Here is a 112729-nt window from a genome sequence, read left to right as displayed (position 1 = left end):
CGACGCGCATAGCAACGAAGTCATCCTCGCTGACCCCGTCATGTGCGTGAATGTTGTCTCTGCGCTGAACACCGATCGTGGTTTGCCAGACGAAATGATCTCTTCCAGGGGCTTTGTAGTCGTGACAGAGGAAAACGCGGGTTTTGTCGGGCAGCGCCATCAAGCGGCGGATGGAACGAAACAATGTCTGCGCATTGCCGCCGGGAAAGTCCGCGCGCGCCGTTCCATAGTCTGGCATGAACATTGTATCGCCTACAAAAATCGCATCCCCGATGACATAAGCGAGATCCGCAGGCGTGTGGCCGGGGACGTGCAAGGCAAGAACGCTCAACCCACCCAGCTCAAGCTGGTCGCCATCGCCAATGAGTCGGTCGAACTGGGAGCCGTCTCGTGCGAAGTCCCTCCCCTCGTTGAACACCTTCCCGAAAACGTCCTGCACAGTGCGGATTTCGCATCCGATGACAATTTCGCCTCCGAGCCTGGCTTGGAGATACGGAGCGGCGGAGAGGTGGTCAGCGTGCGCGTGCGTCTCGAGAATGAAATCCACTTCAAGATCGGCGTTTCCCAAATACTCGACTATCTGATCGGCGTGTCCGGTCGATGTGCGTCCCGACGCCTGGTCGAAGTCAAGCACTGAATCGATAATAAGCGCGCGGTTGGTCCCGGGATCGTGCACCACGTAGGACGCTGTAAAGGTCGGCTCATGGAAAAAGCCGCGCACGATCGGGGCCTCGCCGCTGCCGTGAATGACCTCTTCGACCATTGACGTAGCCCTCTCGATATGTGGATCGATTTTCATAGCTTTCATGCCGGTCCCTTTACCCATCATCTTCGAGTTCGTTCGCACAAAAGAGCTCGTGGAGCGTTTCGAGTATCCTGTTGGCGCGCCGGTCGGCGATCCGGTAAAACAGCGTCTGAGCCTCGCGCCGATAAGCGACGAGACCTTGACTGCGCAGTTTCGCAAGGTGCTGTGACAAGGCCGATTGGCTGATGCCGACGCGATCGACCAGTTGCCCGACCGAAAGCTCGTGCCTTTCGACAAGCTGGCAAAGGATCAACAGCCGAGGACGGTTCGAAAGGGCTCGGAGGAAATCCGCAGCTTCGCTCGCATTGGCCTTCATCGCGTCTGGATCGAGGCTAACTTCCGTTCTCATCATATCAATATATGATATGCTTCTAAATTAGCAATCCCTGATATAGTGATTCCTGAAATCGAGATAAAAAAGGGGCCATTCCGCTCCGACTGGATCGTCGCGGAATGGCCCAATGAGCGAGCGTGGTTCCTCTCCCAACCCCGCTCAGCTCTTGTTGGAAATCTCGATCTTTCGCGCGCTTGCGGGTGCGTTCCTCAGACGCGGAATAGTGATTGCGATAACGCCATTGTCCGAACTCGCCCCAATTCCGTCGACGTCGCAGTCAGGGGGTAGCGTAACGCGCCGCTCGAACGCGCCGTAGCTTCGTTCGGAGACTGTGTAGTCGCGCTCTTGCTCCTCGCGTTCTTCCTTCTTCTCGCCTTTAACGATCAGCAGGTCGCCATCGACGCTGATATCGACGTCTTCGCCCTGTACTCCCGGCAATTCAACCGAAAGAAGGTATTCCTTTTCGGTCTCGCGCATTTCAAGCGCCGGCATGGGTAGCGATGCGAGGTAGCGGATGCCGAGATTGGTTGCAGGAAAGCGGGGCGGGAATTCGTCGAAGATCCGGTCTACTTCTCCGCGCAACCGGTCGAATGGTTCGCGCAGATAATCAGCGAGCCCGGAGTGTTCACGGGGCCGCTTGGCAATCAGGGCTTCGTCAGCCATTTCTAAGTCTCCCGAGTGTTGGTTTTGGGGACCGTCCTTTTAGGATCCGCGTTCATCGCGCCCGATACGCAAACCTCCGTATATGTGGTCTCACAACACCTTTTCTGCGATGATCATGCCGGGATGGTCCGAGCTGGATTTGATCTTGAAACCCATTTCTCTTTCGAGGCGCAAAGCATCCCTCTGCTCAGCGCTTTCGAGCGACGTGATCCGCTTTACCCCCATCGCCTTGGCGTAGCGCACGGCGTGATCGAGCAGCGCCCAGCTGATCCCTTTCTGCTTCATATCCTCGCGCGTGCAAACGGCGAATTCGGCGCTCTCGAAGCTCTCGTCTGCGCCGAGCATAGCACTTGCGAGGACTTCGCCTGAACCAGGATCGAAGGCCAGAAAGTCAATCGTTCGATCATTGGTGTCATCGACCATTTCCGCCAAGCGATCATCGTCGACCTTGCGCATCCCCGACAAGAACCGAAAATAGAGGTCACGGCGCGCGACCCCTTCAAAGAAGCGCTCCAACGCATCCGTGTCGTCAGGCCGGGCGGGGGTTATCAGGATTTCCGCGCCGCCTGCCGTGGTCACCTCATCGCTCCAATCCGTTTCGGCTTCGCGGTTCGAGAAGCGTTTCGACGTAAGGATGGAGGGCTGAGTGAAGTTCAATTTCGACATGTGAGATCTCCTGCGACCTCGCCGAACGTGGACGAGACGAGAAGAGAAGGTGATCCGTAAACCTCCGTAGGATCGCTGGTAGAGGGATGCGCGATCGTAACGGGATCGCGATCGTAAACATCCTCCAGGAAGCGCACGCTGGCGCTGGCATCCGGCTCTGCGGTAAAGTACGTCACATAGAGCGGAAGGCTCTCTGACAGCGCAAACGTCTGAGTTCTGCCGGTTGCCACTTCTTCATCAACGCGCGCCAAATCCCAGCCATCGTTTGCGAAAAGCGTGCCAACGAATTCGAGCGCCCGATCCACTCGTATGCACCCATGGCTGAAGTAGCGAGGGTCTTCGCGAAACAGATCCCGGCTCGAAGTGTCGTGTAGGTAAACGCTGTAGGGATTGGGCATGACAAGTTTCATCCGCCCCAGTGCGTTGTTATCGCCGGGCATCTGACGGTATCGCCCGTTCTGGAAAACGTAGCCCCTTGCGCGCGCCGCTGCGGGGTTTCGCCTTACGAAACTGGCAATACCTTCGCGGGCTATGCTTGAGGGGATCTCCCACCAGGGATTGAGGACGACGCCCCTGACCTGTGTGGTAAAAACCGGAGTTCGCGTCACAGGTTTGCCAACGATCACGCGCCATCGCCCTTCTAAAGAGCCCTGTTCCCACAAGGTCAATTCCTGCGCCGCTATGTTTACAAGCAGGTATCGCTTGCCAAGCCGAGCGGGCAACCAGCGCCATCGTGCCAGATTAGCCAACATGACTTTGCGACGATCCGGATCGGTCTCTTCCGTCAACGCCTCCACCAATTTCGAATAGTGAGTATGCGAGGGACGAATTGACCGAAGGTACAAATCAAGCTGGTCCGCTTCCAAAGCGGCCGTCAAGCCAGCGCGAAGCTGAGCGTCGGTCAAACTTCCATCAATATGCCACCAGGAAGGCTTCGTTGAACCGCAACATCGCCCTCGCCATGCCCGCAACACAGTAAGTGCTGCTTCGTTTGCAATAGGTTCGAGGAGGTCAAGATCACCGGCATCAATCGCAGAACGAAGGTGTTGGCCCTGTGCTTTGGGCAGATCGATGCCTTCGCTCTCAGCTCTTTCCATCCAGCGATAAAGGTTCTCGGCTTGTGCAGTCGACCAAGCCGTCTGGGCATGCACGGGCTGAGCGCATGCGACCAACGCCGCAAGAACCGAAAACATCCATCGGATCATGGAACAAGCACTGCTGCGCCAGTGATTGTCCCGGCGCGAAGCCTCTCCAGCGCCTCGTTTGCCTGGTGCAGTGGAAATGTCTCGACACGCGTGTGCACTTGAATTGTCCCGATCGCTGTAAAGAAGCTTTCGCCGTCCGCGCGCGTCAGATTGGCAACCGAACGAATTTGTCTTTCGCCCCACAACAACTCGTAGGGAAAGGTCGGAATGTCGCTCATATGAATACCCGCGCAAACGACGGTCCCTCCTTTGCGAACCGCCGCCAAGGCCTGCGGTACAAGCTCTCCAGCCGGGGCAAAGATGATCGCCGCGTCCAGCTCGAAAGGCGAAAGCATATCAGAACCGCCCGCCCAAGCGCAGCCCATTTCGCGCGCAAAGGCCTGCCCGGTATCGTCTCCCGGACGCGTGAAGGCCGCGATCGTGCACCCCAGTCCCGTCGCAAGCTGGGCGATGATATGCGCCGACGCGCCAAAGCCATAGAGGCCGATGCGCAGAGCATCGCCGCACATCGAGAAGGCTCGGTAACCTATCAGGCCAGCGCAAAGCAGTGGCGCAGCGTGCACGTCATCGATGCTGGCGGGTATGGAAAAGCAGAAAGCGGCATCGGCCAGGCAATGCGACGCGTAACCCCCATTGACCGTAAAGCCGGTGAAGACGGGCTCATCACAAAGGTTCTCCTGCCGCTTATGACAATAGGTGCATCGTCCGCATGATGAACCCAACCACGGGACCCCCACCCTGTCACCGAGTTCAAAGCGGGTCACATGTTCGCCCTTGCTCACGACGCGGCCAACTACCTCATGGCCAGGAACAATGGGAAGAGTGCCTTCTATGTCCCCATCGACGATATGGAGGTCAGTCCGGCACACACCGCACGCAAGAACTTCAAGCAGAACCTCGTTCGAACGAGGCGAAGGCATTGGGCGTTCAACCATTGCGAGCGGCGTTCCCACCGACGAGAACTCCATGGCCTTCATTGTGCCGGCCGATACCTTTCTCTCAATCAAGTTCATCGCCCGCGTCGCCCGAATTCTTCCACTCGCTTAAGCCATTTCTTGCGGTAACCTGGCCAGCTATCCACTCGGCCGATGATGGTCGTGGCAATCGGATCTATGCCGACGAATTTCAGGATGTGACGCCTGAGGCTCTTCACGCTGTGGGAGCGGAAAAACAGGCGATAAACCGGTGCCGGCGTGCCCATAGTGACGATGACGCGAGCGGATTTGCCTGTCAGCAAGCCTCGCCATTTTGCCTGTGCGGTGATCTCGATGGCAAAGCCTGGACGCAGCACCTGCTCAAGGAACGCTTTAAGAAGTGCGGGTACATCACCGAGCCAGAGCGGATACACGATCACTATGTGTTCGGCCCATTTTATGTCGCCTTGAGCCTTGAGAATATCCTCCTCCGGCTCAAGCTCGCTCCAGATGCGCGGTTCGCGGAGCACCGGAAATTCAAGCTGCGCGATATCGAGACGCCGGACCTCATGACCCTGTGCGGCCCCCTTCTGGTAGGCGGATGCAAGGGCATGCACATAATGATCCGGCTCCCCGCTGGGATGGCCGTCGATGATAAGGATCCGTGCCATAGGGCAGAACTGCCCGAGCCTCGACTCGCCTTACATCCGTAATTGTCCTAGTGTCAGCCTTCCTTTCGACCCAAGGTGTTCGCCTTTTCAGATTGGCATTATGGCAAAAACAGGTCTGAAAACCAGGAAGCCGCAATCGTTCATCGCTCTGCGCACCGCCGACGAACTTCACGCGCTGATCGATACAGTCCCGGATGCGATGATCATTTCCGATGAAGATGGCGCCATCCAATCCTTCAGCAAGGGTGCGCAAAGCATGTTTGGCTATGCCGAGGAGGAGATTATCGGAGAGAATGTAAGCGTCCTCATGCCTTCTCCCGACAGGGAGAGACACGACGGCTTCATGCGAAATTACCGTCGTACAGGCACCGCCAGGATCATCGGGATAGGCCGCGTGACCACAGCCCGACATCGCGATGGAAGCACGTTCCCGATAAAACTGACGATAGGTGCGCTCAAATCTCCCGCTCGTCGCGGCTTCGTGGCCTTTGTCAGAGACCTACGGGAAACCCAGGCGACCGAGCGTGAGTTGCACACATTGCAGAGTGAACTCGCGCACGTTTCGCGGATCTCCTCAATGGGTTCACTTGCAACATCGTTAGCCCATGAGCTCAACCAACCCCTGACGGCGGTCGCCAACTATGCGCATGCCGCCAGCGATCTTCTGGACGACCCCTCACCTGAAAATCTGAAACTTGTCCGCGAGGCCATGGACGAATGCGCATCCGAAGCGTTGCGCGCGGGGCAAATTGTTCATCGGCTTCGCGATTTCATCAAGTATGGGGAGACTGAGCGACAGATTGCGAGCCTCGCTCGGATCATACAAGAAGCTTCCGCTCTGGCGCTCATCAACGGGGATGGTGCGGGTGTCGACTTCGAGACCGAACTCGATCCCGATGCAGACGAGGTGCTGGTCGATCCCGTACAAATACAGCAGGTTGTGCTCAATCTGATCCGCAACGCCCTGGAAGCTATGGTCGATTCGCGTCACAAGCAGCTTCGCGTTCTTTCCAAGCGATCGTCGAGAGGATTTGTACAGGTCACCGTGGCCGACAGTGGCCCAGGGCTCGATCAGAATGTCGCTGATCGCCTGTTCCACCCGTTCAACAGCACGAAGTCTGACGGTTTGGGTCTCGGCCTTTCGATCTGCCATACGATAATCCAATCCCACGATGGGAAGCTTTGGGTCGATGAATCCGAGTTGGGCGGAACCGCTTTTCACTTTAAAATCCCGCTCGCGGAGGCCGCCGATGGCGAAGACTAATTATCCGGTGTACATCGTCGATGATGACGAGACCGTCCGCCGCTCGGTGGGCTTTATGCTCAAGACCTCCGGACACAAAGTCTCAGCTTTCGAGAGTGGATCCCAATTTCTGAAAGCCGTCAGGAATATCGCCCCAGGCTGCATCCTGCTCGATATCCAAATGCCTGAAATCGATGGACTTGAGGTCCAAAAAGAACTGCGCGAACGCGGAGTGGCTTTTCCCGTGATTGTCATGACCGGCCATGGCGACGTCCATGTCGCTGTGCGTGCGATGAAAGCCGGAGCGTTGGATTTCATCGAGAAGCCGTTTGCAAAAGAGACTCTGATCGAGGCGCTCGGCGAAGCGTTCGAACGGCTCGATCGATCGGGCGCGAAGAGCAAACGGCGCGAAGAGGCCGAGGTGCTCATTAACAGCCTCACCCGCCGCGAGCATGACGTACTGCTGGGTTTGACGAAAGGCCATCCCAACAAGACCATCGGCTACGATCTCGAAATCAGCGCGCGGACGGTCGAGATTCACCGCGCCAACCTGATGAAGAAACTGGGCGTCCACAACCTTTCCGACCTCTTACGGATCGCTTTTGCTGCGGGTGTCGGCGACAAAGAGGCCCGTTATCAGAACTCGTCTTCAGCCAGCGTGCCGCCAGTCGCGTAGCAAAGATTAGTCAACGCGGATGTCTGCGACCAGGAACGGCATCGTGCCGCGGTGTGGCTCAGACAAAGAGACCTGCGCTCCTACGATGAACGCGCAATCCTCGAACCAAGCAATCAACTCATCGATATCCTTCAACTGTGCGGAAATCAGCTGCCACCTTGCGGCGTTGCGCGTGACATAGCCCAAGCGGTTCGCCTCACGCGGCCAGAAACGCCGAACGGTCGATTTTTCGGGGTTGCGAGCGTGGGTCTCGCCATCGATGTGCCCGTTTGCAAGCAAGGGGACGCGCAGCAAATACCCGCGGACCGCCGAACCCGAAGGAAACCGGGTAGAGGCCCCATGTTCAAGTCTTATCAGTCTCCAAGGCAACTCGATCTGGCCCCTTAATCTGATGACGCGCACCATCCGCCTAATGCCGCCGTGCACCGGATCATCATTTCAGCTTCACCATGGAGGTCATTCCGTAAAACCCCGTAGGAGGGCAAAGGCGTGGTCACCGATCAGATCAACGGGTGGAACTAAGGAGGTTTCCGGATAAGCTGGGCTGCGCTCGCCGACGATAAGCACACTCCCGAAGCACAAAGGAATACCCCATGGCGACTGGCGATAAGTCGAGAATTTCACCCTTCTGGTTGATTGTGATTATGCTGCTGTTCGTGATCGGAGCGATCGTCTTGTTCAGCGACGTTTTTCTGGGCGAACGAGCGCCTGAGCGAGAACCGGAACAGCCCACTGATGAATGGACCACAGCGCCCGAGGACGGCGTCAAGGTCGATTTGCCGGAGGCTCCATTGCGCATTGTACCACGCGACGAAGAAACCGAGGAAGACAAGCCTGAAGGCGAAAGGCGGTAGTCTCAGGCATGTCTCGTTCTTTTGGAATTGCGGCGATCAACGGCACATCGGTCCGGCTGCACTGGACGTTCTTGCTTTTCCTCGGGCTCATCGCAGCCAGCGCCTTCATGTCGATGGGTCTGAGCGCGGCAAGAGACATCATGCTGCTTATCATCCTGATGTTCGCTTGCATTGTCCTGCACGAATTCGGGCACATAAGTGTGGCCCGAAAATTCGGGATCGAGACGCCGGAGGTCGTCCTCCTTCCCATCGGCGGTCTTGCCAAACTGAAACGAATTCCAAACGAGCCAGAGAAGGAACTCGCCATCGCAATTGCAGGGCCAGTGGTGAATTTCGTGCTCTTCGGGTTGCTAGTGCTGCTGCTGGGACGATGGCCAAACTGGCAAGCGCTGAGCGAGCTTGCCGAGGGGAAGATCAACCTCATCGAGCAGCTTGCGATCTTCAATCTGGTTGTGGGAGTATTCAACCTGCTGCCTGCCTTCCCGATGGATGGCGGTCGCATCCTGCGCGCCTTGCTCGCGTTTGCGTTGCCACACAGCAAGGCAACCAGCATTGCGACGCGGATTGGACAATTGCTTGCAGTCGGCCTGGGTTTGGCCGCCCTTCTTATGGGGAATTTGCTGCTTGCTGCCATCGGCGTCTTCATTTTCCTGGCCGCAACGACCGAAGAGCGGATCGGTCGGATCCGTGATGCGATCGGAGGGCTACCCGTCGCGCAGGTGATGGTGACTGGCCACCCGCTTTTCTCCGAAACCGATCCGATCAGCTGCGCCTTGGATGAGATTCTGCATACTGACAGCGATGAATTTCCGGTCCTCACTTCCGGCGGCGAACTTCTCGGCTTCCTGCTGCGCTCCGATGTGATCCGCCACGCAGGCGACGCTGGGGCGCAGAAGACTGCCGGTGAGATCATGCGCACCGACATTCCAGTCGTTCCCATGCATTACCGTGCGGAGAAAGCCGCAGACTTGATCTCAGGAGGCGCTCCGATCGTGGGCGTCACAGACCGGAGAGGCGGATTTGCGGGTATCGTAAACTGGCGCAATCTGCTCGACGCGATGGAGATCGACAGCGCCATCGCCAGGCGAAGCCAACAGTTGGACAAAAGAACCTCGCTCTAGGCTAGGTCTTTCAATCCAAGGCGCAGCACCGTCGACGGATCACGGCTTGGCGCTGCCATTGCGGCAACGGGATAGGAGCCTTTCATTGAATCTGCTGGCCCCAGCGCCAGAACGCGGACCGATTTCTACACATTCAAAGAGCAGACGTTTCCACACTCGGGCAAACTCAATCTGCTTCCCTTCGCCCCAACCAGTGTCGATGCAAGCGCCCCGGCGCTCCCGCATCCGAACAAGTTGGGTTCCCCGCCCCCTTTTGGCCTAGCAAGGCTTTGAACGCCGGGTGATATCCACCAAAACGTCACGGGCGCGACGCCTTATCTCTCAGGGAGTGTCCTCCTTACAAGCCCAAGCCCGGCTGTTCAGGCGCTGGGAACTCATCCGGTGCGATATCGGGCTCATCGACATCGGGTTGGAGCGGCTCAATTTCCGGTGGTGAAACAGGATCGGGCGAAGGCTCGCGCGCGGGGTGTTCCGGCGGCTGGGCGGGTCTGATACGCTCTGGTTCTGGCTCGGGATGGGGATCCGGCTCTGGCGTTTGGGTAACCATTGAAACTCCATCAATCTGAACACAAAGACTTCGCAAGCGACTGTCACGTTTCCATCGAAGAGATGATGGAGGCAATCTGCTCGGGTGAGTGGTTGACCACGTTCTTATCGATTTCCGCGAGGATCGCTGGCTTGAGCCTGTCAGGACAACACTTGCGGAATTCTCCAAGAACGGATGGAGCGGCAAGGACAAAGACACCTCCGCCATCCCTGGACTGATGCTGGTCGAGAAGCTTGCACGCACTGCGAGCGAAATCCTGTTCGGCCTTCGCATGAAGATCGGTTTCGCTCATTGCGCTGCGTCTGGGTGAAGCGCTGGAAAAAGATCGCCCGGGCCGATCCGTGCCCTGACCACTCGATCGTGGATTCTCATTCCGCTCGCACGCGATCAGTTGAAAAACAGGTTTTTGAGCGTCACCGCGGTTTCTGAGCAGCTGCATCTTCCCGCCGTCAAGCGCCAACACCAGCGCGCCTTTCGCAATCTTCATGTAAGCACTCCTGAAATGTGACTCTTCGCCTGCCGGGCTAGCGGCCGGAGGCCAGATGCTCACTAAGGAAACATCCTAGGATCGGGCGCTCGAATGCCGCGCCCATCGTCTATCTTGGTTGCAAATCCCTCGGTGATCATGGCAGCTCGCATATCGAGCCCTATTGTCCTGACAGCCACTTTGCAGCACCGCCAAGCGTCACAAAATTCGCGGCGTCGGCATCGGGGATATCGATATCAAGCCGCTCATGCAGCGCGGCGATAAGGTTGAAGATATCCATGGAGTCGAGATCGAGCGCTTCGCGCACATCCTCATCATCAGCAATCGAAACCGGCGCAACATCTGGTGCGATGGCCTCTATTTCCTCTATCATGATCGCGCGGGCTTCCTCGAAATTCATAGCGTTTCCGGCTCGTTCAGCAGCGCTTCGATCCGGCGCAACAGCAGAGCGCCGCGATGGCCGTCATTGGCGCGGTGATCCCCGGCAAGGCTGGCGCTCAGGACAGGTCTGATCGCCAGAGTGTCTTTCACTGCCCATGGGCGACGGGTCGCGCTTCCGAATCCGACAATCGCGACCTGCGGCGGGTAGATTACGGGCAACAAGCTTTCGACCCCCCGCTCGCCGAGGCTTGAAACAGTAGCGGTCGGATCGCTGATTTCCGAGCTGCGGAACTGACCACGCCGGGTCCGGGCGACGAGGTCCCTTAGTCTCACCATGAGATCAGGAAGCGAGAGCGTATTGGTGTCGCGGATCGCGGGGGCGGCGAGCCCACCGCCGCGGATCGAGATTGCGCTGCCTAGGTGGATCGCTTCGCTCGGCGTGAAACCATCCTCACCAAAGAACCCGTTGAACTCGGGAAATTCGCTAAGCGCCAGCGCCGTGGCCTTGAGCAGTAGCGCGCCAAGCAGCAGACGCTGGGGCGGTGGACGCTCGGAGTTATACTCTGCGAGCCATCGTGTTGCCGACGAAATATCGAAACTGTGCGTCAGATAGTAGTGAGGAATTTCTCGCTTCGAGCGCTTCATTGCAGCGGCTATCGCACGGCGCATGGGAGCAAGATCAGGTGCGGCATTCTCGTCCAGCTGCGTGGTGGCTGCTTCAACGTCGGTGCGTTGTATTGCACCGTCAGGGCCTGTGCCGGTCACAGTTTCAAGGTCGACCCCATGCTCCTCGGCGAGCCGCCGAGCAGCGGGCGAAGCGCGCAATGATTTTGGCGTTGCACCGGTCGGCGTCCGGGGTTCGCCAAGCTTCGGTTCAGCACGCATTGGCTCGGGTCCGGGTTTTGGGGCCGGCGCTGACGCAAGCTCAGGCTTTTGCGCCGTTCCAACCATACCATTTATCCGCGCCAGTTCTGCGCCGACCGGCACCTTCTCGCCAGCTTCGACCAAGAGTTCGCCGATTGTACCACCCTCGAAGACCTCGACCTCGATCGCGCCCTTGTCGGTTTCAACAACCGCTATGATGTCGCCATGATCTACCGCATCGCCTGGCGCCTTGAGCCATTCGACCAACACGCCCGCTTCCATGTCGGCGCCAAGCGAAGGCATGGTGAACACACCCATCTCTCAGCGTCCCATGACCGCCCGCCCGGCAGCGACGATCTTCGCGACACTGGGCAGCGCGGCCTGTTCGAGATGCGCGGCATAGGGAACCGGAACTTCTTCGCTGCACACTCGCGCCAATGGTGCATCGAGGTTCCAGAAACTCTGCTCGACGATCCGCGCCATGATTTCCGCTGCAAGACTGCCCGAGCGCCACCCCTCATCGACGATGACGCAACGCCGCGTCTTCGCCAGACTGGTCAGGATCGTGACATCATCGAGCGGTCGAAGCACGCGCAGATCGATCACTTCGGTGGAGATACCATCGGTCCCAAGCTCATCGGCCGCCGCCAGCGTCTTACCAAGCGATCCGCCATAGGTGACGAGCGTGAGATCCTTGCCCGCTCGGCGCACAACCGCGTGGTCGATATCGACCTCCACAGGTTCGTTCACATCTTCGCTGTGGTTGTAGAGCAAGGCGTTTTCAAAAATCAGCACCGGATCGGGATCGTCAAGCGCGGGGCCCAGCATTCCGGCCGCATCCTCTACTGTCGCCGGGGCCAGCACGCGGATACCCGGAATGTGCGCGTACCAGCCTTCGAGGCTGTGCGAATGCTGGGCTGCCAACTGTCGCCCCCCACCAGTGGCCATGCGGATCACCACTGGGACATGGAACTGCCCGCCCGACATATGCCGGATCGTCGCGGCATTGTTCATGACCTGGTCGAGCGAGAGCAGCGAGAAGTTGCAGGTCATGATTTCCACAATGGGCCGCATGCCCCCCATCGCGGCGCCGATCCCGGCCCCGGTAAAGGCGCTTTCCGAAAGGGGCGTGTCGCGGATGCGCTCGGGACCGAATTCATCGAGCAAACCCTTTGATACTCCATAGCAGCCGCCGTAACGGCCGACATCCTCACCCATCAGAAACACGCGATGATCCGCTAGCATGGCCTTGCGGATCGCGCCGCGTATCGCCTCGCGATAGGTGAGTTCGGTCATATCCGCTTCTCAGCGCCAACATCGCGCAGCAGGTCTTCGACAGGCTCCCAAGTGCCTGATTCGGCGAAGGCCACCGCCTCTGAGATTTCGCGCGCGACGTCCTGTTCGATCTCTTCGATATCCTCTGGGCGCAATTCGCCTACATCAAGCGCCCACTCCGTGAAGCGCTTGATCGGCCCCTTGTCTTTCCACTCCTCGACTTCATCCTTGGCGCGGTAGAACTGAGGGTCGTACATCGAGTGCGCGCGGAAACGGTATGTGCGGCATTCAAGGAAGTGCGGCTCTCCGGTTTCTCTGATCGCATGGACCGCACGGCGCGTCGCCACTTCAACTGCGACGACATCCATTCCATCGACGCCTTCGGAGGCAAGGTTATAGGAGGCAGCTTTGGCGCTGATGTCCGTTTCGGACTCCGATAAATCGAGCGCGGTTCCCATAGCGTAGCGGTTGTTCTCGCACACGAAGAGCACCGGCAATCGCCACAGCGCGGCAAGGTTCAGGCTCTCATGGAACTCGCCTTCCGCGACTGCGCCTTCGCCGAAGAAACAGGCAGTGATACGCTTTTTGTTTGCCATCTTGTCTGCAAGCGCAAGGCCAACGGCGATCGGAATTCCACCCGCGACGATAGCGTTGCCGCCGTAGAAGCGCGTCTCTGCGTCGAACAGGTGCATCGAACCGCCCCGCCCCCGACTGCAACCTTCCTGCTTGCCGTACATCTCGGCCATGATCGCGCCGGCAGGAACGCCCTTTAGCAGCGCATGTCCATGCTCGCGATAGGTTGCGACGACCGCATCGTTAGGCTCAAGCGCCTGCATCACGCCCGTAGCAACAGCTTCTTCCCCAATGTAGAGATGCAGGAAGCCACGTATCTTCTCTAGCGTATAGAGTTCTGCGCATTTCTCTTCGAAACGGCGGATACGCACCATCTGGTGAAGCAGTGTGCGGCAATGCTCACGGTTTAAACGGACCTTGGGCAACGCTGCGCTCATGCCGCTTGTTCGAGCGTCGATGTATCGCCTTCAGGCAAACCCAGCTCGCGCGCCTTCAGGAGCCTGCGCATGATCTTACCTGAACGCGTGCGGGGTAGGTCTTGCGCGAACTCGATCTTGCGCGGGGCGATCGCCGCCCCCAGCCTCTTGCGAGCATGTCCGAGCAGTTCACGCTGCAACGCATCGTCGGCATCGACACCGCGGTTCAGCGTTACGAACGCCTTCACGATCTCGCCCGCACGCTCGTCAGGCACGCCGATCACCGCTGCCTCGGCCACCGCTGGATGTTCCACAAGTGCGCTCTCGACTTCGAACGGACCGATCAGGTGTCCGGCCGATTTGATCACATCATCGGCGCGCCCGACAAACCAGTAATACCCTTCCGCATCGCGCATCACGAGGTCGCCGGTGAGATACCATCCTTCGCGAAAGCTCCGATTGTATCGCTCCTCCTGGCCGAGGTAACTGCGGAACATCGATGGCCAACCTGGGCGCAGGGCGAGATGACCCGGCCGCATCGGCTCGTCGATCGCAAGCGCGTTGTGACCCTCAGTGTCCAGGATCGCTGCCTCCACGCCTGGGAGCGGCTTGCCCATAGAACCGGGCTTCACGTCCATCGCAGCGTAGTTTGCGATCATTATGCCGCCGGTCTCGCTCTGCCACCAATTGTCGTGGAACGGCATCCCGAAGACTTCATTGCTCCACACCACCGCTTCGGGATTGAGAGGCTCGCCCACGCTGGCGAGGAAATGGAGATGAGACAGGTCGAAGCGCTGCGCCAGTTCGGCTCCGGCACGCATCAACAACCGGATCGCGGTGGGCGCGGTGTACCATACGGTAACCCGTTCACTTTCTAACAGTGTATACCAACGTTGGGCATCGAATTCGGCTTCATCGATCACCATGGTTACACCTGCGCAAAGCGGCGCGATGATACCGTAGGATGTGCCCGTCACCCATCCCGGATCGGCGGTGCACCAGATTACATCGTCCTGCCTCAGATCAAGCGCAATACGGCCGGTAGCGTTGTGCATCACCACCGCCTCGTGAACGTGGACCACGCCCTTGGGCTTACCGGTCGTGCCGCTGGTGAAGTGCAGCAACGCCATATCCTGAGGATCGGTCTGCGCACACTCGAATTTCGCTTCGGTGTTTGCCAGCGCCTGAGCCAGATCGATTGTGCCATCGGGCCGAGGATCGGCGCCTGGGGTCAGGAAGACATGCGTCAGATGCGGTAGATCGTTACGCGCCGCCTCGACCTTCTTCACGTAGTCCCGCGGGGATGCGAGCAGCACATTGGCTTCGCCGATTTCAAGACGAGAGCGCACTGGCTCCGGACCGAAGGCGGAATAGAGCGGGCAAAAAACGCCGCCGGCCTTGAGCGTCCCGAGGGCTGCAATGTAGAGTTCCGGTACCCGGCCAAGCAACGAAAAGACCCTTGTTCCCTGGCCGAGACCGTTGTCGGCGAGAATACGGGCGAAACGGTCGGTTTCCCGCTTGAGATCGCCGTAGGTGAAACTCTTGCGTTCTCCAGTCTTGCCGACCCAGCGTATCGCTTCCTTGGTGCCGCGGCCTTCCACGACGTGTCTGTCAATCGCCTCGTACGCGATGTTGAGCCAGCTTCCCGCGTCGCTGTCGAGCCACCCCCGATATGTGTCCCAACCAAAGTCACGCTTGGCCTTGTCATAGTCACGCATGACCGCCGCTCGCCTGGTCGCTTCGGATTTGCGGATTGTCTCGTGAGACAAAATGAATCCTCGTATCGTATCGTCGGGCTGGGTCTCGCGTGATGCGCCGACCTGCGGACGGCGTAACTAAGGGATGTTCCGGAGCGGAGCGCTTCTCGAGACTCTGGCGGCCTCAACGCAAAACAAGCCAAACTCATGCAACCCGAAATCACCCACGCGCCTGGGCTAGTTTACGGGATGTTGCGTATAGTGACGCCGCCTTCCGCTCCGCATCCTTCTGCTCGCAGAAAGGGCGTGCTTGCCTTTTCAAAGGAGGAATTGATGCACGCCAGCCGCTATGCCCCCACAGGTCAGACCGCCAATTCACCGCCAATCGGCCGGACGGCAGCAGTGCAATTCAACGAAAGCGAACGCAGTATTCAGGTTCGCCCCTGCTTGCTGGCGTGTGTTGATGAAACGCCGTGCGCAAACCTCGTCGGCGCTCAGTCAGTCGCAATTGCTCGCAGCCTGGCTCTGGATGTCGTGCTGGCGCGTGTGTTGCCTCAGGATAACAGTTCGGGCCTGCCTGCCGATCCTATCGCCTGGCAGCTTCGCCAGCACTCGCAGCGCAAGTCGCTTCGACAACTCGCCGACCAGATCGGTGTGACGAGCGAGGACGGGCAGATGCTGCTAACGGGTGATCCGGGTGATGAACTCGTTGACTGGGCGCATGCGAATGGAGCGGCGCTCTTATCGCTCGCCACGAATCGTGATCGCGATCGAAGCGGTCTTGGTTCGACCGCCCTGCACATCCTTGAGCACGGATCAGTGTCGGTGCTTCTTGTGCCACCTGACCATCACAGTGGGCCTGTGCATTACAAGCGGATCGTGGTGCCGATCGACGGATCCCCAAGGGCAGAGAGCGTTCTCCCGGTGGCTCGTCGTATCGCGCGCACTCACAAGGCGCAGCTCGTTCTCTGCCATGTGGTGCCTCGCTTGAGTGGGCTCACTTCATTCGGGATCGGCCGGTCGAGCGAGCTTAGAGAAGAGATCGAACGTCAGAACGAGCGGTCTGCGCGCTCTTCGCTTGAGCAGTTGCGACTAAGGGCAATGGAGGACGATATTGACGTCCGGGTCAGAATGCTCGGGCCGGACGAACCCCGTCAAGCCCTCTGCAAATTGACTCAAGAATTGCAGGCAGACTTGGTCGTCATGTCTTCCCATGGTTCGACCGCATTAAGCGATGTCCCCTGTGGTAGCGTAGCCGAATACCTTGCCAGTCACTGCACGATGCCTGTTCTGATGGTGCGACCTAACCTGGTCACGGGGTTGCCCGACGCTGTCTACGATAGCGATGGTCAGTCAGCCTTCAGATTTGGCTAGTGGCGCACGATCCCGACAATCCTTCGACCGTTGAGAACGTAGGCGAAGAGCTCGGCGCAGTACACAACATAACCCGCAAGCCAGCCATGCCGATCGGGGCGTTGCAGAATCCCAAAGCGGTTGAACGCTGGCTTCACGCGGCGCGAAAGGCCTGCAGCAAGCCAGCCCCTGAGGTCGCAAAGGCAGCGGAATGGCTGCTCGACAACGACTATCATGTAAGCCGGGCCCTACAGCAGATTCGGAAGGATCTCCCGCGCGAGTTCTATCTCAAGCTGCCTGCCCTTGTGGATGGAGAACCTCCGGGGCCACGTGTGTTCGCTTTGGCACACGCATTGCTCCGCGCTACGCATCTTCAGCTCTCGCTAAGCAACGCGGTTGGTTTCATCCAAGCCTATCAAATCCATCAATCGCTCACGATTGCTGAATTGTGGGCCTTCCCCACCATGCTGAGGCTCGCGTGCATCGAGATATTGGTAGCATCCCTGACGCCGATGCTCTCGGGCGAGGTCGAGGTCAGCTTTCCTCTCTCCCCTTGCGCCAGCGAACCCCACTCGCTTGGCGCGACCGATCGCGTTGCCCGATCGATCGCCAATCTCTCGGAACTGGCTGGAATACCCTGGGAGGTGTTTTTCGAGCGGGTGAGCCTTGTCGAAGCGATTCTCGCGAAGGATCCCGCGCAGGCCTATAGCCGAATGGATTTCGAGACTCGCGATCGATACCGCAGGGCGGTCGAGGAAATTGCCGAATGGGGAGGAGCACAGGAAACCGATGTCGCCAAGGCCTCTCTTGCGCTCGCGCGCGCGAAAGGCGCGGAGGAGGTTGCCCATCACGTCGGTTATTGGCTGATTGACGACGGACGCAGCCAGCTCGAGGACCAATTCTCGGCCAAACCCGGGTGGAAACAACAGGCAAAACGGACGTTGTTGAGCCATCCAGGCCGTTTCTTCAGCCTTGCAATGGTTGTATCGGGCATCGCCTGCGCCATCCTTCCGGTCGCCTATCTCGCGCGCACGATGGCGCCTTGGTCGGAATGGACCGCAGCCCTTCTCCTGAGCCAGATCCCGGCTTCAATCCTTGCCATCACGCTGGTCCATTGGCTGATCACGAGGGTAACCGAGCCGCGCCTCTTGCCGAAGCTTGACGAGAAACATGGCGTTCCGAGTGCCTTCCCGGTGACCATCGCGGTCCCGGTTATCATAGCGGACGAACGCGAGATCGAAGGCCTCGCCAAGCGAATAGAGATGCACTGGCTCGCGACCCGCAGCCCCAACGTACAGGTCGCGCTGCTTGCCGATCTGGCGGATGCTCCGGCAGAGATCATGCCGGGTGACGAGCGCATCCTTGATGCGCTTGAAGCGGCGCTGGATAGATTGAACAAGCGGTATCGAAACGGCACGCGCAAGCCCTTCAGTCTCTTGCTGCGACCTCGGCTCTTCAACGACAGCGAGGGCTGTTGGATGGCGTGGGAGCGCAAGCGCGGCAAGCTTGAGCAGTTCAATCGGATGCTGATCGAAGGCGAGCGTGAAGCGTTTTCGCTGATAGTTGGCGACGTGCTGGCGCTCGATACCACCCGCTTCGTAATGACTGTTGATGCGGACACGATCCTGCCATCACAATCGGTTGCGAGACTGGCGGGAACATTGGCCCATCCGCTCAATCGCCCGCAGTGGGACCGCGAGAGCGGTCGGATAACTCGCGGCTATTCGATCATCCAACCAAGAGTTGAGATTTCGCCCGAGAGCGGACGGCGCACGCGCTTCGCGAGGCTTTTTACGGGCGAAACGGCGATCGATATCTATAGCCGTGCGGTATCTGATATCTATCAGGATCTTTTCGGCAGCGGAATATTCGTCGGCAAAGGCATCTACGATCTGCATGCCTTTCACAGAAGCGTCGATAACCGAGTGCTCGAAAACACGATCCTGAGCCATGATCTTTTGGAGGGTGCGCTGGGCCGAGCCGCGCTTGCAACCGACATTGTTCTCTACGAAGGTTTCCCCGACAGCTACCGCCAATACGCCAAACGCCTGCACCGTTGGATCAGGGGCGACTGGCAGCTGCTGCCCTGGCTTATGCATCGGATTCCCGATGCCGCTGGAAGGCTGATTCAAAACCCCATTCGAGGAATCGATCGCTGGAAGGTCCTCGATAATCTGAGGCGTAGCCTTGTCGCGCCTGGACTGGTCTTGCTTGCGCTTGCAGGGTGGTTACTCCTGCCCGGCAATCCGTGGTTCTGGACCGCGCTGGTGCTGCTCGCTCCGGCCGGGCAGCTGTTTATCGACCTGATGAGCGGCCTCGCACGCGGACGACGCACCGGCCTTTCTTACGGATTCTGGAAAAGGTTGGGCGATCAAGCGGGGCGATGGCTGCTGGTGATTGTCTACATGCTCCACGAGGCGCTGCTGTCGCTGCACGCCATAGGGATCACACTATGGCGCCGCGTCGTCTCAAAGCGGCGCATGCTCGAATGGGTGTCCGCCGCACATTCGGCGAAGGAAGGCGACCACACAAACAGGCGACTGCACCACTGGCGGATGATGACTCCATCGGTCTCGCTCGCTTTTGGTATTGCTGCGACAATAGCCTTGACCAGACCTGCGGCGTTGCTGCCTGCGTTGCTGCTTTTACTGCCTTGGCTGCTCGCACCTGAGGTCACGCAATTTATCGAGCGCCCCCGGCGCAGTGGCGAACCGGATAGATCACTCCTAGACATTGCGTTCCTGCGGCAACTGGCGCGCAAGACCTGGCTCTATTTCGAGACTTTTGCCGGTCCGTCCGACAATTGGCTACCCCCAGACAACTTCCAAGGTGAGCCGCACGAGGAAATCGCGCATAGAACCTCTCCGACTAACATCGGAATGATGCTGCTCTCGACCGCCAGCGCCTGGGACATGGGCTTTGTCGGCCGGGCTGAGCTCGCCGCGCGCGCGCGCAATGTGTTCGACAGCCTCGAAAGGATGGAGCGGTATCGGGGGCATTTCCTAAACTGGTACGAGACGCATCATCTCCGTCCTCTCGAACCGCGTTATGTCTCGACTGTAGACAGTGGCAATCTCGCTGCCTCCCTGCTGGTTTTCGCTCAGACCTTGCGCGATTCAGCCCAAGAAAAAACGCTCGAGCCACAGCGTTGGACAGGCCTTTTAGATATAATCGCCCTTATCGAAGATCAGGCTCGCAAGTGGGCGAGCAGCAATCATCTTCTCGGAGTCCTGGCAGAGTTTAGAGACGCTACACAAGCAGCTCAGAATAGCGGTTCAACCCAGCTCGCAAACCTGCGCAACCTCGTCAATCATGACCTTTCGACGCTCGAGCGCGAGGCCGGACGGGTGATGCGAAAGACAGTCGAAACTCGCCCGGGCGAGGTCGGCGATCTCAATATCTGGGTTGAGCGGTTGCACCACCACCTGCACGACATGTTGCGCGATACATCGAGTGAGCTTGCTATACATGGTGACCTTATCGGACTTGCCGATCAAGCCGAGCAGTTCGCATGGCAGATGGATTTCGCCTGGCTGTACGATCACGAGCGGCGGCTGTTCTTTATCGGTCATAACGTCAGCACTGCAAAGACAGACACGCATCACTATGACTTGCTGGCGTCGGAAGCGCGGATTGCCAGCTTCTTCGCGATTGCCAAGAACGATGCGCCAATTGAACACTGGTTCCACCTTGGACGACCGGTGACGCGAGCGAGCGATGGTCTGGCGCTGGTTTCGTGGAACGGGTCCATGTTCGAATACCTTATGCCACGACTGGTGATGCCGGGCGGGCCAGAAACGCTCCTTGGCGAAAGCGACCGGGTGGCGGTCGAGATCCAGCGTCGCCATGGTAAGCAGAACCGGGCACCGTGGGGGGTTTCGGAGTCAGCTTACGCCGCTCGTGATCCCGAGCACCGCTTCCGCTATCGTGCATTTGGCGTGCCGGGGTTAGGCCTGCGTCGCGGGCTGGCGCAGGACTTGGTCGTTGCGCCCTACGCTTCTGCGCTTGCTTTGGCGGTAGATCCCCTTTCCGCACAACGGAATCTCAAGCGGCTCGTGAAAATGGGAGCGGCAGGCCGTTACGGGCTTTGGGAAGCGATCGACTTCACCCGAGATCGAAACCATCCAAAGAGCGCCTTTGCCCCTGTCAATGCCTTTATGGCGCATCACCAGGGGATGATCGTATGCGCGATCGGAAACTTGCTGACTGGTGATGCTCTGATCGAACGGTTCCTGCGCGATCCGCGCCTCGGTTTGGCGACTTTGCTGTTATGGGAACAGATCCCGCATGAGCTTCCCGCCGAGATCGAACGGATCGAGGTCGATGAAGGCGGAAAGGCGGAGCTCGGAATGCGGCGTATCCGCCATGAATGGGTCCCGACGGCCAGTCGCCACCCGCAGGCCTTGCTGATGGGCAACGGCCGTATGGCCAGCAGCATCTCAGCGGCGGGATGCGGAGGCCTTAACTGGCAAGGCCAGGCTCTTACCCGTTTCGCACCCGATCCGACACTCGATGCTCAGGGGGCATGGCTTTATATTCGCGACGAGCTTTCGGAACAGGTTTGGTCCGCGACACTCCAGCCAACCGGTGTCGAAGCGCATGACGAACGCGTGCTGTTTCGCACCCATTGCGCTGAATTCCAGCGGCGAGAGAATGGCATTTTCGCTCGGCTCGAAGTGACGATCGGAGCCAACGACGATATCGAATTGCGCCGACTGACCATCGCCAACGAAAGCGAGCACAGACGGGTCCTGCGGATCACCACCTATGCCGAGATCGTTTTGGCACCCCCTTTGGAGGACGAACGCCATCCTGCCTTCAGCAAGTTGTTCATCCGCAGCGAGCGCATTGACGAACCTTCCGCACTCATCTTCACGCGCCGCCCCAAAAAACCAGAGGATACGCCCCCGGTCTTGTTGCAAACGTTAATCGGTGCCGATGGTCCTGTCCAAAACTCGCTATTCGATACCGATCGCCGCGAATTCATTGGGCGCAATCGCACGCTTCGCTCTCCACAAGGTGCGACGCTCCCGCTGCAAGGGAATCAGGGTTGGACGCTTGATCCGGTGGCGGCTCTACAGACGAAGCTAGAGTTGAACCCCGGACAAAGCACAGAGCTTTGCCTTGTGACCATTGCTGCAGCCTCGCGCTCGGCAGCGCTCGAAATACTAAACCGGCACGCCACACTCTCAGCGTCTCGATGGCTCTTCGACGACGCTGAGGCGGAAACGTCGCGCGCGCTGAGTCGGGCCAGGATTGAACCCGCCGACTTGCCGCTAGTGCACGCACTGGGTTCCGTACTGACTTATCCAAGCGAGGCTATGCGTCCTTCGCCAAAGAAGATCCGCGACAATCGTCTTGGGCAGGCCAGTCTTTGGGGCATGGCTATATCGGGCGATCGCCCGATCCTGTTGCTCAAAGGCGATTTTGAAGACGATCCATCGCTCGAGTTCTTCGTCGGCGCGCATCAGATTTGGCGTCGTGCAGGGTTAGAGGTCGATGTAGTGATCCTCAAGACGCTGGGATCTGCATACCTCGAACCCGTCCGCGACGAGTTGGCGCAATTGCTACGCGCTATCGGAGCTGTCGAGATGCTGGGTCGCCACGGCGGCTTTCATCTGGTCTTTTCCGATCAGGTAGGCATGGAGCAAGTGAGGCTGCTCGAAGCGATGGCGTGGGCGATAATCGACGCATCGCAAGGCCCGCTTTCTGAGCAGCTTAGAACTCCAGCGACCCCGCTTGAAGCGCCGCCGATCCTGACTTCGCTCGACTATGAACCAGAGCACGAGCGCCCACCAGAGCGACCAGATGACCTGGTATTCGACAATGGATACGGAGGCTTCACCCGCAACGGTCGTGAGTATGTCATCCACCTCGCCCCAGGCATGTCGACGCCAGCGCCCTGGGTGAATGTGCTTGCCAACGAAGACTTTGGCACTCTCGTCACAGAATCGGGCGGGGGCTTTTCTTGGTCGATCAATAGCGGCGAATACCGCCTGACGCCGTGGACCAACGATCCGGTGAGCGATCGTCAGGGTGAGGTTCTCTACCTTCGCGACGAGGAAACCAGCGACGTGTGGAGCGTGACGCCCAATCCGGCTGGTAGGGATGCCACTTGCCAGATCCGTCATGGCACCGGCTACACCGAATGGCTTCGCGCGTGCCGCGGCCTTGAGCAGTGCATGCAGGTTTCGGTGGACGCTAGTGATCCAGTCAAGTTGGTGCGGCTGACTTTGCGCAACCTCGGCGCGCGCGATCGGCGCATTACCGCCACCTACTATGCCGAATGGCTGCTCGGGGCGCTGCCAAGTGTTTCACGGCGCCACGTCTCCTGTCGGTTCGATGCCGAGACGCAAGCGATCCTTGCGACGAACCCTTGGAACGGAGAGTTTGCCGGTCGAACTGCGTTTCTCACATCGGATTGCGAAGCGCACGGCTATACAACGGACCGAAGGGAATTCGTCGGCCGAAATGGCGATCCCGCCAGACCGGCGGGCCTCACGAGGTGGGGGCTCTCTGGGGTCGAAATCGCAGGCGGCGATTCCTGTGCTGCCTTGCAAGTGCACGCTGATCTTGCGCGCGGGGAACAGATAGAAATCGTATTCGCGCTCGGAGAGGCGGAGAATCCGGAGGCTGCGCTCAAACTTGCAGGCAAGTGGCGTGAGAAAGGCAAGGCGCGGAAATCCGGAGACGAGGTCGCCGCCATCTGGGATGATTTTCTCGGCTGCGTCGAAGTCACCACGCCAGATCCCGCGTTCGATATCGTGGTCAATCGCTGGCTGCTCTACCAAAGCCTTTCGTCGCGCATTCTTGCCCGGACCGGTTTCTATCAGGCGAGCGGCGCGATCGGGTTTCGCGATCAGTTGCAGGATGTTCTGGCATTTCTGGTAGCCGATCCGGCTCGAGCGCGCGCCCATATCCTCGAATGCGCAGCGCATCAGTTCGAAGAGGGCGACGTTCTTCACTGGTGGCATCCGCCCGGCGGAAGGGGTGTGCGGACCCGATGTTCGGACGATCTCCTATGGCTGCCCTATGCAACCGCGCATTACGTGTATTCGACGGGCGATGTTTCCATCTTGGAGGAAGAGGTGCGCTTCCTTTCCGGTCCACCGCTGACCGACGGGGAGCATGATCGCTACGCCCAATTCGAACTCGCAGCCAATCCCCGCCCGTTGATCGAGCACTGCGAACGCGCGCTTGAGCGAGTGTCCCTGGGTAGCCATCGTCTGCCGCTCATTGGCGCAGGGGACTGGAACGATGGGATGGACCGGGTTGGAGACAAAGGACGCGGTGAGAGCGTTTGGTTGGCTTGGTTTGCTTCTGTATGCGCGGCCTCAATGGCTCATTGCGAACGTTTGGTTGGACGCGAGGCGCACGCTCGCCACTGGGCACGCAAGGCGGCAGAATGGCGCAGGAGCGCGGAGGAAAGCGGCTGGGACGGCGAATGGTATCGCCGCGCCTATGATGATGAAGGCTCACCGCTCGGATCTCAGGAAAACGATGAATGCATGATCGATTCAATTTCACAGTCATGGTCTGTGTTCGCCGGGCGTGCATCATCGCGAAGCCGCTCTGCGCTTCAAGCGGCGCTACGCGAGCTGGTGGACGACGATGCTGGAATTGCTCGCTTGCTTTGGCCTCCATTCGACAAAGCCATGCACAATCCCGGATATATCAAGGCCTATCCACCTGGAATTCGCGAAAATGGCGGGCAATACTCCCACGCCGCGGCTTGGCTAGGCCTTGCCCTTGCGCGCACAGGGCAAGGATCGCACGCGTATCGCATTTTCAATATGCTCAATCCGATCAATCATGCGCTGACACGGCATGACGCTGACGCTTTCCGCACAGAACCCTACGCCGTGGTTGCGGACATAGGGTCGGTCGGCAATCGTCGGGGACGCGGAGGATGGAGCTGGTACACGGGTGCAGCCGCTTGGACCTGGCGCCTTGCAGTCGAAGGCATCCTTGGCCTGACGCTTCGTGACGGGAAACTCCATATTGCTCCGTCGCTCCCCGATGGCTGGGACGGGTATCGAGCCCGGTTGACACACCAGGGTGGGACAATCGAGTTGGAAGTGACACAGATCGGCAAAGTGGCCGGTCGAACAAGCGCCCAGTTGACGGTTGACGGCCGACCTTACCGGCGACGTGACGTGTCCTTCCCGAAATCCGGTCAAGTCTTGAAGGTCAAGGCCGTCATCGAAGACCCGCTTTCGGATGACCGGGCGGACGCAGCGGTCTCGATCTAGAAGCGGAGCGTTCTCATTCTGGAGCAAGCGCGCGGTGACTTACGTATTTCGACCGACGGCGGGGGAGAGCAAACCTTTGAGCGCTATATCCTCGGAGGGCAACATGAAGAAATTCTCTCACGCCTTTGCAAACCGAACGACTGCCGGTCTTGCTCTAGCGCGTGAAGTCGCCGTGCTGGATTTGGCCGATCCAGTAGTTCTCGCTCTTCCGCGAGGAGGTGTGCCGGTAGCATACGAAATTGCCAAGGAACTCAGCGCACCGCTTGATCTTGTGATGGTGCAGAAGCTCGGAGCACCAGGTCACGCGGAATTCGCAATCGGAGCGCTCGTCGACGGTGAGGATCCAGAAGTCATGATCGACGACGAGGCAGCAGCCGCTTCCGGAGCAAGCGAGTCGTACATCACACGCCTTGTTGCCGAATCGCTGAAAGAAATCCGGCGCCGCCGATCAGCCTACGGGCTGGATTGGCCTCTTGAGCTATCGGGCCGCACCGCCGTTCTCGTCGACGATGGCATCGCTACCGGCAGCACGGCCGAGGTGGCGCTGAGAGCGGTGAAGAAAGCCGGGGCGAACCAAGTGGTGCTTGCGGCCCCCGTCGGTGCGCTCGAGGCGCTCACAAGACTGGCGGACTTGTGCGATCAAGTCATTTGCCTTCAGAAGCCACAACCCTTCTATGCAGTCGGCGCACACTACGAAGACTTCGGACAAACCAGCGATACAGAGGTGGTCAGATATCTGGAACTCGCGCGCAATGGTGCGTCGCAATCAGGCGAGTGATCAATTCAGACTGCGTTGACGACCAATGTAATCCCGCGCAATCGCACGGTTCGCACGGCCCCGCCGGTTTCCATGCAAAGCACACGTAGCTGGAGTATTGCCCAGACTGCATGATGGCACGCTATTGGACACGAATGGCGATACGACCTCCACTTCGGCGCCAATGCAATGGTCTTGGGCCGATGCCGATAGCCCGCGGACGTTTACCTAATGAAGGCGACCACCGGCGGGCCTAGGAGTACTCCATCATGGCTCGCCACGACCGCACCTCATCTTGCTCCCAACTCGAGCGGCTCCCACGCGATCCGGCAATCCGAACAGATCTTGTAAATGGCGTTCTCGGGGACTTCACGCCAGCGCTCATGGCTGATCGGTTCCGACGCCAGAACAATCGCACGGTAGTCCGTCTGTGGATCATGGTTCACGTGAGGGAAGCCGCAAATCTCACAATCGCGCACCCCCGCTCTTTCGACATATCTAAGCGGGCGCCCAATTCGAGTGCCGATCAAGTCGCGTCCGTCGGTGAGAATAATATTCAGCCCAATCTTTGCATTCGGGTCGATCTCACGAACTCTGTCAGCAAGCCACCCGACCACTTCGCGCACGATTTGGAATGTCGGATGCCCCGGCCTACCGACCTGGAGCGCTCTGATCAGATGAAAGATATGCTCGCTATCAGTCTGCCCGAGGACCAGCCTTCGGCGTTCGACAGGGATCTGCCTGAGCAGCGAGGGCCTAATCTCGTCGAAATGCGGCACCGTGCCGTTGTGAGCAAAGACCCAACCCCCGTCCGAAAAAGGATGCGTGTTTTCAAGGCTCGGCGCGCCAACCGTTGCCCGCCGAACATGCGCCACCACCTGTTTCGAGTAGATCCGCGCCGCAGCGCGCTGAAAATGCTCACCGTGATAGGCTGCCCACGCCTGCCTCTCCACGTGCGGCAGATCGCTCTCGAAAGTCGCCACGCCCCACCCGTTCGCGTGGCTCTTGCCGGACCTGTCAGCCGCGCTCTGGACCATCAGCGCGTTTTGCGCATGCACCAGCGTGCATTCGACCTTGGTTGGCTCCGTCGCGCGAAATCCGTACAGGCGGCACATGCAGCGCCTTCTCGGCGTTCGCTTCTCCTCGCAGTATCCGTAAATCCACGGAGGCTCGGCCAATGAGCGATGCCGTGCGCGAGCTGTTCGACGAATTTCGGCGCGATCATGCCACTTTGGGACGAGGGCTGCACAATATTGCGGTCGCCCTGAGAGCTGGCGATGATGAGGGGGCAAGCGTGGCCGCGCGCGACCTCGATCGGGCCGCTGGTGCACATATCGCGTTCGAGGAAGGGCACTTCTACCCCGAACTGCGCGAACTGCTTGGAGACTCTGAAGTCGATGCATTCGAGCGCGAACATGAGCGCGGTTATTCAGCGATCGATAGACTTCTGGCGCTCAAAGCGCGCGGCACTCTCACACCAGCAGAACGCTCCGAGCTGTTACGACAAATCGAAGCGATGCAGACCCACACCGACGAATGCGGCGAACATTTCGGAGCTTTAGGCCGTATCCCACTGAAGCGCCAGAAAGAACTACTCGCAGCTCTCAAGCAGTTGCGTGAGGAGGCGCCTACCTGGACCGCAGTCCGGGCGCAGGGTACCGCGTGATGAATGTCGCATCGCATCCTCCCAATCAAGCGGTCGCTCGTCGCGAACTAGTCTTTCATAGCGACTACGAAGTGGCGATTGACGCAGATGACAAAGAGCATACCGACTTGATTGCTCAGCAATTGCTGCGCGAGGAACCTGGGCTTGATCGCGCACCCCCTTTCGGCCCGCTATGCTCAAGAGGCCTGGTTGATGCCCCTTTATTGGTGATCGAGGACCACAGCGGGATCCAGTTAGCTCAAGAACGCAATTCCAACCGCAACCTATCCTATCGCGCGGCAATGCTTGCAAGTGAGGGCGATCTGCTTGTCGTTTACGGTAAGCGCGATCCGGATTTTGAGCGGTATTGCCGCGACGTCCTCGGCCTCGGTTCGGTCACGACTATGGCTCCCCTGATCGCCGATCCCGTCCAATCGCTCTCAAAGGCATGCCTGCAGGACGAAGCGATTGTCACGAAGGCGACTGGCATCGCAATCAATGCAGGACGGATCAACCTGCTGCCCTATATGGCAACCGGAGGCGTATGGCGTCTTGCCAAGACAATCGCCGAACGGGCCAGAGTACCGGTCCATGTGGCAGGACCTGGTCCGACGCTTGCGCGCGCTGTTAATGACAAGCTCTGGTTCGCGCATTGCGCGGCGCTGCTGCTGGGCCGGGACGCCGTCCCGCACAACCGCACGGTTTATGGAATGTCATCACTCGTCGGCCATTTGCGACGATTTGTGAAGGAGCACCATGTCGTCGGACTCAAATTGCCGCGTAGCGCTGCCTCGCTTGGTAACATGGTGCTAGAAAGTGCAGCATTCACCGAGCTGCCGGCCAAAGCAATCGCAGCGCGGTTGGCAGAGGCGATCAATCAACGCGGTTGGGAAAGCCCCTTCCCCCTGCAGATTACAGCGTGGGAAGGGCCGTTGCTGGGCAGTCCGTCTGCTCAACTATGGATACCTCTTTCCAGCAAAGGCCCGCCAATAGTCGAAGCGGTTTTCGATCAGGCTACAAGCGGCAGCGTTTCGCGGTTTGTGGGCGGCGCTCCCAGCACGCTCGGTGAACAGTTGAGACAGCGGCTTGCCCACGAAGCGGCCCTCCTTGGTGCCCTAATTCAGAGACTTGGATATTTCGGGCGTTGCAGCTTCGACGCTGTCGTGGTGGGCGATACAGAGGAAAGCGCGCGTATCCACTGGGTTGAATGCAATGGCCGATGGGGCGGAATGTCAATTCCCATGACGCTTGCCAACAGGCTGGTTGGAAATTGGCGAAAGCACGGGTTTCTGGTCTTCAGCTATCTCGATCCCGATGGTATTCCAATAGCTGTTCCGCAATTGCTGAAACGTTGCGACGATATCCTTTTTCGACAGGGTAAGACGTCTGGCATTGTACTGCTAACCCCCGGCAGACTTGCCTATGGCGGGTGCGACTTCCTGGTCATTGCCAGAGACCAGGCAACGGCAGAACAACTGAGTGAAGAGGCGATCAAACGATTGTCGGCGCTTGCCTGAGGAACCCAAGGCGAGCCTTCTCGCCCTGGCCGATCTGCGCAACTATCAGTTAGATTGCGTATATCCGCACATCGATCAATCTGTCGCAATAGCGCACCATCTCAAGACCTTCGTACCGCTTCCTGGGCAGTACGATGGAGATGACGAAGAATGGAGCGCACGAGTGACTTTCAGGAAGCGCCTATCGATGATGCTGCGCTGGCTGGCTCTGCTGGCTGCCGCGGCCACTGCGTTCCTCTTCCTAACCTTCCCCGTCCGCGCGAGCGCTGGCGAAGCGATCGTTCTTCGGGTGGACGGAGCGATCGGCCCCGCCACGGCCGCCTATCTCTCAGATGGCTTCGAACAGGCGCAAGAAGCCGATGCGGCGCTTGTCGTCATAATGCTCGATACGCCAGGTGGCCTCGATAATTCGATGCGCGCGATCATCCGTGAAATCCTTGCATCGCCCATCCCCGTAGCCGCTTATGTCCATCCCAGCGGGGCGCGGGCGGCAAGCGCGGGGACCTTCATACTCTATGCTAGCCACTTTGCAGCGATGACGCCTGGCACCAATCTAGGTGCCGCTACCCCAGTTCAGATCGGTGCCATGCCATCATCCGATCAAGCTGACGAAGATGGCGAGGGCGAACCGATCCCTGGCCAAGCGCTGGAGCGAAAGGCAGTCAACGATGCAGCCGCATACATCCGCTCACTCGCAGAAATGCGCGGGCGCAACGGCGACTGGGCGGAAAGGGCAGTTCGAAGCGCGGCAAGCCTGTCGGCCCAAGGCGCGCTTGAGCGGAGCGTGATCGAGATTGTCGCGCCCGACATAGCTTCGCTGATCTCGCAGCTTGATGGGCGCCAATACACCATAAATGGCGAGACGTTTACGCTCGAAACCACTGTGCTTTCTGTCAGAGAAATCGAACAAGATTGGGTCACACGGATCCTTGCGACCATCACCGACCCCAACATCGCGCTCATCCTGATGATGATCGGCTTCTATGGACTGATTTTCGAATTTCTCAATCCTGGGGCGCTGGTGCCGGGCACTATCGGCGCGATTTCTTTGCTTGTCGGCCTCTATGCCCTTGCCGTGCTGCCGGTGGACTTCGTCGGCGTAGCGCTGATCGTTCTTGGGGTCGGGCTGATGGTGGCAGAGGCGTTCGCGCCTTCCTTCGGTGTTCTGGGTATCGGAGGCGTAGTATCCTTCGTGCTCGGTGCCACCGTACTGTTCGACACCGACCTTCCGGACTTTCGCGTCGATCCATCGCTCATCGCCGCCCTCAGCGTCTTTAGCGCCGGACTTCTAATTCTGGTGTCTCGTGTGGGTCTCCGCTCCTTCGGACGACGCATCGTCAGCGGTGCAGAAGAGCTCCTCGGAGCATCAGGCACCGTCCTCGATTGGGATAACGGAAAAGGGCACGTCTTTGTCCATTCCGAGCGCTGGAATGCGTCTGGTCCGAGCGAGCTCAAGCCAGATGACCGGGTCGTGATCGAAGCGATGAACGGCCTGAGCCTATCAGTCGCGCGCCAAGAGGAGGCCGACAAGGTGACGAAAAGGAAATGAAGATGGAACAATTCATCGATTACGGGTTCTTCATCCCGCTGCTGGCTCTCGTTGTTCTCTTTCTTTGGGCTGCGATCAAGATTCTGCGCGAGTACGAGCGCGCAGTTGTGTTTACGTTGGGACGGTTCACCGATGTGAAGGGTCCTGGGCTCATAATTCTGATCCCCTTCGTGCAGCAGATCGTGCGGACCGATCTGCGCACCATCGTGCTCGATGTCCCGACACAAGATGTAATCTCGAAAGACAACGTATCGGTGAAGGTCAACGCGGTGGTCTATTTCCGCGTGGTCGACCCCGAGAGCGCGATCATCCAAGTCGAGGATTTCGCGTTAGCAACCAGTGAGTTGGCGCAAACCACCTTGCGCTCGGTGCTTGGCAAGCACGAGCTGGACGAAATGCTCTCAGAGCGTGACAAGCTCAATGAGGATCTTCAGGAAATCCTCGACAAAAACACCGACGCATGGGGCATCAAAGTCGCCAACGTCGAAATCAAGCATGTCGATATCGATGAATCGATGGTGCGAGCGATCGCGCGCCAGGCGGAAGCCGAGCGCGAACGCCGGGCAAAGGTAATCAATGCCGAAGGCGAGCATCAGGCGGCAACGAAACTGCTCGATGCAGCGCAGATTCTCGCCGAAGAACCTCAGGCAATGCAGTTGCGCTACCTTTCCACGCTTAACGTGCTTGCCAACGAACAGAACAGTTCGACGATCATATTCCCCTTCCCGATGGACCTCGGCGATTTGCTGAAGCAGACGGGCAGATAACGCGCCAGCGGGGCTTTTCTCGAAAGGACCAGGCAATGGCAATGAACGACATACGCCCAACCCGCTTGCTGCTGCCGGGCCTATCGGCGGGCCTCGTGATCCTTATCGGCGAATACGTCCTCAACGCGATGGTCTTGGCCGAGCCGTGGGCGGAGCTGCGCCGAACATTTGGAATAGAAGAAGCCGGATCGGCCCAGCTCGTCGGCGGTGGGTTGCTCACAATACTTTATGGCGTGGTCTTGATGTGGATGTTCGCAAGTATGCGTGCATCCTTCAGGACAGACTTCGGAGCTGCGATTGCCGCTGCAATGACGTTCTGGCTAATCGCATACGTCATGTTTCTGCTTTCGGTTTGGGCGAACGGGTTCGTGACGCTTCCGATTGCGCTTGTTTCGATTGCGTGGGGCTTCTTCGAAGCGCCCCTAGCTGCAGTTATTGGCACCGCGATCTATCGCAAGAGATGGCGTTCGACCGCATAGTACGCCCCGATGAGTATGGCCGAGAAGTCTCGCCCACGATAGATTGCCGCGCCCAGGGACTGCCGTCATCACTTAGGTACAATCACTTATTGGTTGATCGCGCGCCTCCCAATATCTCGAAGTCCCGACCCAGAGGGCTGGCTTCATGTCACCCGCAAAACCTGAGCCCCGCTTCCCAGCGGGGCTCTTTTTGAAGGCATCGCGTGCGTTCAGGACGAGGCGGAATACGGCATCAGTGCCATCGTTCGGGTCAGCATGCCTGAATGAGCTATGGGGCGTGCAAAGCCGTCATGATCGCTGCAGGGTCCGCGTTCACGGTGTTTCTAGCAAGATGGAGCGAACCGCGGTTCAGATCGACTAAAGGACAACTTCAGGCCGTCCAGCTGCAGGTCGGAACGACTACGCACTGCTCCTGTTTGGTCGCGATATCTGCCGAGTGGAGTGGTCAATCGAATGATGGTCACGTGCCGACCGGCTCAAAGCCGTCCGATTGCCCCCCACCTGCTTCGAGCGCTTTTTCTAATCCGTCTCAACTCGCAGAGAATTCGCGCCAGGATCTATCCTTGCTGCCCAAGGTATCGCGCAATCACGTCCTGATCCTGAAGCAATTGTTGGGGTGAACCGGAAAAGACCATCACGCCATCATCCAGCAAATAGGCGCGGTCTATTATCTCGAGCATCTCTGGCACATTCTGGTCGGTGATCAAGACCCCTATTCCACGTTCTTTGAAGTCAAGGATCATCTCCTTGATGCTCGCAATGGTCAGCGGGTCAATCCCCGCAAAGGGTTCGTCGAGCAGGATAAAAGTGGGGTCGAGCGCCAAGGCCCGCGCGACTTCGCAGCGACGTCGCTCTCCGCCTGAAAGGGACGTAGCGCGCGCATCGCGCAGATGCCCAATGCGAAGGTCATCGAGCAATTCCTCCAATCTCTGATTTTGTGCCTGGGGATCCGGCTCGACAATCTCGAGCATAGCCCTGATGTTCCCGGCAACCGTGAGTCCGCGAAAGATCGACGGTTGTTCTGGTAGGTATCCCAATCCCAACAAGGCGCGCCGGTAAAACGGAATTCGCGAAATGTCGCGATTGCCGAGCATGATCCGGCCCGCATCGCACTTGATCAGTCCAAGGATACAGTAAAAGGTTACGGTCTTGCCTGCACCATCGCGGCCAAACAAGCCAACAACCTCTCCTTGGGGGACGCGCAGGGAAACACCTTTAAGAACCTCTCTTCTGCGGAAGGATTTGTGGATCTCGATAACCTCTAGGACGTCTCGATCCACCTGCATCTGTAGGGCTGCCTTGCCTCCATTTATCCAGCTACGGCCTGATGGCGATCTTGAGCACACCGTCGCGCTGATGTGAAAACAACTCATACGCATCTTCGATAGAGTCGAGCGGATAGTGATGCGTCACCAATTGCCCCGCATCAACCCGTCCGGATGCCACCACATCCATCAACCGCCGCATCCGCTCCTTGCCTCCCGGGCAAAGCGTCGTGCGGATCGTGTGATCGCCGAGACCGGCCGCAAGCGGCTCCAGCGGTATGGTGAGGTCACCCGAGTAGACGCCGAGCGACGACAGAGTGCCTCCCGGACGAAGAACGCGCATTGCGCCCTCGAACGTCTCCTGCAGGCCTAGCGCTTCGATCGCGACATCCACCCCCCGCCCATCGGTGATCTTCATGATCTCGTCGACCGGATCGACCTTATTGAAATCGACGATATGAGTCGCACCCATCTTGCGTGCCATTTCTTGGCGCTCTGGAATCGTTTCCACGCCAATGATCGTCGTCGCGCCCATTATGTGAGCGCCTGCGGTCGCGCATAAGCCGATGGGACCTTGAGCAAATACGGCAACCGTATCACCGATCGTGATCTTGCCAGACTCCGCTCCGCTGAAGCCGGTTGACATGATGTCGGGACACATCAGGACTTGTTCATCGGTCAGACCGTCGGGAACGGGCGCGAGGTTGGCCATCGCATCGGGGACCAGAAGATATTCAGCTTGGCACCCGTCGATCGTGTTGCCGAACCGCCAACCACCGATGGCCTTGAAGCCATGTTTGCCCTGAGCGCCGCATTGTGCGTGGCATCCGCAAAGCGAGGCATAGGATGTCCCCGCGGGGGTTATCGCACCGGCAATGACCCGTTGCCCTTCCTCATAGCCGGTGACCGCCGATCCGAGCTTCTCGATCACACCCACCGGCTCGTGCCCGATGGTCAACCCTTTCTCGACCGGATATTCCCCTTTCAGGATATGGACATCGGTCCCACAGATGGTTGTCGTCGTGACCCGGATCAACGCGTCGAGCGGGCCGACATCGGGTATCGGTTTTTCACCGAGGACTATCCGCCCTGGTTCTATGAAGATTGCCGCTTTCATGAGATCGGCCATTGGTTTGCTCCTTGATATGAATCGCGGAACGAACTCTGAGGCCTCAGAATGCGCAGGTAATTACGCAGATCGCCGTAGCGAGCCGAGCAGTTAATGAGATTCTAGTGATTGGCGATAAAGCGCGTCGATATCGGATGCAGCCGCAAGACCGGTGCCCGGTGTGATCAAGGCTGCACTTCCCGCAGCAACACCCAGCCTGAACGCGGCTTCGTTGCTTCTACCGCTGGCCAGTCCGTGGACCATGGCGGCAACACAGCTATCTCCGGCTCCGACTGCGCTCCTGGTCTCCACATTGGACGCTCGCGCTTCGATCACGCCGTCCTCACTTGCCATCACACCGCCACGCTCGCCCATGCTGACCACAACGAGCCTTGCTCCACCTCCGGTCACGATACCGCGTGCCGCCTCTCCGATCGCCTCGACATTGGTCAGCTCTTCTCCGACGAGCTGCTGAAACTCCTTGAGATTGGGCTTGATCAACTCCAATCCGCCCGCCGCGACGCCTGCTGACAAGGCCTCGCCCGACGTATCCAGCACCGTCCGGATGCCACGGCGATGGGCGACAGCCGCCACCTGTGCATAGAAATCGACAGGCGCGCCGCGCGGAAGCGAACCACTCATCACAAGGTAATCGCAGCGGAGCTTGGCAATAATGCGCAGGCAAGCCTCGCATTCCACCTCGCTCACCTCCGGTCCGGCGGGGACGATCCGGTATTCATGCCCACAGGACGTATCGCAAACGACAGCGCTGATCCTCGTTTCACCCGCAATCGCGATCTTCTCACGAACCAGTTGGTGCAGGTCGAGCAGGGCATCCAGCGCCACTCCGGTCGACCCGCCAGCAAGGTAAACACAGCGCGCATTGCCTCCCATTCGCACGAAGACCCGTGCGACATTGAGACCGCCACCGCCGGGATCGACCTTCTGCGGAGGCGTGCGCAGCTTGTCCGTATGCGTCAGCTGGTCGACCATATAGGCGACATCAATTGTCGGGTTTAGCGTCAGCGTGGCGATGTTCATCATCGAATGGCATTCCCTTGCGAGACTTACATCTTGGAAATGGCTTCCTCGGCCACAGCGACGTGGTTCTTGACCTCTACAAAACTATCGGGGCTGACCGAAATCGAGTCGATCCCGCATTCGACCAGGAACTCCGCGAATTCGGGATGATCGCTCGGCGCCTGGCCACACAGGCCGACTGTAGCGCCGTGCCTGTGAGCCGCGTCAATAACATGTCGGATCATCCACATCACCGCAGGATCGCGCGCATCGAACTGTTCCGCGAGCAATTCGGAATCACGATCAATCCCGAGCGTCAATTGAGTGAGATCATTGCTCCCGATCGAAAAGCCATCGAAGCGTTGGGCGAAGTCTGAGGCGAGTACGACATTGCTTGGCACTTCGCACATGACGAGAACCTCAAGCCCTTGCTTACCGCGCTCAAGCCCATTGGCAGCCATCTCGGCCAGAACTCTATCGGCCTCGCCGACCGTGCGGCAGAATGGCACCATTACCGCGACATTGGTAAATCCCATGACTTCGCGCACGCGGCGCACTGCCTGGCATTCCAGCGCGAACGCCTCCCGAAACAGTGGCGAGACATATCGCGCCGCGCCGCGGAATCCGAGCATCGGGTTCTCCTCAAACGGCTCGAAAACCCGCCCGCCAATCAGATCGGCGTACTCGTTGGATTTGAAATCGCTGAACCGGATTATGGCTTTCCTGGGAAACTGGAGCGCGGCGATCCGCGCGAGCCCGCGCGAAAGTTGGTCAACAAAGTACTCGGTCGGGCTGTCAAACCCACGCGTCAATTGTCGGATTGCAACCCTATGGCGAGGATCGGCGACGCGCATAGGCTCTATCAGGGCCATGGGATGAACCTTGATCCGGCTTGAAATGACGAATTCCATCCGGGTCAATCCCACTCCATCGGCAGGCAGTTTCCACCAGCGATAGACCGCGCCGGGATCCGCGAGGTTCAGCATCACCTGCGTGCGGGTTGCAGGCAGCAAAGAGAGATCGATGCTTTCCTGGCAGATATCTGCCTCGCCATCGTTGACGAGACCGCGATCCCCTTCAGTGCAGTTGGCCGTCACCCGCTGGCCATCCTCGAGTTTTGTCGTAGCATCGCCACATCCGACGATAGCAGGCACGCCGAGCTCGCGGCTGACAATCGCGGCGTGGGAAGTGCGCCCGCCATGATCGGTCACGATCGCCGCAGCGCGCTTCATCACCGGAACCCAGTCGGGATCGGTGACGCCGGTAACCAGGACCGAGCCATCGACGAAGCGATCGATCTCGTCCGCGCCAGCAATCACGCAAACTGGTCCTGACGCGGCTCCCGATCCAATCGCTTGTCCGCTCGCCAGAACCGGCCCGGGCCTGAGCACTCTAGAAGTGTGCAAGACATCGGCCCGCGTCTGCGCCTGTACGGTCTCCGGTCGTGCCTGAACGATGAACAGGTCACCGTCTGCCCCGTCCTTCGCCCATTCTATATCCATCGCGCAGCCGTAGTGTTCTTCGATGATCGTCGCCCAGCGCGCGAGTATCAGGATTTCTGCGTCGCAAAGTACATAGCTCTGCCGCTCAGCTGTTTCGGTATCGATCCAGCGGGCGCCACTTTGACCTGAGGAATAGACCAGTTTTCGCTGCTTCAGCCCGCTCCTCTTCTCGATGATCGGTACAAGGTCAGCGCCCTCTATCAGCGGTTTGAAGACATGGTATTCGTCAGGCTCAACGGCACCTTGCACGACACTCTCACCCAACCCCCAGGCCGCATTGATCAGCACAACGCGATCAAATCCAGTCTCGGTGTCAATCGAGAAAATCACACCTGCCCCAGCCGCATCAGAGCGGATCATCCGCTGGATACCGATCGAGAGCGCGACCGCTTCGTGAGCAAATCCTTTCAGTTCTCGGTAGACGATGGCACGGTCTGTGTAGAGCGAGGCAAAGCAGCGCTTGCAGGAATCCAGCAATGCCTTCTCCCCGTATACGTTCAGGAAGGTCTCCTGCTGGCCGGCAAAGCTCGCGTCGGGCAGGTCTTCGGCTGTTGCGCTGGATCGCACAGCGACGCTGGCGGTGTCTTCACCCGCAAGCTCGCACAGCTCACGATATGCAGAGAGTATCGCCTGGGCGATGTCCTCAGGCCATTCGCCGGCCAAGATGGCAGTGCGGATCGCCTTACCAGCCTGCGACAAGCTTGACGTGCCATCGTGGTACTTGGCCAATTCTTCGCTGAGCACCGGTTCCAGATGATTTGCGGACAAGTATTTGCGGAATGCGTTCGCCGTGGTCGCAAACCCTGGAGGCACACGAATTTCCCGGACGGCAAGTGCGCTGATCATTTCGCCGAGCGAAGCGTTCTTGCCGCCGACGATCGCCACATCGTCGCGAGATAGCGTATCGAACCAACGAATGATCTGATCAGCTTTCATTTTACTCCCGCCCGTTCCTGCGGGTCGATCGTCTCCGACGGCTGTCTTCAGTCGGCTGCTTCCGTCTCCGGCCACATCGCGCGGATTCCGCGTGGCAAGGATCGAATGACCTTGTCGATCTGGCCTCGCGACAGATGGCGGTCGAGAACACCGAAGACAGAATGCACAGCCTCTCGAGGGTCAACGCCGCGACTGCCGTGCAGTCCATCGGATATCGAAGTCAGGAAATCGTCAGCCCCATGTTCTTGTTTGGGAAGACCGGTCGGATCGAACTTGTCGTAGAATGTGCCGCGCACAATCATCGGCAGTTGCGCACCCAGATGGGCGGTCAGTTCAAGCGGCAAATGATCGCGCAGGTTTTGCAAAACAACCGACAGCACCCGCCAGGCGAACGCTCGGTCCGGGCCGATCTCGGACTGAATCTCTTCAAGCCAGATTGCGGTTGTCTGCAAGGATTTGTCGAACAGTGGCAGGATTGTGGTACTCATGACAGTCTCCCGTTTGCCCTCGTCAAGCGAGGAAATATCCAAGGCTATGAGCAGCGGCAAAGCGGGTAACTACGCAAACCTCCGAGGGTCGCGGACGCACTCAGATCAAGTCGGTGCAAGGTTCATTGGGATTGGAGGGCGAGCGTGCGGCTCCTGGCCTATGCTGTTGCGCACAGCGAAATGGATGCTGGCGGATACGGCTCGCCAGGGATTTGAATGCTAGATGGGGTCGCCCAAGCGGGTGGCCTCATGGCAGCGATCCTCGTTCGTTTCGGCGGCATCGCTGTGCTTTCTTAGCTCGCAAACTCAGCGCCCGAAACTGCGGCATCTACGTAAGGCGCGGCGACCACGCCTCGTTATTCTGGCGCCATGCACGTCGATGGCCAAGCGGACACAATGCAAATGGACCGGAGCGCGTTTTCGGGCCGCGACCTGCGCAAGATCTACGTCACCGGCGAAACCGAAGTGCACGCGTTGCGCGGAGTGGATTTTGACATTCGCAAGGGAGAAATCCTCGTGCTTCTCGGTCCTTCGGGCAGCGGAAAGTCCACGCTCCTCAACATTGTCGGAGGATTGGATCGACCGACATCGGGCACTCTCCACTACGATCAGATCGAACTGACTGCATTGGATGATCGCGATCTGACCCGGTTTCGCCGCGCGCATATCGGCTTCATTTTCCAATTCTATAACCTTATCCCGAGCCTGACCGCACAAGAAAACGTCCGTCTGGTCACCGATATCGCAACCAATCCGATGGACCCAGCGGACGCTCTTGAGCTGGTGGGGTTAGCCGACCGCAGGCACCATTACCCGGCCCAACTCTCTGGAGGAGAGCAGCAACGCGTCGCTGTCGCCCGTGCCATAGCAAAGCAACCCGGCGTGTTGTTGTGCGATGAGCCGACCGGAGCGCTCGACAGCAAAACCGGTGTACGAGTGCTAGAAACGCTGGAAGCCGCCAATCGTGAGCTTGACACTACGTTGTTGATCATCACGCACAACGCCGGGATAGCCGCGATGGCCGACCGGGTGTTCCATTTTCTCGACGGCAAGATCGCGCGGATCGAAAGCAACACACACCGCATCCACCCGTCGGAGATCACCTGGTGAAGGCGCTCGACCTCAAACTCATGCGCGACCTGTGGCGCATGCGTGGACAGGCGCTGGCCATCGCGGTCGTGCTTGCCGCAGCTTCCGCCACCTTCATCCTGTCAATGGGCGTTCACCGCTCGTTGTTTGACACCCGCGAGCTTTACTACTCGGAGAACAACTTTGGAGACGTGTTCGCGAGTATGACGCGAGCGCCTCGCAGCGTTATCGATCAAGTAGCCAAGATCGAGGGCGTCCAGCAGGCGCAGGGATCGATCCTCCAATATGCCATCCTCGATTTCCCAGATAGGGTCGAGGCGGTGCGCGCATTGCTGCAATCGGTCGATGAGCGAGGGCGGGATCGGATCAACCTCGTCACCTTGAAAAGTGGGCGGATGCCGGCGCTTAACCAGCCTGGAGAGGTCGTGGTCGACGAACCCTTCGCGCTCGCCAATGCCGTTGGCCCCGGCGATGAGTTCGATGCAATCATCTATGGGCGAAAGCAACGCCTCAGGGTCGTCGGAATTGGCTTGGCTCCCAACTACGTCAACGCGCTTGCACCTGGCGATATCGTGCCAGACGATACGCGCTTTGGCGTCTTCTGGATGGGTGAAGGAGCGCTCGAAGCGGCCACCGACCGGACCGAGGCGATCAACGCTCTGTCGGTCAAACTCCAACGCGGCGCATCGGAAGCGGATGTGATCCGCGCGATTGATCGGATACTTGAGCCCTATGGCGGGACCGGCGCCTATGGCCGCGACAATCATCCAAGCCATGTCTTTCTCGAGAGCGAGCTCGATCAGCTTGAAGCCATGGTTCGGATCTTCCCGCCCGTTTTCTTGCTGGTCGCCACGTTCCTTGTCTACGTCGTGCTCGGCCGGATGATCCTTACGCAAAGATCACTCATCGGTTTGTTCAAGGCCTTCGGCTATTCGGATGCCGCCGTCGTCTGGCATTATCTCAAATTCGCGATCGCGATTGCCATTCTTGCCACAATACTTGGAACGATCGCAGGGATTTGGATGGCGCGATCACTGACCGAGCTCTACGCGCGGCACTATCATTTCCCAATTCTGCGCTTCAATCTGGCGCCGAGCGTCTTTCTGGGATCTGGCTTGCTGGCGGTCGCCTCGGCGGCCATCGGTGCAGTCAGTGGCGTTTGGTCGGCGGCACGTTTGGTGCCAGCGGTGGCCATGTCGCCTCCCCCTCCCCCCATTTATCGCGCCGGTGCAGTTGAGCGCATAGGCCGGAAAGCCGGTTTCACTGCTATTGGCCACATGATCGTGCGGCATATTGCGCGTTGGCCGACCCGCTCGGCGATGACGGTTGGTGGCGTGGCGTTGTCGATGGGGCTGCTATTCTCGACTTTGCAATTCATCGATTCAAGCAAGTTCATGCTCGAATCCTATTTCTTCCGCTCGCAGCAGCAGGATATCTCCGTCACCTTTACCGAGGCTCGCAACGAAGACGTGCTTTACGAGCTGGCGCAGATGCCCGGCGTGCTGCGAGTAGAACCTGTCCGCGGCCTCAGTGTCGAAATGAGCAACCGCAACCGGGTGGAGCGCACGGCGCTGGAGGCGGTTCCTCCCGATGCAAAGCTGATTGCGCGGATCGATCAGGCTGGGAACGCGATCGACATGCCGCCGGGCGGCCTGATGCTGAGCCGTCAATTGGCCGACCAGCTGGACGTTGAGCCAGGCGAGAATGTCTATGTGAAGATGCTGGGAGGAAGGCGCACCGAGGCTATGCTGACCGTCGGCGCGATGGTCGACGAGTTCATCGGCAATCGCGCCTATGCCTCTCCAAGCACCATTGAGGTGCTGGCGCGTGACGGCGCCCCGGCTGGTGCGGCCATGCTGCTTATCGACGCGTCCAAGCGCGCGGACATTCTCAGGGATCTCAAGGCGATGCCGACGGTGCTTAGCATCGGTGACCGAGACCTGGAAATGGCTAGGTTCGAACAGATGATCGATGAGAATATCAACACGATGATAGTGTTCTACATCGGCTTTGCGTCGGCGATCGCGGTCGGTGTTGTCTATAACAGCGCTCGCATCCTATTCTCCGAGCGCGCGCATGAACTCGCTACGCTTCGAGTGCTCGGATACCACCGGTTCGAAGTGGCGGTCGTGCTTATCGGCGAAATCGCCCTGCTGGTCGTCGCGTCTCTCCCTGTAGGGCTCTTTACGGGATACTGGCTGGCGCAACTGATGCTGCGAATGTTCGGATCCGACCTGTTCCGCCTGCCTTTTGCGCCCTCCAACGCGACATACGCTGAATCCGCCACCGTTGTTCTGTTCGCAGCCATGCTGACTGCCATCGTCGTCGCTCGGCGCGTTATGCGGCTCGACATGGTCCGAGTTTTGAAAGCACGGGACTGATGATGGAACGGATCAAACGCTGGCGTTGGGCGATCCTGATCGCTGCCCTGCTAATCGCAGCGCTTGTCTATTCCTTATGGCCGGAAGCGGTCGCGGTGGACACAGACACGGTCTCTCGCGGGCCGATGACGGTCGGGATCACCGATGACGGAGTGACCCGCGCGCACGAGCTGTATGTGGTTTCAGCCCCTGTCACAGGCTACCTTTCGCGCATCGAGCTGGAGCCAGGCGATACCGTCAGCCGCGGCGCACTCGTCACCAGAATGACCGGTCGCCCTTCAAGCCCGCTTGACCAAAGGACTCGGGACGAAATGCGCGGGTCTCTCGCTGCAGCGCAAGCGGCGGAGGCGGGAGCGAGGGCGGCGTATCAGCAATCGCAGCGCGACCTTGCACGGGCCGAAGCGATCTTCAAGCGCGGTTTCCTTCCGAAGGCCGAGCTTGAGGCGGCGCGCACCCGTGTCGCCACCGACCGGTCGGCTCAACAACAGGCGCGCGCCGATGTTGCACGGCTTCGCGCCATGCTCGCAAACCCGAGCGGCGAAGGCAGCGGAGGTAAGATCGATGTGCGCGCTCCGGCTTCGGGCGAGGTGTTTTCCGTGATCAACGAAAGCGAGGGCGTCATCACCGAAGGAACCCCGCTGGTAACGCTCGGTAATCCGAGCTCGATCGAAGTCGTGGTCGACCTCCTGTCGCGCGAGGCCGTGCGAGTGACGCCGGGTGACCGTGTCGAAATCACGCAGTGGGGCGGCCCCGATGCGCTGGTCGGCAAAGTGGAGCGGGTCGAGCCCTTTGGGGAGCTCAGAATTTCGGCTCTCGGGATCGAGGAACAGCGCGTAAACGTCATTGTCGGCTTCGATGCCGATCCCGCTTCGCAGGCGGCCAGACTTGGCCATGGCTACCAGATCGATGCGACCATTGAGCTATGGCGTGATAACGACACTCTAAGACTGCCCATCGGTTCGCTGTTTCGCGGACCCAATGGCGAATGGCAGGTCTTCGCGGTGATTGACGGGCGCGCCCGTGTGACCACCGTGGAGTTGGGCCAGTTAAACGACGAGCACGCACAGCTGCTCAGTGGGCTGGATGATGGTGCGGTTGTCATCATCAATCCCGGCAGCATGATCGAGGATGGAATGCGGGTGGCCATGCGCGATTGATCGGGCGCGTCCCACTGGCACCGCTCGGCAGCCCTGGGAACCGGAAATCAGCGCCTCAGACCAAATTTGGCAAGTTCGGTCGCCAAGAGCACCGCGAGCGCCGCACCGAAGCACAGCAAGAGAAAGCTCGGCGCGACCCGATCCGTATCGAGAAAACTCTGCAAAAGCGGGACATTCATCGCGGCGATTTGCAGCAAGATGGCAACGCCCATCCCGACGAACATCCAGCCATTCTCAGGCGCGTGCCAGCGCCAGAAGGGCAGCGTCAGGTTTCGGATGCTGAGCAGGAAGGCGATCTGGAACGTCACAACCATCAAAAGCACGTGATTGCGGGCATCCTCGATCGACATTCCAAGCGCGATCCGATCATGCAGCACCCACACGGCAATCGCGGTCATCAGAACCGCTCCCGGCATCATCAGAACCAGGGCATCGCGATCAAGGAGCGACGCCAGCTTGCGCTTCGGGGGATGCTTGAGTTCGTCTCCATCCCCGCGCCCGAAGCCAAGGGTCACGTCGAGCACACCATTGGTCACGAGATTTAGCCAGAGCAGTTGCACGGGCGTGAGCGGCATCGGCAAGCCAAGCGAGATCGCCAGCAGGAACATGAGGATTTCCGCTGCGCCCGTCGCAAGCATGAACAGCACGATCTTGCGGATGTTGACGAAGGTGACGCGACCCTCTTCGATCCCGGCGACAATGGTTGCGAAGTTGTCGTCGGCGAGCACCAGATCGGAGGCGCCGCGGGCGACATCGGTGCCGCCGCGCCCCATTGCGATACCGATATCCGCCATACGCAGCGCCGGTCCGTCGTTGACGCCGTCGCCCGTGACTGCGACCGTGTGGCCAGCTTCCTCCAGCGCCTTTACGATCGCGAGCTTTTGCGCGGGTTCCGTACGCGCGAAAACCCGACCAGAGAGTACGCGGCTTGTGAAGGCCTCGCTGTCTTCGGGCAGCGTTTGCAACTGCTCGCCGGTCACCACATCGCCTTCGTCGGCGTCCATCCCAAGCTGGCGTGCGATGGCAAGCGCGGTGGCGGGGTGATCGCCGGTTATCATCGCGACTGCGACACCGGCTTCGCGGCACTTGGCGACCGCTTCGACTACTCCATGGCGCAGCGGATCGGTCAAACCAACAAAGCCGAGAAGCTCAAGATCGTGCAAGTGATCGTGAAGGTGACCGTCGCCGTTTTGCTGCTGCCGTTCGGCAAGGGCGAGGACCCGGTATCCTTCCTTCGCAAGCTTGTCGGCGATCGGCAGCGCGTCCCGGTCCATATTCCTGCACATCGCAAGCACGGTTTCCGGCGCGCCTTTTACAACCGTGCGAACTTGCGAGCCGAACTCGGCCTCGACCGCTGCGTATCGAAGCGCAGGCTCGTAAGGGACAATCGACAAACGATCAGCTTCGACCAAGCGCTTGACATCGGTTCCGTTTTCGCGCGCGAAATCCAGCAAGGCCACGTCGACTGCATCGCCTACAGGGCTTCCAAGCGCGCCGAGCTTAGCTTCGTTGCATAGACCTGCCGCCTCGGCCAGTCGCGATAGCGCGTGGTCGACACTATCAGACAGCCAGTCGGCTCGCGCAATTCCAGTGGCGTCCGGCAGCGCGACCTGCTCAACCGTCAATCGATTGACCGTAAGGGTGCCGGTCTTGTCGCTGGCGATCAGGGTGCAGGCGCCCAATCCTTCGACCGCTGGAAGTGCCCTCACGATTACCTTGCGCCGCGCCATTCGGCTGGCCGCAGCCGAGAGCGCAACCGTGACAGCGATCGGGAGTCCTTCCGGGATGGCCGCAACAGCCAGCGCGATCGCGAGTAGCACTATCTCCCGCCACCCCTGCCCTTCCACCGCAAGCAAAGCCCCCAGCACCAGGATTAGCGCCATCGCAAGAATTGCAATCTGACGAGCGAGTACGGCCATTCGGCGCACAAGCGGGATCGCCTCAGCGCTTCTCGCCGCCTGGGCAAGGGTGCGATCGATGTGGCCCAGTTGCGATGCAGCGCCCGTCTGCGTGACCACCGCCAGCGCCCTTCCCTCGACCACCGATGTGCCCGCGTGAAGCATGTTGGTGCGGTCGGCGACCAGGGTTTGCTCGGAGAGTTTTTCGTCCGCCCGCTTTGTCACGGGCATGGATTCGCCGGAAAAGGTCGACTCATCGACCTCGACCCCGGCGGATTCGATCAGCCGCATATCGGCAATGACCGATACGCCGCTTTCCAATTCCACCACGTCGCCCGGCACGATATCTTCGGATGCAATATCTCTCGTAACGCCGCTCCTTCTAACACGGGCGGCGTGGGGCACGAGAGATCGCAGCGCGCGTGCGCTCGCATCGGCCTTCAGTTCCTGGAAAGCTCCGATCGCGGCGTTGAGCAGAAGGACGCCGAAAATGAACATCGCATCCCAGCGATCACCGAGCACCAGCGAGAGAACTCCGGCGACAACAAGAAGATATATGAGCGGGCTGCGAAACTGTTGGAGGAATATTTGAAGCGGCCCGAGCATCCGCGCCTCGGGCAGCCGGTTGGGTCCGAATTGAGCAAGACGAGCGTCGGCCTGCGCCTCGGTAATCCCACCCTCTCCAGAGCCCAGTTCCGAAAGAGCCTGCTCAGCGCTTACTGCGTGCCAGGCGAAATCCGTCTTGGTCATCGCTTAGGGCACCGTTCAGACCGCCTCTTGTGCGAAAACCGGATCGGATTCGCTTGGACACGGACGGATCGTGAAGCCCAACTCTCGCTCAAGGACAAACCCTTCCTTTTGCCGAGCGCATTACAGCGGCGCGATCTTTGTAAGTCCCATTGCCTCTACATAGCGGGCGGCGCAGTCGAGCAAAACCCAGCTTATCCCGCCTTGTATCGTGTCTCCGCGCGCCGGCTTGTCGGACAGGCGAGCCGCAGAAATGAAGATGCCGCTGCCCTTGGTGATCGTGTAATGCGGGCGCGTCTTCGTCCGGTATGTCCGGCCTTCGTAGCCAGCTGTTGCGCAGCAGTGTTGTCCGGTCGACCGCTCACTCATCCGCTTGGCTTCTCATCGCCTATACGACCATCGATGGGGCGCCACAAATGGCTACGCTGGTCACCGGTCAGCAACGCGCCGAGTAGTGACTCGCTAAATATCCGTAATTGCCGTAAGAGCGTAAGACTGGACGGACTTACTTTCGCGAGCCGACGGAGGATGCGGTGACCGAGAATTCCATCAGAAGAATGAGTCTGAAATCGTTTACTTCCGAGCGAAGCGCAGAAGAGCTTCATACACTCATCGACACCGTACCGGACGCTATGGTGATTTCGGACGAAGACGCAAACATTGTAGCGTTCAGCACCGGCTCGGAGCAGATGTTCGGCTACTGCGAGGCAGACGTCGTCGGCGAGAGCGTATACCTGCTGATGCAATCGCCCGATCGTGAAGGACACGACTGGTGCATCGATCGATCCAAGAAAACCGGTGAGGCCAGAGTTGTTGGCACTGACCGTGTTACCACAGCCAGGCATCGTGACGGCAGCACCTTTCCGATCCGATTATCGATTGGCGTTCTCGATTTCGGAGAGCAGCGCGGCTTCGTCGCTTACATACGCGATCTCACGGAAAGCCATCAAACCGAACGCGAACTGCACAAGCTGCAAAGCGAACTTGCCCATGTCTCTCGCATTTCGTCGATGGGCTCGCTTGCCACGTCTCTGGCCCATGAATTGAACCAACCGCTGACCGCTGTTGCCAATTACGCGCATTCGGCCCGCGACCTCTTGAGTGATCCCACTCCGGAAACCATCGAGTTGGTTCGCGAAGCGCTCGACGAATGCGCAGCCGAGGCGTTGCGAGCGGGGCAAATCGTTCACCGCCTGCGCGATTTCATCAAGCGCGGTGAAACCGAACGCCAAATCGCAAGCCTTCGTCGCATTATCCAGGAAGCCTCCGCGCTTGCGCTTATGAACGGCGATGGGAAAGGCGTCGATTTTGAGACCGAGATCGATCGCGAGGCGGATGAAGTTATCGTTGATCCGGTGCAGATCCAGCAGGTCATGCACAACCTGATCCGCAATGCGCTCGAAGCCATGCTCGAATCCCGACACCGGCAATTGCGAGTGCGAACGCAAAAGACCAGCGACGGCTTTGCAATGGTGTCAGTCATGGACAGCGGCCCGGGCCTCGATCAGACTGTCGCCGAACGCTTGTTTCATCCCTTCAATGGGACCAAGCAGAACGGAATGGGAATTGGATTGTCGATCTGCCACTCCATCGTCCAATCGCATAACGGCAAGATATGGGCAGAACCCTCTGCGCTAGGAGGCACCGCCTTCCATTTCACCGTCCCACTCGCGGAGACCGGCAATGACGAGTAGTGACTATCCTATCTACCTTGTGGATGACGATGAGTCAGTCCGTCGATCGGTCGGCTTCATGCTCAAGACCTCCGGTCACAAGGTCGAACCCTATGTCGATGGCGTCGAATTCCTGAAAGACGCGCGCTCGCTGGATCGTGGCTGCGTGCTGCTCGATATCCAGATGCCCGAGATCGACGGGTTGGAGGTCCAGACGGAGCTGCGCGAACGCGGGCTACCCTTTCCGGTTGTGGTGATGACCGGACACGGTGACGTAGACGTCGCCGTGCGCGCAATGAAGAACGGGGCGGTCGATTTTGTCGAAAAACCCTTCGCGAAGGAAACCATGCTCGAGGCTGTTGGCGAGGCGTTCGATCAGCTCGACAGGTCCGGCGAAAAGAGCAAACGACGCAAAGAGGCGGAGCTGCTGGTCAACCGGCTGACGAAGCGCGAGTATGATGTGCTCGTCGGGTTGACGAAGGGGCACCCCAACAAGACGATCGGCTTCGATCTCGAGATCAGCCCGCGCACTGTCGAGATCCACCGCGCCAACCTCATGAGAAAGCTGAAAGTCTCCAACCTGTCCGACTTGCTGCGTATCGCCTTTGCCGCGGGTGTGGGCGAAGACGCGAAAATGGACAGCGGCGCGCGAGCGCCCGACTGACCGGCGACAACCTCACCATTGATACCGGAGGCGAAGGCGCGCAGTCTGTCGGGGAGGCAGTCTCTTGGGGAGACGGACACTCGGGCATTTACGGATAGGCGCCGCTGCACGGGGTCGTTTGAACTGAGCATCGAAGACAGCGAAGTTTGCTGGCGGGAGGCGGGTTATCGTTCATCTGACTTTTCTTGGTGCCGCTGACACAGTCACCGGATCGAAGTTCCTTGTGGAGACGGAGCGCAGCAAGGTGCTGGTGGATTGTGGCCTGTTTCAGGGGTACAAGGTGCTCCGGTCGCGCAATTGGAACCCCTTGCCGGTGGATCCGCAAAGCATCGACGCTGTGGTTCTGACCCACGCGCATCTCGATCACTCGGGCTATTTGCCGCTGCTGGTGAAAAACGGATTTGCCGGCAAGGTCATCTGCACCAAGGGAACGCGCGCTCTGTGTCGGTTGCTCCATCCCGATAGCGGCTATTTGCTGGAAGCGGACGCGCGTTATGCCAATCGCCGCGGCCTCAGCAAGCATAACCCCGCCCTGCCGCTCTACACAAGGGCCGATGCGCTGCATTCGTTGAAGTCGTTTGCGCCCCAACCCTTTGGAGAACGGATCCGGGTGACAGCCGATTGCTCGGTAAAGTTCCGCTACGCCGGTCATATCCTGGGCGCGGCCACCGTCGAGATGGAAGTGGATGGCGAACGCATCGTCTTCTCGGGCGATCTCGGTCGTTACGGCGATCCGCTGATGTTCGATCCCGAGCCGGTGCCGCAGGCGGATTATCTCCTGGTCGAATCCACCTATGGCGACCGCCTCCACCCCGATCTCTCACCGCAACAAGAACTGGAGAGCATCATCACGCGGACGATCGCGCGCGGCGGCAGCGTCATCATCCCGTCTTTCGCCGTGGGGCGCGCGCAGGCGTTGCTTTACCACATCAACGCCCTGCGTCAGCGCGGAGTTCTCCCCGATGTGCCGGTCTATCTCGACAGTCCGATGGCGTGCAGCGCAACCGATCTGTTTTGCCAACACGCCGATGACCACCGTCTCAGCGCCGCGCAATGCCGCGATGCCTGGGACGATGTGATCTACACACGCGACGTCGAGCATTCCAAGCGGCTCGACACCGAACCGGGTTCGAAAATCATCATCTCCGCCAGCGGTATGGTGACCGGCGGGCGTATCCTTCACCGACTCAAGCGCTACGCTCCCGATCACCGCAGCACAATCGTGATGGCTGGATACCAGGCGGGCGGGACCAGGGGTGCGGCTCTGCTGAGAGGAGCCGAGGCCATCAAGATCCATGGCCAGTACGTGCCGGTCAGGGCAGAGGTCGTCTCCCTCGACATGCTCTCCGCCCATGCGGACCAGCACGAATTGCTGCGCTGGCTGAGCGGCTTCACGCAGCCCCCGAAGGAATGCTTCGTCGTCCACGGCGAAGCCCAATCGGCCGATCAGTTCCGACTGAAGATAGCCGAGCAATTTGGCTGGACGGCGCGAGTTCCGGAGCATCGCGAACGGGTAGAGCTGTGAGGATGGTGTCTTCCCCAAGCCTTGATCTGGATAGCCCGCGAGAGCTTGTACCGCTCAAGGCCAAGCGATTGAGATTGCACACTCAGCGTGAAACCATCGCGATCGTCAACCAGAGCTGCACCGTGGCCCGGTCCGAAGGCCTGACCGAGCGCGCAAGGGTCGAACTGCGGCACAAGGATCGGCAAGCAATTGCGCGGCTGTATCAAGTCGAGAACGCTGTCGTTGCCATCGATGAGATCGGCCTTTCGGAAACCGTTTGGCGCAAGCTGGGGTTAGGCCCGGGCGACAGCGTTACCTTGCATCACCCGCGCAGCCTTGACTCGATGGGGCCGCTGCGCAGCAAGGTCTATGGCCACAGGATGGATGCCAGGGGCGCGACAGCGATCTTTCGCGACATCGTCGAAGGGCGGCTGTCCGATGTGCAGATATCCGCGTTTATCGCCGCTCTCGCCAGCCAGTCCCCGGAAACCAGCGAAATCGTGGCCCTGACGCGCGCAATGGTGGCGATCGGCGACCGCCTGGCGTGGCCGAGCGAAGTTGTCGTCGACAAACATTGCGTTGGCGGCCTGCCCGGCAACCGGACAACGCCGATTGTCGTGTCCATCGTTGCAGCCGCCGGTCTCACCATTCCGAAGACCTCTTCGCGGGCCATCACGTCACCAGCAGGCACGGCGGACACCATCGCCACGATGACCCGTGTCGATCTCAACAGCGATGAAATGCGCAAAGTCGTCGAAATGGAAGGCGGTTGCATGGTCTGGGGAGGCGGAGTTGAGCTTTCTCCGGCCGACGATCTCGTGATCCGCGTGGAGCGCGAACTGGAGCTCGACTGCACCTCGCAAATGGTTGCATCGGTGATTTCCAAGAAAATCGCCGCCGGATCGACCCATGTCTTGATCGACATGCCCGTGGGACCGACCGCCAAGGTCAGATCGAACGCGGATGCGGAGGAACTCACCGCATTCATGAAGGACGTCGGAGCCGCCTTCGGCCTCTATGTTGAGCCGGTCATTTCCGATGGCCTGCAACCGGTCGGCGATGGCATCGGCCCGGCTCTGGAGGCGCGCGATGTTCTTGCCGTGCTGGAATGCGATCGCGATGCGCCCCTTGAGCTGCGACAGCGAGGATTGGGCCTCGCCGCGGCGATCCTCGAAATGGGCGGCGCTTGTGCGCCGGGAAAAGGCAGGGAAACCGCCACAGCGATCCTTGACGATGGCCGCGCGATGGCGAAGTTCGTCGCGATCTGCGAGGCGCAGGGCGGGTTTCGAAGACCCAAGACAGCGGCGTTCCAGCACGCCATAGAATCCGAGCGCAGCGGACGCATAGTGGCCGTCGACAATCGCCGCCTCGCTCGCCTCGCAAAGCTCGCCGGAGCGCCAAGATCTCCCGCCGCCGGGGTTGAGCTGCACGTCAATATCGGTGATCCGGTGGAGGTGGGGCAGCGGCTCATCACGCTTCATGGCGAGAGCATCGGCGAGCTCGAATACGCGCTCGATTACTACCGGGCGAACACCGATCTGATCGAGGAGCGCGTGAGGTGAAGCCGCTGCTGTTCCCGCTCCATGCCGTTGATGATCTAAGCGACAATGTCTGCGCCAGAGGCGATATGGATCGCGGTATCCTGGAGCATCGACGTTTCCCCGATGGGGAATCCTGCGTTCGGCTCGAAACGGCCGTCGATAATCGCGCGGTCGTCTTCCTGTGCAGCCTGGACCGACCCGATGAACGCACAGTGCCGCTGCTGCTCGCGGCCGATGCGGCCCGCCAGCAAGGCGCTCACCAGGTGGGCCTGATTGCGCCCTATCTGGCCTATATGCGACAGGATCGAGCGTTCCGTCCGGGTGAGGCCGTCTCGGCTTACAGCTTTGCGAAGATTCTTTCGCGCCACTTCGACTGGCTGGTCACGCTCGAACCGCACCTGCATCGGATTGCGAGGCTTGGCGACGTGTATTCGATCCCGGCGCGCGCGGCGGTGGCGTCGGGCCCGATCGGGGACTGGATAAAGGCCCATGTCCAAAACCCCTTCCTGGTCGGTCCCGACAGCGAAAGCGCGCCATGGATCGAGCGGGTCGCCAATCACGTGGGTGCGCCGTGCGCCGTACTCGAAAAGCGGCGATTTGGAGATCGGGATGTACAGATCACAGGTCTGCTTGAGGGTTTGACGCCCGATATGACACCCGTCGTGATTGACGACATCGTCTCGAGCGGCGGGACGATGGCCGAGATCATCAAACTGATCTCGCAACAGGCCGGGGCTCCAGCGATCTACATTGCGGTCCACGCGCTTGCCGAGAAACTGCCAGACAAGGTGGTCAAGTCGAGCGGCTTTGCGGGACTGATCAGCTGCAACAGCGTGGCGCACCCAAGCAATCGGATCGACATCTCGGCGCCGCTGGTCGCCGAAGCGCACGATCTGATCGCGCAGACCAGCGCGCGCCATCGCCTGTGATCGATTTCAACGCGGCCCGAGCGCTTGCGCACCGTGCGGGAGCGCGGTCTCGTCGATAGCCTCCCGCATCGAGGAGTTCCGCGAAGGCCGTCACAAAACGCTGTCGATCAACCAGTACCCGGTCGTCGCGGTCAGGACGACGCCGACGAGTACAAGCATGGTCGGCGCCGGCACATATTTTGCCACAAGGGCTCCCAAAGGAGCGGCGAGCACGCCCCCGATCAAAAGACCCATGGTCGCGCCCGCCAGCTGCTCGAACCCGAACTGCCCCAGAAATGCCCCTGAAATGGCGATCGCCACAAAGAATTCCGCGCTGTTCACCGAGCCCACCACTTTGCGAGGCTCGGTGCCCTGCAGCATCAGGCCGGAGCTCACGACAGGACCCCATCCCCCTCCCCCAACCGCGTCCAGCACCCCGCCCACAAACCCGAGCGGCAAAAGCCCTCTTGGTGCGCGGCGCCGAAGCCTGCCTTTCGCCCCCTTGAAGACGAGCAGCATGCCCAGAAGGCAAAGATAGGCAAAAACGAAAGGTTTGATCACCTCGCCATCCACCTGGGTCAGTCCATACGCGCCGACTACTCCGCCCAGAACGCCGGGAAGCAGGATCATCACAAAGAGGCGCTTGTGGAAGTTCCCGGCGACGGCGTGGCTGATGCCCGACACCCCGCTGGTGAGGACCTTGATGACGTGAACCTTGAAGGAGGCCAGCGCCGGCGGCACGCCCATGAACCCGACCAGAAGTGTGGTCGTGACCGCCCCAAACGCCATTCCAAGCGCGCCATCGATCAGCTGGGCCAGGAACCCGATGGCTATGAAGGGAAGCAGTTCCGACCAGGAAAAATCGAACAATTCCATCGCCTCGCTCCCGCGCTTTGGGTACCTGGTGGACGGCTTCGCCTATATGCGGAAACCTACGTGGTTCGCCCGGCGCCGTGCCTTGTTGCCTTGCATGAACGAGCAGCGCGCAGGCTCTGGCGGCCTGATCGTGGCTCGTGACAGGGGATCGGTATCGCTTGCGCAGCGCTCAGCGGCAACACCCTGTGCACCGCACGCTCCCATTCGCTGGGGCGTCCACCAGCCCCACAATCGTCCTGTTGAACGACATTGGCATGGGATTAAGCCCACGCGGCTCGGAGTTAGTTGATCAAACACCGCTTGAGGGGCGCCGCGCCTCGCCTTGCAATCACATTGAAATGTGATATTGAGCCTGCATGAACACATCAACTGTCACACCATCGACCATAGAGCGCGTGCGCGACCTCGTTACCAGCGGCGAGATGACCCGCGCCGGTCTCGCCCGCGCCGCCGGCCTCCACGCCAACACCCTGCGCGACGCGGCGCAGGATGACTGGAACCCGACCGCCGAAACCCTCCAGAAGCTCGAAGCCTTCCTCAATTCCAACGATGAGCGCCCCGTTCTGGTCGGGATCGAGGAAATCATCGACGAGGCGCGCAACGGCAAGATGTACATCCTGGTCGATGACGAGGATCGCGAGAACGAGGGCGATCTCATCATCCCTGCGCAAATGGCAACGCCCGCCGCGATCAATTTCATGGCGACCCATGGCCGCGGGCTCATCTGCCTCGCGCTCGACCGCGCGCGCGTCGATGCGCTCGGCCTTGAGCCGATGAGCCGCAACAACACAGAAGCGATGCAGACCGCCTTCACGATCTCGATCGAAGCGAAGGAAGGCGTCACCACCGGCATCTCGGCCGCCGACCGCGCGCGCACCGTCGCGGTCGCGATCGACGCAACCAAGGGCGCCGACGATATCGTCACACCCGGCCATGTCTTCCCCCTCTCCGCGCGCGACGGCGGTACGCTGGTGCGCGCCGGGCATACCGAGGCGGCGGTGGACATCTCGCGCCTCGCCGGCCTCAATCCCTCGGGGGTGATCTGCGAGATCATGAACGAGGACGGCACGATGGCGCGGCTCGACGACCTGGTCCGCTTTGCCCGCCTGCACGATCTCAAGATCGGCACCATCCGCGATCTCATCGCCTACCGCATGCGCAACGATCATCTGGTCGAGCGGCTCGGCGAAAGCGGGTTCGAGAGCGATTACGGTGGCCACTGGCGGCTCATCACCTATCGCGATCGCATCGCGAACGAAGAGGCCTATGTGCTGCAAAAGGGCCGCGTGATCGAAGGCGAGCCCACCCTCGCCCGCGTCCATCCCATCTCCGTGTTCGACGACGTGCTCGGTGCCCCGGGCCCGCGTCAGAACACGCTCCAGCGTGCGATGAGCGCGATCGGCGAGCACGGCTCGGGCGTCATCGTCATCCTCACCACGCGCGTGGGCACAGGCGGCGACTGGACCAAGGACGAGGAGATCCGCAATATCGGCATCGGCTCGCAAATCCTGGCGGATCTGGGCGTCCACGACATGGTGCTCCTGTCCAATTCGCGCCCCGATCTGGTCGCGCTCGAAGGCTACGGCATCACCATCACCGATTTCAAATCCATCGCCTGAAGGACACAAGAGACCATGGCCCGCTTCCTCATCGTCGAAGCGCGATTTTACGCGCACCTCAACGACATGCTCATCGCCGGCGCAAAGGCGGCCATAGAAGCCGCCGGACACGAGGCCAAGGTGCTGACGGTGCCCGGCGCGCTGGAAGTGCCCGGCGCCATCGCGCTCGCTGCCGAGAGCGGGGATTTCGACGCGTTCGTCGCCATCGGCGTGGTTATCCGGGGAGAAACCTACCATTTCGAAATCGTCGCAGGCGAAAGCGCGCGCGCGATCATGGCGCTGACCATGGACGGCATTCCCATCGGCAACGGCATCCTTACCACCGAAAACGAACAGCAGGCGCTGGTCCGCGCCGACCCGGCCCAGAAGGACAAGGGCGGCGAAGCGGCGAAGGCGGCGATTGCGCTGCTCAAGCTGGTCGAGCGCTTCGGTTAATCGCCCGCGCTTCGATGCACCGACGATCTCGGTCGTTTGGCCGCCGACTACGTAGTTTCCCTCTATAGCTTTACGACAGGCTTAGGGGTGATACCGGAGGCCGCCGAAACGCTTTGGACACGATTCAAAACGGTCCGTTTGGGAGGGGTTTTGGCTCTGGGATCACAAGCGCCCCGATCACGAGGGCGCGGCGCATAACGGCTTCAGGAACTCGACCTTGGAAAACGGCAAACCGGCACACGCCCCTGCAAACGCCCCTGCAAACGGCCCTGCAAACGGCCCTGCAAACGGCCCTGCACACGGCGCAGATGGACTTCGCACGCGTATCCTTCACACTCTGGAAGGCCAGTTGATCGAATTGGACCGGATCGGCGCGTTGAAAGCGGCCGCGCATCTGGACGCCGCCATTCACCAATTGCGCCGCGATGCGGCCCGGGCCCCGGCGCCTCCTGCTAGAGCGACGAAGGGCGCGCCGAACCGGCGGGAGCGCATCGAAAAAAAGCAACCAGAACGGACCTTTAGGACCGATTTTCCGGCGCCCCACGTATTTGCCCGTAAAGCCAAAGCGACTGACTGACGTTACAAAGTTAGGCAACAGGGGAACATTACGGACCCGGCGCCGATCGCTCGGGTGAGTGTCTCCCCCTGTCGGAGGCCGCGATCACGTCATGACCCCTGCGCTCATGCCCCTATCGATTCTGTCGGTGCTGTCGATGCTGTCGAAATCATCGATGCAGACGCCGATGCGAACGCCGATGCGAACGCCGATGCGAACGCCGACGAGAGCGCCGATGAGAGCGCCGAAGCAAACACCGGTGCAAACGCAGCCAGAACGGGCTGTCCTTCTCAGTCAGCGCCGCAATGGAGGCCTGCGGGATGGATGACGCCTTCGATCCCGGTCTGAATCGCCGCGCTCTCAACGGGTCGCATGACGACAGCGGCGATGATCCGAACTCGTCGCTTGACCAGCGCGCTTCGCGCTCCCTCACCCACCGCCCGCGCGCGCTGGCCGCACTGAAGCCCTCGGCGGCCTCGGCCATTGCGCGCCCTTCGACCCGAAGGCCATCCGGCTCCCCTCTCCCGCGTGAGGCCAATGGGCTGGAGCGCGGCGATCGGCCGCGCACGGATGCGCCGGATCTGAAGCCATTCGCCGATCAGTTGATCGCTATCGCCGAGCAGTTGCGCTCCGGGGCGTTTGGTGCGGTCGCCAGCGCTTTTTCCGTGGAACGCTGCGCGCCATTGCCCGTCGGCAGCCCTGATAACGCAGCCGAGCTGGTCGACCTTTCAGAGCGGGAGAAACGCCAGGTATTCGCCGAATTGGCGCGCTCGGCCTACGCCAAGCGCCGCAAACGCACGAGTATCTTTGGCGACACCGAGCTGTTCGGAGAGCCGGGCTGGGATATCCTGCTCGATCTCTACATCGCCCAGGCTGAAGACAAACCCGTCTCGGTGTCGAGCGCCTGCATCGGTTCCGCCTCACCGCCGACAACCGGATTGCGCTGGCTTGGCGTGCTCGCCGATCAGGGCCTTGTCGAACGCGAACACGATCCGGATGATCAGCGCCGCGTGCTCGTGCGCCTTACCCCGAAGGCGCTCGAGGCGATGGACACCTATTTCGCCAGCAGCGCGGGGCTCAACTCCGACCGTCGGGGCGCGCGTCGCTGATCGCACCGCGCGGCGCGGATGCGCCGGCTGGGTTGCGGTCGGGTCAGGACGACAGCGCGCCGAAGCATTGCGCGCCCGCATAGCGCGCGCTTTCGCCCAGCTCTTCCTCGATGCGGATCAACTGGTTGTATTTGGCAAGCCGGTCCGAGCGCGCGAGCGAGCCCGTCTTGATCTGCCCGCAATTGGTCGCCACCGCCAGGTCCGCAATGGTTGCGTCCTCGGTCTCGCCCGAACGGTGGCTCATCACCGAGGTGTAGCGCGCGCGGGTGGCCATATCGACCGCTTCGAGCGTTTCGGTCAGCGTGCCGATCTGGTTGACCTTGACCAGCAGCGAATTGGCGAGCCCGTCGGCGATCCCCTGCGAAAGCCGCTCCGGATTGGTGACGAACAGATCGTCGCCCACCAGTTGCACCGTGTTGCCGAGCGCCTGTGTGAGCGCGGCCCAGCCCGCAAAATCGTCCTCGCTCATCCCGTCCTCGATCGAGCGGATCGGGTAGTCGGCGCACAGTCTGGCGAGGTAATCGGCCATCCCGGCGCCGTCGAGGCTGAGGCCCTCGCCCGATATCCGGTACTGGCCGTCGCGATAGAACTCGGTCGCAGCGCAATCGAGCGCGAGCGCGATGTCCTCGCCCGGCCTGAACCCGGCTTCCTCGATCGAGGCCATGATGAAATCGAGCGCCGCGCGGGTGCTCGCCAGATCCGGCGCGAAACCGCCCTCATCGCCCACGCTGGTGGCCAGGCCCTTTTGCGCCAGACCCGTCTTGAGCGTGTGGAAGACCTCGGCGCCCCAGCGCACGCCCTCGGCCAGGCTCGCCGCACCCACCGGCATGATCATGAACTCCTGAATGTCGATCGGGTTGTCGGCGTGCTCTCCGCCGTTGATGATGTTCATCATCGGCACCGGAAGGACATGCGCAGCGACGCCCCCGACATAGGAATAAAGCGGCAGGCCGCGCGCGTTCGCTGCCGCCTTGGCCACCGCCAGGCTCACCCCCAGGATCGCGTTGGCGCCCAGGCGCGCCTTGTTGGGCGTCGCGTCGAGCGCAATCATCGCGTGATCGATATCGCGCTGGTCTTCGGCGTCGAACTCGCCCACCAGCAGTTCGCGGATCTCGGTGTTGGCGGCGAGAACCGCTTTCAGAACGCCCTTGCCCTTGTACCGGGCCGCGTCTCCGTCGCGCAGCTCCACCGCCTCGTGCGCGCCGGTCGACGCGCCCGAGGGCACAGCGGCCCGCCCGAAACTGCCATCGTCGAGCAGAATGTCGACTTCGACGGTCGGGTTGCCCCGGCTGTCGAGAATTTCGCGGGCGTGCAGGTCGAGGATTGCGGTCATGGTTGGCTCCGGACGCAATGTGTTGTATATAGGTAAGACACCACCGGATCGGGTGGACAGGCGAGTTGAGTGATCGCCGGATCAAATCGCAGTCGATACGCGCCGCGCGCGGCCCTGACTTCGATCCATGGCCCCGATGATCGACCCGAATTGCCTCATCCCCTATGCGCAGCTTTCGCGCGGCGCAAGGCGGGGAATGGCAGGACAAATCGCAACCGATAGCGAAAAGGCTTGTAAATCGAGTACGCTTGCCGTTGAACACACACTGACATGGAGGGCATGAAACAACATGGCTGAAACCAAGACCGGAAAAACCCCCGCAAAATCACCCGCCAAGGGCGCCCCGACCAAGCGCACCCGGGCCAGGAAAGCGGCGCCGACCAAGACCGGCCCCACCGCGAAGGCCCCCGACACGAGCGACACGAGCGACACGAGCGAGACGAGCGGGACCGACGCCACCGGCGCCACCGGCGCGGACGCGGCCGAAGCCAAGAGCCGCTTCAACGCCGCGCTCGAAGAAGCCAAAGCGGGCGCAGCGGCGCTGCGCAGCGAAGCCTCGACGCGCGCGGGCGCGGCGGGCGATGATCTGATGAGCGAGGCGCGCGCCTACGGCCAGAAGGCGAAGAGCAAGGCGTCCGATCTGGCGACCGACGCAAAGGCGGCTGCAAGCGACGGGATCGCCTCGCTGGGCTCGGTCGTGGGCGACAGCGCGTCCAAGATCGACGAGCAGCTGGGTGAGCAATACGGCGATTACGCCCGCAAGGCCTCGCGCACGCTCGCGGAAACCTCGGCCAAGCTGGAATCGAAGAGCGTCGAGGAACTGGGCGATGAAGCGCGCGAATTCGTCCGCCGCAGCCCCGGTGTGGCCGTGGGTCTGGCGGCGGTTGCCGGGTTCATGCTCGCGCGCATGTTCCGCGGACCGCGGGCCTGAGGGCAAGGCTCAGCCGCGCCCGCCCAGGTGAGCGGGCCGGATGACGCGCGCTCGGGACTAGGCGATGCTGGACAAGGACCAAGGCCGAACCGGCGCGGACGCAGAGCCGTCCGTCGCGCCTGCCCCTGACCCCGATCGCGGCCCCGAAGGCAGCCCCGACAGCTCCACCGCGCCCGACACCGATCCAAGCGAGCCCGCGCCGCTCCACGACGAGACGATTATCGAGGAACTCGGCGCGCTGATCGACGACGCCGGGCTGTACGCCACAGCCGAACTCGCCTTCCAGAAGACGCGCGCCAAGCTTGTCGGTCGCAGTGTCGGGATCGCGGCGCTGGCGGTCGTTCTCGCCCTGATCCTGTTTCACATTGCGGTGATCGCGCTCGCGGTGGGCTTCGTCATCGCGCTGGCACCTTTTGTGACCATTTGGGGCGCGATCGCCATCGTTGTCGGACTGTTGCTGCTGGGTGTTGGCGCGCTTGTGTATATCGCGATCTCGCGGGGGCGTCTGGTGGGCGAGATGTTCGAGAGCCCGCCGAGCGATGCGGCCCTATCGCCAGACGCGCAGCCGCCGCAGGAGGAAGGCGAATGACACGCCTCCCCGACGAATTCCACGAAGACCGCGCGCTGCGCGAAGCGGCGCGCGAGGTGTTGCTGGCGGATATCGAGCACGCGCGCGGTTCGCTTTCGGGCAAAGCGGTCGCCAAGCGCGTCACCGGAGGGATTTCGGGGCGCATCGCAGACGGCGCGAAAGACGTGTATGAAGTGGCCAAGGGGCACGCGTACGATCAGCGCGGCATCCTGGCCATTCTGATCGCCTTGCTCGCCGTGTGGTTTGCGCGTGAGCCCATCATGGAAGTGCTCGGCCTTGCCGAGCCCACGGATGCGGATGGCGATGAGCCGCCGGAGGAGGTGGAGGCGGAAGAGGCGGAGGAGCCGGAGACAGGCGTCGAAACCGACAGCGATGAGCGCGCGGCGCTTGACGCGCAGCCGGAAGAACCGGACAACCGCGCGGCGTACACGCACGAGCCAACCCATGAGACGGCGCAAGAACCGCCTCAGGATCAGACGCCAGAACCGCGCCAGTTATCGCCCAATGCCGGTGAACCCATAGAACCCGAAGATCTGACCGCTGGAGAGACCCGATGACCCAATCCCCGAGCGCACCGAGTGAACCGCGAGACGAGCTGCGCGCCAAGATCGAGGCCAGAGAGCGCCGCATCGCGGAGCGCACGCTGGCCGATCAGGCGCGCGAGGCGACCGAAACGGCGACCCAATACGTCAAGCAGCACCCGCTTCAGGTCGTGGGCGGCGCCATCGCGCTTGGCCTTGTCATCGGCCTGTTGACGAAGCCGGGTCGGAGAGCGGCGGGAAACGCAGCGAGCGGCACGGCTAAAGCCGTCGGCGGTGTCGCGACGGGCGCTGCAAACAGCGTTGGCAAGGCGGCGAAAAAGCGTTCGAGAGATGTCGGCACGCTGCTGATGGATTCGCTCGTTGCTTACGGGATCAGACTGATCGATGAGATCCTCGATGGCACGCGCGCCGGGAAAGACGCGCTTGAAGACCTGGGCGACAGCGCCGCGGCCAAGGCCCGCAGCGCCAAGCGCGATGCACAATACGCCGCCGGCACCGCCGCCGATGCGACACGCACGGTCACCCAGCGCACACGCCGCCGCGCCGCGCGCGCCGCTCGCGACCTCAGAAACCGCGTATCGGGTTAACGCGGGACGCGACAACGATTGATAAGCCTTTGGTAGGCTTGCGCCGCGCGTCCGCTTGGCTATGGGCTGCCTCACGTCCCACGCACGGCCAGCAAGGGCCGGCTAGAAAAAGGCTTTAGGCATGGAAGAAGCAACCCCGACACAGCGCCTCCACCTTGTTATGGGTGGCCGGGTAAAGGATCCGCGCGGCCACGAATTCGTCGATCCCGAAGGCATTCACACGGTCGGCGTCTACAGCTCCTACGAGGCCGCGGTCGAAGCCTGGCGCGCGCAGGCGCAGCGCACCGTGGACGATGCGGAAATGAAATATGTGGTGGTGCACATCCACAAGCTGCTGACGCCGGAAGTCTGAGGCTTTGGTCGTGTCGGGCCCCTTCCCCGGCCCCTTCCCCGTCCCCTGCCTCGCACCGCGACCTCTTGGCCTACTCGATCCGCGCCTTTCGCGATGAAGACGCCCAAGCGCTAAGCGCGCTTGCTTTGGCGGCGATCCGCGTGGTCGGCGCGCGCGGATACTCAAAGCAACAAGTCGAGGCTTGGTCCGCGCGGCACGGCGGAGCGGCGATGTATCGCGAACGCGCAGCGCAGGGACACGCGGTGTTCGTCGCAGTGGACGATACCGATTGCCCCGTCGCATACGCGTTGCTCGAACCCGATGGTCATCTTGACCGGCTCTACAACCACCCCGATCATACCCGCCGGGGCTTGGCCGCCGCGCTGTTGCAGGCGGCTGAAGACCACGCGCGGGGGAAAGGGATTGAGCGCCTCTACACCGAGGCAAGCGAACTCGCCAGACCGGCGTTTGAGCGCGCCGGATACGGCGTCACGCACCGCCGGGACTTCACCATTGAAGGTCCGAACGGCGCGGTGCCGATCCATAACTACGCAATGGAGAAGCGGCTGAAGGCTCGCACCACCACCCCCTGACCCCCTCCTTTTAGGGAGCGGGATTGGGTTTACGCCAGATCAAAGATCCTCCCCTCCGTTGAGGGAGGGGTTGGGGGTGGGTGTGCGACGCGGCTAAAGCCGCGAGCCGTCAAACGAATTCGATCTTTTCGACAAGGTAAAACTTGTCGCCCGAAGGCACCGTCACCTCAATCTCTTCGCCCACCTGCTTGCCGATCATCGCGCGGGCGATTGGCGAGGTGTAGGAAATGCGGCCCTGCGATGCGTCGGCTTCGGTCTGGCCCACGATCTGATACTTGACCGGCTTGTCGTCCTCATCGAGCAGGGTGACGGTCGCGCCAAAGATGACCTTGTCGCCCGACAGCGTCTTGGGATCGATAATCTGCGCGCGGCTGATCTTGTCTTCCAGATCGCCGATCTGCGCCTCGACCTGGCCCTGGCGTTCCTTGGCGGCGTGATATTCCGCGTTTTCCGACAGATCGCCATGCGCGCGGGCTTCTTCGATTGCATCGACAATGCGGGGGCGTTCCTCGCGCAGCGTCTTGAGGTCAGCGGTCAGCCGCTCATAACCCTCAGCCAGCATCGGAACCTTTTCCATCGTTGCCATTACCGTCTCTTTCCTAGTCAGGCGTTCGGCCCGCCCGCTTCCGATCGAAGCGTCATTTCAACCGCTACCGCCCTTTGATGAGCGGCCCGCCTGCATCGAAATGTGGGGGGATCGAACGTAATCGTTTAGCTATAATAGTCCTGGAGCGAGCGAACTTCAAGCTGATCGGGTTCAATCGCCGCAATCGCCGCCGCCGCGGCGCGCGCGCCGGCCGCCGTGGTGTAGTACGGAACCTTCTTCTCCAACGCGGTTGCGCGGATCGATTTGGAATCGAGCAGCGACTGCCAGCCCTCTGTGGTGTTGAAGACCAGCGCCACGTCCCCATCGATGATCCGGTCCACAATATGCGGCTGCCCTTCGGCAACCTTGTTGATCCGCTCGACCGCCAGATCATGCTCGGCCAGATAGCTCTGCGTTCCGCCGGTCGCGATGACGGTAAAGCCATAATCCAGCAGGTCGCGAACCGCGGGCACGATCAACGCCCTGTCGGACTTGCGCACCGAGACAAACACCGTCCCCTCGCGCGGGAGGTCCATGCCAGCGCCGATCTGCGCCTTGAGGAAAGCGACCTCGAAATTGCGATCGATGCCCATCACTTCGCCGGTGGACTTCATTTCGGGGGTGAGCACCGTGTCCGCGCCGGGGAAACGGCTGAACGGGAACACCGCCTCCTTGACCGCCACGTAATCCAGCTCGCGCTTGAAGGGTTCGAACTGGCTGAGCTTTTCGCCCGCCATCACGCGCGCGGCGATCTTGGCCACGGGTTGCCCGATCGCCTTGGCGACGAAAGGCACCGTGCGGCTGGCGCGCGGGTTGACCTCGATAAGGTAAACCTGCCCGTCCTTGACCGCGAATTGCACGTTCATCAGCCCCTTGACCTGCAAGGCGCGGGCGAGCGCGTCGGCCTGGCTCTCCATTTCCGCGATGATATCGGCGGACAAGGAATGCGGCGGCAGCGAGCACGCGCTGTCACCCGAATGGACGCCCGCTTCCTCGATATGCTGCATGACGCCCGCGATGCGCACCTCCTCGCCATCGCACAGCGCATCGACGTCGCATTCGATGGCGTCGCGCAGATACTGGTCGACCAGCACCGGGCTATCGCCCGAGACATTGACGGCGGTCTTGATGTAGTCATCGAGCTGCGCTTCGGAATCGACGATCTCCATCGCGCGTCCGCCCAGCACGAAAGACGGGCGCAGCAGCACCGGATAGCCGATCCGCGCAGCCACGGCAGCGGCCTCGTCGCGGGTGTAGGCGATGCCGTTCTCGGGCTGTTTGAGGCGCAGCTTGTTGACGAGCTTGGCAAAGCGTTCGCGGTCTTCGGCGTGGTCGATCGCGTCGGGACTGGTGCCAAGGATCGGAACACCGGCGTCCTCCAGCGCCTGAGCGAGCTTGAGCGGCGTCTGGCCGCCAAATTGCACGATAACGCCGGCAAGCTCACCCGATTGCTGTTCAACCCGCAGGATTTCGAGCACATCCTCAGCCGTCAGCGGCTCGAAATAGAGCCGGTCGGAGGTGTCGTAATCGGTCGAGACTGTCTCCGGGTTGCAATTGACCATGATCGTCTCATAGCCCTGTTCCGCAAGCGCGAAGCAGGCGTGAACGCAGCAATAGTCGAACTCGATCCCCTGCCCGATCCGGTTCGGTCCGCCGCCCAGAATGACGACCTTCTTGCGATCCGAGGGCGCCGCCTCGCATTCCGGCTCGCCAAAGCTGGGCGCTTCGTAGGTCGAGTACATGTAAGGCGTCACCGCTTCGAACTCGGCCGCGCAGCTGTCGATGCGCTTGAACACCGGGGTCACGCCCAGCTTGTGGCGAAGCGCGCGCACTTCGTCTGCGCTGGTCGCGCCCGCCATCGCCTGGAGCGCGTCGTGCAGCAGGCCGGAGCGCTTCGCCTGCGTCTCGGCCAGCCCGTCCCGCACGCCCACCGAGCGCACCGCGAGCGTCGCGAGGCGCTGATCGGAAAAGCCCATCGCCTTGAGCTCACGCAAACGCTCAGCGTCGGTCGGCAGCCCTTCGCTCTGCACTTCGCTTTCGGCGGCGATGATCGCCTCGATCTGGCGCAGGAACCACGGATCGAAGCTGGTCACCGCGTGGATTTCCTCAAGCGTCAGCCCCTCGCGAAAGGCCTGCGCGATCTGGAGGATCCGCTCGGGCGTCCGACGGCTCAGCGCGGCGGTGATCACGTCTTTCGCGACCCCCTCCAGCGCCATCACGCGGTTGAACCCGTCGAGCCCCGTCTCAAGCCCGCGCAGCGCCTTTTGCATGCTTTCGGCAAAATTGCGCCCGATCGCCATGACCTCGCCGACCGACTTCATCGCGGTGGAAAGCCTTGGCTCGGTGCCCTTGAATTTCTCGAAGGCAAAGCGCGGGATCTTGGTCACGACGTAATCGATCGTCGGCTCAAAGCTGGCGGGCGTCGCGCCGGTGATCTCGTTGGTGATCTCGTCGAGCGTGTATCCCACCGCCAGCTTGGCCGCGACCCGCGCAATCGGAAAGCCGGTCGCTTTCGAGGCGAGCGCCGAGGAGCGCGAGACGCGCGGATTCATCTCGATCACGATCAGGCGGCCATCCTTCGGGTTCACAGCGAATTGCACGTTCGAACCGCCCGTCTCCACCCCGATCTCGCGCAGCACCAGAATGCTGGCGGTGCGCATGATCTGGTATTCCTTGTCGGTCAGGGTCAGCGCCGGGGCGACCGTGATCGAATCCCCGGTGTGCACGCCCATCGGATCGACATTCTCGATCGAGCAGATGATGATCGCGTTGTCCGCGCGGTCGCGCACCACCTCCATCTCGTATTCCTTCCAACCGAGCAGCGATTCCTCGATCAGCACTTCGGTGGTGGGCGAGGCGGCGAGCCCCTCGGAAACGATCTTGTCGAACTCCTGCCTATTGTAAGCGATTCCCCCGCCCGTGCCGCCGAGCGTGAAGGAGGGGCGAATGATCGCAGGGAGCCCTGTGTGATCGATGATCGCGCGCGCTTCCTCCAGCGTGTTGGCGACGCCCGACCGCGCGCTCTCCAGGCCGATGGAATCCATCGCCTCGCGAAAGCGCTGGCGGTTTTCCGCCTTGTCGATCGCGTCGGCCTTCGCGCCGATCATCTCGACGCCGTGCTCGGCCAGAACCCCCATTTCGTCGAGCTTGAGCGCGCAATTGAGCGCCGTCTGCCCGCCCATGGTCGGCAGCAGCGTGTCGGGCTTTTCCTTGGCGATGATCTTGGCGACGATCTCGGGCGTGATCGGCTCGATATAGGTCGCGTCGGCAAACTCGGGATCGGTCATGATCGTCGCCGGGTTCGAGTTCACCAGGATCACCCGGTAGCCCTCCTCCTTCAGCGCCTTGATCGCCTGCGTGCCCGAATAGTCGAACTCGCACGCCTGCCCGATAATGATCGGCCCCGCGCCAATCACGAGGATGGAGGAGATGTCGGTGCGTTTGGGCATTCTTGTTGTCTCTCTGGCGCTTAATCGTTGTCCGCCGAAGCGCCGCTGTCGGTCTCTTCGGGATCGGGAATGGCCTTGGGTCTTAGCTGATAGCGCTCCCAGGAAACCGCGATCAGCCGCATGTTTTCCTGTTGGCGCGCGCAGCCCGATTTGAGGATCTGCGTTGACGGCTGCGCCTGGCCGCGCACTCGATACAGGCTTGGGTCACGCCCAAGGAAAAACGCGCCCTTCTGGTCGACCTCCATCTGCATGAAGCGTTCGACCGCAGTGCTCGTCCGGTTCGTTTCCTGCATCAGACGCGTGCCCGCCGTGTCATCGGTCCCCGGCACCGTCAGCGCCTTGATCGCGGCAAGGTCAAGCTTGGTCACGTCATAGGTGAAGGTCGGCACCCACAGACCCGATGAGGTGCGCAGCTCTTCGGATTGCTGATAGGTCAGGCTGGTGCGCACCCGCCCTTGGCACACGCCTTCGTCTTCATCGCCGACGCGCGGGTCCTCAGGGAACAGAAGGCTGCACCCACCCAGAGCGAGCGCGGCGAAAGGTAGACAGAGCTGCGCGCGCATCACGTGTTTCCCCCCGGCACAAAAGCGTAGCTGATCTTCGTGTAGCGATAGACGTATGGCAGCACGTCGGGCTGTGACACACCCCGGCCCGTGACAAAGGTGCAGTTGCGGCGGATATCTATCAGCCGTTGATCATCGCGCACAAGGATATAGCTGAGCACGTAATGCTCGCGCGGATTGCCGCGGCGCCCCACAACGTCGAGCTGGCGGGTGTCCTCTCCGATATCGCGCAAGCGATCAATATCGCGAAACCCCTGCCGCTCGCGCGCCTCAGCCACCTGCGCGTGGAGCGCGTCGGGATCGAACGCCTCCTCGGCAAAGGCCTGATCGGTGGCGACAACCTTGCAATCCATGCGGCCAGCGACCGGCTTGTCGGTGTCTTCCCTGAAGAGGATCGGGCGCCAGAAGGCGAGGATCGGCAGGCCGCCGGGCCCCGCTTCGATTCTGATGGAGCCATCGCCCTGGAAGGCGACGCCGTCCACGATTTCCGCGCCGGGCCAGGTGGAGGACGGCGGAGGTGTCATAGGGTTCGCCGGGGCCGGGTTTTGCGCGGCGAGAGGGGTTGCGAAGAGAGCGGCGGCCATCAACGCCGTACCCCCACCCCTAACCCCTCCCCACAGGGAGGGGAAAGGGCGGGTAACCGCGCGAATATGTGGTATGGGCCCCTTCCCCCGGGGGAAGGGGTTGGGGATGGGGGTACGACCTTGCCAAAAAAGCGTTTGACCGAGGTGGCGCGCAACCTGCGCAACAACCCGACCGACGCCGAACGCGCGCTCTGGTCTCACATCAGAAACCGCGACCTGTTCGGCATCAAGTTCACCCGCCAGTGCCCCATCGGTGATCACGTCGTCGATTTCGCTTGCCGCAGCCTGCGCCTCGCCATCGAATGCGACGGGGGGCAGCACTCCGAAGAGGGCGACGCGGGGAGAACCGTAGCCATCGAAGCCCTCGGCTATCGCGTCATCCGCTTCTGGAATAACGACATTCTCGCCAACATGGACGGCGTCCTGCAAACCATCGGCCGAGAAATCGAAATAGCGCGAAACGCCTGAGTCCCCTCCTTCAAGGCAGGGGGTTGGAGGTGGGTGCGCGACGCCCGGGAAGAAGCCCTTCCCCATCACCGCCGGCCCCCCATCCCCGGCCCTTCCCCAAGGGGAAGGGAGTGTTGAGCGAGACGTCTCACCCCAGACCCCCGACGAACTTCTCGAACAGGTAGAAGCTGTCCTGCGGCCCGGGCGAGGCTTCCGGGTGGTACTGCACGCCGAACGCCTTCTTCCCCTTCACCGCTATCCCGCAATTCGAGCCGTCGAACAGGCTTACATGGGTCTGCTCGAGGGTGTCGGGCAGAGTGTCCGCATCGACCGCAAAGCCGTGGTTCATGCTGGTGATCTCGACAAGCCCGGTGGTCTCGCCCCATCCCTCGCCCACCCGCTGAACCGGATGGTTCGCGCCGCGATGGCCCTGGTGCATCTTCACCGTCTTCGCGCCCGCGGCGAGCGCGAGCATCTGGTGGCCCAGGCAAATGCCGAAGATCGGCATGTCCGCCTCCAGCAGTTTGCGGATCACCGGCACCGCGTATTCGCCGGTCGCTGCGGGGTCTCCGGGGCCGTTGGAGAGGAACACGCCGTCCGGCTTCAGCGCCATGATCGCGTCGAAATCGGTCTTGGCCGGGACCACCGTCACCTTCGCGCCAGCGCGCGCGAGGTTGCGGAAGATGTTGTCCTTCGCCCCGTAATCGACCGCGACCACATGCGGCGTGCTCGACCAGTCGGCGCGGGTGTAGCCATGGCCAAGCCGCCAGTATCCCCCGCCCCAGTCTTCCTTGGCATCGCGCGTGGCGGTGATGGCCAGGTCGAGGCCTTCGAGCCCTTCCCACTCGCGCGCCTCGGCCAGAAGCGCGGGGATATCGAAGACCCCCTTGGGCGAATGCGCGATCACCGCGTTGGGTGCGCCGGACAGGCGCACACGGCGGGTGAGCGCGCGCGTGTCCACGCCCGACAGCCCGATCTTGCCGTTCGTCTCCATCCACGCGGCGAAATTCTCCATCGCGCGAAAATTGCTGGGTTTGGTCACATCCTCGCGGGTGATGCAGCCCACCGCGCTGGCGACGCCCTTGGCGCTCTCGACGTCTTCCGGGTTCGCGCCGACATTGCCGATATGCGGAAAGGTGAAGGTGACGATCTGGCTCGCATAGGAGGGATCGGTCATCACCTCCTGATAGCCCGTCATCGCGGTGTTGAAGCACACCTCCCCCACCGCGTGTCCGCTGGCGCCAAAGCCCTTGCCCCACACCACCGTGCCATCGGCCAGAACGAGGCAACCCGTCGCGCCTTTTGGTTGCGCAGGAGTGGAGGCAGCAGAAGCCATGAGCGGGCCCTTCCCAGTGAGGTTTTCCAGCGATGTCGCTAAGTCTCATGCGCTAGGCGCGAGGCCGGTGCACGTCAACCTAGCCTCTTGGGGGATGACAGGTTAGAGACGCGCTCAACACCGTTTCATCCACAATGTATCGAAATTGCACAAAGTATGATCAGAGACGACATCAAGGCCGCAACCATCACCGCGATGAAAGCCAAGCAGAAGGAACGCACCGCCGCGCTCCGCCAGATAAGCGCCAAGATCAAGGATCGCGATATCGAGGAGCGCACCAGCGGCAAGGACATCGATGACGACGCGCTGGTGACGAGTGTGCTGCAAAAGATGGCCAAGCAGCGCCGCGAATCGATCGAGATGTACGAAAAGGGCGGGCGCGAAGAACTCGCCGCCGCCGAAGCCGCTGAGCTCGCCGTGATCGAGGAGTTCCTGCCGCAGATGATGAGCGAGGAAGAGACCAGGGCCGCGATCGAGGCGATCAAAGCCGAAACCGGCGCGTCGAGCATGAAGGACATGGGCCAGGTGATGGGCGCGCTCAAAGCCAAGCACGGCGCAGTGCTCGACGGGAAGCTGGCGAGTGGACTTGTGAAAGCGGCTTTGAGCTAGGCTCCCACAGGTCCTTCGAGACGGGCCTTCGACAAGCTCAGTCCCTCCTCTAAATGAGCGGAGGTTTTCCAGTTCTCCCGCTCATCCTGAGGAGCGAGGACACAGTCCGAGCGTCTCGAAGGACCGATCGCACGTAAGACTTCGACAAGTGTCCACAGGGAGTGTAAAACTCATGTCTGGAACTGCTCGACACAACGTACCACAAAGGGCACCTTTTAATCATGACTATCACCCCTCAATGGAAAGACGAACTGCGCGCGCGCGTCACCCTTTCCACAGTGGTGAACCGCACGACCAAGCTCACGAAGGCCGGGCGCGAGTGGAAGGCGTGCTGCCCTTTCCACAATGAGAACACGCCCAGCTTTTACGTCAACGACGAGAAGCAGTTCTACCATTGCTTCGGCTGCGGCGCTCACGGCGATGTCATCACCTGGATGATCGAGCAGCGCGGCTTTTCCTTCATGGACGCGATCAAGGAGCTGGCTGAGGAAGCGGGGATGGAAGTGCCCCGCCCCGATCCGCAAGCCGCGAAGAAAGCGGAGAAGCGCGCCGAGCTGGTCGATGTGACGACCGCGGCGCAGGGCTGGTTCGTCGATCGCCTAAAAGGGCCTGAGGGCCGCACGGCGCTCGATTATTTGCGCGGGCGCGGGCTCACGGACGAAACCTTGCGCGAATTCGGCTTTGGCTACGCGCCCGAGGACAAGCAGGCGCTCTCATCCGCGCTTTCAAGCTTCGAGCCCCAAATGCTGGCCGAGAGCGGCATGCGCATCGTCACCGAGGACGGCAAGGCCTATGACCGCTTTCGCGGCCGCGTCATGCTCCCGATTCAGGACCAGCGCGGACGCGTCATCGCTTTCGGGGGCCGCATCCTCGACAAACGAGAGGGCGTGGCGAAGTATCTGAATTCGCCCGATACCCCGCTGTTCGACAAGGGGCGCACGCTCTACAACCTGCACCGCGCCGCCCCCGCCTCGCGCCAGAGCGGGCGTGTGATTGTGGTCGAAGGCTATATGGACGTCGTCGCGCTCGCGCAGGCGGGGTTCCCGGACGCCGTCGCGCCGCTCGGCACCGCGCTCACCGAGACGCAGCTTGAGATGCTCTGGCGGCTGGTCGAGACACCGGTGCTGTGTTTTGACGGCGACGCCGCCGGACAGCGCGCTGCAATGCGCGCTATCTCCCGCGCGCTCCCCATGCTTGCGCCCATGCGCAGCCTTAGCATTGTGCGCCTGCCCGCCGGGCTTGACCCCGACGATCTGATCAAGGCGCAAGGCCCAAGGGCGATGGGACGCCTGCTCGCCAGACCCAAGAGCCTGCTCGATGCCCTTTGGGAAGCCGAAAGAGACGCACAGCCGCTCACCAGCCCGGAGGCCAAAGCGGGTCTCAAGGCGCGGCTGATGGAGCACGTGGGCACAATCGAGGACGCCGACATTCGCGCGCTCTACCGCCGCGAATTGCTCGATCGTTTCTCGGCTTTCGCCTATCCTCCCCGTCCGGCGCGCAGCGCGACGCCTCGCCGCGAAGGGCGCGGGGCATGGAACGCTCGCGCCAGCGCGCCCCAGCCACTGACCCCCGCCGCGCGCAGCGCGCTCCAAAGGCTGCTTTCACACGGCCAGAGGGAAGGGCTTTTGAGCGCCGTTATCGCCGGTCTTCTGCGCCATCCGGGTGAGATCGAGCGCCACGCCGAAGCGCTTTCACGGCTCGCCCAGATCGACCCCGCAACCGCGCCGATCATTGAATCGTTGATCGAGCTCACCGAAACGCTTGATTCGCGCGATCAAACCGCCATATTCGACCAGCACGGCTTACCCGCCCCACCGGACGACTTGCGATACGCCTTCCTGAGAGAAGGCCCTGACACCGGAGACGCGCGCGAGGAACTGGCCGAGGCTGTGGCGTTGCTTGTTCAGAAGCCGGCTCTCGAGGCGGCTCTGGCCGGGACAATCGCGCGGTTTGACGAAGACCCGGAAGGGAGCTTTGCCGAACAGGCGCGGCTGCGCAAACAGCTCACCGCTGTCGAAGAGCGTCTCAAGGCTTTTGGCCGCCGCAAGGCTGCCGCCGGTTTTGCAGAAGACGCCTCGAACGGCGACACGGACAAGGTCGCGTAGCGCTCAGGGGCGCACACGTGGCGGGAACGGGATAAACGCGCAAGGGTAGCCACCAGTAACGCCCCTGTCGCATTAACGGATTGACGACGTACATGGCTTCGACCGCAAAAACCCAAGACAAAGAAGACGCTCCGCTGATCGACCTCAACGAGGCCTCGGTGAAGAAGCTGATGACCAAGGCCAAGAAAAAGGGCTACATCACCTATGATGAGCTCAACGAGGCCTTGCCGTCGGGCGAAATGAGCCCCGATCAGATCGAGGACATCCAGACCGCGCTTTCGGAAATGGGCGTGCAGATCGTCGAAAACGACGAGGAGGCGGAAGCCGAGGCGGAAGCGGAAGCCGAGGTCGAGGAAATGTCGGTTGGCGAAGGCGCCGACGACAAGAAGGACGCCAAAGCCGCTGCCAAGCCTGCGGCCAAGAAAACGGGCACGGGCGAGCGCACCGATGATCCGGTGCGCATGTATCTGCGCGAAATGGGCGCGGTCGAGCTGCTCAGCCGCGAAGGCGAAATCGCGATCGCCAAGCGGATCGAAGCGGGCCGCGACATGATGATCATGGGGCTGTGCGAAAGCCCGATCACCTTTCACGCCATCATCCAGTGGTCCGAGGCGCTGAACGCCGAAGACATGCAGCTGCGCGAAATCCTCGACCTCGACGCGATGCTCTCCAAGGAACCTCCGCCCGACAAGATGGAAGAGGAGAACGAGGACGATTCCGGTGAAATCTCCGAAGAGACCGCCGGTCCGACCATCGTGGATGACGACGACAGCGACACCGACGACGAGAACGAGGACGGCGAAGACGGCGAAGAAGGTTCCTCCAAGAAGGACGACGAAGAGGAGGAGGACAACACTCTTTCCCTCGCCCAGATGGAAGCCGCGCTCAAGCCCGAAGCCATCGAACGCTTCGCGCGCATCACCAAGCTGTTCAAGACCTTCGAGAAATTGCAGGCCGAGCGGGTCGACACGCTGGCGGCGGGCAACGACTTCCCCAAGGCCAAGGAAAAGAAGTACGAGGATCTGGGCGAGCAGCTGACGGCGGAAGTCGAAAGCATGCAGTTCCACGCGACCAAGATCGAGTTTCTGGTCGACAACCTCTACGCCTTCAATCGTCGCCTGACCGCGCTGGGCGGCCAGATGCTGCGCCTTGCCGAACGGCACAAGATCAAGCGCATCGATTTCCTCAAATCCTATGTCGGCAACGAGCTTGACGACAGCTGGATCGCGGCGAACGCCAAGAAGGACAAGAAGTGGGCCGCCTTTGCCGAGAAGGAAGAGGCCGCGATTGACCGCATTCGCGCCGAAATCACCGATATCGCCGCGCAGACCGGCATGGCGCTCCCCGAGTTTCGCCGCATCGTCAACATGGTGCAAAAGGGCGAGCGCGAGGCGCGTATCGCGAAGAAGGAAATGGTCGAGGCGAACCTGCGCCTCGTGATCTCCATCGCCAAGAAATACACCAATCGCGGCCTGCAATTCCTTGATCTTATTCAGGAAGGCAATATCGGCCTGATGAAGGCGGTCGACAAGTTCGAGTACCGCCGCGGCTACAAGTTCTCGACCTACGCGACGTGGTGGATCCGGCAGGCGATCACCCGCTCGATCGCGGACCAGGCGCGCACGATCCGCATCCCGGTCCACATGATCGAGACGATCAACAAGCTGGTGCGCACGTCGCGCCAGTTCCTCCACGAGGAAGGCCGCGAGCCGACGCCAGAAGAAATGGCCGCGCGCCTTTCGATGCCGCTGGAGAAGGTGCGCAAGGTGATGAAGATCGCCAAAGAGCCGATCAGCCTCGAAACCCCTATCGGGGACGAGGAGGATTCGCATCTGGGCGATTTCATCGAGGACAAGAACGCGGTCATCCCGGTCGACGCCGCGATCCAGGCGAACCTCAAGGAAACTGTCACCCGCGTCCTCGCCTCGCTCACCCCGCGCGAAGAACGCGTGCTGCGCATGCGCTTCGGCATCGGGATGAACACCGACCACACGCTGGAAGAGGTCGGCCAGCAATTCTCGGTGACCCGCGAACGGATCAGGCAGATCGAGGCGAAAGCGCTAAGGAAGCTAAAGCATCCGAGCCGGAGTAGGAAGATGCGGAGCTTCTTGGATCAGTAACGACAGATATGGCTTGGAAATCAAAACCCTTCACCGACGACAATTGGGCTGCTGTCCGGGACAGATTTGACATTTTGTTCGCCGCGCTTGGTTCGCCTGAGAGCATGGCGTTGTTGCTCAAGGGAAGCAAAGCTCTCGGACAGCAAGAGTTGTATCTGTTTTCGGATGACCCAAGCCATGCAAACTCACTCAGCGATGGTGGTTGGGAAGAAGCCGGACCTCCCGAAGGGGACAAGGTCACGCTCCTGACAGGAGACGCTGGATTCTGTAAGAAGCATGGGATCGTGCTAGGGCTCTGATCTGCTCTCTAGGCGGGGAACTGATTTCTCGCCGTTCATTCGGAATTGATCGATGTCCAAATCTGCCGAACCGATCACCATCGCCATAACCAGCCAGAAGGGCGGCTCGGGCAAGACCACGCTCGCCGTTCACCTTGCGACCCGCGCGGCGCAGGCTAAGTTTGAAAGCTGTGTGATCGACACCGACCCGCAGGCGACGGCGGCGGCGTGGTCCGATTGGCGCGGGGACTTTTTGCCTGTGGTAGTCACCAGTCCGCCAGCCCGGCTCGCGCGGACCATTGCCAGCGCTCAGAAAAACGGCGTCGATTTCGTCGTCATCGACACGCCCCCGCACGCCGACGCCGCTGCGCGCGAGGCGATCAAAGCGGCCGATATCGTCCTCATCCCCACCAAGCCGCGCGCCTTCGATCTCGCCGCGCTGGAGCCCGTCGCCGACCTTGTGAGCTTCGCCAGGAAACCCGCTTATGTGGTGCTCAATTCCGTTCCCTCGGGCGCGACCGTGCTGACCGGGGAGGCGCAATCGGCGGCGAAGGAGATGGGCTTCGACATCTGCCCCGTGGCGCTGGGCGATCGCGCGGCCTTCCACCGCTCGGTTGCCAAGGGCGACACGGCGACCGAAACCAAGCCCGACAGCAAGGCGGCCAAAGAGATCGACGCCTTGTGGAAATGGCTGACCAAGGAGCTCAAGAAGCTCGGCTGACGCGCGCTTGTCGCCCACCGCCTTAGGGTCTAGGGCCGCCACACGCGACGCGGCGCCCACGCTTTTTCCCACTCGAAGGCTTCAAAGGGACAGGATGCAAGCCAACCCCCTTCCGCTGATCTGCGCCTATGAGAACCGGCCCGAATGCGAAGACGGCGTGCGCGTCCTGGTCGCCAGCCTCAAGAAAGCGATCCCGCATGCGCGCCTGCGACTGTACCACAATCCCGCGCGCGAGGATTTTGCCGACTGGATTGCCCGGTACCCTGGGGTCGATTGGCGGCCCGCGCAGCTCCCGGCCTCGACCAGTTGGAACGTCAAGCCCGAGATCCTGACCGCGGCCTTCGATGACGGCTACGAGGACGTGATCTGGCTGGACGCCGATCTGCTGGTGGCGCGCGATTTTTCCGATTTCCTCGCGCAGTGCCCCAATGACGCGCTGATCGCGACCGAAGAGGCGAGTTGGGGCGCCTGGGACGACAGCCATCACCGCCGCACGCGCGGGTGGCTGCTTGAGCCGGGGCGCCAATTGCCGTTCACGGTCAATTCCTGCTTCCTGCGCGTGACCAGCCACCATCGGGGCCTGATCGAGGCGTGGCAGGAGCTGTTGTCGAGGCCCGAATACAAGGCCGCTCAGGCCGCCGAGTGGCACACCCGCCCGGCGCATATGATGGGCGATCAGGACGTGCTGACCGCGCTACTGGGTTCGCGCGAATTTGCCGATATCGATGTCCGCTTCCTGAGGCGCGGGCGGCATATCCTGCAACTCTTCGGGCCGCTGGGGTTCACCCTCAATGAGCGGTTGCAGGTCGCACGCGCGGGGCTTCCGCTGATCATTCACGCGCAGGGTACCAAGCCGTGGAAGCCCCCCGCACCTGACGGCTCGCGGCGCTGGTATGGCCGCCTGTTCGACATCTATCAGGACACCTCGGCCTACATCATGTTCGTGGAGAAGCATCTGGCCGAGGAAACGCGCTTTGCATGGCTGGCGCCAAGATCGAGCGCCGGCGCGCTCCTGCGCAAACTGGGCTTGGGGAGCATCAGCCTTGCCGGCGCACCGATTGCGGCGATCTTTGATGCCGTCTGGCAACCGCGCCGTCTGTTGAGGCGGTTGCGGCTGCGCGGGTGAGCGCGGCCAGAACCATACCTCGATCCGCACCGGCGCCGCGCGGCCTTCACGGACCGAAACGCCCGGCGACCCTTCGGCCACCGAGCCCGGCCGTGCGTCAATAGCGTCGACCGCGATCGTCGTTGTAGCTGCGGGGGCGCAGCGGGTATTTCAGCCGATAATCCTCGGCCACTTCCGGCGCGGGCGCGCGCGGGAGCGAGGCGAACTTTCTGGCGATCTTGCCAAGCTTCTCAGGCGGGATTTCGGACCATTCGAGTGTGTTGCGCGCAGTAAGTCCGAAGTCACCCGCCACAGTCAGTTCGCCCTCACGCACCTCGAACACCGGCGAACCTTCGTCATAACCGCGGCTCGGGAACGAGACGGTCTCGCCAATACCGGCAAATTTCACATCGGCGAGGCACCGCTCATTGGGTGCGGGCACCTTTTCACACTTCGCCCCGTGCCCGACAAGACGGTAGCGGCCCGCGGGCAACTGGACCGCGAGCGGCTTGTACTTGGTGGTCGAATTGCCTCCCATGCTCAGGCTGCTTTCCTTGCGGGAAACCCGGATGAGATCGGCCTCGTTGGCGATGTCACCGCCCTCACGCAGAAACCAGACATTGAGCTCGGCAAGAAGAAACAGCTCGCTGCGCACCGAAACGATCACCGCGCCATGGCCCGGATCGAGCGCGGAGGCTCTTGAGACCTTCTCTGGCACACGCCCCGGATCGTTCGCCGCTGCGCGAGCCGGGGCGAGCGGAACGGCGCACAGCGCCGCAAGCGCGAGCAACAGGGCGGCCAGTCGCGTCCCTGTACGTCTCACAAGCCTGTACCGCTCACAAGCGCCTGGGGTCGGATCGAACTCATGGGCACGGAACGTTACCGATTGCGCATCGCGCCGCAAGCCCTCGGCGCAAGACCTGTGCGCAAGCGGCTTCGCGTTTTCCACGCGCGATACTTCTGCGCGATTTTCATGCGCGCGAAAGCGCTGCGTCGAAAACTGCATTTTGGCCACTGGAGTGTTGCCGCGCCCTCCCCTATGAAGCGCGCATGCGTATTGCCATTGCTTCCGATCACGCCGCGACCGAGATGAAGGCGCAGCTTGCCGAATGGCTCATGGATGAGGGCCACGAAGTCGCCGACCTTGGCCCAGAGCCCGGCGCGAGCGTCGATTATCCCGATTACGGCTATCGCCTCGCCGAGATCATCGCCGATGGAACCGCCGAGTGCGGTGTTGCGCTGTGCGGATCGGGCATCGGTATCTCGATCAGCGTCAACCGGCATCCGGCGGTGCGGTGCGCGCTGGTGTCCGAACCGCTGTCCGCCGCCCTCGCTCGCGAACACAACGACGCCAACGCGATTGCGCTTGGCGCGCGGCTGATCGGCATCGAAATGGCAAAGTCGTGCGTAGCTACCTTTCTGAACACCGAATTTGCCGACGCGGGCAATCCTGATGGCCGCCATCAGCGCCGCGTTGCCAAGCTTGGCACCCCGCCCAACCTGCCCGATCATATCGAGACCCATCAATGAGCACTCAGCCCTCCCACCTCACGGACCCGATGCACGGCTTCTGGCATGACGATCTCGCCACCGCGGATCCGGATATCGCCGCGGCCATCGAGAAAGAGCTTGACCGCCAGCGCGACAAGATCGAGCTGATCGCGAGCGAGAATATCGCGTCCAGAGCGGTGCTCGAGGCGACCGGCAGCGTGTTCACCAACAAATACGCCGAGGGCTATCCGGGCAAGCGCTATTACGGCGGCTGCGAATACGCCGATGTGGTCGAAACGCTGGCAATTGATCGCGCTAAGCAATTGTTCGGATGCCATTTCGCCAATGTGCAGCCCAATTCCGGCAGCCAGATGAACCAGGCGGTGTTTCTCGCGCTGCTGGAGCCGGGCGACACGTTCATGGGGCTCGACCTCAATTCCGGCGGGCACCTGACGCACGGGTCGCCGGTCAATATGAGCGGCAAGTGGTTCAACCCCGTGAGCTACGGCGTTCGCCAGGATGACGAGCTGATCGACATGGACGACGTGGCCGCGACCGCGCGCGAGCACAAGCCAAAGGTGATCATCTGCGGCGGCACCGCCTATTCGCGGACATGGGATTTCGCCCGTTTCCGCGAAATTGCCGATGAAGTGGGCGCGATCCTTTTGTGCGACATGAGCCACATTTCCGGACTTGTTGCGGGCGGCGCCCACCCCTCGCCCTTCCCGCACTGCGATATCGTCACCTCGACGACGCATAAGAGCCTGCGCGGCCCGCGCTCCGGCATCATCTTGTGGAACGATGAGAAATACACCAAGCCGCTCAACATGGCGGTCTTTCCCGGCCTTCAGGGTGGCCCCCTCATGCACGTGATCGCGGCAAAAGCCGTCGCTTTCCGCGAAGCGCTGACCCCCGAATTCAAGGCCTATGCGCACCGCATCGTCGAGAACGCGCGCGCTCTGGCGGCGAGCCTTGAAGAGAACGGTTTGCGCATCTGTTCGGGCGGCACGGACAATCATTCGATGCTGGTCGATCTCACCGCCAAAGGCGTGACCGGCAAGGACGCCGAAAAGGGCCTCGATCGCGCCTGGCTCACCTGCAACAAGAACGGGATCCCGTTCGATACGCGCTCTCCCTTTGTCACCAGCGGCGTGCGTCTGGGCACACCGGCGGGCACAACGCGCGGCTTTGGCCCGGTCGAGTTCCGCACAGTGGGCGCGCTGATCGCAGAGGTCGTGGACGGCCTCTCCCAGAACGGCGCTGAGGGCGACGCGCAGGTGGAAGAAAGCGTGCGCGCGCGCGTGAGCGAACTGTGCGCCGATTTTCCCGTATATCCCGGCAAGTGAGGCGAAGGTGAGCGACAACGAAAACGATTGGGTCGAAGACGCCAAGCAGGAGCTGAGCGGCATGGCGAAGGAGGGTATGCATCACCCTTCGACCAAGCCGGTGCTGACCGGCGCCGCCATCGGCGCGGTGGCCGGCGCCTTGCTGCCCGTCGTAAGCCTGCCGCTCGGGCTCGTGGCGGGCGCAGGGTTTGCCTTCTATCACCGGATCAAGAAGTAACGCCCGCCAATGCGCTGCCCCTTTTGCGCTCACGAAGAAACCCAGGTCAAAGATTCCCGCCCCACCGAAGACGGCACCGCCATCCGGCGGCGTCGCCAATGTTCTTCGTGCGGCGCGCGTTTCACGACCTTCGAACGCGTCCAGCTGCGCGAAGTCATGATCGTCAAGGCTGGCCCCGATGGCGGCGAACCGCGCCGCGAACCCTTCGATCGCGGCAAGCTTGAGCGCTCGGTTTCGCTCGCCTGCCGCAAGCGCGGGGTGACGCAGGAACAGATCGACCAGCTCGTCTCGGGCATTCAGCGGCAGGTGGAAACCGCGGGCGAACCCGAAGTGCCTTCGGCGCGGATTGGCGAACTGGTGATGGACGGCCTGCGGCAGATCGATTCGGTCGCCTATATCCGCTTTGCCAGCGTCTACCGCGACTTTTCCGAAGCGCGCGACTTCGAGGAATTCGCAAGCACCGTTGCCGAAGCGGCGAAGGACTGAGCGCGCGTGTTCTGGGCCTATATGCTGCGCTGCTCGGATGGGACTTACTACACCGGGCACACCGACGATCTGGACGCGCGGGTGGGCGCGCATCACAGCGGCGCGGTCGCGGGGTACACCGCATCGCGGCTGCCCGTGGAGCTGGTGTGGTCGCAGGAATTTGGGGAGCGGCATGAGGCGCTTGCGGCTGAATTACGGATCAAGGGATGGTCTCGTGCGAAGAAGGAAGCGCTGATCATGGGTGATTGGGATCGCCTTTCATTTCTTGCAAGGCCACCTTCGGAAAGACGAGGCTCGGCTTCGCTCGCCAACGCCCCTCGACTTCGCTCGGGACGAACGGATGATGAACCGGCACTCACATCCGTTCGCCCTGAGCCTGTCGAAGGGCAAAGCCGAGCGAAGCCTAGGCTTAAGGACGAAACCAACAAACCCGTCATCGTCCTTGTCCGCCCGCAACTGGGCGAAAACATTGGCAAGGCAGCGCGCGCGATGCTCAATTTCGGGCTCACCGAGATGCGGCTTGTGGCCCCGCGCGATGGCTGGCCCAACCCTTCGGCGGGTCCCGCAGCGGCGGGCGCGGATATCGTCCTCGATCAAGCCCAAGTGTTCGACACCACCGCCGAGGCGGTCGCCGATTGCCAGCATGTCTACGCCACCACCGTGCGCAAGCGCGGCGTGACCAAGCCTGTGGTCGGTGCCGACGGCGCCGCGCGGCTGATCCATGGCGAGCCGGGGCGTCACGCGGTCTTGTTCGGCCCGGAACGATCGGGGCTCGAGACCGAGGATGTCGCGCTCGCCCGGCATATCCTGACCGTTCCGATCAACCCCGAATTCGGCTCGCTCAACCTGGCGCAAGCGGTGATCCTTGCCGCGTATGAATGGTCGCGCATCGGGCGCGAGCAGGCCCAAAGCGATCTGGTGCAACCCACGGCGGATGAAGAGCTTTTGCCTCCCGCGCCGCAAGAGGAGCTCGACGGGCTGATCGAGCACCTTGAATCCATGCTCGCGCCCAAGGGCTATTTCCTGCCGCCCGACCGCGAAGAGGCGACCAGGCGCACCTTGCGCAGCGTTCTCACCAAGGCGGGCTGGAACCACCTCGAAGTGCGCACTCTGCGCGGCGTGCTCTCCTCGCTGGGGCGGCCGGATAAGGGTTGATTTCTGCGCGCCCGCTGCTATTTGCGCGCTTTCGCGAATTGGCTCCGCACCCCGGTGAAGCGGCAGCCGCGCTGAAGATCGACGCTTCAGCGGTGCGATGCCGGGTTGAATGGCCGCCACTTCGGGCGGCTCAGCAAATCGAAGGAAAGACCTATGTCAAAGCGCAAAAGCGCCAAGTACAAACTCGACCGCCGGATGGGCGAAAACATCTGGGGTCGCCCCAATTCCCCGGTCAACAAGCGTTCCTACGGCCCCGGCCAGCACGGCCAGCGCCGCAAGAGCAAGATGAGCGACTTTGGCCTCCAGCTTCGCGCCAAGCAGAAGCTCAAGGGCTATTACGGCGACGTGACCGAGAAACAGTTCCGTTCGACCTACAAGGACGCCACCCGCATGAAGGGTGACACGGGTCAGAACCTCATCGGCCTGCTTGAGCGCCGCCTGGACATGATCGTCTACCGTGCCAAGTTTGCCCCCACGATCTTCGCCGCGCGCCAGATCGTGAGCCACGGCCACATCTATGTGAACGGCGTGAAGTGCAACATTGCGAGCCGCCGCTGCGACGTGGGCGATGTCATCAGCCTGGGCAACAAGGCGAAGGAAATGGCGCTCGTCATCGAAGCGCAGAGCCTGCCCGAGCGGGAAATTCCCGACTATGTCGCGCCCGACGGCAACGACAAGGTGAGCTTCACCCGCGTGCCCAAGCTTGACGAGGTGCCCTACCCCGTCACGATGGAGCCGAACCTCGTGGTCGAATTCTACTCGCGCTAGTTCTCACGAAAAGTCGCTTCAGAAGACGGCGGCGCCTTCCCGGTGCCGCCGTTCCTATTGGAGCTCCATTAGCCTTTGGGTCAACGCCTGGTGTTGGTTGGTTGCGAGAACCAGAGCCGATTGCTTCTGAGCCACCACGCTGCGCTGCGTAAAAAGATCGCTTTCAAGCGCAGTGATCCTAGATTTCATCGCCTTCACGTCGCGGTCTGCGTTAGACATCACCCCGGCAACGTACCCGACCTCCTCTTGATTGCCGAGCGCATAAAGCCCAGCAATCAGCGCCACTCCCGCAGCGACCGATTCCGCCTCTTCTGAGAACTCGTTATTGGCATCAATGGCGACAGCAGCTCCCCCGAAGCCGGCTACGATGGCCGTCACGGCTTCCGGATGCCTCTGCAAAACCGCCCTCACCTTGTTCTCATACTGCACGAGCTCCCGCTTTGACCGGGAGATATTGCCTTCGATTGAACTCTGCTTGTTTCGGGCCGCTGTGAGTTCGGACTGCGCAAGTCCAATCCGAACCTTCAACACATCCATCTGCTCACGGACTTCTGCGCGTTCTTCAGCGTTGAAATCGATGCACGCCGTGAGGGAAAAGGCCCCAAAGACCACGATTGCGGTACGTATCCAGCCCAAAACTACCCCCAGGGCAACTGCACTAATAAGTGTTAGTCGTAAGTTAGCTAACTGATCATACGAAAAGCGATGGAAAACTCTAGAGGAAAGATTCTTCGCCCGGCACGCCTGCTCTTCGGCCTGTTGAGCGAGGCACCCGAACTCTGCTTGAACGCCCCGAGGCCATGCCTGACCTCCCCTTTTCTCTTGTTCAGAGCGACGCGACATCGGTCCAGCAGCCAGCATCAAAAGGCATTAAAGTCGCCGATTAACCTGCTTACCGACGGCCCCCGGGAAGAGGTTCGCTTCGCCGCCTTTGGCCCGATCATCAATGGCGGCGCGGAGAAGGGCGTCGGGAAATGGAAGAAAAAGTTCAGCTGGATGGCGAACTCGATCGCGCCCGGAAACGCGGCAAGCAGCAGGCACGCCTAATGGCCTTTTTGGGTAAGGCCTAGGCCTGAAATCGCTCACCCATCCCGCTGCGACCAGCTAGCAGCCTAGCTAAGTGCGCGTCTTGTCCCAGACCTCGAACTCATAGGCGATCGAGCCCTCGACCAGACGCTCCCAGATATCGGCGATCACCTCGCCCGGAAGGCCGCGCACCTCGGCGTCCTTTACCGCCTGCTCGATCACATAGGCCTTGCGCTCATTGTCGCGCACCGCTTCGCGGGTCGGCTTGATGCGGGCCGCAGCGCGCATATAGCCGAACCGCCGATCGAGCAGCGCCACCAGCTCGCGATCGGTTGCGTCAACGCCCACGCGCACCTCCATCATCGTCTCGCAATCATCAGGCAGTTTGGCAGGAGGTTCACGCATCAATCGGGCTTTCCAAGGTAATTTCGCCGAAAATCGGCGGCAAAGGCGGCGAAACGCCCGTGCTCAATGGCATCGCGCATAGCCCGCATCAAGGCTTGGTAGAAGGCGAGATTGTGCTCGGTCACCAGCATCGCGCCGAGCATTTCGTTCGCCTTCACGAGGTGGTGCAGATACGCCTTGGAATAGTCGCGCGAGGCGGAACAATCCGAGGCGGGGTCCAGCGGCTCCTTATCTTCGGCAAACCGGGCGTTGCGCAGGTTGATCGGTCCGTTCCAGGTGAAGGCCTGCCCGTTGCGCCCCGAACGGGTCGGCAGCACGCAATCGAACATGTCGATCCCGCGCTCGACCGCGCCGACAAGATCGTCGGGCTTGCCAACGCCCATCAGATAGCGCGGAGCGTTCGCTGGCAATTGCTCGGGCGCGAAATCGAGAACGCCGAACATCGCCTCCTGCCCCTCGCCCACCGCAAGGCCTCCAACAGCGTAGCCGTCAAAGCCGATATCGATCAGTTTGTCCGCGCTGATGCGGCGCAGGTCTTCATCGAGCGCGCCCTGCTGGATACCGAACAGCGCGGCTGCCGCGGCGTGCTCCTGCCCAGCGTCAAAACCAGCGCGGCTCCGGCTGGCCCAGCGCATCGAAAGCTCCATGCTCGCGGCGATCTCGTCGCGCGGGCGGTCGGCGCGCGGGCATTCGTCGAACGCCATGACGATATCGGAGCCCAGCAGCCGCTGGATCTCCATTGAGCGCTCCGGAGAGAGCATGTGCTTCGAGCCGTCGATATGGCTGCGAAACTCGACCCCTTGCTCGTTGAGCTTGCGCAAGTCCGACAGGCTCATGACCTGATAGCCACCGCTGTCGGTCAGGATCGGGCGCGGCCAGTTCATGAAGGTGTGCAGACCGCCCAGACGCGCCATGCGCTCCGCGCCCGGGCGCAGCATCAGGTGATAGGTGTTGCCAAGGATGATGTCCGCGCCCAGCGCCCGCACGGCTTCGGGCTTCATCGCCTTGACGGTGGCCGCCGTGCCCACCGGCATGAAGGCGGGCGTCTGAATGTCGCCGCGACGCATGGAGATGGTTCCACGCCGCGCGCGGCCATCGGTGTGGGACAGCTGGAATGTGAAACGCTCAGAAGACATTCGCGAGCGCGCTAGCGGGGTGCGCGCGGGCTGTCACCCGCAAACAAACGGGCGGGACGCCGATACCAGTGCCCCGCCCGCCCTTTCCGTTTCGGTCGCGGCTCAGAAGCGCAAGCCAATGCCCGCCGTCGCGCGCACCGTGTCGAACGCGATGGTGTCTAGGTTGAGGCGCACATCGAACCCGCCAAGGGGAACATCGATACCCGCGCCGACCAGGTAGTCTCCGGTGGTCGTGTCGAGGTCGAAATCGTCTTCAAGAAGGTCTTCATCCACGCCAAGGAACTCGCCTGCATCGACGTCGACTTCCTGATAGCCACCACGCACATAGAGCTTGGTGCCGTTCGCGGTGCGAAAGCCGGCTCGCGCCGAAGCGCCATATTCCGCGTCAATGGCGTCCGTGCCAACCGCGGCGTTGCCTTCGATACCGACAAAGAAGCTTTCAGCCACCGGGAAGTCGACCGCGACGAAGCCGCCAAAGATGGCGCCGTTGTCGGTGACGTCGAAATCATCGACGATGACATCGCCATCGAAGACACCAAGATCGTGCAGACCGGCGTATCCGCCAACCGACACTTCGGGCTCTCGATCCTGTGCGAAAGCGGCGTGCGGAGTTACGAAAGCGGCGCTTGCAACAAGCGCGCAAATTACATTCTTTTTCATTATCTTATCCTCACATCGCTGCTCCAGGGGTAAGCAGCGTGCGGTGGGTTAGACGCGCAATTCTTGCCTGCAAATGAACTGTGCGTTCAAGAATTTCGGCGCTCGATCAAGCGTTGGGTGCGCTCGATCGGCGCGTTGGCCGGGGGTGGGTCGCGCCATCACTCTCTAAGCCGCCAACCGGTCTTGAAAATGAAGGCAATGATCGCGACGCATACCGCCAGAAAGCCGAGCGTCAGTCCCAGCGAAACGCCAATCGCCACATCCGCCGTGCCATAGAACGTCCAGCGCAATCCGCTCACCAGAAAGGCGATCGGGTTGAACAGAGCCAGCGTGTCCCAAGGCTCCGGCAGCATGTCGAGCGAATAGAAGGTTCCGCCCAGAAAGGTCAGGGGCGTGAGGATCAGTTGCGGGATAATGCCAAGTTTTTCAAAACTGTCCGCCCAGATCCCGAGAATGAACCCGAACAGCGAAAAGCTCGCCGCGACCAGCATGATATAACCCAAGGCGAACGCGGGATACTTGATTTCGTATTCGACGAAAAAGGTCGCGGTGGTGAGGATGATTGCAGCGAGGATCAGGCTCTTGGTCGCCGCGGCGCCGACGAAGCCGATCAGGGTCTCCGCGACACCGATGGGCGCGGAGAGCAGTTCGTAGATCGTACCGGTGAAACGCGGCATGTAGATGCCGAAGCTTGAATTGCTCGTCGTCTCGGCGAGCAGCGTCAGCATGAGCAGGCCAGGGATGATGAAGGCGGCGTATTCGACCCCGTCAATCGCCGGCATCCGGCTGCCGATAGCGCTGCCAAAGACGATGAAATAGAGCGAGACCAGCAAAACGGGCGCGAGGATCGACTGAAACGCGGTGCGAAAGGCGCGCATCAATTCGCGCTTGTAGATCGCCCAGGCGCCGATGGGGCTGAACGTCATGGCGCGCCCTCCCCTGCGGTCTCGGCGGCGACAAGATCGACGAAGATGTCTTCCAGCGAGCTGTCATGGATATCAAGACCGGTGTAATCGATCCCGGCCTGGATCAGAGCCTTGGTAAGGGCCGCAATCTCGGCCCGCCCGCCCGAACCACCGCGATAGCACAGCTCGCGCCCACCATCGCGCAGTTCGACCGGAAAGTCGCAGAGCGCCTCGGGCAGCGCGGCAAGCGGCTCTGCCAACGTGATCAGAGCCTCGGTGTTGCCAAGCTTCTCCATCATCGTCGCCTTGTCATCGACCATCAGGATGCGGCCCTTGCGGATGATGCCCACCCGGTCGGCCATCAGTTCCGCTTCTTCGATATAGTGGGTGGTCAAAATTACGGTCGTCCCCTGCTCTCGCAGCGCCGCGATCTGCTCCCACATGCCCTTGCGCAGCTCGACATCGACACCGGCTGTCGGCTCATCGAGGAACAGCAATTCGGGCTCGTGCGCCAGCGCCTTGGCGATCAGGACGCGGCGTTTCATGCCGCCGGAAAGCTCGCGGATCTGGCTGTCCTTCTTCTCCCAAAGGCTTAGCGAACGCAGGACGTCTTCGATCTTCGCCGGGTCCGAAGGATAGCCAAACAGGCCGCGCGAATAGGACACCGCGCGCCAGACGGTCTCGAACATGTCGGTCGAAAGCTCTTGCGGGACCAGGCCGATGCGCGCTCGGGCACGGCGCCAGTCGGTCGCCAGATCATGGCCGAAGGCGATCATTGTGCCCGCCGTGGGTCGCACCAGCCCGCACACCGCGCCGATCAGCGTGGTCTTTCCCGCACCGTTGGGCCCGAGCAGCGCAAAAATCTCGCCTTGGCGGATGTCAAGATCGACGCCGTCGAGCGCTTTTGTGCCGCCGGCATAAACCTTTGTGAGACCGCTGATTGAGAGGATAGCGTCGGACATGCTCCCTTCGCGCTAGGGCAGGAGCAGCGAGGAGTCACCATAGGAGTAGAAACGATATTCGTTTTCGATGGCGTGGGTGTAGGCGGCCATCATCCGCTCGCGCCCCATCAGCGCGCTCACCAGCATCATCAAGGTCGATTTGGGCAGATGGAAGTTGGTCATCAGGCCATCGACCGCGCGAAAACGATAGCCCGGCGTGATGAAGATATCGGTGTCGCCTGCGAAGGGCTCAATCACGCCGTCTTCGCGCGCCGCGCTTTCGAGCAGGCGCAGCACCGTAGTGCCAACCGCGATCAACCGTCCGCCTTTGCTGCGCACCGCGTTCAGGCGCTCTGCCGTCGCGGCGTCGATCCGACCGAATTCGGAGTGCATGGCGTGGTCATCGGTGTCATCGGCCTTCACCGGCAGAAAGGTTCCCGCGCCGACATGCAGCGTGAGCGTTTCGCGCTGGATGCCGCGCGCGTCGAGCGCTTCGACCAGCCTGTCGGTGAAATGCAACGACGCCGTGGGCGCAGCCACCGCGCCATCTTCCGCCGCAAACATGGTCTGATAATCTTCGTAGTCGCGCTCATCCACGCCGCGCTTTTGCGCAATATAGGGCGGCAAGGGCATGGTGCCCGCGCGATCGAGCAGCACTTCGACCGGCTCTTCGCCTTCGAAGAACAGCGTAAGCGATCCATCCGCGCTGCGCGCCTCGGCGATTGCGGTGACCCCGCCGCCGAACACGAGCTGGTCACCCTCCTTCACGCGTTTGGCGTTGCGGATAAAGGCCTGCCAGCGCCTGAGGTCTAGCCGTTTGTGCAGCGTGGCGCCGATCTTGGCCTCGCCATCCGCGCGCCGTCCTTCCAGCTGGGCCGGGATTACCCTTGTGTCGTTGAAGACCAGCGCATCACCGGGTTCGAGCAGGGTGGGCAGATCGAGAACGCCCGCGTCTTCGAACGGCGCATCGCCTCCGCGCACAACCAGCATGCGCGCCGCGTCGCGCGGGCGCACGGGCCGCAGCGCGATACGGTCTTGCGGAAGCTCGAAATCGAACAGGTCGACACGCATGCCTCAACCCTTCGCCGGTGACCGCGCGGCTATTGCGGCGCGTTGAGCAAATCGGCGGTGATGATCGACTCGGTCTCGGGCGCCACCCTTTCGGGCGGCGGCTTGTTATCGCTTGCCAGAGAAGCCTGCAAAATCCGCGTCGGGTTTTGCGGGGGCTCTCCGCGCGCGATGGTGTCAACCGCGGCCATGTTCTCGATCACGCGGCCCAGATTGGTGTAGCGCTTGTCGAGGCTGAAGCGGGGATAGAACACGATGAAGAACTGGCTGTTTGCGCTGTTTTCGTCGGTCGCCCGCGCCATCGAAACCGAACCGCGCACATGCGGCATCGGGTTGAATTCGGCTTCAAGGTCGGGGAATTCGGACCCGCCCTGCCCGGTGCCGGTCGGGTCGCCGCCCTGCGCCATGAACCCTTCGATGACGCGGTGGAAGATAACCCCGTCGTAAAAGCCCTGGCGGGTGAGCGTCTGGATCCGCTCGACATGGCTAGGCGCCCAGTCGTCCATCAGCCGGATCTTGATGCGCTCTCCGTTCGACAGATCGAGCACCCAGACCGTGTCGAGGTCTTCGCCCGCGTTGTAGTTGATGTCCGGATAGAAACTGGCCGCCCTTGGAATGGAGGTCTTCTTTTCCTCGGCCTCATCGGGCGCTTCAGCCGTATCCTGCGCAGCCTCTTCCCCGCTTTCCTGCGCTTCGCTGGTCTCGTCCGCCTCGCTCTCCTGCGCCATGGCGCCAAAGGGAAGCGTCGCGACCAGCAGCGCGGCGGCGGTGTTGAGAAGGGTTCGGTGCATCATCGTGTTGTCGCAAAATCCAAGAGCATCTACGCCGCAGCGTCTAACGGCGCAGGGCTGACACTTCAATGAATGATCGCACGCGCATCCCCGAGAGCGTTCGAGTGGGCGTGCCAGTGGGCTCCGGTGGGCCAGACGCGGCTAAAGATCGCCCTTTCGGCCAAGCTTTTCGACACGCGCCATAACCTCGGTCTCCACCGCCGGGCTCACGAATTTTCCGATCTCGCCGCCATAAAGCGCGATTTCCTTCACGAGTTTGCTGGCGATCGGCTGGAGACTGACATCGGCCATCAGGAAAACCGTCTCGACATCATCATCGAGTTGCTGGTTCATCCCGGCCATCTGGTACTCGTATTCGAAGTCCGCCACCGCGCGCAGGCCGCGGATGATCACGCTGGCGCCCTGTTGCTGCGCGAACTTAACAAGGAGGGTGTTGAAGCCAAGCACTTCGACATTGCCAAGCCCAAGGTTCTCCACCTCCCGCTCGACCATGGCGAAGCGCTCCTCGGTCGAGAACATCGGGTTCTTGGACGGGTTGGTGGTCACGCCGATGATCAGCCAATCAACCAGCTTGGCTCCGCGACGGATGATGTCGGCGTGGCCCAGCGTGATGGGGTCGAACGTTCCCGGATAAAGGCCGATGCGGCGTGTCATGGCGTGTCGACCTCCCACTCGATCATCGCGCCAGAACCATCATCGGCGATTTCGATCAAGACCCTTTCCATCGCGCCATCGAACGGGCCTCCTGCAAAGAGGCCCGGTCCGGTCTCGTCAAAGCCCAGGGCGGTTACGGTCGCGGTCAGTTCCTTGGCACAGGCCGCGCTCGCCCCGTAAGCGTGCAAGACCCGCCTGCCGCCGTCAGCGTCCGTTCTGCGCACTCTTCCGATCAGATCGATCCGCTGGCACTCTTCCGCGTCAAAGCGCGCAACGAGCATTTCGGCGGCCTCCTTCTTGTCCCGCGCCTCTCTTTCGGAGACCTCGGGCATGCGATGCCCTTCATGCGCCGATGCCTTCGACGCCTGCGCATCGCCGGGCACGTCCGGCTCGGGCGCCTCTCCGGGCGCGTCCGGTTCGGGCGCACACGCGGCCAGCACGGCGACAACACAGGCCGGGAGGAACCAGGAGCCCCTCACCGATCGCGCTCGACAATGAACCGCGCGAGCGCGCGCAGGGTGTCGGCCTCTTTGCCGTGCGAGCTCAGATGCGCAATCGCCTGATCGACCAGAGCGCGGGCCTGTTCGCGGGCCTTGTCGACGCCCATCAGCGAGACGAAGGTCTGCTTGCCCTGCTCGCGATCCTTGCGCAGCGCCTTGCCGGCCTTCTCAACATCGCCCTCCACATCGAGCAGATCGTCGGCAATCTGGAAGGCAAGACCGATATCGCGCGCATAGGCGCGCAGGTGTCCGCGCCCTTCAGGCGGCGCTTTGCCGAGGATTGCGCCCATTTCCACGCTGGCGGCCAGCAAAGCGCCGGTCTTGAGCTGCTGGAGCCGCGTCACCGTGTGCAGGTCGTAATCCACGCCTTCCTCATCGGCGACCATGTCCATCATCTGGCCTCCCGCCATGCCGTTCATACCGCTGGCGGTGCCAAGCGTTAGAATCAGTTCAGAACGCGTGAAGGGATCGGAGCTCGTCTTTTCCTCGGCCAGAATCTCAAACGCGAGCGCGTGCAGCGAATCCCCGGCCAGCACCGCGGTCGCCTCGTCGAACTTGTGGTGCAAGGTGGGCTTGCCGTGGCGCAGGTCGTCATCGTCCATGCACGGAAGGTCATCGTGGATCAGCGAATAGACGTGGATCGCTTCGACCGCCGTCCCGGCCCGTATCGCCGCGTCGCGCGACACGCCGAACAGCTCGGCGGTGCTGACGACCAGCAGCGGGCGGACGCGCTTGCCCCCGCCAATCGCGGCGTAGCGCATCGCTTCCACCAGCCTCGCGCGGGTGTCGGACGGCACCGGAAGCAGCGCGTCGAACACGGCGTCCACTTCGCGCTGCACCCGCTTCAGGCTGTCGCCAAGCAGATCCCCCTCAATCCCCACCAGCATCGCCTCACGCCCCTCCATCGAGGGGAGCGGTGCCAGTGGGTTCGCCGGTGGCGCTGGTGACGATCTTCTCGATCCTTGCCTGCGCTGCGTCGAGTCGCTTCTGACAGGCCGCGCGCAGCCTTTCCCCACGTTCGTAAAGCGTGATCGATTGATCGAGCGGCACATCGCCGCGCTCCAGCTGCGTCACGATCGTTTCAAGCGCGCTCAGAGCCTCTTCGAAACTCATCTGTTCGATATTGCCGCCGTTGCCGGTGGCCGTGTTTCCCTCGTCCATGCGTCAGAGCATTGACCCCGCCCGCCCGCACGGTCAAGGCTGAGCGCCAACAGGGAAAGGGCAAAATGGCGAAATACGCGATCGCTTACGCGCTGGCGGCGCTGTTTTTCGGAGCGCTCGATGCGGTCTGGCTGAGTTGGGCTGGCCCCAACCTCTACGAACCCACGATTGGCGAGATCATGGCGGACAGCTTCGATTTGGGCGCGGCGGGCGCGTTTTACCTTATCTATCTTGCCGGAATGGTCTGGTTCGCGATCCGCCCCGGCCTCGAGCGCGGGCGAGCGGCGACCGCGGGATTGAACGGCGTGCTGCTGGGCGCGCTGTGCTACGCGACCTTCGATCTCACCAGCCAGGCGGTGTTCAAGGTCTGGGCGACGCACATCTCCGTCATGGACATTGCCTGGGGCGCGTTTGCGACCGGGACCACCAGCGCGCTCACCACCGCCATCACCCTCAAACTCACCCAGAAGTCAGCCTGACAGGACACGAACCACGCACCATGTTTATCGGACACTTCGCCCCCGCCTTTGCCGCCTCCGCGCTGGGGCCACGCGCGCCCGGCCTCGGCACGACCTTTCTCGCCGCGCAGCTCATCGACTGGGCGTTTTTCAGCTTCGCGATCGTGGGCATCGAGAAGGTCCGGATCGAGCCGGGGGCGACGGTGATGGTGCCGCTTGACCTGTATTATTACCCGTTCACGCACAGCCTGCTGGGCGCAGGTCTCTGGGCGCTCGCCTTTGCCCTTGCGATCTTCATGAGCCGCAAGAACGCCTTTGCCGGCGCGCTTGCGGGTCTTGTCGTGCTCTCGCACTGGGGGCTCGATTGGGTTGTCCACCGGCCCGACCTGACCTTGATGGGCGGCGAGGTAAAGTATGGGCTGGGCCTGTGGAACTATCCGGCCATCGCGATGCCGCTGGAACTGAGCCTCGCTTTGGGCGGGATGCTCTTCTATTTGAAGCGCACGCGCGGCCCGGCCGGCCCGCCTATCGTTCTGCTGCTTGCGCTGCTGGTTTTCCAGGGCATCAACTGGTTTGGACCTGCCCCGATCGAGGCCGATCTCTTCCTCCACCTGCAGGCACTGCTCGCCTTTGCCGTGCTCACGCTGATGGCGACGTGGGTCGGGGAGAATCGACGGTTCGTGCGCCGCGGCGGGTTGGCGGTTCCCAACCCCTGACCTAAAGCGGCGCGCATGAGCGAAATCACACCCGAAATCGTCGAGTCCCACGGCCTTTCGCCCGAGGAATACGAGCGTGTGCTGGCGGGCCTTGGCCGCGAGCCGAACCTGGTCGAACTTGGCATTTTCTCCGTAATGTGGTCCGAGCATTGCTCGTACAAATCGAGCCGGTTGCACCTCAAGAAGCTGCCGACCGAGGCGCCCTGGGTGATCTGCGGCCCGGGCGAGAATGCGGGCGTGATCGATATCGGAGACGGGCCTGATGGGACGAAACTGGCCGCTATCTTCAAGATGGAGAGCCACAACCACCCGTCTTACATAGAGCCCTATCAGGGCGCGGCGACCGGCGTGGGCGGCATCCTGCGCGATGTCTTCACCATGGGCGCGCGGCCCGTGGCGAACATGAACGCGCTGCGCTTTGGCCGCCCCGACCACCCGAAGATGAAGCATCTGGTGCAGGGCGTGGTCGCCGGGATCGGCGGATATGGCAATTGCGTTGGCGTGCCGACGGTGGGCGGCGAGACCAATTTCCACCCCGCCTATGACGGCAACATCCTCGTCAACGCCATGACGGTGGGGATCGCGGACGCGGACAAGATATTCTACTCCGCCGCCTCGGGCGTGGGCAATCCGATCGTTTATGTCGGCTCCAAGACTGGGCGCGACGGCATACATGGCGCGACCATGGCGAGCGCGGATTTCGAGGAGGACGCCGAGGCCAAGCGGCCCACCGTGCAGGTCGGCGACCCGTTCACCGAGAAGCTGCTGATCGAGGCCTGCCTTGAGCTGATGGCAACAGACGCCATCGTGGCGATCCAGGACATGGGCGCGGCGGGCCTTACTTCCTCCAGCGTCGAGATGGCGACCAATGGCGGCGCGGGCATCCGCCTCGATATGAACAAGGTGCCCTGCCGCGAAGAGGGCATGACGCCCTACGAGATGATGCTGAGCGAGAGCCAGGAGCGTATGCTGATGGTCTTGAAGCCCGGCAAAGAGGCCATGGCGCAGGCGATTTTCGAGAAATGGGAGCTGGATTTCGCCATCATCGGCGAGGTTACGGACACCCAACACATGGTGCTCGAATGGAATGGCGAGGTCGTGTGCGACATCCCGCTGGGGCCCCTCGCCGCCGACGCGCCCGAATACGATCGGCCCTATCTTTCGAAAGAGGAATACTCAAGCTGGGCCGGGATCGCGCCGATGGCCGAGGCGCCGGAGACGAGCGATCCGGTCGCAGACCTGCTCAAGCTGCTCGCCTCTCCCAACCTCGCCTCGCGCCGGTGGATTGCCGAGCAGTATGACAGCCAGGTTATGGCCGATACGCTCCAGACCGGGGGCGATGCGGCTGTTGTGCGCGTCCACGGGACGGACAAGGCGCTCGCGATCAGCACCGATTGCACCCCGCGCTATGTCTACGCCGACCCCTTTGAGGGCGGGAAACAGGCAATCGCCGAGACCTATCGCAACATCTGCGCGGTCGGCGCGCGCCCGCTGGCGGTGACCAATTGCCTGAACTTTGCAAACCCGCAACGCCCCGAGATCATGAGCCAGTTCGTCCATGCGCTCGAAGGCATGGGCGAGGCGTGCCGCGCTCTCGACTTCCCGATCGTGAGCGGCAACGTCTCGCTCTACAACGAGAGCAAGGCCACCGGCGGCGGCAGCGCGATCCTTCCTACGCCCGCGATCGGCGGGGTCGGTATCCTCGACGACGCGTCGAAGATGGTCACGCCCGCTTTCAAGAACGAAGGCGATGCGATCTACCTCATCGCGCCCGAATTCTGGGCGAAGCCGGACCCGGCGCGTTCGCATCTTGGCAAGTCGCTGTGGCTCGATGTCGTGCACGGGCGCGACGAGGGCCGTGCGCCGCCGGTCAATCTCGCCGCCGAACTGGGCGCGGGCCAGATCGTGCGCAAACTGATTGGCGAAGGCCTGTTATCCGCCGTGCATGACCTCTCCGATGGCGGACTTGCCGTCGCTCTGGCGGAGATGGCGCTTTTTGGAGGGATCGGCGCGCAGGTTTCCGCCAACGAAGCCTACACCGCCGCCCAATGGTGGTTCGGCGAGGATCAGGCGCGCTATGTCATCACGGTTTCGCCGGACAAGGCGGACGCCTTCAACCGGATTGTTGCCGAAGGCCCCGATATCCCGGAGGCCGAACTGGTCGGCTTCACCCGCATCGGAACGGTGGGCGGCGAGAGCCTGCTGGGCGTTTCGATCAGCGACCTGCGCGCGGCCCATGAGAGTTTCTTCCGGGACTGGATGGAAGGCTAGGCCGCCCCTGGGCCGCCCCTGAATGTTTGGCGATAGGTGAGCATGACCGGACCGGCCCAGACCTCCACGCTGATATTCGTCGCGCTCATCGTCTTTATCGACATGATGGGCATCGGGCTGATCGTGCCTGTGCTGCCGGGTCTGCTGGAAGATCTGACCGGCGAAAGCCTTGATCGCACGGCGCAGATCGGGGGCTGGCTGCTGTTCGCCTACGCGCTCATGCAGTTTCTTTTCGCGCCGGTCATCGGCGGGTTGTCGGATCGCTATGGCCGCCGCCCGGTGTTGCTGATCACGCTGTTTATCCTCGGCATCGACTATCTGATCATGGCGCTGGCTCCCGACCTTACGTGGCTGTTCATCGGCCGCATCCTGTCGGGCGTCATGGGCGCCAGTTGGGCCGCGGCCAATTCATGCATCGCCGATGTCGCAAGCGCCGAGGAGCGGGGCAAATTCTTCGGGATCATGGGGGCGGCGGGCGGAAGCGGCTTTGTGATCGGCCCCGCGATCGGCGGGATCCTTGGCGAATACGGCGTGCGTCTGCCCTTCTTTGCCGCGGGCGCTCTTGCCATCGCCGGCGCCGCACTGGGCTATTTCATCCTCAAGGAAACGCTTCCGCGCGAGCGTCGCCGCGCCTTCACCCTCGCGCGCGCCAACCCGCTGGGCACGCTGATCCAGATGAGCCGCAACCCGGTTGTGATCGGCTTTATTGCGGTGATCTTCTTCATGCAGTTGGCCGGGCAAGCGCAGATGTCGGTGTGGTCCTATCACACCCAGCTGATGTTCAACTGGAGCGAGCGCGACATCGGCTTCAGCGTCGCGCTGTTCGGCATCATCATCGCGGCGGTTCAGGGCGGATTGACCGGCCCGGTCATCGCGAAGATCGGCCCGGCGCGCACGGCGATGCTTGGCTTCCTGCTGTCGTTTCCCGCCTATTATCTCTTCGCCTTTGCCGATGTCAGCTGGATGATGATCGTCGGAATCCTGTTTGGCGGGCTTGGCGGGCTGACCTTTCCCGCGATCCAGCAGATGATGAGCGCGCGTATCGCCGAAGACGCGCAGGGCGAGTTGCAAGGTGCGGTCGCAAGCGCGATGAGCATCACCAGCGTGATCGGCCCGCTGATGATGACGGCGACCTTTGGCGCCTTCGCCGATGACAAGGGGGTGTACTTTCCGGGCGCGCCGTATCTTCTTGCGGCGGGACTTGTGGTGATCGCCATTTCCATCGCGGCCTTCACCATCAAGCGCATGAAGCCTGCCGCAACGCCCGCACCAACGTGACGCACCGACAGCGCCCTTCACAAAGCGGCGCGCGTGCCCGATAGCGCAGGTGCCATGCGCGATCACGACACCGTCCCCTATTCGTTAGAGCCGCTTTCCGACGCACAGAGCATCGCTCGGGCAAGGCGCGTGCGCGACAGCCTCAAGAAGCGGCGGACCTGCCGATATTTCTCCGATGCAAGCGTGCCGCGCGAAGTCATCGAGGCCGCGATCGAGGCAGCCGGAACCGCGCCCAACGGCGCCAATCACCAGCCCTGGCACTTCGCGGTTGTCCATTCGGCGGAGAAAAAGCGCGCCATCCGGCAGGCCGCCGAAGCCGAAGAACGGCGCTTCTATGGCCAGGACGGCGATGCACCCAAGGCCAGCGAGGAGTGGCTCGGCGCGCTTCGCGAGCTTGGCACCGATGCGGACAAGCCCTTCCTCGAAACCGCGCCTTACCTCATTGTCGTGTTCGCGCAGCGCAAAGGCGGGATCGAAGAAGACGGCCAGACGCAGAACTATTACGTCAACGAAAGCGTGGGGATCGCGTGCGGGATGCTGATCGCGTGCCTGCACGAAGCGGGGCTGGCAACGTTGACGCACACGCCCTCGCCCATGGGCTTCCTGCGCGAGGCATGCGGGCGACCGGAATGGGAAAAGCCGGTGATGATCCTCGTGGTCGGCCACCCGAGCGAAGACGCAAGCGTGCCTGCGCACGCGCTCAAGAAAAAGCCGCTGAGCCAGATCGCCAGCTGGCTTTGAGCCTGCCTTAAGCGGCCAGCGCTTCGTCCGAAGAGTCCTCGGTCGCCAGCAGATTGTAGGGATCAATGCCCTCCGAGCGCCACACGCGGTGGCATTCGCGGTACATTGTCGGCTCAGGGATATTGAGCGCGGCGCGCACGTCCTCGACCGGCTGGCGCAAAAGCTCGCGGATCGGCTGCTCGATCAGCGGCGGCGCACCGCGACCGGTGCGCTTGGCCTCGTTGACCGCGGCCATGACCGGGGCCTTGCTACCCTTTACCTGAAGCTTGATGTTGACCGAGCCCGCGTAACCGATGAGCAGGTGCCCGTGTGTCGGGCTCTGACCGTGCGTGAACAGCAGGACGCACTGCTCGCCCAGCGCGTCGCGGCCATAGCCGGTGAGCACGTGGAAGAGATCGTGGGTGTCGCGCGAGCGTTCGGCAAACCACTGAACCACATCGTCGTATTTGGCGCGCCCGAGGCTCTCGGCTTCGGCCACAAGACCGGCGGCGGTCAGCCCTTCGCTTTCCATGAAGTCGCAATAGGCGTGCGCGAGACTGCCCTTGGGCGTCCTGCGCAGCGCGTCGTGGTCGTCGAGGATTTCGGGCAGGTTCGGTTCGGTCGCGCGCAGCATCGCCCCGCGCTCGGACAGAGCAAGCTTCTCGACCCGCGGCATGAAGCCGCTCGACGGCAGCGATTCGTAGATCTTGAAGACGAGGCTCGTGTCCTCCTTGTCCTTCATCAGCAGGCGGAAATTCTTCCACGCCCGAAGCGGCATGTAACGCGGCTCGGGGCGGTCGGGATGGCGCAGGACCACGCCGTCTGCGGCGGTGATCGCGCTGTAGTCTTTGATGGCCATGGGGCGTACCTTACGATCGGCTAGAACGATATGACTGAGAGTAGGAAGTTCCTACCGCTCCTTACTTACACAAGTGTAAATAGCGCATCTCGGTTCGAAATCAAAATGCTTTTTTTGAATGCGCCGATTGGCGCGGGATCACTCCGCCCGATCAAGACCCAGCAGAGGCAGAATGTTGCCCAGATCGCCGCTTTCGATCAGCCCGTCCGCCGCTTCGCGCGCCTTGGGCTTGGCCCTGTAGGCAAAGCCATAGGTCGCCGCCTCGATCATCGGTACGTCGTTCGCCCCATCGCCAATGCCAAGGCTCACCGCACCCGCGCCCAGAGCCGCCGTTTCCTCGACCAGTACGCGGCGCTTGGTGCCCGCGTCGCTGACCGCGCCTTCCAGACGTCCGGTCAGCACGCCGCCCTTCACCTCGAGCCGGTTTCCGACCACCCGGTCAAAACCTATCTGTTCGCCGACCCGGTCGGCAAAATGGTGAAAACCGCCGGTGACAAGTACGGTGCGTGTACCCTTGGCCTTGAGCGTCTGGATGAGCTCGCGCGCGCCGGGATTGGGACGGATGCGTTCGGCAAGGCAGCGATCGATCGCGCTTTCCTCAAGGCCAGCCAGCAACGCCACGCGCTCACGCAGGGCGGCCTCGAAGTCGATTTCGCCTTGCATGGCGCGCTCGGTAATCTGCGCGATCTGCGGCTTGATCCCGGCGTAGTCGGCCAGTTCATCGATGCATTCCTGCCCGATCATGGTCGAATCCATGTCGGAAACTAGAAGATTGGGGCAGAGCGGTTCCCCTTGGGTCAAAAGCCAGTCATGACCAGAGAAATGCTTGTCGAGGATGTTGCGAGCGACGCCTAGGTACGAGTACCCAAACTCGAGAGCAAACAGATTACCGTCCCGCCCGGAAATCTCTGGATAAAATTCGATCGGGCCCATACCGCTTATAGAAGTCGAGAGACGTTGCATGACTTTTCTACGTTTGATGTAGCGTTGCCATGTTCTAACTCGTCGAGGCTCTGCTATCAGCCGGGCTATGAGCACCACTTCGTCTCCTGAAAATTCAACGCCAGACCAAAAGCCCGAGCGTCCGGTCGCGCTCATCGCAGGGCCGACCGCGAGCGGCAAGAGTACGCTTGCCGTAACCCTCGCCAAGGCGATCGAGGCGAAGGGCGCAAAGGCCGTCGTCATCAACGCGGACAGCGCGCAGGTCTATTCCGATCTCGCCGTTCTCTCCGCGCGCCCAACCGAAGAGGAAATGGACGGGATCGAACACCGCCTGTTCGGCGCGTGGGACGGATCGGTCGCGTGCTCGGCGGCGCGCTGGGCGGAAGTTGCCCGCGAAGAGATCGCCCAATGCCACGAAAACGGGGCGGTCCCGATCCTGGTTGGCGGGACGGGGATGTATATCAAGGTGCTGCTCGAAGGCATCGCACCCATTCCCGAAATCGAGCCGGAAGTGCGCCGCGTCGTGCGCGCCCTGCCCGTGGAGACCGCCTACGAAGCGCTGATGATCGAAGATCCGGAACGCGCAACCCTGCTGGAGCCCACCGATAGCCAGCGCATCGCGCGCGCTCTGGAGGTCAAACGCTCGACCGGAGTGACGCTGAGCGACTGGCACATGGCCAAGACCGGCGGCATCGGCGAGGAGATCGCGCTTTTTCCGCTAATCCTGCTGCCGCCGCGCGACTGGCTCTACGCGCGCTGCGACGCGCGCTTCGAGGCGATGCTGGAGGAAGGCGCGCTCGACGAGGTTCAGGCGCTGCTGGATCGCGAACTTGATCCAGACCTGCCCGTGATGCGCGCGATCGGCGTGCCGGAGATCACCGAATTCCTGCTTGAAGACAGGCCCCGCGAAGAGGTGATCGAGGCGGGCGCGCAGGCGACGCGCAACTACGCCAAGCGTCAGTACACCTGGTTCCGGCGTCAGACCGACCCCGACTGGCCGCGTCTCACCACTGACTTGGAATCGGAAAATATCGATCTGGATGCATATTTCGCAGGATTATTACCCGATTAACGGTTGACGCAATAGAATATGATTCATATCGAGGCGCTGTTCCAGCAATCCGCGTCCGCGATCTTGCGGGTTGGATTTGTTCGGAGAAGCGTTTAAGCCTTGCCACTGTCACGAAAGGAAAAGGGCCTTCGATCATGATTATTGTGCTTACCGTACGAGGTGCAGGTTGATCTAGGCGATTTCCAAGAGAAGCGTTTTGATTGGCCTGATGCGAATATCTGCGTCGGGCCTTTTTTGTTTGTCGGTCAATTGGTTTTGGAGAGCAGCGTGTCACAGCCCTCGGGTGCCGCCATTCTGGTTCAGGGTCTTATCGATCAGGGTGTCGAGTTCGTCTTCGGCTATCCCGGCGGCGCGGTCCTGCCGATCTACGATGAGCTGTTTGGCGACGAGCGCATTCGCCACATCCTCGTGCGCCACGAAGCGGGCGCTGGGCACGCCGCCGAAGGTTACGCGCGCGCGACGGGCAAGCCGGGCGTGGTGCTGGTGACATCGGGCCCGGGCGCAACCAACGCGGTCACCGCGATTGCCGATGCGTATATGGATTCGATCCCGATGATCGTGCTGACGGGCCAGGTGCCCACCAGCCTCATCGGAACCGACGCGTTTCAGGAAGCCGACACGATCGGCATCACGCGCCACTGCACCAAGCACAATTACCTTGTGAAGGACCCCGCCGATCTTGCCGCGACGATCGAAGAAGCCTTCCGCATCGCCACCACCGGGCGCCCCGGCCCGGTGGTCATCGACATCCCCAAGGACGTCCAGATCGCGGTGCCTTCGCAAAGCCGCGCGTCCAAGCTCACAGCCACTCACCGCTACGCCCCGCAAATGGTCGCGAGCGCCGAGCAGATCGCCGAGGCGCTCGAGATGATTGCAAACGCCGAGCGCCCGATCCTTTATACAGGCGGCGGCGTCATCAATTCCGGCCCTGAGGCGAGCGAGCTTTTGCGCCAGTTTCAGGACCTGACCCAGTCTCCGATCACTTCGACGCTCATGGGCCTTGGCTGCTTTCCCTCCACGCATCCCGATTTCCTCGGCATGCTGGGGATGCACGGCACTTATGAGGCCAACATGGCGATGAACCGCTGCGACGTGATGGTCTGCATCGGCGCGCGTTTCGATGACCGGGTGACCGGGCGCCTCGACGCGTTTTCGCCGGACTCCAAGAAGATCCACATCGATATCGACCGTTCCTCGATCAACAAGACGGTACCGGTTGATCTGGGCATTGTCGGCGATTGCGCCGCGGTGCTGGGGCAATTGATCGCCGCCTGGGGCGAGCGCAAGCCGCAAGACCTGGGTGAGTGGAAAGCCCGCATCGCCGGTTGGCGCGCGCGCGAATGTCTCGCCTACCCCGAGAAATCCGCCAAGCACCCCGACATGATCATGCCGCAAAGGGCGATCGAGCGGCTCCACGCGCTGACCAGGCACAAGGAGCCGATCGTCTCGACCGAGGTCGGCCAGCACCAGATGTGGGCCGCGCAGTATTACGGCTTTGAAAGCCCCAACAAATGGCTCACTTCCGGCGGGCTCGGCACCATGGGCTACGGCATGCCCGCCGCGATCGGCGCGCAGCTGGGTTGCCCCGATGCGCTGGTGATCGACATTGCCGGTGAAGCCAGCATCCAGATGAACATTCAGGAGCTGGGCACCGCCTCGCAATACCGCCTGCCGGTGAAGGTCTTCATCCTCAACAACGAATATATGGGCATGGTCCGCCAGTGGCAGGAACTGACCTATGAGAGCCGCTATTCGAACAGCTATTCCGACAGCCTGCCCGATTTCGTCGCGCTGGCCGAAGCCTATGGCTGGAAGGGCATCCGCATTGAGCGGCCCGAGGATCTCGACGCCGGTATCCTTGCGATGATGGAGCACGACGGCCCTGTCATCGTCGATTGCTGCGTTGCGTCCGATGCGAACTGCCTGCCAATGATCCCGTCGGGAGCGGCGCACACCGACATGATCCTCTACGGCGACCGCGTGGACGGCACGATGGACGACGAAGCGAAAGCGCTGGTGTGATGAGGAAAGTCATGCTGACCGTGTCAGACCCCTGGTCATTTCTCGACGAAAATGGCTCTTGTAAAATGATAGGGACGACCGAACAGATCGAGGCCTCCGAAATGATCGTTGTCCTCGATAAGCAGTTCAGTTCTGAAGGCCGCAAGTTTGACCGAGTATCCGTAACTCCTCGCAATGAAGAGTCGACATTGGCGGAGTTGCAATCTGGCAAGTCTATCTCCGCAAACATCTCCTTCAGGGATAAAGGGTTCCTTATCGGATCCGCCAGTCTTGCTGAGCACATTTCATGAAAATCGCCACCGCCGCCAGCGAACGCCACGTCCTCGCCGTTACAGTCGATAACGAGCCGGGCATCCTTGCGAAGATCACCGGGCTGTTCACCGCGCGCGGCTATAACATCGACAGCCTGACCGTCGCCGACATTTCCGACGACCACGCCGTCAGCCGCATCACCATCGTCACCAATGGCCCCCCGCAGGTGATCGACCAGATCGAGACGCAGCTTGAACGGCTCGTGCCCGTGCACAAGGTCGTGGATCTCACCGCCGCGGGCCCGCATGTCGAGCGCGAGCTCGCGCTGATCAAGGTGGCCGGCAAAGGCGAGATGCGTGTCGAAGCCCTGCGTATCGCCGAGCTGTTTCGCGCCAAGGTGGTCGACACGACGACGCAAAGCTTCGTCTTCGAACTAACCGGCGCGCCGGACAAAATCGACAGTTTCATCGCGCTGATGCGCGAGCTGGGCCTTGTGAGTGTCGGGCGCTCCGGCGTCGTCGGCATGATGCGCGGCCTCAAAAGCGTTTAATAAACATCGAAAATTAGAGGGAAACCCCATGAAGGTCTATTACGACGCCGACGCTGATCTCGGCCTGATCAAGTCGAAGAAAATCGCCATTCTCGGCTATGGCTCGCAAGGCCACGCGCACGCGCAGAACCTGCGCGACAGCGGTGTGGCCGAGGTCGCGATTGCGCTGCGCGAAGGCTCGTCGAGCGCCACGAAGGCGAAGGATGCAGGCTTCAAGGTGCTCGCCAACACCGAAGCGGCGAAGTGGGCCGACATCCTCATGATCCTTGCGCCAGACGAGCATCAGGCCGCGATCTGGGAGAACGACCTGGCGGGCAATATGAAGCCGGGCAGCGCGCTTGCCTTTGCGCATGGGCTCAACGTCCATTTCGGCCTCATTGAACCGCCCAAGGACATCGACGTCATCATGATCGCGCCCAAGGGCCCGGGCCACACGGTGCGCAGCGAATACCAGCGCGGCGGCGGCGTGCCGTGCCTGATCGCGGTCCATCAGGATGCGAGCGGCGCGGCGCACGACGTTGCCCTCGCCTATGCTTCAGGTGTCGGCGGTGGCCGTTCGGGCATCATCGAGACCAACTTCAAGGAAGAGTGCGAGACCGATCTGTTCGGCGAACAGGCGGTTTTGTGCGGCGGGATCACGCACCTGATCCAGGCGGGTTTCGAAACGCTCACCGAAGCCGGATACGCGCCCGAAATGGCCTATTTCGAGTGCCTTCACGAAACCAAGCTGATCGTCGATCTGCTTTACGAGGGTGGGATCGCGAACATGCGTTATTCGATCTCGAACACCGCGGAATATGGCGACATCACCACCGGCCCGCGCATCATCACCGATGAAACCAAGTCCGAGATGAAGCGCGTTCTGGCCGACATTCAGGCCGGGCGCTTCGTCAAGAACTTCGTCCTCGACAACCGTGCGGGCCAGCCTGAACTGAAGGCCGCGCGCAAGGCCGCCGCTGCGCACCCGATCGAGAAGACCGGCGCGGATCTGCGGGCGATGATGCCGTGGATCGGCGCGAACAAGCTGGTCGACAAGTCGAAGAACTGAACTGTTGCGCGCGGGGCTGCGCACAGCCTAGGGGCCGCACGCCATGTCGCCTCGCGCCACACACTTTGCCTTCATCCTGATTGCCCTCGTCTGGGCGGGGATTGTCGCGCGCGCCTACCTGGCCCGCAAGGACGCCTCCGACTTCGTCATCACCGTCTCGCAGGGCGAGGTGCAGGAGTTCGCGCGCGATCAGCTGATCGCGCTGCAAGCCGCCAGCTTCGCCGGTGACATCGAGCTGTGCGGAATTGTGTTCGAACGCAGCGACGGGACGCTCGGCGCCTCCCCTCCGCGCGAAGGGGATGAGGCGAGCTGCGGTATCGCCTATTTCGATGAGCCCGGCATGCGACCGGTGGCCAGCTTTCACACCCACGGATCGTTCAATCGCCGCTACGACAGCGAAGTGCCTTCCATCCTCGACCTTCAAAGCGACGCGGCAAGCGGGATGGACGGCTATGTCGCGACCCCCGGAGGACGCTTTTGGCGGGTCGACGCGACCGGGCCGACCGCGATCCTGATCTGCGGCGCAGGCTGCCTGCCGCAAGACCCGAACTACGTCCCCTGTCCCGCCGATGCGCCGCAGCAACGATACACCTACGCCGCTCTCGTCGCGCGTCAGACGGGGTCGGGCCCGGCCTGCTGAGGGCGGTTCGCCCAGCGTCCGGGGAACCAGCGCAGCGGCGCTCGGTTGGATGGACACAGCTAACCTTTAGCAAGGGACGTTTGATCATGACCAGGAGTTTGCGCCGCCTCGCTCTTTCGACCGGTGCCGCCGCAGGGCTCGCCGTCGGCCTTGGCTTCGCCGCCGCGCCCGCCATATTCGCGCAGGATCCGCCCCAGGTTCCCGGTGCGCCCGATCCGGCACGCGTCACGGCGGGGACCTACGCAGCCGACCCCTTGCACTCGCTGGTCGAGTTCGAAGTCAGCCATTTCGGGTTCAACGAATATTTCGGGATCTTTGGCGATGTGTCGGGCACGCTTGAGCTTGATCCGGACAATCTGGAGGGCGCCAAGGTCGATGTCACCATCCCGATCGCCAGCGTCACCACCGCAAACGCTCAGCTGACCGACCATTTGCTGCGCGCGGGCAAGGATGGCGCAAGCCCAGACTTCTTCGGACCCGATCCCGCCGCCGCGCGCTTTGTCTCCACCGGGATCGCCGTCGATGAGATGACCGCCGAGATCACGGGCAATCTGACGATCAACGGCATCACGCGGCCCGTCACGCTCGAAGCGGAATTCGTCGGCGCGGGCGTGAACCCTTACAACAACAAGGAAACCGTCGGCTTTGAGGCCGAAACCACGATCCTGCGGTCGGAGTTCGGGGTCAATTATGGCATTCCTCTCGTCAGCGATGAGGTTGAGCTGGAGATCAGCGTCGCCTTTGAACGGCAGGAATAAGGCAGCACGCTCCCCGGGCGCGCACCCGCGCGCAGTCCCTAGACACAAAAGGCCCCGCAGGCGCTTGGCGCGTGCGGGGCCTTTCTTGTTGTTGCCTGAAAAGGATGTGACCGGGGGTCAACTAGGAGGAGCGTTCCCCCCGGCCACACCCGAGCACGCACCGTCAGGCATCCGGTGCGCAACCTTCGGCCTCGCAAGGGCTCGCCGAGCAGCCGTCCGCGCCGCACGCAGCAGCCTTGGCGACCGCTTCACAGGCCGCTTCGCACGCCGCCGGGGCGCAGGCGGCTACCGCGCACTTATCGCTGGCCGCTGCGCAAGCGCTCGCTGCGCAGGCGCTGGCGTCGCACGCAGCCGCGCAGGCCGAAGCGTCGCACGCCGAGCAGGCGCCGCACGCTTCGCAATCCTTGGCTGTGCACGATTCGAGGGTGCAGACCGCGGGCGCGCATTGGGCGCTTGCGAAAGCGGGAGCCGCAGCGCTGGTCACAGCAAGGCCGCCGGCGACCATCATCAGCCGCGCGAGGGAAACGGGTTTGGTCATGAGTGTGTCCTTTAAAAAATCGGAGGGGTGAGAGAGCGCGTTCAACCAAAGCGCTGACCGCTAGGGATGGCGGTCCAGGCGAGGTTTGCCTTGGCGATGAAGCCGGCGATGTCCTTCAGCCACATTTGCTGAACCTGCTTGTTGAAGTTCAGATAGAGCTTGCCATCGACGATTTTGTAGACCGTGGGATCACCCGGCGCGAGGCGACCATTGGCGCCCAGCGCCCACGCGCAGTGCCCGCCATATTGCGGGGCGTAGGCATCGGGATCGGCCTTGAACGCATCCGCGTTTTCCTGGCTCGCAAAGCGCCATTCCGCACCGTCATGCTCGACCGTGAAACGGGCGTCGCCTTTAACCGGAACGCCGTCGCCTTCAAAGTAGCTGACCGTATCATAGCCGCCGACCGCGATGTTCTCGCCTTCGACGCCGACATAGACACCGCCATCGGCGTGGGCCGGGGCGGCCGTGAAAGCCAGAGGCGCTGCAAAGGCAGAGGCCACCAGCAACAGAGTGCGCATTTTCATTCGGGGGTTCTCCTGGGGATGAGATCGAATTGAGGGCGTGCGGCGACCACCGGAAGGCGGGCGATGAGCGGGGTTGTCGTCAGGGGGATGAGCCAGAAGGGGAAGGCTGGCTTGACACCCATCGCGAAACAGCCCGGCAGCCGCGCACATCTCTCAGTTCGCTGGCTCCGCCGGATTGGTGACAGGGGCACACAAAGATTTTTTGCCGTTCGATCAGCGCAGGAGGGTCTCGGCGTGGCAGGGCTCGACTTTGGGAGTGCAATCGGTCAGAGCGCGACGCGATCATGCGCCTTGCCGACTGCCACAATATCGAGGATTTCCGGACCCTGGCAAAAAGGCGTCTGCCCTTCCCCGTGTTCGACTATATTGACGGGGCCGCGGACGATGAGCGGACCAAGGCGCGCAACACGCTCGCTTACGAAACCGTCGATCTGGTGCCCGACGTGCTCGCCGGGGTGGAAGAGATCGACACGTCATGCACAATCCTCGGCCGTCAAAGCGCCCTTCCCCTGATGCTCTCGCCAACCGCGGTGCAGCGCGCGTTTCACTGGCAGGGTGAGACGGCGGTGGCCAAGGCGGCAGACAAATTCGGGCTGTGGTTCGGTATCTCCAGCCTTGCGACACGCTCGATCGAAGAGATCGCAGCGCTCACGAGCGGCCCCAAGCTGTTCCAGCTCTACGTCCACAAGGACAAGGGGCTCAACACCCATATGATCGAGCGCTGCCAGGCGGCGGGCTTCGACGCGCTGGCGCTCACCGTCGACACGATTGTGTCGGGCAAGCGCGAGCGGTGTCTGCGCTCCGGCTTCACCACCCCTCCCCGCTTCACGCCCGCCAGCGTGTGGAGCTACGCAACGCGGCCCCGATGGACGCTGGATTATGTGCTGCGCGAGACGTTTCGCCTGCCCAATCTCGACACGCATGTCAGCGAAGGCTCCTCGCAGGCGATGAGCATTGCCGAATACTTCAACACCATGCTGGACACCTCGATGGACTGGTCCACCGCCGCTGCGATCCGCGAGCAGTGGGGCGGACCTTTCGTCCTCAAAGGCGTGATGAGCGTCGCCGACGCGCGCCGCGCGGTCGAAATCGGCGCCGACGCGATCATGCTCTCGAACCACGGCGGGCGTCAGCTCGACGGCAGCCGCGCGCCCTTCGACCAATTGGAAGAGGTCGTCGATGCCGTGGGCGGTGACATCGAGATCATCTGCGATGGCGGCGTGCGGCGCGGAACGCACGCTTTGAAAGCGCTTTGCACCGGGGCGAGCGCGGCCAGCGGAGGGCGGCTCTACCTCTACGCTCTGGCGGCGGCGGGACAGGCGGGCGTCGAGCGCGCGTTGGGGCTGCTCAAGGACGAGATCGAGCGTGGCATGCGGCTGATGGGTGTAACCCGCGTGGACCAGCTTTCGCGCGATCGTTTGCGCCGGCGCCCCGACGCACCTGGCTTTGTGTCATCAAGCTGACACCAAAATGTCTCTTTAGGCTTTCTCTTCGCAACCCCAATCGTAACGGGATAGATCATGAAACCGTTTTGCGCTCTTTGCGCCACCGCGCTTCTCGCTCTTACCGCCTGCAGCGATGCTGCTGAGGACACAAGGCCGGCGACCAGCGAGGCCGAAGAGTTCGCCGCGCGCATCAACGGCGAGACGCCCCCGACCGCCACAGCTGAAGCCGCCTCAGCCGAAGCCGCGCCGCCGATCGCCGCGCCCACCGTGGCTGAGCCGCTTGAGAACGTTCAGACGAGCGACTACGCGCCCGGCACTGCGACCGATCCAAAGGCGGCTTGCAACGCCAACCGGTTCGGCGAATTCATCGGTCGTCAACCCGACGCCGAGGCGCGCGCGGAAATCATGGAAGCCGCTGCCGATATCGCCGAGGTTCGCTTCATCGCCCCGGGCGGCGAGTATATCAAACCCGACCCCACGCACCCAAGGCTCAATGTCATGATCGCCGTCGATGGCATCATTCGCGACATTCGCTGCGGGTGAACAGAAAACCCCGCCGCTTGGGGAAGCGACGGGGTCTTGCCTGGGGCTGATCAGGGGTGGCGATCAGCCCTGCTAATGGTCAGGCCAGCCAAAGATCAGTCCTGATAGTGTTCGTCCGCCGAGTGGGTCGGGTAGTTTGCATCGCCCTTGGCGATGAAGCCGGGAATGTCCCTTTCCCAGCGATCTTGCACGTCTTCATTGAAGTTCAGATAGAGCGTGCCGTCGACGATTTCGTAGACATTCGGATCACCCGGCGCGAGCGCGTCGTTGGCACCGATAGCCCAGGCGCAATAGCCGCCATAGGCCGGAGCGTATTTGTCGGGATCGGCGATAAAGGTGTCGGCGTTCTCAGCGCTCGCAAAGCGATAATCATAGCCCTGATAGCGCACGGTGAATTCTTCCGCGCCTTCGACCGGAACGCCTTCATCGGTGAAATAGCTCACCACGTCGTAGCCGGAGACCGCGAGCGTATCGCCCTTGGTCTCGGTGTAGGTGGGGCCGGACGGCTCGCCACCCAGATCGCGGTAGAGACGGGTCTCAGCGGACGCTTCGACAGCGGCGGTCTCGCTCGCCGGAGCGGTGTCGCCAGGGGCCGAGCACGCGGCAAGGCCAGTGAAAAGGGCAATGGCGATAAGGGACGTCTTCATGGGGTTTCTCCTCCTGGGGAATTCAAACGGTTCGTTTCTGGCGAAACCGGGATGCCTGTATCCCGGCAACACCCGCCAGTTCGCACCGCTTTGCCGATAGGTTACATTCGCGATCTTGCGCTGCGCGAAAGAATCAGCGAAGACGCGTAACCTTGACGACGCTTGGTCTCCTCAGCCTACGACTTATTCGCCCTTGGAGGTGAAGGCTCTGGCGTGGCTTGCGCGGGGGCCGACCTTCCAAGGGCCCCGCGAAACGCTTTTTCCCGATAACGCCAAGCTTAAAGTCAAATTCCATGCCCATGCTCAAAGACCCTTCCCGCAAATACGCCGCCTTCGGCCGTGTTGATCTGCCCGACCGCCAATGGCCCGCAGCGCTGATCGAGAGCGCGCCGCGCTGGCTTTCAACCGATCTTCGCGATGGCAACCAGTCGATCATCGATCCGATGGATGCGGTAAAGAAACAGCGCTTTTTCGACCTGCTCATAGAGGTGGGCGTTAAGGAGATCGAGATCGGCTTTCCCAGCGCGGGCGCGACCGAGTTCGATTTCATCTCCGGGCTGGTCCGCTCCGACGCTGTGCCCGACGACGTGACCGTGCAGGTGCTCACCCAGGCGCGCGAAGACCTGATCCGCACCAGTTTCGCAAGCCTGGAAGGGGCACGGGCGGCCATTGTGCACCTTTACAACGCTGTCTCTCCTGCCTGGCGCGATATCGTCTTTCGTATGTCGAAGAGCGAAGTGCGCGAGGTCGCGGTCGCGGGCGCCAAGGTGATGCGCGACGAGGCCGCGAAGCAACCAGCGACCGATTGGACCTTTCAATATTCGCCTGAGACTTTCTCCACCGCCGAACTCGATTTCTCGATCGAAGTGTGCGCCGCGGTGATGGAGGTTCTGGCTCCCACGCCCGAGAAACCCATCATCCTCAACCTGCCGGCGACGGTCGAAGCGGCCACGCCCAACGTCTACGCCGATCAGATCGAGTATTTCTGCCGCAATCTGCCGGGTCGCGAGAGCGCGGTGATCTCCTTGCACACCCACAACGATCGCGGCACGGGCGTTGCCGCAGCGGAACTGGGCCTGATGGCGGGCGCGGACCGGGTCGAGGGATGCCTGTTCGGCAATGGCGAGCGCACGGGCAATTGCTGCCTCGTGACCATGGCGCTCAACCTGTACACGCAAGGGGTCGATCCGGGGCTCGACTTCTCCGATATCGACCGCGTGATCGAGACGGTCGAATACTGCAACGATTTGCCCGTCCACCAGCGCCACCCCTATGGCGGCGAACTGGTCTACACCGCGTTCTCGGGCAGCCATCAGGACGCGATCAAGAAGGGCTTCGAGGCGCGCGAGACCCAGAACGACGAAAGCTGGCGCGTGCCCTACCTGCCGATCGATCCGGCCGACCTGGGGCGCAATTACGAGGCGGTGATCCGCGTCAATTCGCAAAGCGGCAAAGGCGGCTTTGCCTGGGTGCTCGAAAAGGATCAGGGCCTCAAACTGCCCAAGGCCATGCAGGCCGATTTCAGCCGGGCGGTGCAGAACCTTGCCGACGAACAGGGCCGCGAACTCAACGCCGAGGACATCTGGGAAGCCTTCAAGCGGACCTATCACGTGCAGACGCCCAACAAGCATTTCCAGCTGGTCGATTATGAGGAAAGCCGCGCAGCCGACGGCACGCGCCTGTTTGCGGGCAAGATCGCGGTCGATGGCGGCGAACAAAGTGTGTCGGGGCGAGGCAACGGCCTCATCTCCAGCGTGGTGACCACCCTGGAAGAAGCCTTCGACCTTGACCTCAAAGTGCTGGACTACACCGAACACGCGCTCGGCACCGGGCGCGAGGCAAGGGCTGCGGCCTATCTGATGTGCCAGTCGGGCGACCGGGTGATCTGGGGCTGCGGGATCGACGAAGACGTCGCCACCGCCAGCGTTCGCGCGGTGCTGAGCGCGGCGAACAGCGCGGTTCAAATTTTGGGCGACTGACCCGCGCGCTCCAACTTGATCTAACTCAATGCGCCGCGCGGCTCGGCCCGGCACCTTTAGCGCTGGGATCGAACAAACGTCACCAGCCCCAAGGGAGCCGGGCCCATGCGCATACTCTTCGTTCACCCCAACTATCGTTCCGGCGGCGCAGAGATTGCGGGCACTTGGCCGCCCGCCTGGGTCGCTTACCTGGCGGGGCCTCTGAAACGCGCCGGGTTCACCGACATCCACTTCATCGATGCGATGACCGAGGAGGTGGACGACGAAGAGCTTGAGCGGCGCATGGCCGAATTGAAGCCCGATGTGGTCGGCACCACCGCCATTACGCCTTCGATCTACGCCGCCGAGCGCGTGCTCGAGATCGCCGCTTTGACCGTACCCAAAGCCGTGCGCGTGCTGGGCGGGGTGCACGCGACCTTCATGTACAAGCAGGTGCTGAGCGAAGCGCCGCATATCGACGTGATCGTGCGCGGCGAAGGCGAGGAGATCGCGGTCGAGCTGTTCAGCGCCATCGAAGAGGGGCGCTGGCCGCGCGACCGGGGCGCAATCAAGGGTCTGGCCTATCGCGAACTCGACAAGATCATCGCGACCCCCGCTGCCGATACGGTCAAGGACATGTCGCTGCTCAAGCCCGACTGGGATGTGCTCGACTGGAACCTTTACACCTATCTGCCGCTGAACACGCGCGTTGCCATCCCCAACCTGGCGCGCGGGTGCCCGTTCACCTGCTCGTTCTGTTCGCAATGGAAGTTCTGGCGCGACTACCGCATTCGCGATCCCAAAGACGTGGTCGACGAGATCGAAGACCTGCACGAAAACCACGGCGTCGGCTTTTTCATCCTCGCGGACGAGGAACCCACGATCAACCGCAAGAAGTTCATCGAGTTCTGCCAGGAGCTGATCGATCGCGGCCTGCCCGAAAAGGTCAAGTGGGGGATCAACACCCGCGTCACCGATATCTATCGCGATCGCGAGCTGCTCTCCTTCTACCGCCGCGCAGGCCTTGTCCATGTGAGCCTTGGCACAGAGGCTGCCGCGCAGATGAAGCTCGACCGCTTCAACAAGGAGACCAAGGTCGAGGAGAACAAGCAGGCGATCAAACTGCTGCGCGATGCCGACATTTTCGTCGAAGCGCAATTCATTGTCGGGCTCGACAACGAAACCGAGGAAACGCTCGAAGAGACCTACAAGATGGCGTGGGACTGGCAGCCGGATCTGGCCAATTGGGCGATGTACACACCCTGGCCGTTCACGCCTTTGTTCGAGGAGATCAAGGATCAGGTCGAGATCCACGATTTCTCCAAATACAACTTCGTCACCCCGATCATGAAACCCGCCGCCATGGAGCGCGGTGAGCTGCTCAATGGCGTAATGAAGAATTACCGCCGGTTCTACATGCAAAAGGCGCTGTTCCATTACCCGTGGCGCGGCACCGGCTTCCGACGGCGCTATCTGCTTGGGTGCCTTTACGCCTTCCTGAAAGCGGGCTTCCAGCGCACGTTCTACGACCTGGGCAAAGCGGGCTATTGGGGCCCGCAGACCAAGAAACAGCTCGACTGGCATTTCGACGAGAGCCGCGAAGTCGCCGCCGACGCCGCCACCGACTGGCAGACCAACGCCGACAAGGCGGCGCAGGCGCGCGCCCGGCGCGAGGCTGTGCGCACCCAGATGAAGGAACGCGCGGCCGAGCGAAAGGCCGAGAAACGCGAAAGGGACCGGATCGATGTGGATTGAAGGCCCGCTGATCGCCGAGAGCGACGCGGCGCTCGATAGGGAGCTTGATACAGGCCTTGATCAGGGGCTTGACGCGCGAGCGCCCGCGCTGATCGGACCCAACGCCATCCTTCAATTGGCGCAGGTGATGGAGGAGCGCTTGGGCTGGGCGCGCACCGCGCGCCTTCTGCGCGAGGCCGGGCTGGTGCGCCTTCCCTCGGGCCAGACCATGATCCCGGAGGACGACGCGGTGCAGCTTCACCACGCGCTCGCCCGGTACGAGGGCGAATGCGCCGAAGACCTGGTGCGGGAATCGGGGCGCCGCACCGCCGATTACATTATCGCCAACCGCATCCCCAAGACCGCCGCGTGGTTGCTGCGGCGTCTGCCCGCGCCGCTTGCCGCGCGGCTGTTGATGATGGCGATCAAGAAGCACGCCTGGACCTTCACCGGCGCTGGCCACTTCCGCGCCGAGGGGCCGTGGCGCTTCTCGATCAATCGCGCCGGGAGCGCAGACTGGCGCGAGCCGCCCGCCAGTCTTTTTGCCTGGTACGAGGAAGTGTTCGAGCGGCTTTTCAGAGAGCTGAGCGCGCAAGATTGCCGATGCCGCGACACATGCGCAGGCGGTCCGCCCACGCGCGTGCACCACTACCGGATCGATCGAACGCTGCCCGTCTGACGGGAACGAAGGGCCTTGTGGGAGAGGCAAGGCTCTCATCTGCGTCAGACACCCAAAAGGCCGCTTCCCTTACGCGGGGAAGCGGCCTTTCCTTGGCGCATTCAAACGCCGCCCCAACAGGGAGGCGACGGGCTCAGAAGCGATAGCTTACGCCCGCGCTCAGCACCCAGGGATCCAGATCGTGCTCGGTTTCAATTGCGAGCGTATCACCGACAAACCACTGTGCGGTCGTGCCGATGAAGTAGCGCTTGGCGTCAAAGGTAACGCCCAGGCCGCTGTCGCCGACGGGTACATCAAAGCCCGCCTGCAGAACGAAGCCGAATTCATCGGAGAGTTCGGTGCGCGTGACGCCCAGAGGAACCGCCGCCGCGCCGGTTTCGACGTCAAGCCACATGAAATAGGCAACGCCAGCGCCGACATAGGGCTTCACGCCGCCCAGATCGAAGTGGCCCTTGCCGGTGACGGTCGCGGGAAGGAGCAGCCCGTCCGAGACAAGCTCTGAGCCATCCGGGAGGCCCGCGACTGTATCGACATCATGTTGCGTCAGACCGGCGATCGTCTCGATCGAGAAATTGTCCGTCACGAAGTATTCCACCGCAACCGTGGGGACAACGTTGTCGTTCGCTTCGGTGTCGAGATCGGCGGGGAGGCCGGCAAGATTGACGTTGATCGAATCGATCGAGCCGTCCGGAAGAACCGCCGTTGCCAGCAGCTTGACCTGGATGTCTCCCTCACGATCGGTGTCATTCCCCTGGGCAAGGGCTGGGGAACTGGCCAGCGCAAGCGCCGCGCAAGCCGTAGCGAGTGCAAGTTTCATAGTCACAATCCCTTTGACGGCAGCAGTGGCCGCCCTCCGCGACCCAGGATTTTTACTGCCGTTGGCGGTGCATTTGTTTTTTCGCAGCGCAACAATCATTGATCCGGATCAAAAAGCGCGAAGTTGATCCGGATCAAAGACCCCCGCCCTGCTCCCGCTCTAGACAGCGGGTCATGGCTAGCGCGGCACTCACACCCGAACTTGACAGCATGGCGCTGTTTCGCGCAGCGCTGCCGGAATGCGCGCGCGACGCCGTTATCGCCGATCGCCTCTGCGCGATCGGCCAGTATCGCCGCCTCGCAGCGGGAGACGCGCTGCCCGGAAATCCGCGCGAGGACCGCCTTGTCTTCATCGCAAGCGGGGTGACAAAGCTTGTGGCGCAACTGCCACCTGCACCGGGCGATGACGCGCAGAACGCGGGCCATAAGACCAAAGTCTTATGCAAGAATCAGGTCCTTGCCTTCCACTTTCCCGGCGACATCGTCTCGGTCCTGCGCAAAGAGGACGGCGATTTGAGGATCGTTGCGCTCAAAGACACGCAGTTGATCGTTT

At 61.7% G+C, this 112729-nt stretch carries 111 protein-coding genes and 1 pseudogene (2 of these 112 cut by a window edge); 62 read left to right on the top strand and 50 right to left on the bottom strand.

All coding sequences use genetic code 11. From position 1 onward, the window contains the following. From QNI87_RS03550 to QNI87_RS03520, 8 genes and pseudogenes are all read right to left on the bottom strand, one after another. A protein-coding gene (locus QNI87_RS03550) for an MBL fold metallo-hydrolase (protein ID WP_300595299.1) crosses the window boundary here: on the bottom strand, positions 1-763 show its 5' portion. The gene continues 131 nt to the left of window position 1, outside the view; only the first 763 of its 894 coding nucleotides appear in the window; the start codon lies at positions 761-763; the stop codon falls past the left edge of the window. A gap of 55 nt (positions 764-818) precedes the next feature. Beyond that, complete coding sequence (locus QNI87_RS03545; RefSeq protein WP_300594043.1) at positions 819-1157, bottom strand: metalloregulator ArsR/SmtB family transcription factor; 339 nt, start codon at positions 1155-1157, stop codon at positions 819-821. A gap of 141 nt (positions 1158-1298) precedes the next feature. Beyond that, the gene (locus QNI87_RS03540) at positions 1299-1802 is read right to left on the bottom strand and encodes an Hsp20/alpha crystallin family protein (RefSeq protein ID WP_300594040.1); all 504 of its coding nucleotides are present in this window, start codon (positions 1800-1802) and stop codon (positions 1299-1301) included. 90 nt (positions 1803-1892) lie between these two features. Beyond that, the gene (locus QNI87_RS03535) at positions 1893-2468 is read right to left on the bottom strand and encodes a GNAT family N-acetyltransferase (protein ID WP_300594037.1); all 576 of its coding nucleotides are present in this window, start codon (positions 2466-2468) and stop codon (positions 1893-1895) included. Continuing rightward, positions 2456-3265 (bottom strand): L,D-transpeptidase family protein, encoded by an 810-nt coding sequence (locus tag QNI87_RS03530; protein ID WP_300594034.1) that lies wholly within the window; start codon positions 3263-3265, stop codon positions 2456-2458. Before QNI87_RS03530 ends, QNI87_RS03535 begins: the two co-directional genes overlap by 13 nt. Then, positions 3266-3661, bottom strand: a pseudogene (locus tag QNI87_RS15720) (hypothetical protein); the annotation flags it as partial. Between the two features lie 8 nt (positions 3662-3669). Continuing rightward, on the bottom strand, positions 3670-4608 hold the full coding sequence (locus QNI87_RS03525; protein WP_366146162.1) for a zinc-dependent alcohol dehydrogenase family protein: 939 nt from the start codon (positions 4606-4608) through the stop codon (positions 3670-3672). Positions 4609-4682: 74 nt separating this feature from the next. Then, positions 4683-5258 (bottom strand): NAD(P)H-dependent oxidoreductase, encoded by a 576-nt coding sequence (locus QNI87_RS03520; RefSeq protein WP_300594028.1) that lies wholly within the window; start codon positions 5256-5258, stop codon positions 4683-4685. Between QNI87_RS03520 and QNI87_RS03515 the strand changes: the two genes are divergently transcribed. Both QNI87_RS03515 and QNI87_RS03510 read left to right on the top strand, forming a co-directional pair. Continuing rightward, positions 5239-6522: a PAS domain S-box protein gene (locus QNI87_RS03515; RefSeq protein ID WP_300594025.1), complete on the top strand. Its 1284-nt coding sequence runs from the start codon at positions 5239-5241 to the stop codon at positions 6520-6522. The two genes, QNI87_RS03520 and QNI87_RS03515, sit on opposite strands and share 20 nt — an antisense overlap. Beyond that, entirely contained in the window at positions 6509-7177 is a 669-nt protein-coding gene (locus QNI87_RS03510) for a response regulator (protein ID WP_300594022.1), read from the top strand. Before QNI87_RS03515 ends, QNI87_RS03510 begins: the two co-directional genes overlap by 14 nt. A gap of 6 nt (positions 7178-7183) precedes the next feature. Here QNI87_RS03510 and QNI87_RS03505 read toward each other — a convergent pair whose 3' ends face one another. Continuing rightward, positions 7184-7471 (bottom strand): hypothetical protein, encoded by a 288-nt coding sequence (locus QNI87_RS03505; RefSeq protein WP_300594019.1) that lies wholly within the window; start codon positions 7469-7471, stop codon positions 7184-7186. 299 nt (positions 7472-7770) lie between these two features. Here QNI87_RS03505 and QNI87_RS03500 point away from each other — a divergent pair, with 299 nt between their 5' ends. Both QNI87_RS03500 and QNI87_RS03495 read left to right on the top strand, forming a co-directional pair. Further along, positions 7771-8031: a hypothetical protein gene (locus QNI87_RS03500; RefSeq protein WP_300594016.1), complete on the top strand. Its 261-nt coding sequence runs from the start codon at positions 7771-7773 to the stop codon at positions 8029-8031. A gap of 8 nt (positions 8032-8039) precedes the next feature. Further along, positions 8040-9152, top strand: a complete 1113-nt coding sequence (locus QNI87_RS03495) for a site-2 protease family protein (RefSeq protein ID WP_300594013.1) — start codon at positions 8040-8042, stop codon at positions 9150-9152. A 337-nt stretch (positions 9153-9489) separates the two neighbouring features. Here the strand turns inward: QNI87_RS03495 and QNI87_RS03490 are convergent, their stop codons facing one another. The 7 genes from QNI87_RS03490 to acsA form a co-directional block, all read right to left on the bottom strand. After that, positions 9490-9699, bottom strand: coding sequence for a hypothetical protein (locus QNI87_RS03490; RefSeq protein WP_300594010.1), 210 nt, complete (start codon positions 9697-9699; stop codon positions 9490-9492). A gap of 43 nt (positions 9700-9742) precedes the next feature. Beyond that, positions 9743-10249: a host attachment family protein gene (locus QNI87_RS03485; RefSeq protein ID WP_300594007.1), complete on the bottom strand. Its 507-nt coding sequence runs from the start codon at positions 10247-10249 to the stop codon at positions 9743-9745. A 97-nt stretch (positions 10250-10346) separates the two neighbouring features. Beyond that, on the bottom strand, positions 10347-10586 hold the full coding sequence (locus QNI87_RS03480; RefSeq protein WP_300594004.1) for a phosphopantetheine-binding protein: 240 nt from the start codon (positions 10584-10586) through the stop codon (positions 10347-10349). Beyond that, the gene (locus tag QNI87_RS03475; RefSeq protein ID WP_300594002.1) at positions 10583-11749 is read right to left on the bottom strand and encodes a dihydrolipoamide acetyltransferase family protein; all 1167 of its coding nucleotides are present in this window, start codon (positions 11747-11749) and stop codon (positions 10583-10585) included. Before QNI87_RS03475 ends, QNI87_RS03480 begins: the two co-directional genes overlap by 4 nt. A gap of 3 nt (positions 11750-11752) precedes the next feature. Continuing rightward, a complete protein-coding gene (locus tag QNI87_RS03470) occupies positions 11753-12727 on the bottom strand; it encodes an alpha-ketoacid dehydrogenase subunit beta (RefSeq protein ID WP_300593999.1) in 975 nt (324 codons plus the stop codon). Then, positions 12724-13716, bottom strand: coding sequence for a pyruvate dehydrogenase (acetyl-transferring) E1 component subunit alpha (gene pdhA, locus QNI87_RS03465; protein WP_300593997.1), 993 nt, complete (start codon positions 13714-13716; stop codon positions 12724-12726). Before pdhA ends, QNI87_RS03470 begins: the two co-directional genes overlap by 4 nt. Next, the gene (gene acsA / locus QNI87_RS03460; protein ID WP_300593994.1) at positions 13713-15464 is read right to left on the bottom strand and encodes an acetate--CoA ligase; all 1752 of its coding nucleotides are present in this window, start codon (positions 15462-15464) and stop codon (positions 13713-13715) included. Before acsA ends, pdhA begins: the two co-directional genes overlap by 4 nt. Before the next feature lie 135 nt (positions 15465-15599). Between acsA and QNI87_RS03455 the strand changes: the two genes are divergently transcribed. From QNI87_RS03455 to QNI87_RS03445, 3 genes are all read left to right on the top strand, one after another. Beyond that, the gene (locus QNI87_RS03455; RefSeq protein WP_300593991.1) at positions 15600-16766 is read left to right on the top strand and encodes a universal stress protein; all 1167 of its coding nucleotides are present in this window, start codon (positions 15600-15602) and stop codon (positions 16764-16766) included. Further along, positions 16766-24997, top strand: a complete 8232-nt coding sequence (locus QNI87_RS03450; protein WP_300593988.1) for a glucoamylase family protein — start codon at positions 16766-16768, stop codon at positions 24995-24997. Before QNI87_RS03455 ends, QNI87_RS03450 begins: the two co-directional genes overlap by 1 nt. 103 nt (positions 24998-25100) lie before the next feature. Further along, complete coding sequence (locus tag QNI87_RS03445) at positions 25101-25775, top strand: phosphoribosyltransferase family protein (RefSeq protein WP_300593985.1); 675 nt, start codon at positions 25101-25103, stop codon at positions 25773-25775. A 269-nt stretch (positions 25776-26044) separates the two neighbouring features. Here the strand turns inward: QNI87_RS03445 and QNI87_RS03440 are convergent, their stop codons facing one another. Further along, positions 26045-26869: a class II glutamine amidotransferase gene (locus QNI87_RS03440; protein ID WP_300593982.1), complete on the bottom strand. Its 825-nt coding sequence runs from the start codon at positions 26867-26869 to the stop codon at positions 26045-26047. A gap of 62 nt (positions 26870-26931) precedes the next feature. Between QNI87_RS03440 and QNI87_RS03435 the strand changes: the two genes are divergently transcribed. The 5 genes from QNI87_RS03435 to QNI87_RS03415 are packed head-to-tail and all read left to right on the top strand — an operon-like array spanning position 26932 to position 31711. Beyond that, positions 26932-27420, top strand: coding sequence for a hemerythrin domain-containing protein (locus tag QNI87_RS03435; protein WP_300593979.1), 489 nt, complete (start codon positions 26932-26934; stop codon positions 27418-27420). Further along, positions 27420-28916, top strand: coding sequence for a hypothetical protein (locus tag QNI87_RS03430; protein ID WP_300593977.1), 1497 nt, complete (start codon positions 27420-27422; stop codon positions 28914-28916). The genes QNI87_RS03435 and QNI87_RS03430 overlap by 1 nt, the downstream gene beginning before the upstream one ends. Next, a complete protein-coding gene (locus QNI87_RS03425) occupies positions 28909-30465 on the top strand; it encodes a nodulation protein NfeD (protein ID WP_300593975.1) in 1557 nt (518 codons plus the stop codon). The genes QNI87_RS03430 and QNI87_RS03425 overlap by 8 nt, the downstream gene beginning before the upstream one ends. A gap of 2 nt (positions 30466-30467) precedes the next feature. Further along, positions 30468-31232, top strand: a complete 765-nt coding sequence (locus QNI87_RS03420) for a slipin family protein (RefSeq protein WP_300593972.1) — start codon at positions 30468-30470, stop codon at positions 31230-31232. 35 nt (positions 31233-31267) lie between these two features. Beyond that, on the top strand, positions 31268-31711 hold the full coding sequence (locus QNI87_RS03415) for a hypothetical protein (RefSeq protein WP_300593970.1): 444 nt from the start codon (positions 31268-31270) through the stop codon (positions 31709-31711). 557 nt (positions 31712-32268) lie between these two features. Here the strand turns inward: QNI87_RS03415 and lptB are convergent. The 5 genes from lptB to QNI87_RS03390 form a co-directional block, all read right to left on the bottom strand. Continuing rightward, entirely contained in the window at positions 32269-32997 is a 729-nt protein-coding gene (gene lptB, locus QNI87_RS03410) for an LPS export ABC transporter ATP-binding protein (protein ID WP_300593967.1), read from the bottom strand. Between the two features lie 31 nt (positions 32998-33028). Next, positions 33029-34105, bottom strand: coding sequence for an NAD(P)-dependent alcohol dehydrogenase (locus tag QNI87_RS03405; RefSeq protein ID WP_300593964.1), 1077 nt, complete (start codon positions 34103-34105; stop codon positions 33029-33031). A gap of 90 nt (positions 34106-34195) precedes the next feature. Beyond that, positions 34196-35128 (bottom strand): 1-phosphofructokinase family hexose kinase, encoded by a 933-nt coding sequence (locus QNI87_RS03400; protein WP_300593961.1) that lies wholly within the window; start codon positions 35126-35128, stop codon positions 34196-34198. A 23-nt stretch (positions 35129-35151) separates the two neighbouring features. Then, the gene (gene ppsA / locus QNI87_RS03395; RefSeq protein ID WP_300593958.1) at positions 35152-37542 is read right to left on the bottom strand and encodes a phosphoenolpyruvate synthase; all 2391 of its coding nucleotides are present in this window, start codon (positions 37540-37542) and stop codon (positions 35152-35154) included. 47 nt (positions 37543-37589) lie between these two features. Next, entirely contained in the window at positions 37590-38030 is a 441-nt protein-coding gene (locus QNI87_RS03390; RefSeq protein WP_300593955.1) for a DUF2267 domain-containing protein, read from the bottom strand. Between the two features lie 396 nt (positions 38031-38426). On the opposite strand from QNI87_RS03390, the gene QNI87_RS03385 reads away from it, so the two are divergent. From QNI87_RS03385 to QNI87_RS03375, 3 genes are read left to right on the top strand one after another with little or no spacing between them, the layout of a single operon-like run. Then, positions 38427-39140 carry an ABC transporter ATP-binding protein gene (locus tag QNI87_RS03385; RefSeq protein ID WP_300593952.1) on the top strand — a complete coding sequence of 238 codons (714 nt, stop codon included), beginning with the start codon at positions 38427-38429 and terminating at the stop codon, positions 39138-39140. Beyond that, on the top strand, positions 39137-41500 hold the full coding sequence (locus QNI87_RS03380; RefSeq protein ID WP_300593950.1) for an ABC transporter permease: 2364 nt from the start codon (positions 39137-39139) through the stop codon (positions 41498-41500). The genes QNI87_RS03385 and QNI87_RS03380 overlap by 4 nt, the downstream gene beginning before the upstream one ends. Next, a complete protein-coding gene (locus QNI87_RS03375) occupies positions 41500-42657 on the top strand; it encodes an efflux RND transporter periplasmic adaptor subunit (protein WP_300593947.1) in 1158 nt (385 codons plus the stop codon). The genes QNI87_RS03380 and QNI87_RS03375 overlap by 1 nt, the downstream gene beginning before the upstream one ends. Positions 42658-42704: 47 nt before the next feature. Here QNI87_RS03375 and QNI87_RS03370 read toward each other — a convergent pair whose 3' ends face one another. Next, complete coding sequence (locus tag QNI87_RS03370) at positions 42705-45305, bottom strand: HAD-IC family P-type ATPase (protein WP_300593944.1); 2601 nt, start codon at positions 45303-45305, stop codon at positions 42705-42707. A gap of 120 nt (positions 45306-45425) precedes the next feature. Beyond that, entirely contained in the window at positions 45426-45671 is a 246-nt protein-coding gene (locus QNI87_RS03365) for a hypothetical protein (RefSeq protein WP_300593941.1), read from the bottom strand. Between the two features lie 188 nt (positions 45672-45859). Between QNI87_RS03365 and QNI87_RS03360 the strand changes: the two genes are divergently transcribed. From QNI87_RS03360 to QNI87_RS03340, 5 genes are all read left to right on the top strand, one after another. Continuing rightward, entirely contained in the window at positions 45860-46996 is a 1137-nt protein-coding gene (locus QNI87_RS03360) for a PAS domain-containing sensor histidine kinase (RefSeq protein WP_300593939.1), read from the top strand. Next, a complete protein-coding gene (locus tag QNI87_RS03355; RefSeq protein WP_300593936.1) occupies positions 46986-47639 on the top strand; it encodes a response regulator in 654 nt (217 codons plus the stop codon). Before QNI87_RS03360 ends, QNI87_RS03355 begins: the two co-directional genes overlap by 11 nt. A 166-nt stretch (positions 47640-47805) precedes the next feature. Continuing rightward, entirely contained in the window at positions 47806-49164 is a 1359-nt protein-coding gene (locus tag QNI87_RS03350) for an MBL fold metallo-hydrolase (protein ID WP_300595298.1), read from the top strand. Between the two features lie 2 nt (positions 49165-49166). Beyond that, entirely contained in the window at positions 49167-50705 is a 1539-nt protein-coding gene (locus tag QNI87_RS03345; protein ID WP_300593934.1) for a thymidine phosphorylase family protein, read from the top strand. Next, positions 50702-51613 carry a ribose-phosphate diphosphokinase gene (locus QNI87_RS03340; RefSeq protein WP_300593931.1) on the top strand — a complete coding sequence of 304 codons (912 nt, stop codon included), beginning with the start codon at positions 50702-50704 and terminating at the stop codon, positions 51611-51613. The genes QNI87_RS03345 and QNI87_RS03340 overlap by 4 nt, the downstream gene beginning before the upstream one ends. Positions 51614-51703: 90 nt before the next feature. Here QNI87_RS03340 and QNI87_RS03335 read toward each other — a convergent pair whose 3' ends face one another. Further along, positions 51704-52468: a sulfite exporter TauE/SafE family protein gene (locus tag QNI87_RS03335; protein ID WP_300593928.1), complete on the bottom strand. Its 765-nt coding sequence runs from the start codon at positions 52466-52468 to the stop codon at positions 51704-51706. A 356-nt stretch (positions 52469-52824) separates the two neighbouring features. Between QNI87_RS03335 and ribB the strand changes: the two genes are divergently transcribed. The 4 genes from ribB (at position 52825) to QNI87_RS03315 (ending at position 56187) form a co-directional block, all read left to right on the top strand. After that, the gene (ribB, locus tag QNI87_RS03330; RefSeq protein WP_300593927.1) at positions 52825-54087 is read left to right on the top strand and encodes a 3,4-dihydroxy-2-butanone-4-phosphate synthase; all 1263 of its coding nucleotides are present in this window, start codon (positions 52825-52827) and stop codon (positions 54085-54087) included. A 15-nt stretch (positions 54088-54102) separates the two neighbouring features. After that, positions 54103-54522: a 6,7-dimethyl-8-ribityllumazine synthase gene (gene ribH, locus QNI87_RS03325; RefSeq protein WP_300593924.1), complete on the top strand. Its 420-nt coding sequence runs from the start codon at positions 54103-54105 to the stop codon at positions 54520-54522. Between the two features lie 349 nt (positions 54523-54871). After that, on the top strand, positions 54872-55099 hold the full coding sequence (locus QNI87_RS03320) for a hypothetical protein (protein ID WP_300593921.1): 228 nt from the start codon (positions 54872-54874) through the stop codon (positions 55097-55099). Between the two features lie 299 nt (positions 55100-55398). Then, on the top strand, positions 55399-56187 hold the full coding sequence (locus QNI87_RS03315) for a winged helix DNA-binding protein (protein ID WP_300593918.1): 789 nt from the start codon (positions 55399-55401) through the stop codon (positions 56185-56187). Positions 56188-56230: 43 nt separating this feature from the next. On the opposite strand, the gene eno is transcribed toward QNI87_RS03315, so the two are convergent. After that, a complete protein-coding gene (gene eno, locus QNI87_RS03310; protein WP_300593915.1) occupies positions 56231-57520 on the bottom strand; it encodes a phosphopyruvate hydratase in 1290 nt (429 codons plus the stop codon). 289 nt (positions 57521-57809) lie between these two features. On the opposite strand from eno, the gene QNI87_RS03305 reads away from it, so the two are divergent. From QNI87_RS03305 to QNI87_RS03280, 6 genes are all read left to right on the top strand, one after another. Continuing rightward, positions 57810-58451 (top strand): hypothetical protein, encoded by a 642-nt coding sequence (locus QNI87_RS03305; protein WP_300593912.1) that lies wholly within the window; start codon positions 57810-57812, stop codon positions 58449-58451. Positions 58452-58515: 64 nt separating this feature from the next. Then, positions 58516-59040 (top strand): hypothetical protein, encoded by a 525-nt coding sequence (locus QNI87_RS03300; protein ID WP_300593909.1) that lies wholly within the window; start codon positions 58516-58518, stop codon positions 59038-59040. Beyond that, positions 59037-59597: a hypothetical protein gene (locus tag QNI87_RS03295; protein ID WP_300593906.1), complete on the top strand. Its 561-nt coding sequence runs from the start codon at positions 59037-59039 to the stop codon at positions 59595-59597. The genes QNI87_RS03300 and QNI87_RS03295 overlap by 4 nt, the downstream gene beginning before the upstream one ends. After that, entirely contained in the window at positions 59594-60169 is a 576-nt protein-coding gene (locus QNI87_RS03290; protein WP_300593903.1) for a hypothetical protein, read from the top strand. The genes QNI87_RS03295 and QNI87_RS03290 overlap by 4 nt, the downstream gene beginning before the upstream one ends. A gap of 121 nt (positions 60170-60290) precedes the next feature. After that, entirely contained in the window at positions 60291-60521 is a 231-nt protein-coding gene (locus QNI87_RS03285; RefSeq protein WP_300593900.1) for a DUF4170 domain-containing protein, read from the top strand. Between the two features lie 65 nt (positions 60522-60586). After that, positions 60587-61093, top strand: a complete 507-nt coding sequence (locus QNI87_RS03280; protein ID WP_300593897.1) for a GNAT family N-acetyltransferase — start codon at positions 60587-60589, stop codon at positions 61091-61093. Between the two features lie 109 nt (positions 61094-61202). Here the strand turns inward: QNI87_RS03280 and greA are convergent, their stop codons facing one another. The 4 genes from greA to QNI87_RS03260 all read right to left on the bottom strand — a co-directional run bounded on the left by greA (position 61203) and on the right by QNI87_RS03260 (position 66275). Continuing rightward, positions 61203-61679: a transcription elongation factor GreA gene (gene greA / locus QNI87_RS03275; protein WP_300593894.1), complete on the bottom strand. Its 477-nt coding sequence runs from the start codon at positions 61677-61679 to the stop codon at positions 61203-61205. Between the two features lie 125 nt (positions 61680-61804). Continuing rightward, positions 61805-65128, bottom strand: coding sequence for a carbamoyl-phosphate synthase large subunit (carB, locus tag QNI87_RS03270; protein ID WP_300593891.1), 3324 nt, complete (start codon positions 65126-65128; stop codon positions 61805-61807). A 20-nt stretch (positions 65129-65148) separates the two neighbouring features. Beyond that, positions 65149-65691, bottom strand: coding sequence for a hypothetical protein (locus tag QNI87_RS03265; RefSeq protein ID WP_300593888.1), 543 nt, complete (start codon positions 65689-65691; stop codon positions 65149-65151). After that, positions 65691-66275, bottom strand: coding sequence for a carbamoyl-phosphate synthase large subunit (locus tag QNI87_RS03260; RefSeq protein ID WP_300593886.1), 585 nt, complete (start codon positions 66273-66275; stop codon positions 65691-65693). Before QNI87_RS03260 ends, QNI87_RS03265 begins: the two co-directional genes overlap by 1 nt. 144 nt (positions 66276-66419) lie before the next feature. Here QNI87_RS03260 and QNI87_RS03255 point away from each other — a divergent pair, with 144 nt between their 5' ends. Beyond that, positions 66420-66743, top strand: coding sequence for a DUF559 domain-containing protein (locus QNI87_RS03255; protein ID WP_366146164.1), 324 nt, complete (start codon positions 66420-66422; stop codon positions 66741-66743). Positions 66744-66870: 127 nt separating this feature from the next. Here the strand turns inward: QNI87_RS03255 and carA are convergent, their stop codons facing one another. Next, the gene (gene carA / locus QNI87_RS03250; RefSeq protein ID WP_300593880.1) at positions 66871-68058 is read right to left on the bottom strand and encodes a glutamine-hydrolyzing carbamoyl-phosphate synthase small subunit; all 1188 of its coding nucleotides are present in this window, start codon (positions 68056-68058) and stop codon (positions 66871-66873) included. A gap of 156 nt (positions 68059-68214) precedes the next feature. On the opposite strand from carA, the gene QNI87_RS03245 reads away from it, so the two are divergent. The 6 genes from QNI87_RS03245 (at position 68215) to QNI87_RS03220 (ending at position 75017) form a co-directional block, all read left to right on the top strand. Beyond that, entirely contained in the window at positions 68215-68667 is a 453-nt protein-coding gene (locus QNI87_RS03245) for a GatB/YqeY domain-containing protein (protein WP_300593877.1), read from the top strand. 221 nt (positions 68668-68888) lie between these two features. Further along, positions 68889-70772 (top strand): DNA primase, encoded by a 1884-nt coding sequence (dnaG, locus tag QNI87_RS03240; protein ID WP_300593873.1) that lies wholly within the window; start codon positions 68889-68891, stop codon positions 70770-70772. Between the two features lie 92 nt (positions 70773-70864). Beyond that, positions 70865-72892 (top strand): RNA polymerase sigma factor RpoD, encoded by a 2028-nt coding sequence (gene rpoD / locus QNI87_RS03235; RefSeq protein WP_300593870.1) that lies wholly within the window; start codon positions 70865-70867, stop codon positions 72890-72892. A gap of 8 nt (positions 72893-72900) precedes the next feature. Continuing rightward, the gene (locus QNI87_RS03230) at positions 72901-73191 is read left to right on the top strand and encodes a hypothetical protein (protein WP_300593867.1); all 291 of its coding nucleotides are present in this window, start codon (positions 72901-72903) and stop codon (positions 73189-73191) included. A gap of 52 nt (positions 73192-73243) precedes the next feature. Next, positions 73244-73891: a ParA family partition ATPase gene (gene parA / locus QNI87_RS03225; RefSeq protein ID WP_300593865.1), complete on the top strand. Its 648-nt coding sequence runs from the start codon at positions 73244-73246 to the stop codon at positions 73889-73891. Positions 73892-73985: 94 nt separating this feature from the next. After that, positions 73986-75017 (top strand): hypothetical protein, encoded by a 1032-nt coding sequence (locus QNI87_RS03220; protein WP_300593862.1) that lies wholly within the window; start codon positions 73986-73988, stop codon positions 75015-75017. A gap of 97 nt (positions 75018-75114) precedes the next feature. On the opposite strand, the gene QNI87_RS03215 is transcribed toward QNI87_RS03220, so the two are convergent. Then, positions 75115-75819: a hypothetical protein gene (locus tag QNI87_RS03215; protein WP_300593859.1), complete on the bottom strand. Its 705-nt coding sequence runs from the start codon at positions 75817-75819 to the stop codon at positions 75115-75117. A gap of 227 nt (positions 75820-76046) precedes the next feature. Here QNI87_RS03215 and QNI87_RS03210 point away from each other — a divergent pair, with 227 nt between their 5' ends. The 6 genes from QNI87_RS03210 to rpsD all read left to right on the top strand — a co-directional run bounded on the left by QNI87_RS03210 (position 76047) and on the right by rpsD (position 80459). Beyond that, positions 76047-76526, top strand: coding sequence for an RpiB/LacA/LacB family sugar-phosphate isomerase (locus QNI87_RS03210; RefSeq protein ID WP_300593856.1), 480 nt, complete (start codon positions 76047-76049; stop codon positions 76524-76526). Beyond that, entirely contained in the window at positions 76523-77833 is a 1311-nt protein-coding gene (gene glyA, locus QNI87_RS03205; protein ID WP_300593853.1) for a serine hydroxymethyltransferase, read from the top strand. The genes QNI87_RS03210 and glyA overlap by 4 nt, the downstream gene beginning before the upstream one ends. A 7-nt stretch (positions 77834-77840) precedes the next feature. Continuing rightward, complete coding sequence (locus QNI87_RS03200) at positions 77841-78050, top strand: hypothetical protein (RefSeq protein ID WP_300595333.1); 210 nt, start codon at positions 77841-77843, stop codon at positions 78048-78050. 9 nt (positions 78051-78059) lie between these two features. Next, entirely contained in the window at positions 78060-78536 is a 477-nt protein-coding gene (gene nrdR / locus QNI87_RS03195; RefSeq protein ID WP_300593850.1) for a transcriptional regulator NrdR, read from the top strand. 21 nt (positions 78537-78557) lie between these two features. Then, positions 78558-79691 carry a TrmH family RNA methyltransferase gene (locus QNI87_RS03190; RefSeq protein ID WP_300595297.1) on the top strand — a complete coding sequence of 378 codons (1134 nt, stop codon included), beginning with the start codon at positions 78558-78560 and terminating at the stop codon, positions 79689-79691. 153 nt (positions 79692-79844) lie between these two features. Next, positions 79845-80459 carry a 30S ribosomal protein S4 gene (rpsD, locus tag QNI87_RS03185; RefSeq protein WP_300593847.1) on the top strand — a complete coding sequence of 205 codons (615 nt, stop codon included), beginning with the start codon at positions 79845-79847 and terminating at the stop codon, positions 80457-80459. A 54-nt stretch (positions 80460-80513) separates the two neighbouring features. Here the strand turns inward: rpsD and QNI87_RS03180 are convergent, their stop codons facing one another. Continuing rightward, on the bottom strand, positions 80514-81095 hold the full coding sequence (locus tag QNI87_RS03180; RefSeq protein WP_300593844.1) for a hypothetical protein: 582 nt from the start codon (positions 81093-81095) through the stop codon (positions 80514-80516). Between the two features lie 69 nt (positions 81096-81164). Here QNI87_RS03180 and QNI87_RS03175 point away from each other — a divergent pair, with 69 nt between their 5' ends. Beyond that, complete coding sequence (locus QNI87_RS03175) at positions 81165-81506, top strand: hypothetical protein (RefSeq protein ID WP_300593841.1); 342 nt, start codon at positions 81165-81167, stop codon at positions 81504-81506. 69 nt (positions 81507-81575) lie between these two features. Here QNI87_RS03175 and QNI87_RS03170 read toward each other — a convergent pair whose 3' ends face one another. The 11 genes from QNI87_RS03170 to QNI87_RS03120 all read right to left on the bottom strand — a co-directional run bounded on the left by QNI87_RS03170 (position 81576) and on the right by QNI87_RS03120 (position 89706). Beyond that, complete coding sequence (locus tag QNI87_RS03170; protein WP_300593838.1) at positions 81576-81890, bottom strand: chorismate mutase; 315 nt, start codon at positions 81888-81890, stop codon at positions 81576-81578. Next, positions 81890-83026 carry a tRNA guanosine(34) transglycosylase Tgt gene (tgt, locus tag QNI87_RS03165; protein ID WP_300593835.1) on the bottom strand — a complete coding sequence of 379 codons (1137 nt, stop codon included), beginning with the start codon at positions 83024-83026 and terminating at the stop codon, positions 81890-81892. The genes QNI87_RS03170 and tgt overlap by 1 nt, the downstream gene beginning before the upstream one ends. A 102-nt stretch (positions 83027-83128) precedes the next feature. After that, positions 83129-83686 (bottom strand): hypothetical protein, encoded by a 558-nt coding sequence (locus QNI87_RS03160; RefSeq protein ID WP_300593832.1) that lies wholly within the window; start codon positions 83684-83686, stop codon positions 83129-83131. Positions 83687-83844: 158 nt separating this feature from the next. After that, entirely contained in the window at positions 83845-84612 is a 768-nt protein-coding gene (locus QNI87_RS03155; protein ID WP_300593829.1) for an ABC transporter permease, read from the bottom strand. Beyond that, positions 84609-85553, bottom strand: coding sequence for an ABC transporter ATP-binding protein (locus QNI87_RS03150; RefSeq protein ID WP_300593826.1), 945 nt, complete (start codon positions 85551-85553; stop codon positions 84609-84611). The genes QNI87_RS03155 and QNI87_RS03150 overlap by 4 nt, the downstream gene beginning before the upstream one ends. Positions 85554-85565: 12 nt before the next feature. Further along, the gene (gene queA / locus QNI87_RS03145) at positions 85566-86603 is read right to left on the bottom strand and encodes a tRNA preQ1(34) S-adenosylmethionine ribosyltransferase-isomerase QueA (protein WP_300593823.1); all 1038 of its coding nucleotides are present in this window, start codon (positions 86601-86603) and stop codon (positions 85566-85568) included. 29 nt (positions 86604-86632) lie between these two features. Then, on the bottom strand, positions 86633-87394 hold the full coding sequence (locus QNI87_RS03140) for a peptidylprolyl isomerase (RefSeq protein WP_300593821.1): 762 nt from the start codon (positions 87392-87394) through the stop codon (positions 86633-86635). A 138-nt stretch (positions 87395-87532) separates the two neighbouring features. Then, complete coding sequence (gene coaD, locus QNI87_RS03135; protein ID WP_300593818.1) at positions 87533-88045, bottom strand: pantetheine-phosphate adenylyltransferase; 513 nt, start codon at positions 88043-88045, stop codon at positions 87533-87535. Next, the gene (locus QNI87_RS03130; RefSeq protein ID WP_300593815.1) at positions 88042-88524 is read right to left on the bottom strand and encodes a hypothetical protein; all 483 of its coding nucleotides are present in this window, start codon (positions 88522-88524) and stop codon (positions 88042-88044) included. Before QNI87_RS03130 ends, coaD begins: the two co-directional genes overlap by 4 nt. Next, a complete protein-coding gene (locus QNI87_RS03125; protein WP_300593812.1) occupies positions 88521-89432 on the bottom strand; it encodes a farnesyl diphosphate synthase in 912 nt (303 codons plus the stop codon). Before QNI87_RS03125 ends, QNI87_RS03130 begins: the two co-directional genes overlap by 4 nt. Positions 89433-89436: 4 nt before the next feature. Then, positions 89437-89706, bottom strand: a complete 270-nt coding sequence (locus tag QNI87_RS03120) for an exodeoxyribonuclease VII small subunit (RefSeq protein WP_300593810.1) — start codon at positions 89704-89706, stop codon at positions 89437-89439. A 65-nt stretch (positions 89707-89771) separates the two neighbouring features. Between QNI87_RS03120 and QNI87_RS03115 the strand changes: the two genes are divergently transcribed. Genes QNI87_RS03115 through QNI87_RS03095 form a run of 5 tightly spaced genes read left to right on the top strand, consistent with a single transcriptional unit; the run spans position 89772 to position 95170 of the window. Continuing rightward, the gene (locus QNI87_RS03115; RefSeq protein ID WP_300593807.1) at positions 89772-90185 is read left to right on the top strand and encodes a DUF2177 family protein; all 414 of its coding nucleotides are present in this window, start codon (positions 89772-89774) and stop codon (positions 90183-90185) included. A gap of 20 nt (positions 90186-90205) precedes the next feature. Next, positions 90206-90880 (top strand): hypothetical protein, encoded by a 675-nt coding sequence (locus tag QNI87_RS03110; protein ID WP_300593805.1) that lies wholly within the window; start codon positions 90206-90208, stop codon positions 90878-90880. Between the two features lie 15 nt (positions 90881-90895). Beyond that, positions 90896-93151, top strand: a complete 2256-nt coding sequence (gene purL, locus QNI87_RS03105; RefSeq protein WP_300593803.1) for a phosphoribosylformylglycinamidine synthase subunit PurL — start codon at positions 90896-90898, stop codon at positions 93149-93151. 42 nt (positions 93152-93193) lie between these two features. Beyond that, complete coding sequence (locus QNI87_RS03100; protein ID WP_300593800.1) at positions 93194-94429, top strand: TCR/Tet family MFS transporter; 1236 nt, start codon at positions 93194-93196, stop codon at positions 94427-94429. A 54-nt stretch (positions 94430-94483) separates the two neighbouring features. Further along, a complete protein-coding gene (locus tag QNI87_RS03095; RefSeq protein WP_300595296.1) occupies positions 94484-95170 on the top strand; it encodes a nitroreductase family protein in 687 nt (228 codons plus the stop codon). A 7-nt stretch (positions 95171-95177) separates the two neighbouring features. On the opposite strand, the gene QNI87_RS03090 is transcribed toward QNI87_RS03095, so the two are convergent. Further along, positions 95178-96008, bottom strand: coding sequence for a Coq4 family protein (locus QNI87_RS03090; protein ID WP_300593797.1), 831 nt, complete (start codon positions 96006-96008; stop codon positions 95178-95180). Positions 96009-96146: 138 nt separating this feature from the next. Further along, on the bottom strand, positions 96147-96971 hold the full coding sequence (gene serB, locus QNI87_RS03085) for a phosphoserine phosphatase SerB (protein ID WP_300593794.1): 825 nt from the start codon (positions 96969-96971) through the stop codon (positions 96147-96149). A 67-nt stretch (positions 96972-97038) separates the two neighbouring features. Between serB and miaA the strand changes: the two genes are divergently transcribed. From miaA to QNI87_RS03050, 7 genes are all read left to right on the top strand, one after another. After that, on the top strand, positions 97039-98022 hold the full coding sequence (gene miaA, locus QNI87_RS03080) for a tRNA (adenosine(37)-N6)-dimethylallyltransferase MiaA (RefSeq protein ID WP_300593791.1): 984 nt from the start codon (positions 97039-97041) through the stop codon (positions 98020-98022). A 267-nt stretch (positions 98023-98289) separates the two neighbouring features. Next, entirely contained in the window at positions 98290-100044 is a 1755-nt protein-coding gene (ilvB, locus tag QNI87_RS03075; RefSeq protein WP_300593788.1) for a biosynthetic-type acetolactate synthase large subunit, read from the top strand. Positions 100045-100055: 11 nt separating this feature from the next. Next, the gene (locus QNI87_RS03070) at positions 100056-100334 is read left to right on the top strand and encodes a hypothetical protein (RefSeq protein WP_300593785.1); all 279 of its coding nucleotides are present in this window, start codon (positions 100056-100058) and stop codon (positions 100332-100334) included. Further along, positions 100331-100846, top strand: coding sequence for an acetolactate synthase small subunit (ilvN, locus tag QNI87_RS03065; RefSeq protein WP_300593782.1), 516 nt, complete (start codon positions 100331-100333; stop codon positions 100844-100846). Before QNI87_RS03070 ends, ilvN begins: the two co-directional genes overlap by 4 nt. Positions 100847-100874: 28 nt before the next feature. After that, positions 100875-101894, top strand: a complete 1020-nt coding sequence (gene ilvC, locus QNI87_RS03060; protein WP_300593779.1) for a ketol-acid reductoisomerase — start codon at positions 100875-100877, stop codon at positions 101892-101894. A 43-nt stretch (positions 101895-101937) separates the two neighbouring features. Then, positions 101938-102534 (top strand): DUF4329 domain-containing protein, encoded by a 597-nt coding sequence (locus QNI87_RS03055; protein ID WP_300593776.1) that lies wholly within the window; start codon positions 101938-101940, stop codon positions 102532-102534. Between the two features lie 86 nt (positions 102535-102620). Further along, positions 102621-103292: a YceI family protein gene (locus QNI87_RS03050; protein ID WP_300593773.1), complete on the top strand. Its 672-nt coding sequence runs from the start codon at positions 102621-102623 to the stop codon at positions 103290-103292. A 163-nt stretch (positions 103293-103455) separates the two neighbouring features. Here the strand turns inward: QNI87_RS03050 and QNI87_RS03045 are convergent, their stop codons facing one another. Next, positions 103456-103830 carry a hypothetical protein gene (locus QNI87_RS03045; RefSeq protein ID WP_300593770.1) on the bottom strand — a complete coding sequence of 125 codons (375 nt, stop codon included), beginning with the start codon at positions 103828-103830 and terminating at the stop codon, positions 103456-103458. A 41-nt stretch (positions 103831-103871) separates the two neighbouring features. Continuing rightward, positions 103872-104354, bottom strand: coding sequence for a YHS domain-containing (seleno)protein (locus tag QNI87_RS03040; protein WP_300593767.1), 483 nt, complete (start codon positions 104352-104354; stop codon positions 103872-103874). Between the two features lie 284 nt (positions 104355-104638). Between QNI87_RS03040 and QNI87_RS03035 the strand changes: the two genes are divergently transcribed. Together QNI87_RS03035 and QNI87_RS03030 are read left to right on the top strand one after the other, a co-directional pair. Then, positions 104639-105817, top strand: coding sequence for an alpha-hydroxy acid oxidase (locus tag QNI87_RS03035; RefSeq protein ID WP_300593764.1), 1179 nt, complete (start codon positions 104639-104641; stop codon positions 105815-105817). Positions 105818-105874: 57 nt separating this feature from the next. After that, positions 105875-106342 carry a hypothetical protein gene (locus QNI87_RS03030; RefSeq protein ID WP_300593761.1) on the top strand — a complete coding sequence of 156 codons (468 nt, stop codon included), beginning with the start codon at positions 105875-105877 and terminating at the stop codon, positions 106340-106342. 95 nt (positions 106343-106437) lie between these two features. Here QNI87_RS03030 and QNI87_RS03025 read toward each other — a convergent pair whose 3' ends face one another. Next, positions 106438-106989: a YHS domain-containing (seleno)protein gene (locus QNI87_RS03025; protein WP_300593756.1), complete on the bottom strand. Its 552-nt coding sequence runs from the start codon at positions 106987-106989 to the stop codon at positions 106438-106440. A 293-nt stretch (positions 106990-107282) separates the two neighbouring features. On the opposite strand from QNI87_RS03025, the gene leuA reads away from it, so the two are divergent. The 3 genes from leuA to bchJ all read left to right on the top strand — a co-directional run bounded on the left by leuA (position 107283) and on the right by bchJ (position 111360). After that, positions 107283-108968 (top strand): 2-isopropylmalate synthase, encoded by a 1686-nt coding sequence (gene leuA, locus QNI87_RS03020; RefSeq protein WP_300593753.1) that lies wholly within the window; start codon positions 107283-107285, stop codon positions 108966-108968. A gap of 105 nt (positions 108969-109073) precedes the next feature. Further along, positions 109074-110702 (top strand): magnesium-protoporphyrin IX monomethyl ester anaerobic oxidative cyclase, encoded by a 1629-nt coding sequence (gene bchE, locus QNI87_RS03015; protein ID WP_300593750.1) that lies wholly within the window; start codon positions 109074-109076, stop codon positions 110700-110702. Then, positions 110692-111360: a bacteriochlorophyll 4-vinyl reductase gene (gene bchJ, locus QNI87_RS03010; protein ID WP_300593747.1), complete on the top strand. Its 669-nt coding sequence runs from the start codon at positions 110692-110694 to the stop codon at positions 111358-111360. Before bchE ends, bchJ begins: the two co-directional genes overlap by 11 nt. A 133-nt stretch (positions 111361-111493) precedes the next feature. Here the strand turns inward: bchJ and QNI87_RS03005 are convergent, their stop codons facing one another. Beyond that, positions 111494-112177, bottom strand: coding sequence for an OmpW family outer membrane protein (locus QNI87_RS03005; protein WP_300593744.1), 684 nt, complete (start codon positions 112175-112177; stop codon positions 111494-111496). A 173-nt stretch (positions 112178-112350) separates the two neighbouring features. Here QNI87_RS03005 and QNI87_RS03000 point away from each other — a divergent pair, with 173 nt between their 5' ends. Beyond that, a protein-coding gene (locus QNI87_RS03000) for a helix-turn-helix domain-containing protein (protein WP_300593741.1) crosses the window boundary here: on the top strand, positions 112351-112729 show its 5' portion. It continues 371 nt past the right edge of the window; 379 of the gene's 750 nt are visible here — the first part of the coding sequence; its start codon is at positions 112351-112353; its stop codon lies beyond the right edge, outside the window.

Origin of the sequence: Erythrobacter sp., assembly GCF_030066995.1 — a bacterium.
In the GTDB taxonomy this organism is placed as follows: Bacteria; Pseudomonadota; Alphaproteobacteria; order Sphingomonadales; family Sphingomonadaceae; genus Erythrobacter.
Note: the sequence above shows the minus strand (reverse complement) of the source record. Positions and strands in the feature narration are given on the sequence as shown.

Excerpts from the sequence above, each read along its gene's own strand:
- QNI87_RS03155 (WP_300593829.1), bottom strand. The coding sequence starts at position 84,612 with ATGACGTTCAGCCCCATCGGCGCCTGGGCGATCTACAAGCGCGAATTG.
- QNI87_RS03245 (WP_300593877.1), top strand. The coding sequence starts at position 68,215 with ATGATCAGAGACGACATCAAGGCCGCAACCATCACCGCGATGAAAGCC.
- QNI87_RS03355 (WP_300593936.1), top strand. The coding sequence starts at position 46,986 with ATGACGAGTAGTGACTATCCTATCTACCTTGTGGATGACGATGAGTCA.
- QNI87_RS03360 (WP_300593939.1), top strand. The coding sequence starts at position 45,860 with ATGAGTCTGAAATCGTTTACTTCCGAGCGAAGCGCAGAAGAGCTTCAT.
- QNI87_RS03025 (WP_300593756.1), bottom strand. The coding sequence starts at position 106,989 with ATGAAGACGTCCCTTATCGCCATTGCCCTTTTCACTGGCCTTGCCGCG.
- ilvN (WP_300593782.1), top strand. The coding sequence starts at position 100,331 with ATGAAAATCGCCACCGCCGCCAGCGAACGCCACGTCCTCGCCGTTACA.
- QNI87_RS03445 (WP_300593985.1), top strand. The coding sequence starts at position 25,101 with ATGAAGAAATTCTCTCACGCCTTTGCAAACCGAACGACTGCCGGTCTT.
- QNI87_RS03100 (WP_300593800.1), top strand. The coding sequence starts at position 93,194 with ATGACCGGACCGGCCCAGACCTCCACGCTGATATTCGTCGCGCTCATC.
- parA (WP_300593865.1), top strand. The coding sequence starts at position 73,244 with ATGTCCAAATCTGCCGAACCGATCACCATCGCCATAACCAGCCAGAAG.
- QNI87_RS03150 (WP_300593826.1), bottom strand. The coding sequence starts at position 85,553 with ATGTCCGACGCTATCCTCTCAATCAGCGGTCTCACAAAGGTTTATGCC.
- nrdR (WP_300593850.1), top strand. The coding sequence starts at position 78,060 with ATGCGCTGCCCCTTTTGCGCTCACGAAGAAACCCAGGTCAAAGATTCC.
- QNI87_RS03475 (WP_300594002.1), bottom strand. The coding sequence starts at position 11,749 with ATGGGTGTGTTCACCATGCCTTCGCTTGGCGCCGACATGGAAGCGGGC.
- QNI87_RS03140 (WP_300593821.1), bottom strand. The coding sequence starts at position 87,394 with ATGATGCACCGAACCCTTCTCAACACCGCCGCCGCGCTGCTGGTCGCG.
- QNI87_RS03290 (WP_300593903.1), top strand. The coding sequence starts at position 59,594 with ATGACCCAATCCCCGAGCGCACCGAGTGAACCGCGAGACGAGCTGCGC.
- queA (WP_300593823.1), bottom strand. The coding sequence starts at position 86,603 with ATGCGTGTCGACCTGTTCGATTTCGAGCTTCCGCAAGACCGTATCGCG.
- pdhA (WP_300593997.1), bottom strand. The coding sequence starts at position 13,716 with ATGAGCGCAGCGTTGCCCAAGGTCCGTTTAAACCGTGAGCATTGCCGC.
- ribB (WP_300593927.1), top strand. The coding sequence starts at position 52,825 with ATGAACACATCAACTGTCACACCATCGACCATAGAGCGCGTGCGCGAC.
- QNI87_RS03490 (WP_300594010.1), bottom strand. The coding sequence starts at position 9,699 with ATGGTTACCCAAACGCCAGAGCCGGATCCCCATCCCGAGCCAGAACCA.
- leuA (WP_300593753.1), top strand. The coding sequence starts at position 107,283 with ATGCCCATGCTCAAAGACCCTTCCCGCAAATACGCCGCCTTCGGCCGT.
- QNI87_RS03095 (WP_300595296.1), top strand. The coding sequence starts at position 94,484 with ATGCGCGATCACGACACCGTCCCCTATTCGTTAGAGCCGCTTTCCGAC.
- QNI87_RS03260 (WP_300593886.1), bottom strand. The coding sequence starts at position 66,275 with ATGGCCGCCGCTCTCTTCGCAACCCCTCTCGCCGCGCAAAACCCGGCC.
- QNI87_RS03090 (WP_300593797.1), bottom strand. The coding sequence starts at position 96,008 with ATGGCCATCAAAGACTACAGCGCGATCACCGCCGCAGACGGCGTGGTC.
- QNI87_RS03430 (WP_300593977.1), top strand. The coding sequence starts at position 27,420 with ATGAATGTCGCATCGCATCCTCCCAATCAAGCGGTCGCTCGTCGCGAA.
- carB (WP_300593891.1), bottom strand. The coding sequence starts at position 65,128 with ATGCCCAAACGCACCGACATCTCCTCCATCCTCGTGATTGGCGCGGGG.
- carA (WP_300593880.1), bottom strand. The coding sequence starts at position 68,058 with ATGGCTTCTGCTGCCTCCACTCCTGCGCAACCAAAAGGCGCGACGGGT.
- QNI87_RS03125 (WP_300593812.1), bottom strand. The coding sequence starts at position 89,432 with ATGCTGGTGGGGATTGAGGGGGATCTGCTTGGCGACAGCCTGAAGCGG.
- QNI87_RS03305 (WP_300593912.1), top strand. The coding sequence starts at position 57,810 with ATGGCTGAAACCAAGACCGGAAAAACCCCCGCAAAATCACCCGCCAAG.
- QNI87_RS03405 (WP_300593964.1), bottom strand. The coding sequence starts at position 34,105 with ATGGCCGATCTCATGAAAGCGGCAATCTTCATAGAACCAGGGCGGATA.
- QNI87_RS03230 (WP_300593867.1), top strand. The coding sequence starts at position 72,901 with ATGGCTTGGAAATCAAAACCCTTCACCGACGACAATTGGGCTGCTGTC.
- QNI87_RS03500 (WP_300594016.1), top strand. The coding sequence starts at position 7,771 with ATGGCGACTGGCGATAAGTCGAGAATTTCACCCTTCTGGTTGATTGTG.
- bchE (WP_300593750.1), top strand. The coding sequence starts at position 109,074 with ATGCGCATACTCTTCGTTCACCCCAACTATCGTTCCGGCGGCGCAGAG.
- purL (WP_300593803.1), top strand. The coding sequence starts at position 90,896 with ATGAGCGAAATCACACCCGAAATCGTCGAGTCCCACGGCCTTTCGCCC.
- QNI87_RS03390 (WP_300593955.1), bottom strand. The coding sequence starts at position 38,030 with ATGAGTACCACAATCCTGCCACTGTTCGACAAATCCTTGCAGACAACC.
- QNI87_RS03420 (WP_300593972.1), top strand. The coding sequence starts at position 30,468 with ATGGAACAATTCATCGATTACGGGTTCTTCATCCCGCTGCTGGCTCTC.
- serB (WP_300593794.1), bottom strand. The coding sequence starts at position 96,971 with ATGCAACGTCTCTCGACTTCTATAAGCGGTATGGGCCCGATCGAATTT.
- QNI87_RS03480 (WP_300594004.1), bottom strand. The coding sequence starts at position 10,586 with ATGAATTTCGAGGAAGCCCGCGCGATCATGATAGAGGAAATAGAGGCC.
- QNI87_RS03455 (WP_300593991.1), top strand. The coding sequence starts at position 15,600 with ATGCAACCCGAAATCACCCACGCGCCTGGGCTAGTTTACGGGATGTTG.
- lptB (WP_300593967.1), bottom strand. The coding sequence starts at position 32,997 with ATGCAGGTGGATCGAGACGTCCTAGAGGTTATCGAGATCCACAAATCC.
- QNI87_RS03440 (WP_300593982.1), bottom strand. The coding sequence starts at position 26,869 with ATGTGCCGCCTGTACGGATTTCGCGCGACGGAGCCAACCAAGGTCGAA.
- QNI87_RS03040 (WP_300593767.1), bottom strand. The coding sequence starts at position 104,354 with ATGAAAATGCGCACTCTGTTGCTGGTGGCCTCTGCCTTTGCAGCGCCT.
- QNI87_RS03435 (WP_300593979.1), top strand. The coding sequence starts at position 26,932 with ATGAGCGATGCCGTGCGCGAGCTGTTCGACGAATTTCGGCGCGATCAT.
- QNI87_RS03070 (WP_300593785.1), top strand. The coding sequence starts at position 100,056 with ATGCTGACCGTGTCAGACCCCTGGTCATTTCTCGACGAAAATGGCTCT.
- eno (WP_300593915.1), bottom strand. The coding sequence starts at position 57,520 with ATGACCGCAATCCTCGACCTGCACGCCCGCGAAATTCTCGACAGCCGG.
- QNI87_RS03370 (WP_300593944.1), bottom strand. The coding sequence starts at position 45,305 with ATGACCAAGACGGATTTCGCCTGGCACGCAGTAAGCGCTGAGCAGGCT.
- ilvC (WP_300593779.1), top strand. The coding sequence starts at position 100,875 with ATGAAGGTCTATTACGACGCCGACGCTGATCTCGGCCTGATCAAGTCG.
- rpoD (WP_300593870.1), top strand. The coding sequence starts at position 70,865 with ATGGCTTCGACCGCAAAAACCCAAGACAAAGAAGACGCTCCGCTGATC.
- QNI87_RS03035 (WP_300593764.1), top strand. The coding sequence starts at position 104,639 with ATGCGCCTTGCCGACTGCCACAATATCGAGGATTTCCGGACCCTGGCA.
- QNI87_RS03050 (WP_300593773.1), top strand. The coding sequence starts at position 102,621 with ATGACCAGGAGTTTGCGCCGCCTCGCTCTTTCGACCGGTGCCGCCGCA.
- QNI87_RS03510 (WP_300594022.1), top strand. The coding sequence starts at position 6,509 with ATGGCGAAGACTAATTATCCGGTGTACATCGTCGATGATGACGAGACC.
- QNI87_RS03030 (WP_300593761.1), top strand. The coding sequence starts at position 105,875 with ATGAAACCGTTTTGCGCTCTTTGCGCCACCGCGCTTCTCGCTCTTACC.
- QNI87_RS03525 (WP_366146162.1), bottom strand. The coding sequence starts at position 4,608 with ATGGTTGAACGCCCAATGCCTTCGCCTCGTTCGAACGAGGTTCTGCTT.
- QNI87_RS03375 (WP_300593947.1), top strand. The coding sequence starts at position 41,500 with ATGATGGAACGGATCAAACGCTGGCGTTGGGCGATCCTGATCGCTGCC.
- QNI87_RS03545 (WP_300594043.1), bottom strand. The coding sequence starts at position 1,157 with ATGATGAGAACGGAAGTTAGCCTCGATCCAGACGCGATGAAGGCCAAT.
- ppsA (WP_300593958.1), bottom strand. The coding sequence starts at position 37,542 with ATGAAAGCTGATCAGATCATTCGTTGGTTCGATACGCTATCTCGCGAC.
- QNI87_RS03170 (WP_300593838.1), bottom strand. The coding sequence starts at position 81,890 with ATGCGTGAACCTCCTGCCAAACTGCCTGATGATTGCGAGACGATGATG.
- QNI87_RS03385 (WP_300593952.1), top strand. The coding sequence starts at position 38,427 with ATGCAAATGGACCGGAGCGCGTTTTCGGGCCGCGACCTGCGCAAGATC.
- QNI87_RS03210 (WP_300593856.1), top strand. The coding sequence starts at position 76,047 with ATGCGTATTGCCATTGCTTCCGATCACGCCGCGACCGAGATGAAGGCG.
- QNI87_RS03415 (WP_300593970.1), top strand. The coding sequence starts at position 31,268 with ATGGCAATGAACGACATACGCCCAACCCGCTTGCTGCTGCCGGGCCTA.
- QNI87_RS03295 (WP_300593906.1), top strand. The coding sequence starts at position 59,037 with ATGACACGCCTCCCCGACGAATTCCACGAAGACCGCGCGCTGCGCGAA.
- QNI87_RS03110 (WP_300593805.1), top strand. The coding sequence starts at position 90,206 with ATGTTTATCGGACACTTCGCCCCCGCCTTTGCCGCCTCCGCGCTGGGG.
- rpsD (WP_300593847.1), top strand. The coding sequence starts at position 79,845 with ATGTCAAAGCGCAAAAGCGCCAAGTACAAACTCGACCGCCGGATGGGC.
- QNI87_RS03400 (WP_300593961.1), bottom strand. The coding sequence starts at position 35,128 with ATGATGAACATCGCCACGCTGACGCTAAACCCGACAATTGATGTCGCC.
- QNI87_RS03365 (WP_300593941.1), bottom strand. The coding sequence starts at position 45,671 with ATGAGTGAGCGGTCGACCGGACAACACTGCTGCGCAACAGCTGGCTAC.
- QNI87_RS03005 (WP_300593744.1), bottom strand. The coding sequence starts at position 112,177 with ATGAAACTTGCACTCGCTACGGCTTGCGCGGCGCTTGCGCTGGCCAGT.
- QNI87_RS03520 (WP_300594028.1), bottom strand. The coding sequence starts at position 5,258 with ATGGCACGGATCCTTATCATCGACGGCCATCCCAGCGGGGAGCCGGAT.
- QNI87_RS03055 (WP_300593776.1), top strand. The coding sequence starts at position 101,938 with ATGTCGCCTCGCGCCACACACTTTGCCTTCATCCTGATTGCCCTCGTC.
- QNI87_RS03120 (WP_300593810.1), bottom strand. The coding sequence starts at position 89,706 with ATGGACGAGGGAAACACGGCCACCGGCAACGGCGGCAATATCGAACAG.
- QNI87_RS03345 (WP_300593934.1), top strand. The coding sequence starts at position 49,167 with ATGGTGTCTTCCCCAAGCCTTGATCTGGATAGCCCGCGAGAGCTTGTA.
- QNI87_RS03515 (WP_300594025.1), top strand. The coding sequence starts at position 5,239 with ATGATAAGGATCCGTGCCATAGGGCAGAACTGCCCGAGCCTCGACTCG.
- greA (WP_300593894.1), bottom strand. The coding sequence starts at position 61,679 with ATGGCAACGATGGAAAAGGTTCCGATGCTGGCTGAGGGTTATGAGCGG.
- QNI87_RS03265 (WP_300593888.1), bottom strand. The coding sequence starts at position 65,691 with ATGCGCGCGCAGCTCTGTCTACCTTTCGCCGCGCTCGCTCTGGGTGGG.
- glyA (WP_300593853.1), top strand. The coding sequence starts at position 76,523 with ATGAGCACTCAGCCCTCCCACCTCACGGACCCGATGCACGGCTTCTGG.
- QNI87_RS03300 (WP_300593909.1), top strand. The coding sequence starts at position 58,516 with ATGCTGGACAAGGACCAAGGCCGAACCGGCGCGGACGCAGAGCCGTCC.
- QNI87_RS03045 (WP_300593770.1), bottom strand. The coding sequence starts at position 103,830 with ATGACCAAACCCGTTTCCCTCGCGCGGCTGATGATGGTCGCCGGCGGC.
- QNI87_RS03160 (WP_300593832.1), bottom strand. The coding sequence starts at position 83,686 with ATGAAAAAGAATGTAATTTGCGCGCTTGTTGCAAGCGCCGCTTTCGTA.
- QNI87_RS03175 (WP_300593841.1), top strand. The coding sequence starts at position 81,165 with ATGGAAAACTCTAGAGGAAAGATTCTTCGCCCGGCACGCCTGCTCTTC.
- QNI87_RS03335 (WP_300593928.1), bottom strand. The coding sequence starts at position 52,468 with ATGGAATTGTTCGATTTTTCCTGGTCGGAACTGCTTCCCTTCATAGCC.
- QNI87_RS03220 (WP_300593862.1), top strand. The coding sequence starts at position 73,986 with ATGCAAGCCAACCCCCTTCCGCTGATCTGCGCCTATGAGAACCGGCCC.
- QNI87_RS03190 (WP_300595297.1), top strand. The coding sequence starts at position 78,558 with ATGCTGCGCTGCTCGGATGGGACTTACTACACCGGGCACACCGACGAT.
- coaD (WP_300593818.1), bottom strand. The coding sequence starts at position 88,045 with ATGACACGCCGCATCGGCCTTTATCCGGGAACGTTCGACCCCATCACG.
- QNI87_RS03470 (WP_300593999.1), bottom strand. The coding sequence starts at position 12,727 with ATGACCGAACTCACCTATCGCGAGGCGATACGCGGCGCGATCCGCAAG.
- QNI87_RS03285 (WP_300593900.1), top strand. The coding sequence starts at position 60,291 with ATGGAAGAAGCAACCCCGACACAGCGCCTCCACCTTGTTATGGGTGGC.
- bchJ (WP_300593747.1), top strand. The coding sequence starts at position 110,692 with ATGTGGATTGAAGGCCCGCTGATCGCCGAGAGCGACGCGGCGCTCGAT.
- dnaG (WP_300593873.1), top strand. The coding sequence starts at position 68,889 with ATGACTATCACCCCTCAATGGAAAGACGAACTGCGCGCGCGCGTCACC.
- ribH (WP_300593924.1), top strand. The coding sequence starts at position 54,103 with ATGGCCCGCTTCCTCATCGTCGAAGCGCGATTTTACGCGCACCTCAAC.
- QNI87_RS03315 (WP_300593918.1), top strand. The coding sequence starts at position 55,399 with ATGGATGACGCCTTCGATCCCGGTCTGAATCGCCGCGCTCTCAACGGG.
- QNI87_RS03535 (WP_300594037.1), bottom strand. The coding sequence starts at position 2,468 with ATGTCGAAATTGAACTTCACTCAGCCCTCCATCCTTACGTCGAAACGC.
- QNI87_RS03115 (WP_300593807.1), top strand. The coding sequence starts at position 89,772 with ATGGCGAAATACGCGATCGCTTACGCGCTGGCGGCGCTGTTTTTCGGA.
- miaA (WP_300593791.1), top strand. The coding sequence starts at position 97,039 with ATGAGCACCACTTCGTCTCCTGAAAATTCAACGCCAGACCAAAAGCCC.
- tgt (WP_300593835.1), bottom strand. The coding sequence starts at position 83,026 with ATGTCTTCTGAGCGTTTCACATTCCAGCTGTCCCACACCGATGGCCGC.
- QNI87_RS03495 (WP_300594013.1), top strand. The coding sequence starts at position 8,040 with ATGTCTCGTTCTTTTGGAATTGCGGCGATCAACGGCACATCGGTCCGG.
- QNI87_RS03540 (WP_300594040.1), bottom strand. The coding sequence starts at position 1,802 with ATGGCTGACGAAGCCCTGATTGCCAAGCGGCCCCGTGAACACTCCGGG.